Origin of the sequence: Bacteroides faecis (genome assembly GCF_020091505.1) — a bacterium.
Taxonomy (GTDB): domain Bacteria; phylum Bacteroidota; class Bacteroidia; order Bacteroidales; family Bacteroidaceae; genus Bacteroides; species Bacteroides faecis.
Genome location: NZ_CP081916.1, coordinates 692059 through 807401, shown reverse-complemented (window position 1 = coordinate 807401; position 115343 = coordinate 692059). Strand labels below are relative to the sequence as shown.

General features: G+C 41.4%; 78 protein-coding genes, 1 tRNA gene and 4 pseudogenes (2 of these 83 only partly in view). 47 read left to right on the top strand and 36 right to left on the bottom strand.

Annotated elements, in window-relative coordinates:
• From K6V30_RS03750 to K6V30_RS03725, 6 genes are all read right to left on the bottom strand, one after another.
• Window positions 1-1099: the 5' portion of a family 43 glycosylhydrolase gene (locus K6V30_RS03750; protein WP_022301239.1), read on the bottom strand. Its footprint begins 719 nt before the window's first position; the window shows 1099 of its 1818 coding nt (coding positions 1-1099); it begins with the start codon at window positions 1097-1099; its stop codon lies beyond the left edge, outside the window.
• A 296-nt stretch (window positions 1100-1395) separates the two neighbouring features.
• A tRNA-Ile gene (locus K6V30_RS03745) sits at window positions 1396-1469 on the bottom strand.
• 93 nt (window positions 1470-1562) lie between these two features.
• Window positions 1563-1874, bottom strand: a complete 312-nt coding sequence (locus K6V30_RS03740) for a DUF4491 family protein (protein WP_008767264.1) — start codon at window positions 1872-1874, stop codon at window positions 1563-1565.
• Between the two features lie 4 nt (window positions 1875-1878).
• Window positions 1879-2343 carry an Lrp/AsnC family transcriptional regulator gene (locus tag K6V30_RS03735; protein WP_005928359.1) on the bottom strand — a complete coding sequence of 155 codons (465 nt, stop codon included), beginning with the start codon at window positions 2341-2343 and terminating at the stop codon, window positions 1879-1881.
• 160 nt (window positions 2344-2503) lie between these two features.
• A complete protein-coding gene (locus K6V30_RS03730; protein WP_010535769.1) occupies window positions 2504-3379 on the bottom strand; it encodes a BamJ family beta-barrel-assembly machinery protein in 876 nt (291 codons plus the stop codon).
• 20 nt (window positions 3380-3399) lie between these two features.
• On the bottom strand, window positions 3400-3984 hold the full coding sequence (locus K6V30_RS03725; RefSeq protein ID WP_010535768.1) for a BamJ family beta-barrel-assembly machinery protein: 585 nt from the start codon (window positions 3982-3984) through the stop codon (window positions 3400-3402).
• 398 nt (window positions 3985-4382) lie between these two features.
• Between K6V30_RS03725 and K6V30_RS03720 the strand changes: the two genes are divergently transcribed.
• Window positions 4383-5081, top strand: a complete 699-nt coding sequence (locus tag K6V30_RS03720) for an SIR2 family NAD-dependent protein deacylase (RefSeq protein WP_010535767.1) — start codon at window positions 4383-4385, stop codon at window positions 5079-5081.
• On the opposite strand, the gene K6V30_RS03715 is transcribed toward K6V30_RS03720, so the two are convergent.
• The 3 genes from K6V30_RS03715 to K6V30_RS03705 all read right to left on the bottom strand — a co-directional run bounded on the left by K6V30_RS03715 (window position 5073) and on the right by K6V30_RS03705 (window position 6503).
• On the bottom strand, window positions 5073-5291 hold the full coding sequence (locus K6V30_RS03715; RefSeq protein ID WP_010535766.1) for a hypothetical protein: 219 nt from the start codon (window positions 5289-5291) through the stop codon (window positions 5073-5075). The two genes, K6V30_RS03720 and K6V30_RS03715, sit on opposite strands and share 9 nt — an antisense overlap.
• 13 nt (window positions 5292-5304) lie before the next feature.
• Window positions 5305-5655, bottom strand: a complete 351-nt coding sequence (locus K6V30_RS03710; RefSeq protein ID WP_022301238.1) for a helix-turn-helix domain-containing protein — start codon at window positions 5653-5655, stop codon at window positions 5305-5307.
• Between the two features lie 74 nt (window positions 5656-5729).
• The gene (locus tag K6V30_RS03705) at window positions 5730-6503 is read right to left on the bottom strand and encodes a class I SAM-dependent methyltransferase (protein ID WP_010535764.1); all 774 of its coding nucleotides are present in this window, start codon (window positions 6501-6503) and stop codon (window positions 5730-5732) included.
• 562 nt (window positions 6504-7065) lie between these two features.
• Here K6V30_RS03705 and K6V30_RS03700 point away from each other — a divergent pair.
• From K6V30_RS03700 to K6V30_RS03690, 3 genes and pseudogenes are all read left to right on the top strand, one after another.
• A pseudogene (locus tag K6V30_RS03700) lies at window positions 7066-8442 on the top strand (family 43 glycosylhydrolase); the annotation flags it as partial.
• 12 nt (window positions 8443-8454) lie between these two features.
• Entirely contained in the window at window positions 8455-9240 is a 786-nt protein-coding gene (locus tag K6V30_RS03695; RefSeq protein WP_224207308.1) for an SGNH/GDSL hydrolase family protein, read from the top strand.
• Between the two features lie 15 nt (window positions 9241-9255).
• Complete coding sequence (locus tag K6V30_RS03690) at window positions 9256-11616, top strand: glycosyl hydrolase 115 family protein (RefSeq protein ID WP_055271466.1); 2361 nt, start codon at window positions 9256-9258, stop codon at window positions 11614-11616.
• A gap of 27 nt (window positions 11617-11643) precedes the next feature.
• Here K6V30_RS03690 and K6V30_RS03685 read toward each other — a convergent pair whose 3' ends face one another.
• From K6V30_RS03685 to K6V30_RS03665, 4 genes and pseudogenes are all read right to left on the bottom strand, one after another.
• Window positions 11644-12129 carry a hypothetical protein gene (locus K6V30_RS03685; protein ID WP_055271464.1) on the bottom strand — a complete coding sequence of 162 codons (486 nt, stop codon included), beginning with the start codon at window positions 12127-12129 and terminating at the stop codon, window positions 11644-11646.
• Between the two features lie 124 nt (window positions 12130-12253).
• Window positions 12254-14090 (bottom strand): annotated as a pseudogene (locus K6V30_RS03680) (helix-turn-helix domain-containing protein).
• 50 nt (window positions 14091-14140) lie between these two features.
• On the bottom strand, window positions 14141-14896 hold the full coding sequence (locus K6V30_RS03670) for a glycosyltransferase family 2 protein (protein ID WP_055271462.1): 756 nt from the start codon (window positions 14894-14896) through the stop codon (window positions 14141-14143).
• On the bottom strand, window positions 14889-16154 hold the full coding sequence (locus tag K6V30_RS03665; RefSeq protein ID WP_055271460.1) for a glycosyltransferase family 4 protein: 1266 nt from the start codon (window positions 16152-16154) through the stop codon (window positions 14889-14891). Before K6V30_RS03665 ends, K6V30_RS03670 begins: the two co-directional genes overlap by 8 nt.
• Before the next feature lie 105 nt (window positions 16155-16259).
• Between K6V30_RS03665 and wecC the strand changes: the two genes are divergently transcribed.
• Both wecC and wecB read left to right on the top strand, forming a co-directional pair.
• Window positions 16260-17462, top strand: a complete 1203-nt coding sequence (gene wecC, locus K6V30_RS03660; protein ID WP_010535757.1) for a UDP-N-acetyl-D-mannosamine dehydrogenase — start codon at window positions 16260-16262, stop codon at window positions 17460-17462.
• Window positions 17463-17515: 53 nt separating this feature from the next.
• Window positions 17516-18646: a non-hydrolyzing UDP-N-acetylglucosamine 2-epimerase gene (gene wecB, locus K6V30_RS03655; RefSeq protein ID WP_022301230.1), complete on the top strand. Its 1131-nt coding sequence runs from the start codon at window positions 17516-17518 to the stop codon at window positions 18644-18646.
• A gap of 103 nt (window positions 18647-18749) precedes the next feature.
• Here the strand turns inward: wecB and K6V30_RS03650 are convergent, their stop codons facing one another.
• The 7 genes from K6V30_RS03650 to K6V30_RS03620 form a co-directional block, all read right to left on the bottom strand.
• Complete coding sequence (locus K6V30_RS03650; protein ID WP_055271458.1) at window positions 18750-18974, bottom strand: hypothetical protein; 225 nt, start codon at window positions 18972-18974, stop codon at window positions 18750-18752.
• A 110-nt stretch (window positions 18975-19084) separates the two neighbouring features.
• Window positions 19085-19669: a transposase gene (locus tag K6V30_RS03645; RefSeq protein ID WP_224207255.1), complete on the bottom strand. Its 585-nt coding sequence runs from the start codon at window positions 19667-19669 to the stop codon at window positions 19085-19087.
• Window positions 19670-20328: 659 nt separating this feature from the next.
• On the bottom strand, window positions 20329-22665 hold the full coding sequence (locus tag K6V30_RS03640; RefSeq protein WP_224207254.1) for a right-handed parallel beta-helix repeat-containing protein: 2337 nt from the start codon (window positions 22663-22665) through the stop codon (window positions 20329-20331).
• Window positions 22666-22921: 256 nt separating this feature from the next.
• Window positions 22922-24589 carry a RagB/SusD family nutrient uptake outer membrane protein gene (locus K6V30_RS03635; RefSeq protein WP_010535753.1) on the bottom strand — a complete coding sequence of 556 codons (1668 nt, stop codon included), beginning with the start codon at window positions 24587-24589 and terminating at the stop codon, window positions 22922-22924.
• Between the two features lie 18 nt (window positions 24590-24607).
• Window positions 24608-27940, bottom strand: a complete 3333-nt coding sequence (locus tag K6V30_RS03630; protein ID WP_224207253.1) for a TonB-dependent receptor — start codon at window positions 27938-27940, stop codon at window positions 24608-24610.
• A 313-nt stretch (window positions 27941-28253) separates the two neighbouring features.
• Window positions 28254-29273, bottom strand: coding sequence for a FecR family protein (locus K6V30_RS03625; RefSeq protein ID WP_022301651.1), 1020 nt, complete (start codon window positions 29271-29273; stop codon window positions 28254-28256).
• Between the two features lie 63 nt (window positions 29274-29336).
• Window positions 29337-29924: an RNA polymerase sigma-70 factor gene (locus K6V30_RS03620; RefSeq protein ID WP_022301652.1), complete on the bottom strand. Its 588-nt coding sequence runs from the start codon at window positions 29922-29924 to the stop codon at window positions 29337-29339.
• Window positions 29925-30604: 680 nt separating this feature from the next.
• On the opposite strand from K6V30_RS03620, the gene K6V30_RS03615 reads away from it, so the two are divergent.
• The gene (locus K6V30_RS03615; RefSeq protein WP_224207252.1) at window positions 30605-31174 is read left to right on the top strand and encodes a transposase; all 570 of its coding nucleotides are present in this window, start codon (window positions 30605-30607) and stop codon (window positions 31172-31174) included.
• Between the two features lie 27 nt (window positions 31175-31201).
• Here K6V30_RS03615 and K6V30_RS03610 read toward each other — a convergent pair whose 3' ends face one another.
• The 3 genes and pseudogenes from K6V30_RS03610 to K6V30_RS03600 all read right to left on the bottom strand — a co-directional run.
• The gene (locus tag K6V30_RS03610; protein ID WP_141758156.1) at window positions 31202-31414 is read right to left on the bottom strand and encodes a hypothetical protein; all 213 of its coding nucleotides are present in this window, start codon (window positions 31412-31414) and stop codon (window positions 31202-31204) included.
• A 1060-nt stretch (window positions 31415-32474) separates the two neighbouring features.
• A pseudogene (locus tag K6V30_RS03605) lies at window positions 32475-33224 on the bottom strand (TolC family protein); the annotation flags it as partial.
• Window positions 33210-34154 (bottom strand): annotated as a pseudogene (locus K6V30_RS03600) (efflux RND transporter periplasmic adaptor subunit); the annotation flags it as partial. The pseudogenes K6V30_RS03600 and K6V30_RS03605, both read right to left, overlap by 15 nt.
• 223 nt (window positions 34155-34377) lie before the next feature.
• Between K6V30_RS03600 and K6V30_RS03595 the strand changes: the two are divergent.
• Window positions 34378-35292 (top strand): helix-turn-helix domain-containing protein, encoded by a 915-nt coding sequence (locus K6V30_RS03595; protein WP_055270957.1) that lies wholly within the window; start codon window positions 34378-34380, stop codon window positions 35290-35292.
• 65 nt (window positions 35293-35357) lie between these two features.
• On the opposite strand, the gene K6V30_RS03590 is transcribed toward K6V30_RS03595, so the two are convergent.
• The 7 genes from K6V30_RS03590 to K6V30_RS03560 form a co-directional block, all read right to left on the bottom strand.
• Window positions 35358-36560 (bottom strand): glycosyltransferase family 4 protein, encoded by a 1203-nt coding sequence (locus tag K6V30_RS03590; RefSeq protein WP_022300816.1) that lies wholly within the window; start codon window positions 36558-36560, stop codon window positions 35358-35360.
• Window positions 36557-37690: a glycosyltransferase gene (locus K6V30_RS03585; protein WP_055270936.1), complete on the bottom strand. Its 1134-nt coding sequence runs from the start codon at window positions 37688-37690 to the stop codon at window positions 36557-36559. The genes K6V30_RS03590 and K6V30_RS03585 overlap by 4 nt, the downstream gene beginning before the upstream one ends.
• On the bottom strand, window positions 37687-38859 hold the full coding sequence (locus tag K6V30_RS03580; protein WP_055270934.1) for a glycosyltransferase family 4 protein: 1173 nt from the start codon (window positions 38857-38859) through the stop codon (window positions 37687-37689). Before K6V30_RS03580 ends, K6V30_RS03585 begins: the two co-directional genes overlap by 4 nt.
• Entirely contained in the window at window positions 38847-39875 is a 1029-nt protein-coding gene (locus tag K6V30_RS03575) for a hypothetical protein (protein ID WP_055270932.1), read from the bottom strand. The genes K6V30_RS03580 and K6V30_RS03575 overlap by 13 nt, the downstream gene beginning before the upstream one ends.
• On the bottom strand, window positions 39872-41320 hold the full coding sequence (locus tag K6V30_RS03570) for a lipopolysaccharide biosynthesis protein (protein WP_055270930.1): 1449 nt from the start codon (window positions 41318-41320) through the stop codon (window positions 39872-39874). Before K6V30_RS03570 ends, K6V30_RS03575 begins: the two co-directional genes overlap by 4 nt.
• A 188-nt stretch (window positions 41321-41508) precedes the next feature.
• A complete protein-coding gene (gene metG / locus K6V30_RS03565; RefSeq protein ID WP_055270928.1) occupies window positions 41509-43548 on the bottom strand; it encodes a methionine--tRNA ligase in 2040 nt (679 codons plus the stop codon).
• Window positions 43549-43690: 142 nt separating this feature from the next.
• Window positions 43691-44416 (bottom strand): LexA family transcriptional regulator, encoded by a 726-nt coding sequence (locus K6V30_RS03560; RefSeq protein ID WP_055270926.1) that lies wholly within the window; start codon window positions 44414-44416, stop codon window positions 43691-43693.
• Between the two features lie 444 nt (window positions 44417-44860).
• On the opposite strand from K6V30_RS03560, the gene K6V30_RS03555 reads away from it, so the two are divergent.
• From K6V30_RS03555 to K6V30_RS03455, 21 genes are all read left to right on the top strand, one after another.
• Window positions 44861-45184 (top strand): hypothetical protein, encoded by a 324-nt coding sequence (locus K6V30_RS03555; protein WP_055270924.1) that lies wholly within the window; start codon window positions 44861-44863, stop codon window positions 45182-45184.
• 47 nt (window positions 45185-45231) lie between these two features.
• Entirely contained in the window at window positions 45232-46137 is a 906-nt protein-coding gene (locus tag K6V30_RS03550) for a DUF4373 domain-containing protein (RefSeq protein ID WP_055270922.1), read from the top strand.
• A gap of 181 nt (window positions 46138-46318) precedes the next feature.
• A complete protein-coding gene (locus K6V30_RS03545) occupies window positions 46319-46837 on the top strand; it encodes an HU family DNA-binding protein (protein ID WP_055270920.1) in 519 nt (172 codons plus the stop codon).
• A gap of 140 nt (window positions 46838-46977) precedes the next feature.
• Window positions 46978-47493, top strand: coding sequence for an N-acetylmuramoyl-L-alanine amidase (locus tag K6V30_RS03540; RefSeq protein ID WP_055270918.1), 516 nt, complete (start codon window positions 46978-46980; stop codon window positions 47491-47493).
• Window positions 47494-47498: 5 nt separating this feature from the next.
• Window positions 47499-47594, top strand: coding sequence for a smalltalk protein (locus K6V30_RS03535; protein ID WP_149931992.1), 96 nt, complete (start codon window positions 47499-47501; stop codon window positions 47592-47594).
• Between the two features lie 97 nt (window positions 47595-47691).
• Window positions 47692-48375, top strand: a complete 684-nt coding sequence (locus tag K6V30_RS03530) for a hypothetical protein (protein WP_141758176.1) — start codon at window positions 47692-47694, stop codon at window positions 48373-48375.
• 5 nt (window positions 48376-48380) lie between these two features.
• A complete protein-coding gene (locus K6V30_RS03525) occupies window positions 48381-54422 on the top strand; it encodes an FG-GAP-like repeat-containing protein (RefSeq protein WP_081030929.1) in 6042 nt (2013 codons plus the stop codon).
• 147 nt (window positions 54423-54569) lie between these two features.
• Complete coding sequence (locus tag K6V30_RS03520; RefSeq protein WP_138336240.1) at window positions 54570-54980, top strand: hypothetical protein; 411 nt, start codon at window positions 54570-54572, stop codon at window positions 54978-54980.
• Window positions 54981-54986: 6 nt separating this feature from the next.
• Window positions 54987-55400, top strand: coding sequence for a hypothetical protein (locus tag K6V30_RS03515; RefSeq protein WP_055270910.1), 414 nt, complete (start codon window positions 54987-54989; stop codon window positions 55398-55400).
• 292 nt (window positions 55401-55692) lie between these two features.
• Window positions 55693-56112 (top strand): barstar family protein, encoded by a 420-nt coding sequence (locus K6V30_RS03510; protein WP_055270908.1) that lies wholly within the window; start codon window positions 55693-55695, stop codon window positions 56110-56112.
• Window positions 56113-56788: 676 nt separating this feature from the next.
• A complete protein-coding gene (locus tag K6V30_RS03505; protein ID WP_010535737.1) occupies window positions 56789-58849 on the top strand; it encodes an acetate--CoA ligase family protein in 2061 nt (686 codons plus the stop codon).
• A gap of 98 nt (window positions 58850-58947) precedes the next feature.
• Window positions 58948-62970, top strand: coding sequence for a hybrid sensor histidine kinase/response regulator transcription factor (locus tag K6V30_RS03500; RefSeq protein WP_010535736.1), 4023 nt, complete (start codon window positions 58948-58950; stop codon window positions 62968-62970).
• 59 nt (window positions 62971-63029) lie between these two features.
• Window positions 63030-64322: a Gfo/Idh/MocA family protein gene (locus K6V30_RS03495; protein ID WP_022300821.1), complete on the top strand. Its 1293-nt coding sequence runs from the start codon at window positions 63030-63032 to the stop codon at window positions 64320-64322.
• Window positions 64319-64567 carry a hypothetical protein gene (locus K6V30_RS03490; RefSeq protein WP_022300822.1) on the top strand — a complete coding sequence of 83 codons (249 nt, stop codon included), beginning with the start codon at window positions 64319-64321 and terminating at the stop codon, window positions 64565-64567. The genes K6V30_RS03495 and K6V30_RS03490 overlap by 4 nt, the downstream gene beginning before the upstream one ends.
• Window positions 64568-64613: 46 nt before the next feature.
• Window positions 64614-66032: a Gfo/Idh/MocA family oxidoreductase gene (locus K6V30_RS03485; RefSeq protein WP_022300823.1), complete on the top strand. Its 1419-nt coding sequence runs from the start codon at window positions 64614-64616 to the stop codon at window positions 66030-66032.
• Window positions 66033-66088: 56 nt separating this feature from the next.
• On the top strand, window positions 66089-67438 hold the full coding sequence (locus K6V30_RS03480) for a 3-keto-disaccharide hydrolase (RefSeq protein WP_022300824.1): 1350 nt from the start codon (window positions 66089-66091) through the stop codon (window positions 67436-67438).
• 92 nt (window positions 67439-67530) lie between these two features.
• A complete protein-coding gene (locus K6V30_RS03475) occupies window positions 67531-68391 on the top strand; it encodes an FAD:protein FMN transferase (protein WP_022300825.1) in 861 nt (286 codons plus the stop codon).
• Between the two features lie 146 nt (window positions 68392-68537).
• Complete coding sequence (locus K6V30_RS03470; RefSeq protein ID WP_055270904.1) at window positions 68538-71486, top strand: glycosyl hydrolase 115 family protein; 2949 nt, start codon at window positions 68538-68540, stop codon at window positions 71484-71486.
• A 146-nt stretch (window positions 71487-71632) separates the two neighbouring features.
• Window positions 71633-73762: an alpha-N-acetylglucosaminidase gene (locus K6V30_RS03465; protein ID WP_055270955.1), complete on the top strand. Its 2130-nt coding sequence runs from the start codon at window positions 71633-71635 to the stop codon at window positions 73760-73762.
• 21 nt (window positions 73763-73783) lie between these two features.
• A complete protein-coding gene (locus K6V30_RS03460) occupies window positions 73784-75592 on the top strand; it encodes a hypothetical protein (RefSeq protein WP_070612877.1) in 1809 nt (602 codons plus the stop codon).
• Window positions 75593-75637: 45 nt separating this feature from the next.
• Complete coding sequence (locus tag K6V30_RS03455; protein WP_055270953.1) at window positions 75638-76756, top strand: glycoside hydrolase family 88/105 protein; 1119 nt, start codon at window positions 75638-75640, stop codon at window positions 76754-76756.
• An 86-nt stretch (window positions 76757-76842) separates the two neighbouring features.
• On the opposite strand, the gene K6V30_RS03450 is transcribed toward K6V30_RS03455, so the two are convergent.
• Window positions 76843-77316 (bottom strand): HU family DNA-binding protein, encoded by a 474-nt coding sequence (locus K6V30_RS03450; protein WP_055270902.1) that lies wholly within the window; start codon window positions 77314-77316, stop codon window positions 76843-76845.
• A gap of 198 nt (window positions 77317-77514) precedes the next feature.
• Window positions 77515-78114 carry an HU family DNA-binding protein gene (locus K6V30_RS03445; RefSeq protein WP_055270951.1) on the bottom strand — a complete coding sequence of 200 codons (600 nt, stop codon included), beginning with the start codon at window positions 78112-78114 and terminating at the stop codon, window positions 77515-77517.
• A 647-nt stretch (window positions 78115-78761) separates the two neighbouring features.
• Here K6V30_RS03445 and K6V30_RS03440 point away from each other — a divergent pair.
• Entirely contained in the window at window positions 78762-79259 is a 498-nt protein-coding gene (locus K6V30_RS03440) for a hypothetical protein (RefSeq protein WP_055270900.1), read from the top strand.
• Between the two features lie 23 nt (window positions 79260-79282).
• Complete coding sequence (locus K6V30_RS03435; protein WP_055270898.1) at window positions 79283-79789, top strand: hypothetical protein; 507 nt, start codon at window positions 79283-79285, stop codon at window positions 79787-79789.
• A gap of 156 nt (window positions 79790-79945) precedes the next feature.
• On the opposite strand, the gene K6V30_RS03430 is transcribed toward K6V30_RS03435, so the two are convergent.
• On the bottom strand, window positions 79946-82669 hold the full coding sequence (locus K6V30_RS03430; RefSeq protein ID WP_055270896.1) for an MGH1-like glycoside hydrolase domain-containing protein: 2724 nt from the start codon (window positions 82667-82669) through the stop codon (window positions 79946-79948).
• A gap of 439 nt (window positions 82670-83108) precedes the next feature.
• Here K6V30_RS03430 and K6V30_RS03425 point away from each other — a divergent pair, with 439 nt between their 5' ends.
• From K6V30_RS03425 to K6V30_RS03350, 16 genes are all read left to right on the top strand, one after another.
• A complete protein-coding gene (locus tag K6V30_RS03425; RefSeq protein WP_055270894.1) occupies window positions 83109-84998 on the top strand; it encodes a family 43 glycosylhydrolase in 1890 nt (629 codons plus the stop codon).
• Between the two features lie 94 nt (window positions 84999-85092).
• A complete protein-coding gene (locus K6V30_RS03420) occupies window positions 85093-86490 on the top strand; it encodes an IPT/TIG domain-containing protein (RefSeq protein WP_070101337.1) in 1398 nt (465 codons plus the stop codon).
• A 23-nt stretch (window positions 86491-86513) separates the two neighbouring features.
• Window positions 86514-89579: a SusC/RagA family TonB-linked outer membrane protein gene (locus tag K6V30_RS03415; protein WP_055270892.1), complete on the top strand. Its 3066-nt coding sequence runs from the start codon at window positions 86514-86516 to the stop codon at window positions 89577-89579.
• Window positions 89580-89591: 12 nt separating this feature from the next.
• Entirely contained in the window at window positions 89592-91691 is a 2100-nt protein-coding gene (locus tag K6V30_RS03410) for a RagB/SusD family nutrient uptake outer membrane protein (protein ID WP_055270890.1), read from the top strand.
• Between the two features lie 19 nt (window positions 91692-91710).
• Window positions 91711-92736: a DUF4973 domain-containing protein gene (locus K6V30_RS03405; protein WP_055270888.1), complete on the top strand. Its 1026-nt coding sequence runs from the start codon at window positions 91711-91713 to the stop codon at window positions 92734-92736.
• A gap of 566 nt (window positions 92737-93302) precedes the next feature.
• Entirely contained in the window at window positions 93303-94226 is a 924-nt protein-coding gene (locus K6V30_RS03400) for a glycoside hydrolase family 43 protein (protein WP_048692907.1), read from the top strand.
• A gap of 20 nt (window positions 94227-94246) precedes the next feature.
• A complete protein-coding gene (locus tag K6V30_RS03395) occupies window positions 94247-95794 on the top strand; it encodes a glycoside hydrolase family 76 protein (RefSeq protein WP_022301663.1) in 1548 nt (515 codons plus the stop codon).
• A 602-nt stretch (window positions 95795-96396) separates the two neighbouring features.
• Window positions 96397-97458, top strand: coding sequence for a glycoside hydrolase family 88/105 protein (locus tag K6V30_RS03390; RefSeq protein WP_055270944.1), 1062 nt, complete (start codon window positions 96397-96399; stop codon window positions 97456-97458).
• A 33-nt stretch (window positions 97459-97491) separates the two neighbouring features.
• Window positions 97492-98589 (top strand): glycoside hydrolase family 88/105 protein, encoded by a 1098-nt coding sequence (locus tag K6V30_RS03385; protein ID WP_022301661.1) that lies wholly within the window; start codon window positions 97492-97494, stop codon window positions 98587-98589.
• A gap of 142 nt (window positions 98590-98731) precedes the next feature.
• Window positions 98732-101443 carry a glycoside hydrolase family 2 protein gene (locus K6V30_RS03380; protein ID WP_022301660.1) on the top strand — a complete coding sequence of 904 codons (2712 nt, stop codon included), beginning with the start codon at window positions 98732-98734 and terminating at the stop codon, window positions 101441-101443.
• 104 nt (window positions 101444-101547) lie between these two features.
• Window positions 101548-102939: an FAD-dependent oxidoreductase gene (locus tag K6V30_RS03375; protein ID WP_010535712.1), complete on the top strand. Its 1392-nt coding sequence runs from the start codon at window positions 101548-101550 to the stop codon at window positions 102937-102939.
• A 38-nt stretch (window positions 102940-102977) separates the two neighbouring features.
• Window positions 102978-104126 (top strand): glycoside hydrolase family 130 protein, encoded by a 1149-nt coding sequence (locus tag K6V30_RS03370; protein ID WP_070612873.1) that lies wholly within the window; start codon window positions 102978-102980, stop codon window positions 104124-104126.
• A gap of 48 nt (window positions 104127-104174) precedes the next feature.
• The gene (locus tag K6V30_RS03365) at window positions 104175-105278 is read left to right on the top strand and encodes a glycoside hydrolase family 88/105 protein (RefSeq protein ID WP_022301658.1); all 1104 of its coding nucleotides are present in this window, start codon (window positions 104175-104177) and stop codon (window positions 105276-105278) included.
• Window positions 105279-105655: 377 nt separating this feature from the next.
• Complete coding sequence (locus K6V30_RS03360; protein WP_022301657.1) at window positions 105656-107689, top strand: hypothetical protein; 2034 nt, start codon at window positions 105656-105658, stop codon at window positions 107687-107689.
• A gap of 42 nt (window positions 107690-107731) precedes the next feature.
• Window positions 107732-109543 carry a glycoside hydrolase family 2 protein gene (locus K6V30_RS03355; RefSeq protein WP_081030927.1) on the top strand — a complete coding sequence of 604 codons (1812 nt, stop codon included), beginning with the start codon at window positions 107732-107734 and terminating at the stop codon, window positions 109541-109543.
• Window positions 109544-109934: 391 nt separating this feature from the next.
• Window positions 109935-110849, top strand: a complete 915-nt coding sequence (locus K6V30_RS03350; RefSeq protein WP_371441486.1) for a glycoside hydrolase family 43 protein — start codon at window positions 109935-109937, stop codon at window positions 110847-110849.
• A gap of 476 nt (window positions 110850-111325) precedes the next feature.
• On the opposite strand, the gene K6V30_RS03345 is transcribed toward K6V30_RS03350, so the two are convergent.
• The 3 genes from K6V30_RS03345 to K6V30_RS03335 form a co-directional block, all read right to left on the bottom strand.
• A complete protein-coding gene (locus K6V30_RS03345) occupies window positions 111326-112879 on the bottom strand; it encodes a sensor histidine kinase (RefSeq protein ID WP_055270880.1) in 1554 nt (517 codons plus the stop codon).
• Between the two features lie 124 nt (window positions 112880-113003).
• Window positions 113004-114017: an aldose epimerase family protein gene (locus tag K6V30_RS03340; protein WP_055270878.1), complete on the bottom strand. Its 1014-nt coding sequence runs from the start codon at window positions 114015-114017 to the stop codon at window positions 113004-113006.
• A gap of 38 nt (window positions 114018-114055) precedes the next feature.
• Window positions 114056-115343, bottom strand: partial view of a YifB family Mg chelatase-like AAA ATPase gene (locus tag K6V30_RS03335; RefSeq protein WP_010535704.1) — the 3' portion only. 251 nt of this gene lie beyond the right edge of the window; the window shows 1288 of its 1539 coding nt (coding positions 252-1539); its start codon lies off the right edge, out of view — the gene reads right to left on this strand; the stop codon is at window positions 114056-114058.

Genomic DNA, 115343 nt, shown 5'->3' with positions numbered 1-115343 from the left:
AATCAGTGGTGGATGCGTACATTGTCTGACTCGGATACCATCCGGAAGCTTTTGAACTAAAGAAGTAGTATTCTCCGTCTTTCTTTATGATAGCAGGAGTTTCTCGATGCTCCCCTTTACAAATCGTGTTGACCAATGAGACTGGTTTTGTCCATGATTCATCCAGTTTGTAGATGTTTATATCACTGTTCGTATTAGTAGCGGAAAGCAGATATGCCGTATTGTCATCGTCTACGAAAAGCGATTGGTCTCTTGAATCATGCCCCAATGGTCTTTCCATCGTACCGACTTCAACCGTTCCCTTTGGAGTTATTTGTGCCAGATATATTTTAGCAGCTGTGTATCCCGGACCGTCTTCATAATGTGCTGATAACACTACTTTGTTTGTTTTTTTATTGTAGCGGAAAGCGATACCTTCGAATTTAACATTGGGGTAGAAAGCTAGTTCCCGTGGAGTACTCCAGCTATCCTTAAGCCCTGTCTGAGAGTAACTCTCAAAAATGGCCCATCCCTTTAGTGTTTTCTCATCTACTACCTTGTCGATATTCTCCATTTTGTAGGAGAAATAGAGATTACCTATTTTCATGCCACCGGGCTTGTCTGCAGATCCTTTGGCAATATATTTCCCGTTTATATTATCGTAAACCTCAACTTCACCGGTAGGAGCAAAGGTGGTGGCTGTTTGAGACGCAGTGGTTGCGACTTTATTATTTCCATCTTTGTATGCTTCAATATGATAAGTATATGTTTTCCCCACCGGTAGGTCATAATCATCGTAAGTGTCGCCTTTAGCTTCACCTATCAACTTTCCATCTCTGTATATTTTATACAGATTTGCATCTTCCCGCTGCATCCAGTTTATTTTTACGTTCCTGACATCCTTTTCACCTGTAAGTTTAAACTCGGTTGTTGTGATAGCCCAAATGTTGATGCCGGAGTTATCTTCGGCTACAGTTGCAGTATGTGTTATTGCATTTGTGCTTGGGTTATTGTGTTCGGCGGCGATAAGACTGAAAGGGGAAAAACATGGCAAGCTGAAAAACAAAGCGGAGACAAGTAAAAGAGAACTTTTGATTTGCTGATTTTTAAGATTCATCATTGTAATGTAGATTAAGTTTTGAGAATTTTTGTTTTTGGTATTAATTATCGCTCTACAAAAGTCCTTATTTTTAACAAGAAACAGGTCTTCTTTTAGATCAAAAGAGTCTGTATTTTTTTCGTTTCCGTATTATAGGCACAATAAACATTCAAGAGGGTATACAAATCATTCGTTTATTATAAAATCTCTCAGATGTTTACGGAGATCGGTGATCCATAAAATTTTACCGAAAGATGAGAATGAAGGAAACTGAAAGAGACTCTTAATTGATTCAATCAATTAAGAGTCTCTTTCAGTGGGCCATCTTGGGCTTGAACCAAGGACCTCCAGATTATGAGTCTGTTGCTCTAACCAACTGAGCTAAAAGCCCGATGTATCCATTTACTGGATGCGGTGACAAAAGTAGTATATTTTGCTGAATTATGCAAATTCTTTGTGCAAAAAACTACGATTCTTTCTCTGTTCAGAATTTATATTTGCGCTTCGGGTTCTTGGGGAACCATCCCTTTTTCACCCGGTCCTCCTGTTCAAAGACCTCTTTGATGGTCCAGAAGGAAGAAAAGGCAAATACGCCTAACAAAGAAGATAATATCACATTGTCGATGCTTAACGATGCTGCTACACCGGCAATGCCGAGTATCAGGAATATCCACCAGCATTTGGTGCCCCAATAATATTCGGCCTTTACCACAACAGGGTGAAAAAGGCCGATGATCAAAAAGGTACAAATTCCGATAAATAACCCTGCAAGGTGATATTCGTTCAGGAATTCCATTCTGTTATTTTTCTACGCGGATGGGAATTTCTTTTTTGATACTCTGTTCCAAAGAAATCAGCGTTTCTGTGGCAACTACACCCGGTATTTCTTGCATTTTGTTATTCAGCAGATCCATTAGGTGCTCGTTGTCGCATGCATAAAGTTTGGTCAGCATGGTGTAAGGACCGGTAGTGAAATGGCATTCCACGATTTCCGGAATCTTCTGCAATTCAGCTACGACTGATTTGTACATAGAACCTTTTTCCAGTTTGATTCCAACGTATGTACAAGTTCTGTAACCCAGAGATTTCGGGTTTACGTGATAGCCTGAGCCTACGATGACGCCCAAGTCAATCAGTCTTTGTACACGTTGATGGATAGCTGCACGTGACACTCCGCATTCGGCTGCTACGTCTTTGAAAGGGATGCGGGCATTCTGTGAGATAATCTCTAGAATCTGCCTGTCGAGGTTGTCTATTTTTTCCATAATAATAAATTATAATTTCCTGTTGTTATCAAATAGTAAGCAAATATAGAGATTTATTTTAATTATTCTTCTTTTACGGGAAAAAAAATAGGAAAAAGCAAAAAAAAGGAGTGCAAAGACTTTGCACTCCTTTCCTTTTTCTATTTAGAAAGATACTTTCTTATTTCTTATCTTTTTCGATACCTACCAGCTCAACTTCGAAAATCAAAGTAGAGAACGGTTTGATCTGTCCTGATTCTCTTGAACCGTAAGCGAGTTCTTGCGGGATATAAAGTTCCCACTTAGAACCTACAGGCATCATAGTCAGCGCTTCTGTCCAGCCTTTGATCACTTGGTTAGCACGGAAAGTAGCAGGTTCGTTACGTTTGTAAGAGCTGTCGAATTCTGTTCCGTCGATCAAAGTACCTTTATAGTTTACTTTCACTTTGCAAGTGTCAGCAGGAATTTCACCTTTACCTTCAGTGATCACTTTGTACTGCAATCCGCTTTCAGTAGTTTTTACACCCTCTTTCGCTTTGTTTTCAGCAAGGAATTTTTCACCGGCAGCTTTGTTGTCAGCGTATTTTTCTTCCATAGCTTTCGCTTTGATGGTTTCCATAGCTGTGCGAGTATATTCTTGTGCAGCTTCCATAGTCATCACGCCACCTTTTTCCAGCGTTCCTGCGATGAAACCAGCTAAGAAGTTGTCTTTGCTGATAGTCTTGGTAGAGTCACCGGCAAACAATTCCTGATTGATGCCTTTCATCATCTGGTTGCTGATTTGCTGACCGATTTGCAGACCTGCCATGTAAGCGATGTCTTTCTTGCTAGTTTTGTTAGCACCTTCATTCAAACCTTTGATGAATTCTGCCATGTAAGCAGTATCAACATCCAGACGACCAGTCAGATAGCCTTTCAGACCTTGAGTCTGAGCCATACCGATAGAATAAGACAGTGAGTCGATGTCTGTTTTCAGATTTGCTTTAGGAGCTTGAGCTGTACAAGAAGCAAGACTTGCAGCAGCGGCGATTGCCATAAAAATACTAACTTTTTTCATTTTGCTTTGAAATTTTTTATTTATAATACTTCGAGTAATTCTACTTCAAATACCAATGTGCTGTGGGGAGGGATCATTTCTCCGGCGCCTCTGGCGCCATAAGCGAGGTCAGAAGGAATGTAAAGTTTCCATTTGGAACCTTCCGGCATCAGTTGCAATGCTTCTACCCATCCCGGGATCACCTGGTTGACACCAAATACAGCCGGTTCGCCACGTTTGATAGAGCTGTCGAACAGTGTTCCGTCAATCAGCGTACCTTCGTAGTGGCATTTTACCTGGTCAGTAGCTTTTGCCTTTTTGCCTGTACCTTTATTGATCACTTCATATTGGAGTCCGCTTGGAAGCGTAACCACACCTGCTCTTTTTTTGTTTTCTTCGAGGAAGGCTTTGCCTTGTTCGATGGCGACTTCGCCCATCTTGGCTTCCAGTTCTTCGAAATACTTGTTTACTATTTCGCGGGCTTCCTGATGGCTGATAGCCGTCTGATTGCCTTCTAATACGTCTTTGATTGCTTGTGCAAAGTCATCTACTGCGATGCCTTTTGCACCCATACTTAATAAGTTTTGACCGATTCCAAGGCCAATAGCATAACTGAATTTGTCCATATAATGTTTTTGTTGGAGATTGAAACATATCACCTTCATGGTTTTAGCTTTCAATCAATTGCAAATTTATGAATCGCAAAAGTACACGTTTTATTTGAATGATTTAGCATTTAGTATTTAAAAATTCTTATATCCGTGAAAGTTAGTCTTTTTTTCTTGGAGGAATTAATTCCTTCCTTCTTAAGATTTAATTTTAGTACGCTTACTGTGTAAGTTCGTTTATGCAAGAATTTATTCGTCTGACAGCTGTTGAATTTTCGTATATCCGCTACTAAGTCTTCGCATGACTGATAGTAAACTCCTGTATCCGGAGGGTCAGATTATACGTTCGGAAGGTTTCTTTTATTCAATGATTCTGCTTACATTTGTATGTCATTAAAATTAAAGGAGGAGTGATTATGAAGAATATGGTAATATTGACGGGTGCGGGCATGAGTGCCGAGAGTGGAATCAGTACCTTTCGCGATGCGGGTGGTTTGTGGGATAAATATCCTGTGGAGCAGGTGGCTACACCCGAGGGATACCAGCGAGACCCGGCATTGGTGATCAACTTCTATAATGAACGAAGGAAGCAATTGTTGGAAGTGAAACCGAATCGCGGACATGAGTTGCTGGCTGAACTGGAGAAGAGTTTCAATGTGACTGTTATCACGCAGAATGTAGATAACCTTCACGAACGTGCCGGAAGCAGTCACATCATTCATTTGCACGGTGAGTTGACAAAGGTTTGTTCTAGCAGAGACCCGTACAATCCCCATTATATAAAGGAATTGAAACCGGAAGAGTATGAAGTGAAAATAGGAGATAGAGCTGGTGACGGAACTCAGTTACGTCCTTTCATTGTCTGGTTTGGAGAGGCGGTACCGCAGATTGAGACAGCTATTCAATACGTAGAGAAAGCGGATATCTTTGTCATCATCGGTACTTCTCTCAATGTATATCCTGCGGCAGGTTTGCTACATTATGTACCGAAAGGAGCAGAGGTGTATCTGATTGATCCGAAACCGGTGGATACACATACTTCCCGTTCGATACATGTGATTCAGAAGGGCGCTTCCGAAGGGGTGGCAGAGTTGAAAAAGAAGTTATTACTCTAACTCTGATGCGAAAATATGATTATTCCGGAGAGTTTCCGAAATTTCGAGTGCGGTGATATTGCTGCACTCGATTCTTAAGATTTTCTCCCAGTCTTCAAAATCTACATTCCATTTGCTGATCTGTGGGAATCGCGCCAGGAGGCTGCCGATTAATTTGATGTCCCGTCTTTTGGTGACTGAAGTACGAAAAATTAGAATCTGATTTTCCATGTCTTTTAGGTGTTTAGTCCAGTGAACGAAATTCACGGATAGTGATATTGAAATGTTGCTTAAAGTTGCGGCTGAGAAGCGACAGGCTGCTGAAACCGCAGAGCCGGGCTATCTCCGTCGCAGAAAGTTGCTTTTCGCCTTGCAGTAGCAGGGCTGCTTTTTCGATTCGGGCTCGTTTAATATATTCTGTAGGTGTCTCTCCAATCAGAACAGTGAAAACACGATGAAAATGAAAAAGGGAAAAGCATGCGATTCCGGCCATTTTTTGTAATGATAGCGGCTGATCTATATTCTGATGGATATAGTCTGTGACTTTTTTGATTCGTAACAGATATTCTTGCTTATTTATATCTTTCGTTTCCATATCTTTTGCAAAGTAAAGGATAATAAGCGCCGGAGAGTTATCCTGTCTTGCTAACTTCTCCGGCAGTTGGTTAATTATCTTTTTTGTCCTATATAGAATACGTAGCCATAATATTCTTTATACTTATGATACAGACTCTGTTCATACCGTTGATTGGCAATGAAGTCTTTGACTGCGTTATTCTCTGGGTGTTCCTTCAAAAATGCCTCTTGAAGCGAAACTTGTGGGGCATAGAAGTGTTCCGTCCAGCACTTCTCCGGTAGAATGAAATGGGCGGTCGGGATGTATCCGGCTTTTTCCATCTGAGCTGTTTTTGCGGGAATCGTATTGATTTCGGGATAAGCATCCATCCAGAAATCTTCTATTTCGGCAGGACGTTCCGGAGTGAACCAGGATACTTCCGTGACTGCGATGAAACCGTTCTTTTTCAGAAATCTGTTCCATTCGTTCATGCCACGTTCGAATCCGATGTTGTAGATAGCTCCTTCCGACCAGATAAGATCGAGTTCTTCGTTCTGGAACGGGAGATGATCCATCGACCCGGTGATTCCTTTCACTCTGTCCGAGCAAAGGGCTTTTGCCGCATTTTTATTGAATATTTCAATAAAGTCCGGGAAAAGGTCTATGCCTGTGATTTGTCCTTTGGTGTACTCTGCCAGTGTGATGGTTTGTCCGCCGGTACCACAGCCGATGTCGGCTATCTGTGATTTTTCCGATAGCTCGTTGATAAAACTCAGGGCTTTTTGAGTGGCTTCGGGACTTCCGGGACCTTGACGTTCGAGTGATTTGAAGTAATTACATATAAGTGTAAAATCGAAATCGTGGATAGATGTATGGTTGTTACTCATTGTTTTTAATGTTTTAAGTGTACGTCGAATGGGGGTGTATGATGGTACCTGTAGCCATTAGACCTTACAGTTGTTACTATTTTTAGAGAATAAAAAGTAACTCTGACATGAAGTATGTCGGAGAAAATAAAGGGATAATCTGTAATGAGAGGAAGACTTACAGATTATTTACAGAACGGAATCCTTGCGGAATGTAAATGTGGTAAACATTCAATTATTCTTTATTAGTTCGGGAACAAAGATATGATTTTAGCTGTAATGATTAATAGAATCTTTCAAAAAAAATGCTGTTGGACAGTATTTTAGCAAGAATCGTCAAATATGTTTGTTGTTGTGGTGGTATTAAATCTCTTTTATATCTTGATGTAGAATGTGGATTTTGTCAGTCATGACTGTAAATTTGGTGATGTAATTCGGGTCTGTGGACGAAATTCCATCTTTATTGCATGTTTGTCTATGTGTAGATTGGATGATATCACTTACTTTTGCGGGAAGATATGTAAACATCGTATTTGTGTTTGTACGAAGCATGAGTATGAATAAAAAGTGATAACAAAATATTATGAAAAACTGGATGTTATTAGTTGTCCTTTCATTGCTGTTGTGCGGAATGAGTTGGGCTCAGGGAACTGAAAAATTGATATACAATGGTGTGCCTTGGTTTGATGATCGTGGAGAGATTGTAAATGCGCACGGTGCCTGTATTGTAGAGGAGAATGGCAGATACTATCTTTTCGGTGAATGGAAATCGGATGAAAGTAATGCTTTCCCCGGTTTTAGCTGTTATTCTTCCGATGATTTGGTGAACTGGAAATTTGAACGTGTAGTGTTGCCAATGCAGCCAGACGGCATACTTGGTCCTAATAGAGTAGGCGAGCGGGTAAAAGTTATGAAATGCCCTTCGACCGGTGAATATGTGATGTTTATGCATGCAGATAACATGAATTATAAGGATCCTCACATTGGGTATGCTACTTGCAGCACTATTGCCGGAGAGTATAAACTTCATGGTCCGCTTTTATATGAGGGTAAACCTATCCGTCGTTGGGATATGGGAACTTATCAGGATGTAGATGGTACCGGGTACTTACTGTTGCATGGAGGAATTGTTTATCGTTTGAGTAAAGATTACCGTTCGGCAGAGGAGAAAGTGCTGTCGGGAGTTCCCGGTTCTCACGGAGAATCTCCGGCAATGTTCAAAAAAGACGGGACTTATTTCTTTTTGTTTTCTAATCTTACCAGTTGGGAGAAGAATGATAACTTCTACTATACGGCTCCTTCTGTAAAAGGGCCTTGGACGAGCCAAGGACTATTTGCTCCCGAAGGTAGCCTGACATTCAATTCTCAGACGACTTTTGTTTTTCCTTTAAAGCGTGGGAATGATACCATTCCTATGTTTATGGGAGACAGATGGTCTTATCCACATCAGGCTTCAGCGGCTACATACGTCTGGATGCCGATACAGGTGGATGGAACAAAGCTTACCATACCGGAATATTGGCCTGCATGGGATATGGATCAGATCAAACCGGTAGATCCTTTACGTAATGGTAAACTCGTTTCACGTGAGGAGATAAGCCTCAGTAATCCGGCTGAGTGGAAGATGGAAAACGGTCATCTGGCTTCGAATGTGGCAGGAGCCAGTCTAAATGTACCTTTTGATGGTTCCCGGATGGTTGTTGTGGGCGAAACAAATGCTCATAGCGGGTATGCGCAAGTGAATATCTTGAATAAGAGAGGAGAAAAGATCTATTCTTCATTAGTTGACTTTTATAGTAAGGTAAAAGATGAGGCCATACGTTTTATGACTCCTCCGTTAGTAAAGGATGAATATACATTGGTGGTGGAAGTTACGGGAAATAAGCCTACCTGGACTGATAAAACGAAAACCATCTATGGCAGCAATAACTCTTATGTAACAATTAAAGATATATATTACGTTCCGACGCAGGTGGTAGAAACGGGTTTTATAGATGGAAACCCGAAAGGCTTTATCCGGCATCCGTGGCAAGGAAAGCGAGTAGGGTACTTGGGAGACTCCATTACAGACCCTAATTGTTATGGTGATAAGATAAAGAAATACTGGTCATTTTTGGAAGAATGGCTGGGTATTACTCCGTTTGTCTATGGGGTAAGCGGGCGGCAATGGAATGATGTACCGCGCCAGGCTGAACAACTGAAGAAAGAGCATGGAGAAGAGGTGGATGCTATTCTTGTATTGTTAGGAACGAATGATTTTAATGAAGGTATACCTGTCGGAGAATGGTATACTGAGAAAAAAGAACAAGTTATGGCTGCTCGTGGAAAGACTAAAAAGCTGGAAACTCGTATAAAACGTACGCTTGTAATGGATAACCGGACTTACAAAGGGCGTATTAACATAGGGATAAGCCGTTTGAAAAGTTTGTTCCCCGATAAACAGATTATATTACTGACTCCATTACACCGTTCGTTTGCCGATTTCGGCGAAAAGAATGTGCAGCCGGATGAGAGTTATCAGAACCGTTGTGGCGAATATGTGGATGCTTATGTTCTTGCTGTGAAAGAGGCTGCCAATGTATGGGGAGTTCCGGTCATAGACTTTAATGCAGTAACTGGAATGAATCCGATGGTAGAGGGGCAACTGGAATATTTCTATGATCCGACTTTCGACCGCTTGCATCCGAGTACGAAAGGGCAGGAACGCATGGCCCGTACATTGATGTATCAGTTGCTTGCATTCCCTTGTAATTATTGATAAACTAAGACTTTTATGAGATATAAGACATTATTTTTTTTATTGACTTTCGTTTGGACTGCTTTGTCGGTCACCGGCAAACAGCGGGATTTTGTGCTACAATCCGGCATACCTGTACCGATAGCCTGCAACAGTTCTGAAGAACAGGTAGTGCACACTGCTTTAGAATTACTCCGTCGGGATCTTCAAACGGTGCTATCGGCAACAGCCAAAGTTGAAACGAACACAGGAACTATTCTAATAGGTACAGCCGGCAGGAGTGAACTGATCGATCAGTCGGGAGTGGACACCTCCGTCTTAAAAGGTAAGAAGCAGGCTTTCTTGCTGACTGTTTCGCCCGAAGGAAAACTTATAGTGGCCGGTAGTGACGGGCACGGCACTGCTTACGGCATACTCGAAATATCCCGTTTGCTCGGAGTATCTCCTTGGGAATGGTGGGCGGACGTAACTCCGGAAAAAAAGAAACTTTTTAAACTTTCCTCCAAGTTCCGCAGCGTACAGTCACCTTCCGTAGAATATCGCGGTATCTTTATCAATGACGAAGATTGGGGACTGATGCCATGGAGCAATAAAACCTATGAACCTTCGGACGTGAATGGAGAAATAGGTCCGCGCACGAATGAACGTATCTTCGAACTGCTGCTTCGCTTAAGAGCTAACACCTACTGGCCGGCCATGCACGAATGTACGCTCCCCTTTTTCCTGACTAAAGGCAATCGGGAAGTGGCAAAGAAGTACGGGATCTTTATGGGGGCTTCCCATTGTGAACCGATGGCTTGCAGTGCTGCCGGAGAGTGGAGACGAAGAGGGAATGGAGCGTATGACTATGTAAATAACAGTGCTGCTGTCTATAAATTCTGGGAAGACAGGGTGAAAGAAGTGGCAGATCAGGAAGTACTCTATACGCTTGGTATGCGTGGCGTACATGATGGCAAGATGCAGGGTGCCAAGACGGTAGAAGAGCAGAAAGCTGTGTTGGACCGTGTACTCGCTGACCAGCGTGGCTTGATAGAGAAATATGTGAATAAAGATGTGACTCAGGTTCCTCAGGTTTTTATACCTTATAAAGAAGTACTTGATATTTATAACGCCGGCTTGCAAGTTCCTGATGATGTGACCCTGATGTGGTGTGATGATAACTACGGCTATATCCGTCACTTCCCGACTGCTGAAGAGCGTGCCCGCAAGGGAGGAAACGGTATTTATTACCATGTCTCCTATTGGGGACGCCCGCACGATCATCTGTGGCTGAGTACGATGAGTCCTTCATTGATTTATCAGCAGATGAAGCAGGCGTACGATCAGGGAATGCAGAAAATATGGATTCTGAATGTGGGAGATATCAAACCTGCCGAATATCAGATTGAACTTTTCATGGATATGGCGTGGAATTTGGAAGCGGTTGCCCAAGAAGGAGTCACGGCACACCTGAAGCATTGGCTGGAACGGGAACTGGGTACTTCCCCTGCCAAGGAATTACTGCCTGTTATGCAAGAATATTATCGTCTTGCCCATATCCGCAAGCCGGAATTTATGGGGAATACGAGGGAAGAAGAGAAAGACCCTGCCTACCGCATAGTGAAAGACCTGCCTTGGAGCGAGGAATTTATAAATGAGCGTTTATCGTCTTATGACAGACTGTCGGAAACTGTAGAGAAGGTTACCTTTCGGATTCCTGCCGATAGGCAAAGCGCTTATTTTGAATTGGTGAAATATCCGGTGCAGGCTGCGGCACAAATGAACCGGAAGCTGCTGTTTGCCCAGTTGGCACGCCATGGAAAGGCAGATTGGGAAAAGAGTGACGCTGCTTACGATAGCATTGCCGCACTTACCCAACACTATAATTCATTGGAGAATGGCAAATGGAACCGAATGATGGATTTCAAACCCCGCAAACTTCCTGTATTTAACCGTGTAGAAAGGAAGGAAGCTACTACTCCGATGATACAAGAGCGTTCTGCTATCTATCAATGGAACGGTATGGATGCCTCAAAAGGAAATTTCATTGGTCACGAAGGCTTGGGATACGCAGGTAGGGCAGCAGGGATACTTATGGGCAAAGCGCTGACTTTCTCCTTTAGCGACTGGAAGGCGGATGTAGTAGAGGTGGAAGTCCGATTATTACCTAACCATCCTGTACATGGAACACAACTACGTTTTTCTGTCTCTATTGACGGAGCTGAACCGAAAGTGATATCCTATGAGACAAAAGGACGTAGCGAAGAATGGAAGGAGAATGTTCTTCGTAATCAGGCTATTCGAAAGATTGTACTTCCTGTGTCCGGAAAGAAATCTCATCAACTGGAGATTAAGGCATTGGATGAAGGGGTAGTATTGGATCAGGTGATGCTTTACGTTCCTTCTGTTTCAGAGTGATATATCAGCAGGATAGAAAGCAGGCCATCAGAGCGTAAGCTTTTTCATTATATTATTAATGATCTGGATAAACTCTTCGGGAGAAACGTCCAGTGAATTGGAATAATTGAACCGTTCGGAAACCGGTATTCTTTTTTTGAGTTCCGTGTTTTCGTTTATGTTACGTAATAATCGCTTACGGCAGTCCCGCAGTTTACGCTTATAATGCAAGAGGGAAAAAGAAAGCATTATTATAATTGATAGCGATATGATTAAAAGTATCACTAGTATAAGGTAGGCATCGGTGGTGGTACTATTTAAGTTCGCAGCTACTGTTGTTTCAGCACAGACAGATGTCGGAGAACCGCATACAAAAAATAATAAAATAGAGAACAAGCCAAAAGATTTAAAACATCTAAAGGCTTGTTTTTTTAATATGCCCTTATTACAAACGCATTCGCGTTGTGTATTTATAGACATATCCCCAGATATCAAATGATGATAGTCAGGTTTGTTTGTTTCTTTGAGTTCCATTTTAGTCGTACTGTTTGTTTTTTACTAAGTCTGGCTCAAAGGTAACAAGCTTGGGTTTTATATCAAAAAATCCGATTCGGTTGTTGTCTCACTTATTCACTCTCGTTATCTCAATTTTTCACTTTTAGTCGTTATTGCATTCATTTTCAGATATTTTTAATCCTGATCGGAATTCAGTGGGGGTTACCCCGAATTTTTCAGAAAAAAGACGGTAGAAGGTTTGGACGGTACTCATACCACACTCTTTAGCGATGGCGTCTATCGTATAATATGGATGCTCTTTCAGCATTCCGACGGCATATTCTAACCGGAGATTGTTGACATACTTTGAGAAACTGGTTCTGGCATATAATTTAAAGAGTTGTGCAAACTTATTTTTTGGGATATAGATTATTTTTATCAGTTCTTCTCTTGAAAAATCGGGTTGTAAGAAAAGCTGGCGATTAATAATCTCGCGTTCTACTCTGTCGAACATACTTTTGTCATATAACATATTTTTGTTATCTTCATCCTTATCTGAAGGCATATTCGCGGAAGCATTTTCTATTGTTATGTCCGTTTCTGTAGTGGACACATCTTCGTTTTCTTTGGGGGTGGTTTGTGGTTTATCTTCTGCTTGTAGTTGTGCTTTTAGAATAAAGTTTTCTTCTTTTCTTTGGTAAAGTTCCTCTCTATATGCCAGTAAATCCTCAATGGTACCGACCATTGCTTCATTTTTACGGCGTATAGCCCGGTTGTAGCGTATTGTACGCCACAAGAATACCGCTGACAAAAAGACAATACAGCCTACAAATATCAACAAGGCATTTCGCATGCGTATGTCGGCGGTTTGTTGCTGAATAAACAGGTCTTTCTCGTGGGTTTCATAAATAGTGGCCAGTTCCAGTGCCGAACTTTTTTGTTCTCTGTTCTTAATGCTGTCTTTTAACATTGCAAGCTGCTGAAAATATTCTGCGGCAGTTAGGTAATCACCTTTTCGTTTATATGCTTCTCCGAGAGAACTTTTGATGCTGGTCATGTGGTAGGTAATGGTATCCCCTTGTGCTCTAAGTGATTTTTCACGGGCAGAATTCATAAGGATCACGTCGTCGTACATTTTCCGGTCTAATAAGTAGGGCATAATCAGGTAATTGTCCCGATCGAATACATTACTTAGAGATAGAAACTGTTTGTAATAACCGTCAGCCTCTTTCAATCTTCCCAGCCGGGACAGTACAACTGCATAGTGGGCATACATTGCTTTCTTTTCTTTCTCGCCCAGTTCCTCCATTGGAGTTTCTTCGCCGGTTTCTGCTACGACTACTTTTTGCAATGCTTCAAGGGTTTGAAGGGCTTCATTGTTCCGTCCGTCCCGTTCTTGAAATATGAGCAATGTGTTATAGTCATAGCCGCAGGTTGTCATATTTGTATTTGTAGTCTGTTTTTTCCATTAGTTCGACAGCTTGTAGCATAAACTCATAGCCTTTCTCTTTATTTCCTTGATAATAAAGCATCTTTCCCATGTTGAACAGAGCTACGGACTGCATCGCTTCGTTACCGCATTGTTTCGACTTTTTCAATAACATTTCTACATACTGTGCTTTCTTCGTTTCGTTATGAAGGCAATCGTAGCAGGAGATCATGCGGTGTATTTGTTCCATGTTTTGTTGGTCGTCCGCTTGTATCGAATCACTTTGCAGTGCGCGTCCATAGAATTTTAGCGCCTGATAGTATTTGCCGGTGTTGAAGTACAAGTCACCTTCGGTTATATCTAGTTTAAATCCGGGGAGGGAGTTTCGTTTTCTTAGTTTTCCCATGATTTGCAATGCTTTGTCGAAGTCAGAGAATGTATATTCGTATACATAATCTGCCGTTATCAGGCTGTCAGGTAACGAGTTGTCTTTGGCTTGAATTTTAGTTCCGATAAGATTGATTACGACAATCACCCATGTGAAAATAGTTGTAAGAAGAAGATTCTTCATAATTTTTATAAATTAAGTTTGCCAAAGGCTCTTTCGGTAATTTCCGTAGGTTACTGTCCCGGCTTCGTAATCAACCGCAGTACAAACCACGCGTGATGTGCTGCGGTGCTTATCCATCCATAATGTTTTGCCATAATGCGGAATCGTTCTTTAAGGGACGCTTTCCGGTTTTGTGTAGTCATTCCTTCATCCAGATAGTCAATGATTGTCAGGTGCGTATTGTGTAAAGTACGCGCCTTTTTCATGATACGGATGCACCAGTCGAAATCTGCGGAATACCGGTAATTTAAATCATAAGGCTCCACTAGTGTATGTCTGGGAAAGAATGCCTGATGACAGACTAACATTCCCTGTTTGAAACTTTTCCAGTTAAGCTTTTCGGGTGTGGAAAGCCGGCGCATGTGCAGAAAGTGCCTTTCTTTATCGACAATCGCGGTTTCCCCGTAAATAACGTCGGGAAGTGCGTTGCCATTGATGCTGTGCACTATCTGTTGCAAAGTATCGTCTTCGTGAAAGCAGTCGCCCGCATTCAGAAAACAGAGATAGTCGCCGCCGGCGAGGGAGATTGCCTTGTTCATGGCATCGTACAGTCCTTTGTCCGGTTCGCTGATGACGGTGTGTATCCGTGACCGGTATCTGTCGATGATAGAGAGAGTACCGTCTTTGGAGGCTCCGTCCACAATGATATATTCTACATGGTGATAGGTCTGCGAGATAACACTTTGGATGGTATCTTCCAGCACTTTTTCGGCATTGTAGGTCACCGTGATAATCGAGAACTTGGGAGTAGGATGGACACTATGCATATTTCCCTGTTATTTTGTTATAAACGTCCGTGTACTTCTTGGCTATGATACTTTCCGAATAGTTGCCTATGGCTTTGCGGCAGGCTTGTGCGGAGAGTTCCGCATATTCGGGCTCCGTCAATATCCAGTGGATGCCGTTGGCCAGGTCTTCTGCCGACTTGCGCTGAGCTACATATCCGTTGTGCAGATGATCGATCATTTCCGGTATGCCTCCGGTATTGAAACCTACACAAGGCACACCGCAGGACATGGCTTCCATGACCATATTCGGCAGGTTCTCTTCGAGAGAAGGTATCGCAAAAAGGTCTACGGCATTGTATATATCGACCAGTTCGTGTTCATTCTTAATATAAGGAAGCGGATAAACACGGAAAGGAATCAAGTCTTGCAGTTGCTGAGACTGATTGCCGAAAACGACTACGCCCAGTGAGTCTTTCCATTCCGGATGCTTCTCTACCAACAGCTTGCAGGCTTCTATCAGATAGTCGATCCCCTTTCGTTTATCTGTGATCTTGACAGAACCGAAAAGAATCAGTTTGCCTTCCTGCGGCAGCCTGCATTTCCTGCGGGCTTCCTGCTTGTTATGGGGTTTATACAGGTTGGTGTTGATGGCATTCGGGATATTGATAACGGTTTGTCCGGTGAGCAACCCGCTGACTTTGGCCTTCTCTGCCAGCCAACGGCTACAGCCTACAAACGTGATAGGTGCCTGACTATAAATCTCTTTCTTTTTCCGGAAGATTCGGGTGGATAAGTCTTTCTTGCCACCTCCCCCGTAGATGTAGGGACAGTGATGGCATTCCTGCTCGTAATTTCTGCATTCGCGTGCATAATGGCAGATACCGGTACACGGCCACATGTCGTGCATAGTCCATACTACAGGTTTGCCGGATGTCAGAATCTTGCGGATGGTGTTGAGTGACAGCATTCCCTGGTTGATCCAGTGCAGGTGGATGACATCTGCCTGCTGGAATTCGGGAAGCGAAGTGATGTCCGTGCCGGTATTGGCAATATCTACGGCGAAGAGATCATTCTTCTTGAAACGGTTGGCTTTCCAGATGACAATGCGTTCCCACATGAATTTCCATACGTGCAGCCAGCTGCGCTTTAGTCCGACAACGCTGATTTGGTCTGTTTGCTTGTCGCGTACCAACATTTTTGCCTTGATGCCGTTGTTCTTTAGCGATTCCATCAGGCGTCCGGCAGCGACAGCCGCACCACCTATTCGTTCGGAAGTATTGATGATTAGTACCCTCATGCTTTCAAAATGTTTGCACAAAAGTAGTGGTTTTCAGTGAAAATCCGTACAAAGTCACATATTATTTGTACTTTTGCCACACTTATTAATAAGGAGATATTGAACATGAAAAAGGTTGTGTTTTTAGGATTGGGCTATATCGGCCTTCCTACGGCAGCCGTTGCTGCCGCCCATGGTTTCGAAGTCATAGGTGTGGATGTGAATCCTTCTGTGGTAGAAACAATCAACCAGGGAAAGATACATATTGTTGAACCTGAACTGGGTCAGGTAGTCAGGGACGTAGTGCAGAAAGGAAAGTTACGGGCAGTGTGCAAGCCGGAAGCGGCAGATGCCTTCTTTATCGTAGTGCCTACCCCATTCAAGCAAAACCATCGGGCGGACATCACTTATGTGGAAGCGGCAACCCGCTCCGTGATCCCTTATCTGCAAGAGGGCAACTTGTTCGTCATTGAATCCACTTCCCCGGTATATACTACCGAACGTATGGCGGAAGTGATCTATAAAGAACGTCCCGAACTGAAAGGGAAGATACACATCGCTTATTGCCCCGAACGCGTATTGCCGGGAAATACATTATATGAACTGGTACACAACGACCGTGTGATCGGCGGTATCGATCCGGCATCTACCGAAAAAGCCATCGAATTCTATTCCGCTTTCGTACAAGGCAAACTGCACGGCACCAATGCCCGCACGGCAGAAATGTGTAAACTGACGGAGAACTCTTCCCGTGACTCACAGATAGCCTTTGCCAACGAACTTTCCATGATCTGCGACAAAGCCGGAATCAATGTATGGGAATTGATTGAACTGGCAAACAAGCATCCGCGTGTGAATATCCTCCAGCCGGGTTGTGGCGTAGGTGGCCACTGCATTGCAGTAGACCCCTGGTTCATCGTATCCGACTATCCGGAACAGGCGCAGCTGATCAAGCGTGCCCGTGAAACGAACGATTACAAGGCAGACTGGTGTGCGAACAAGGTGTTGGAAACCTGCCAGAAGTTTGTAGAACAGAATGAGCGCGAACCCATCGTAGCATGTATGGGGCTGGCTTTCAAACCGAACATCGATGATTTGCGGGAGTCTCCCGCTAAATATATAGCTTCCCGTATCATCTCCGAATCGAGAGCGGATGTGTTGATTATCGAACCTAATATCAGCACTCATAAAAGTTTCCATCTGACAGATTACCGGGAAGCATATGAGAAGGCGGATATTATCGTCTGGCTGGTTCGTCACGATGTGTTTGTAGCGCTGCCGAAAGAAGACGGAAAGATCGAACTGGACTTCTGCGGAGTGAGACGATAAAGAGATTGGTAGTTTAATTGCGAAGAGGTTATATAACTCTATAAATAAAGCAGATGAAAAAGATATTGCTCGTTTTCGGTACTCGTCCTGAAGCGATTAAGATGGCTCCGCTTGTAAAAGCATTCCAGAAAGATACGGAACATTTTGAAACGCGGGTTTGCGTCACGGCACAGCACCGGCAAATGTTGGATCAGGTATTGGAAGTGTTTGGCATCACTCCCGAATATGATTTGAATATCATGGCTCCCAATCAGGACTTGTATGATATTACCGCTAAAGTGTTGATGGGATTGCGGGAAGTGTTGAAAGACTTCCGTCCCGATACTGTATTGGTGCACGGGGATACGACGACTTCGATGGCTGCTTCGCTTGCGGCGTTCTATATGCAGATTCCTGTGGGACACGTAGAGGCCGGATTGCGTACTTATAATATGCTGTCTCCCTGGCCGGAAGAAATGAACCGTCAGGTGACAGACCGTATCTGTACCTACTACTTTGCACCGACTGAACAGTCCAAAAAGAATCTGCTGCAAGAAAATATAGATGAAAAGAAAATATTCATTACCGGAAATACGGTGATTGATGCTCTGCTGATGGCGGTTGATATTATTTCTTCCACTCCCGGAATGGAAGAGAAGATAGCGAAAGAATTTCAGGAGAAAGGCTACACTGTAGGCAACCGTGAGTATATCCTCGTCACCGGCCATCGCCGTGAGAACTTCGGAGAAGGTTTCCTGCATATCTGCAAAGCGATTAAGGAATTGGCGGCTCTGCATCCGGATATGGATATTGTCTACCCCGTTCACTTGAATCCTAACGTACAGAAGCCTGTGTATGAATTGTTGTCGGGAGTGGATAATGTCTATCTGATTTCTCCTTTGGATTATCTGCCTTTTATCTATGCCATGCAACATTCTACTTTGCTACTGACGGATAGCGGTGGTGTGCAGGAGGAAGCTCCTTCACTGGGAAAGCCGGTATTGGTGATGCGTGATACAACGGAACGTCCGGAAGCTGTCGAAGCGGGTACAGTCAAACTGGTCGGTACGGACGCTGAGGCTATTGTAAGTAATGTCACTGCCCTGTTGCAAGATAAAGAAATGTATAAGCGAATGTCTGAAACGCATAACCCTTATGGTGACGGACAGGCTTGTGAAAGAATAATGGTTGCACTCAGATGTTAACATCTGAGTGTCAGGTATTAACGTTTGATATGACAGGTCTTAATATCTGAGGAGTCAGATATTAAGACTTGAGAAGCTGGTTAGCAATGCTTGTTATAACATGTTATAATGCTTGAAACGAGGCATAAGAAACACTGTTATGAGATACAGAGCCATCACTACAATCCCTATTATTGTTGTTTTTCTTGTTCCCCTCTTTCACCTTTCTTTGAAGTACCGATGGATACAATAGTATAGAGTGAACCTTTTCTGCTTTTTCCCATTTTTCAGCATTCATCGTTTTCTCCTTATGGAAATATTTTATTTCACTAGAAACTACTTTATTCATCAGTATTTTGAAAGAAAGGTGAAGGAGATGGAAATAAAAGAGCTATTACGTCATGAGCCATTCATGGATGATAATTGGAATAAAATAGAAGAATTTATTAATAATCCGAATCAGTATTTGATTCCTTTGTTAAAAATTAGAGTAATTAATGCAATGGCAATTTTTCCCATCGTATGTAGCAGCAGTCCCGATGTAGATCTGACTTTCATCGCTCTTTGAATATTTGTTTTTTCATTCAACCAGTTGAATAATGATTCAATGGGTTGTCTGACTTTTGAGACTGCCGTTGAAAACAAGTCTCTTGCCGCTTTCTCCCTTTTTGTTATTTCAGGTGATTCTCCTTTGATAGCTTTTACAGGAGTAAATAGCTCGAGTTTTTGAGATTCTTTCGTCTCTTTATAGAATGGTATATCCGAATATATTTTATCGGCATATATTTCTCTATTGTTCAGATTTCCCACACATTCTCTTTTGAATACAGTGGAGTCATTTTCATCAGCAGCGGAAAGTATGAGCATTTCAGGAAAAGGTATAGTTCCTTTTCTACGGAAAGCCACTGCATGGAGTTTTAGTCCGAAATAATACATGTTCTTTGTCGAACAATATCCTTTGGAAGTAATCTCAGTGGCGACCTTTCCTACTGTGTTCTTTCCCGCGCAAGTAATGATAGGCATCGAGTCAACTAATGATTTCATACTGTCACAATCTTGAGGTTTGAATGAATGGATTAACTGCCTGACGAGTTCGCTGATTGCTTCCGGCATCAAATTCAATCTATAATTGAATACTTGGTAAGAAGGCAAGTCAGGGAACCATGAAAGCAGGTATTCCTTGGTAAAGGTATGTATATCTTTGATTTTAAAGTATTGCTGATAAGCTCCGCAGAACAGACATACAGTAAGCAGTTCCTCATCGGTAAAGATTGGATGGTGGTTATTACTGAACCTCTGGCAGTAGAACTTGAGTGAAGACTCGTAAACATCCGCAGATATACATATATATTTTTATAAGTTTGAATTCTTTCTCCTTGGGAATCATAATTAGAACAATGAGTGGTTTTATTCTTATAATATGCTGATTTTCAATGAGATTAAAAAACTAATTAATGAGATAGGTAACTGAATAATAACATTTTAACAAGCGAAAAAGTAGATGATTATCAACTGCTGATTCGCATCATTAATGATTGTTTACTATAAATACGCACAAATATACTTAAAATGTTGAGTTATAGGAAGGGGAAAACTAAAAAATATGCACACACCCATTTCTCCATAGATATCTTTATGTAATTCCTGATACCGCTTTTCGTCAGGGATTACATAAAGATTACTTGCCGGATAGAAAAAAACGGTTAATCCAAAACTAAAGAGATCTTCAGCTTCTGTTGGTTTCTAAAACATTCCAATAGCAATGTCTTTTTCCATTTATATTTATTAGTCAATCGCATCAATGTTTCTACAGAATCAATATCTTCTCCGTAAATTGAATAGATCACGTCATTTTCTTTCAATCCCGCATCCTGCATATTGACGGCATTATCCATTTTTAATACAATACATCCTTTTTCATCAGGCAGGCCATAAGCTGAACGGTCTCCTAAACCACTGACCAATCGGACTTCCGCTTTTTCCCACAAATAGGTCTGATTGGTATTGGAGGAATCCGAAACAAGCAGTTCGGAAAGTTCGGGCTTTTCAGCCTTCCGTTTCAAACGGGGGGAATACACTCCGAAACCATTCTGGGGAATATTCTCAAAACCAATCTCAAAAGCTTGGGAAGTATCCGGTAGAGTCAAATTATAATGTTGATAATCGACAAAATGGAGTATTCCGCTTGTGCTATGTGCGTCGGTATCATCCTTTTGCACTTGTTTCAAAGCATTCTTCGAAGAGAAAAAGTTATAATCCACCATCTTCCCCCAACTTTTCAGCTCAATGGGAAGATAGGCTTGCGTGAACACGTTGCGCCGGATGATATCACCACAATTCTGAAACCATAAATGGGGATGCAGGGTATTGTTTATCAGGATATTATTCTCCACGATGCGGTTGAAACCTTCGCGTAGTTTGATTCCTCCACGCAAACAGACATTCCCGTATATATGATAGTTCGAACTGCCATCATCCAAATCTATATCCCAGCCGTGGTCGCAACGGAACCTGTTGTAACGGATATAAGTAGTGAAAAGGGCATCCAGTAAAACCAGTTCGGGATGCTCTGCAACCATAAGACTCATTTTTTCATAGGAGGGATGCCAGAAACGGTCTCTTCCCCACGAATTGAACGCCCCGTGGTCACTCGTTTCCAATATAGTGGCAAACGCATCGTTATATTCGATGACATGTCCTCCGAACGAGCCGTCTCCGATATTGATAGCAGCCCTCGGAACCCGGTATATGGTATTGTGGCGTACGTTGATTTCTCTTGCCACTTGAATCTGAATGCCCGCCACCTGCTTCTCCACTAGTCCGATATCATGGATAAGATTGTCTTCCACAATACACCGGCGGGGATAAAGTTCATTTTTCGGGCCGGGTATTTTGTCCATCAACTCATAAGGAACGGACTGCTCATATTTAAACACTCCCGAACGTACGGCGGAAGTATCTCCCACGATACATATTGCGCTCGCACCAATCTGATGGATATAGTTTCCCTTGACAACACAACCGTCGATGTGGCGGCTAAGAAAAATGGCGTTACCGCCCAAACCGGTAAATTCGCAATCCTCGATGCGGCAACGCTCCGCATTTTCTATAAAAACGGCTGCTCCCCGATAAATAGCCCAGTCACTGCGCAACAACGGCTCATAGTCCGCCATGAAAGTACGGGAGGTTTGGCTAAAGCAAATTCCTCTTACCGTCACGTCACTGGCCCGGTCATTTTCAATCCCTTTAATCTCAATCAGACTTGGGATCTCAGCTATTTCAAATATCTCATTATCTATATTTTCATCTGGATATGGATAGTAGTACAAATATCCGGCTTTTCCATCCAGAAACCACTCGCCTGGTGCATCAAGCTCCTCATATATATTTTCCACAAACCGGTATTTGTCATGCATATTGGACGGACGGTTATTCTGATATCCGCCCTCAAAAAGAACACTTTTGTCGTCTTTTCCTGTAATTACATAATGCATATCCCCCCAGTCCCTGGCATGCAGCGCATGGATAAAACCGCCTCCGGGAGATTTCCATCTCTTTACACGGGCTGGTGCAAGCGCATCGGCAGCCGTTCCATTGAAGATAGTGCCTTCTTCAAAGTTGGGGTAACGGGCAAGAATCCTTTTTTCTCCGCCCACAAACAACTGGTCACCCTTATCGGCTTCTGTCTTGCTTTTCCATATTCCGTTTTTCTGCTTCACCCATTTGAGGGAAAGTTTCCTGGCTCCGCTTAAAACAACCGGTTCGTTATTATAAGCTGACAGCGTAAGTCTCTTATTCTTCCACTCGCCGGCATCAACAACCAGGGGAGTGTCCAGATAATACTTTCCTTCCCGAATATAGATATGGATTTCACGCTCAGCGGAAGCCTTTCCTCTTTCGAGAGCTTCATGGATATGTAACAAAGGGCTGTTCAATGAACCGTCGGCCGAGTCATTTCCGCCGTGAGAGACAAAATAAGTTTGTTGCCCCATCGCGAAAGTCGCCATAAAAGGTAGGAATGCCAGTAATTTAGTCTTCATAAGTCGAAATAATTGGTTGAGGATATAGAACAAAAGTATCACTTTTAAATGATACCCTTGTCTTTTTTTATCAGAAAAAATCAAGTTTCGCAAGTATTCCGCATAGTTTCTCCTCCTTCTGGAAGGAGGAGAAACTGTAGGGGAGGTGGTAGGTGAAAAAAAAGAGTTTACCTTATTCCCACAGGCATATCCCTTGAATATACCTACCACGAATCCCTGATATGGAATAGGGGGGGTGCGAAACTTGAATTAAAAACTAATTCCAACCCGGATTTTGCTCGTAATGACACCGGTCTTTCTCGTCGGTCGGAAGCGGGTACAAATACGATTTATCATTCCATTTCCTGGTAGTGGCGATGCTTGGATAAACAATGATATAATAGTCATCGTCCACAGCGATGTTATTCAAGGAAGAAGGGTCAGCATATTGGGAACGCAACTCATCAGTCAGTTTCATACCGCGTATTGTCTTCACGCCTTCAATCAGTTTGCCCGCTTTCCAACGGATAATGTCATTGAAGCGGAATCCTTCACCGACTAGCTCAATCCGACGCTCGCGGCGAATCTCATACAGCAGCGGAGCCACAGTGTAGCCGTAATTCACAGCATTGGGGTCTGCATCTGGATTCGTTGTGAGATGTGGCATCCCGACACGGTCCCGGATCAGGTTGATGGATTTATCCAATTCTGCTATTGTCAGGCTTCCTGTCAGTTCATATTTCGCTTCGGCGTAGTTCAACAACACTTCGGCATAGCGGAAGATGAAGAGATCCAAATCACTCTTATCGGCGTTGAATTGAGCAAGATCACTGGAACGTCCCTTGATGTTCCAGTATCCTGTGGAGGTTCTGGAGGTACCAATGGCAGGCAGATTTACTGCTAAATCCGGAAGCGTCATGATAAATCCCGGAGTCGCTATAGTTTGCGTATAACGCGGGTCTCTGCCTTCGCACTCTTTTGCGGGAGTCGAGTCGTCATAAGGATGGCTGGTAAGTCCGATAGGTTTCCCGTCGTCCAAAAACAGATAGCTGTCCACGAAGTCTTTGCTCATGCCGGTATTGTTTTCGCTGGCTTGACGGGTATAATTATGGGTATTCTTATCCGTAATGTATGCCCTGTAGAAAATAGCTTCGGGGTTCGACCTCAGGTCTTTCTGGATGAACAGGTTCCTGTAATCCTCGTCTGTATTTCCGGTGGAGTAAATGTCGTATCCTGCGTCCATTAATTCCTCAGATGCTTTCACGCAGGCATCAAGATATGTATCGGCGCCTTCTATGTTGCGGTATTTCCTGTAAGTTCCTTCCCATAAGCAAATGCGTGACATCAACGCGCGGGCTGCATCCTTATGCAAACGTCCGGCTGCCGCCTGGTTTTTCTCGGGAAGGTTGGCGACGGCGAATTTCAGGTCTTCCAATACCACCTCATCCATTACTTTCTCCCGTTTTTCCCGCGGACCGTACAACTCTTCCGAGTTGTCATCCAACGCTTTGAGAAGTAACGGCACATCACCGAAATTAACGACTTTATACCAATAGAACAAAGCCCGGAAGAAGCGAACTTCTCCGGCATACCGTTCTTTGAACGAGGTCTCCGCTCTTGAATAGTGTTCTAAAAAGTAATTACAACTACGGATGTTAGCCCAGTCGCCTGAAGCCCAACCCCCTCCGCTCCCGGGAACAGTATACGTTCCGGCAAGGAATGTGTTGATATTCTGAGGGACCATATTATCGGAATTGTTGTCATTATCCATTCGCTGTACGGGTAAACTGCCATAGAACTGATTGGCATAATAGATCAGGTCGTTCTCCGTTTTAAAGAAGGTCGGCTCGCTGAACGAATCCTTAGGGAAACGATCCAGATAATCGTTGCAACTAACCGTCAACAACGTTACCGCCACCAAAATCGATTGTATAAGGTATTTCATTTTTCTCATTTTTTTAGGTTATAAACTAACTTGTACGCCGAAGGAGAACGCCCTGTCTAACGGATAGTCTCCCTTCCTGTCTGGTTGTTCGGGATCGTATGACTTGATCATCTTCGTGAACTCGAACAGGTTTTGTCCTGTGAAGTAGAACCGCAGGCTGTTGATTCTCACTTTGCTCAGCAATGCTTTCGGGATGCTGTAACCTAAGGTTAATTGCTTCATACGCATATAAGCGCCGTTCTGCAAATACTTGGTCTGGCTTTGGAAGTTTCCTCCTCCTCCGAAACGTTGTCTCGGATAATAGGCATTCGGGTTGTCGGGTGTCCAGTAATCCAACTGTTCTGTGGTCGGTGTTCTCCATTCATCGGTAAATCCCCAGAAATAAGCTCCGCCTAACATGAGATCTCTTTTACCTACCCCCTGCATCAAACAAGAGAAGTCGAAGTTCTTGTATTCGGCACTCAAGCTGATACCATAGTTATAGCGTGCGGTATTGTTACCGATGATTTTTCGGTCGCCCGGGTCCTGTAACTTGCTATGCCCTTTGCTGATGATATCCTTTCCATCTGCTGTCTTGTCACCGTTCAGATTCTTATATCGGACATCACCGGCCAGCCATTTGCCACCCCAGATATCACTGTTGTCCACGCCTGCGGCTTCCTCGTCTGTAGAGTAGAATCCGTCGGTTACAAATCCCCAGATTTCACCAATCTTTTCGCCTACATAATGGTCGCCGATATTACCGTCTGGATTCAGGTCATACTTCGTGATTTTCGCCTGACTGTCTGACAAGTTGAATCCTACACGGTAGGTGAAGTCTTTTCCGATACGGTCGTTCCAACTCACTTCAAACTCGAATCCTTTCGTCCGCAGATCCGCAGCGTTTCTATTGGGCGAACCTGTTCCTAAGATTGCCGGTAGCTTGAATCCGCCTACAATCATATCTTTGGTATCTCGGATGTAATAATCGAAACTACCGGACAGGCGGTTGCGCAATAAGGTAAAGTCGAACCCGATATTCTTTGTTTGCACTTTCTCCCATGTAAAGTTCGGGCTGACCAACCCCGGGGCGTTCACAAAGAGTTGAGACTCGTTTCCAAAAAGATAGCCGGTTTTTCCGTACCCCATCGTCGCTAAGTAGGGATAGTTACCATAATTGCTATTTAACTGCTGATTCGGAAGCTGACCGTAGGAGAGACGGATTTTGAGATTATCGATCACTGAACGCAAAGGTTGGAAGAACTTCTCCTCCGAAATACGGTATCCTACCGAAACGGATGGGCTGAATACATATCGGTTGTCCCGGGCGAAACGTGAGGACCCATCGTAACGTCCGTTGAATTCAATCAGGTATTTCTGGTCGTATACATAATTTAACCGGAAAAAGACTCCAATCAATGCCCAATCCCCTATGCTGCTCGAAACGCTTGGCTTATCGTCGTTGTTCAGCCGGATGTAGGGATAGTCTTGGTTTACCAGATTTTTAACACCTGCGCTGAACGACTCGTTCCGTTTGCTTTCCTGGTTAAAACCAACCATCCCCTTCACATAATGTTTTTGGGCCAAAGTGTTTTCGTATTGCGCATAGATGTTTGTGGCTTGGTAGACATCGTGGCTACTACTTTCGGATACTGACGCCGGTGAGGTGTACGGATACTTGCCTGTGGCATTCGCCTGCTCCGGATCGGTAATGTCTGCTCCCGCGGCAGGTGCTCCGTACTGATCGAATTCTTTCTGATTGAATTTGCTATTGTAGCGGTAGGAGTTCCAGGTGTAATCGCCGACAATACTGAGACCTTTGAATGGACGGAGGGTGAATCCTCCTGTCATCCAGATGTCATCTGAATTGTAGGTGCTTCGTCCGCCAAGGGTAGCAATCGCCAAAGGGTTGCTATTTCCGCCCTGTCCGGAGAAATGTCCGTCTGGGAAATAAACCGGTTGCATCGGTTTCAAGTCGTCAGAGAAGGTGTCGATTGTATTGGTGCCCCACAGTTTAATAGGCTGATCGTCTTCCTTCCGGTTCAGTGACATTTTCATGTTGATTTCCAGCCAACTGGTGACTTCTGTATCCAAGTTCAAGGTGGCGTTGTAACGTTTGAACTCTTGCTTGATATAGTCGGGCATCAATCCGTTTTGCTTGAAAGCTGAGAACGAGGCCATATAAGTCGTCTTCTCGGTGCCTCCGTTTATGGATAGATTGTGTTGTTGTTGTGGGGCGGTGCCGGGATACATCTCCTTTGTCCAGTTCGTGTTCCCGCAATATCTATATTGGTTCGGATTGTTCGGGTCGACATAAACTGCATTCTCCAGAGTCGGGTTCGCCATGTAATTTTTGATCTTCTCGATGTCCAGATCCGTATAGGTTTCGCTTCCGGCAGGTCCTCCCGATAGTCTTCCGCTTTCGGCGGCCGCGCGATACATATCCACGAATTGCAGAGAGTTGACAAGATCGGGAAGGCGGGTCGGTCTCGTGATGGAGTAGTCGTAGGAGTAATTGAATCGCATCGGGGCATTCTTTTTCCCCTTTTTCGTAGTGATTAAAACGACGCCATAGGCTGCACGTCCCCCATAAATAGCAGCCGAGGAGGCATCCTTCAAGACTGTTACCGACTCCACGTCACTTGGATTAATCTGGTTAGGGTCCATTTGAACCCCGTCAACCAAGACCAACGGACCACCGCCGCTCAAGGAGGTATAACCGCGGACGTTGTAGGAGGAGGTGCTACCCGGCCGGCCACCACCATTATTCGTTATCTGAAGGTTCGGGATCAAACCTTGCAATCCTTGCCCCAAATTGGTAAGGGGGCGACTTTCCAGAACTTTCGAATCGATGCTTGAAATGGCGCCTGTAAGATTGACCTTCTTCTGCGTACCATATCCTACGATGACAATCTCTTCCAATGTCTTGCTGTCTTCCTGCATGGTGACATTGATTATTTTGTTATTGCCTATTTTTACAGTCTGAGGCATATAACCCACATAAGAAAATAGAAGGGATTTCCCTACCGGAACGTCCAAGCTGAAATTTCCGTCTATATCTGAAATCATACCTATTGTAGTTCCTTGGACTGTCACGTTTACTCCTATCAGCGCTTCTCCATTATTGTCCGTGATTGTACCTTTTATCGTTTGAAGCTTTCCATTCTCTTGAACTTTCTGCTTATTCTCCTGAGCGGGCATAAGAATTATTTTCTTATTTTCTACCACCCACTTGCTACCCGGCAAAATTTTCTTGAGAATGGCACTGATAGGCTCGTTTTCTACGTTAATCGAGATTTTTTTGTTTACGTCACAATCCGCGTCTTTATAAAAAAAAGTATATTCGCTCTTTTGTTCAATAGTTTTCAACACTTCTTTCAGAGTTTTCTGATTAGCTTTTAAACTAATCCGGGTCGTTTGGGCTAAAAGGCTCCCACTGACAAGCAAAAGTATTACAGGAAATACTAGTTTTAGCAAATGAATATTTCTTCCTGTTAAGAAAGAGGATGAAATATTCCTCCATTCAAATTTATTCATACCTTTGTAATAGATTTAATGTTAATTATTTCGCTTCCGGCTAGAAGCGTGATTAATGAAATCGGAAATAGGTAGATGGGCAAACATTTACCTATTTTTTTCTTTTGTTTCTACATAGTTTTTCTGATTTAAAGGGTTAATACTTACTTTATTTTACTGAGACAATGTTTAAAACATTATCTTTCCAATAATATCGTACAGGGATAATTAATGTCATCGCTTTCAATATTTCATCCAAATCTTCGCCCTTATGAAGAGTGAATGACATGGATAAGTTTTGTCCGATAGAGGAATCACATTCTATATCAATCGAATACCATTTTTTTAGATTCATAACGATATCTGCCAATTTTGCATTATCGAAAGTCAATTCATTCTGTATCCAACTGATATAATTCTCTGCATCTACTTTTTTTACAACAGTCTGCTTGTTGCTTTTGTCATATCTAATCAATTCTCCGGGCTCCAACACTAATGGAACGGGTATTTCTGAACCTGTAACCTTGATTCGACCTTCTGCCAACACAGCTTCCACGCCTTTCTTGTCGGGATAATTCTCTACAGAAAAATGAGTACCCAATACTTCAATATCCATATCTCCGGCATGTACGTGGAAGGGCTTGTTCACATCATGACTTACTTCAAAATATGCTTCTCCTTCTAAACTGATTTCACGTGAAGATTCAGAAAAAGTAGTCGGATATTCGAGTTTTGAATTTGAATTCAGCCAGACAATAGTGCTATCCGGTAAAACAAAACGTCTCTTACTCCCTGAATCGGTTATCAAGTGATTCAAAATGAGAATATCTTTTTTTGTCACATTCCTACCGATATGGTAGAACGTTATTCCTATTATAAATAGTAACGTAAAGAACGCCGCTACTCTTGCTGTCTTATAAAAATTATAGGGAGAGACTATATTTATTTTTTTTTCTGATTCTTTTCCTTTTATCCGTTTCTCCAAGCGCTTGAGTGCCTTTTCCATATCAGAATGAACGGATGAATTTGATTGGCTTGCGAACCATACATCACGAAACTCAGAGTAACTATGCAGATTTTTATCTGACTCCTTTAGCCATGTAAGCAACTGTTCTTTATCGGAATCCGTAGCAGTTCCGTCTAAGTAACGTATAATTATTTCATCAATATTTAATTTGTTGTTTATCATATGTACAATTGCTCTATATTAGTTACACGAATAAAACCGGAAATACCCTCCTCAAAAACGGATTTATTTTGAGAAAAAATCCATGAAGAAAGAAAAAATAAGTAAAAAAGACAATAACTCTTTATATATTAAACATTCCTTCAAACCTTTGAGTACCCTGGAAAGGTACTTTTCCACCGTTTTTTGAGAAAGTTCTAATTGCCTGGCTATCTCTTTAATCTTTAGCCCATGATAACGGCTCAATACAAAAACTTTTCTCACATTTTCAGGCTGCCCTTTTAAATAATTGACTATTTCCTGTTGAATTTCTTTTGCGAAAAGAGTTTCTTCATGATTTTCATTTGAATGATGCGAAAGCTCAAGCCGGGCTATTATAGTGTCTAAGGATTCTTCTTCTGTACATTTTTTACTTTTCAGATAATCTAAGGATTTATTATATATGGCTCTGAAAAGATAGGGTTTTAGTTCACTGTCAAAGTCTATATTATTACGGTTATTCCACAATGACATGAACACATCCTGTACAATATCTTCTGCTAAACAGAAATCGTTAACCAATCGAAATGCATAAGAGCGTAGCATGCTATAATATGATCGAAATAAGTTTTCAATCATTCTCCAATCTGAATCATATCTTTCGCTCTTGTCCATTATGGTATAGTTTATATTGCAAAATTTAACACTGCAAATTAATGAAATATAAATAGAAATTTTATGAAATTATAATAAATGACTAATAATATAACATAATTTTATGTTTGAATATTTAAATGCGCTTAAATCTCTTACCTTTATATAGACAAACTTTTGTTCATGCAAATAGTAACTTGTTCATATTATTAATAAATGATGCGAATCAGCAGTTGATAATCATCTACTTTTTCGCTTGTTAAAATGTTATTATTCAGTTACCTATCTCATTAATTAGTTTTTTAATCTCATTGAAAATCAGCATATTATAAGAATAAAACCACTCATTGTTCTAATTATGATTCCCAAGGAGAAAGAATTCAAACTTATAAAAATATATATGTATATCTGCGGATGTTTACGAGTCTTCACTCAAGTTCTACTGCCAGAGGTTCAGTAATAACCACCATCCAATCTTTACCGATGAGGAACTGCTTACTGTATGTCTGTTCTGCGGAGCTTATCAGCAATACTTTAAAATCAAAGATATACATACCTTTACCAAGGAATACCTGCTTTCATGGTTCCCTGACTTGCCTTCTTACCAAGTATTCAATTATAGATTGAATTTGATGCCGGAAGCAATCAGCGAACTCGTCAGGCAGTTAATCCATTCATTCAAACCTCAAGATTGTGACAGTATGAAATCATTAGTTGACTCGATGCCTATCATTACTTGCGCGGGAAAGAACACAGTAGGAAAGGTCGCCACTGAGATTACTTCCAAAGGATATTGTTCGACAAAGAACATGTATTATTTCGGACTAAAACTCCATGCAGTGGCTTTCCGTAGAAAAGGAACTATACCTTTTCCTGAAATGCTCATACTTTCCGCTGCTGATGAAAATGACTCCACTGTATTCAAAAGAGAATGTGTGGGAAATCTGAACAATAGAGAAATATATGCCGATAAAATATATTCGGATATACCATTCTATAAAGAGACGAAAGAATCTCAAAAACTCGAGCTATTTACTCCTGTAAAAGCTATCAAAGGAGAATCACCTGAAATAACAAAAAGGGAGAAAGCGGCAAGAGACTTGTTTTCAACGGCAGTCTCAAAAGTCAGACAACCCATTGAATCATTATTCAACTGGTTGAATGAAAAAACAAATATTCAAAGAGCGATGAAAGTCAGATCTACATCGGGACTGCTGCTACATACGATGGGAAAAATTGCCATTGCATTAATTACTCTAATTTTTAACTAAGGAATCAAATACTGATTCGGATAAATATTAAATTATGTGTTTTAAGAATCCGTTTAAAGATAAAGATGATATCTGTTTTTTTGCTGCTATAATTTGCACTGCTATAGCGAATGGGGTAGCAGTTGGATTACCTAAAAGTAATATTCTAGGTTTGACTGCAATATTAGCATTTGCTTTAAATATGTTTATAACGAAAAGAGGCATAAAAGGTATACCTCTGATTATATTAGCTATTATCATTATCTATTTTTATTTAATTAAATAAAAAGCGAACAGATTTGAGGCAAATTCGGTACGGAAAAGAATATATTTAGGCACGGATTACACGGATTAACACGGTTGTTTTACGTAATCATAGCACTAAAACCGTGAAATCCGTGTAATCCGTGCCTAATTCTCAATTTATAATTTTGTTCATTTCCGTGCGGAAAGAAACAAACTGAAAACAACCGGAGCTTCGGATTGATCTCCTATTTCATATAGAAATCAGCGGGACTGAGTAACTTCTACATAAAAGTTTTAGGGCATTCTATTGTCATCTGTCAGACTTTAGTGGTTAAAATATTGTAATACAGTTATTTGTGTCATGACAATAAGCCTGATAATAAGGCTGACAATAGAAAACAGGTGTTTTATTGTCAGCCCATTACCCAAAGATAAATCCTGCGATTTAAATATCCTCTCTTTCTCTTTGCATTTTTTGAGCGCTCACTTTGCTTATGACAACTAATCAAAGTCGTTGTGCCATACCGGTAAAACAGTTGTGCCAACGTAGTGACACAACCGTGCCAATACGGTGGCACAGCTGTGCCAAGCCTTTGGCACAACCGTTTCCAATAGAAGAAACAACAGTTCCAAGCAAGGAAACGACAATTCCATAAACACGAAACAACAGCTTTCTACAGATGAGCAAGTAAAAACATCCACCCTGTCATTTATCCTCTTCAAGATTCGCAAGAATAAGGGAACTCATTGATGCATCCTATCAGAATTGAAAAAAGAGGCTGACAATAAAACGCCTGTTTTTCTATTGTCAGCCTTATTATCAGGCTTATTGTCATGACACAAATAACTGTATTGCAGCATTTTAATCACTAAAACCTGACAGATGACAATAGAATCTGCTTAATTTTCAAATGCATATATCCCCATAATAGATGTTTTAACTTCTAATTTGTAACTTTTTCTATGATGACTAATCTTAAGAATCTCCAATATCAAAATTGGGCTGCCAAAGAATCCCTTCTTCGGCAGCCCTTCTTCATTGAGAATCAAAAAAACAGAGAGAGTAAGATATACTTTATTCCTGACCTCCCCCTAGAGCACGGTATAGGTTAATTAGACTTTGTATTTCGGTAAAATGATTGGCTGTCTGTGACAGTTGTGCACTGAGCAATGACTGTCGGGCAGTAAGTACTTCCAGATAAGTCGTATTGCTATGTTCCATCAACAGGGAAGTGCTTCGCACCGCTGTTTTCAGAGAAGCGACCTGTTTGTCCAGCAAGATTCTTTTCCCTTGGCTGGTCTGATAGGCTGTCAGCGCATCATTCACTTCACTGCCGGCATTGAGCAGCGTTTGCTGGAAGCCGAGGGCAGCTTCTTCCTGCTGTGCACGGGCAATGCGGTACTGGGCCACCACTTGTCCTCTGTTGAAGAGCGGCTGTGTGAGCGAACCCACTGCTGATGCTACAAACTTGCCCGGATTGAGAATCATAGACCCTACAGAATTCGTCCATCCGGCACTCCCGCTCAGGGCGATGGAAGGATAGAAAGCCGAACGTGCCGCATTGGTACCATAGAACGCTGCTTCCAGTGTCCGTTCAGCTGTGCGGACATCGGGGCGGGAAGAAAGCATCCGGACCGGAATCCCTATGGCAAAATCTGTGGGAAACTGTTGCTCCGCCAGCGTTCCGCGTTCGTAGTTGCGGGGTGTCTCTGCCAGCAATAAAGCGAGACTGTTTTCTACCTGATTGATCTGCTGCTGTAAGTCGAGGACGGAACTCTGAACCTGATAATAGGTCGCTTCCATCTGCGATACAGCCGATTCATGTATCCGCACGGTGGCTGTCTGCGGAATGGCGATACAGTCTTTATAGATGTTGGGCACTACTACCGTACCCGATGCTCCGCTGTGGAGTAACCGCGATTCGTTGGGAAATACCACGCGGGCTACTACGGTGCCCGTCTGTCGGTCGATGACTCCACTGATGGACTCGATGATTCCTTTCTTATTATAAACCGAATTGTCGTTCAGAAGCAGTTCCACTTCCGGCATGTTCTTTAGCGCTTCGTCCATGTCGCCGTACTAACGGGTCAGGGCAAGCAGCTGGTTCTCGGTCATGGAGAAATAGACGTACATGTCCGAATTGTCGCTGACCGTAGTGAGCGGATAAGGCAGGTTGGCACTGACCAATGCACCTGCACGGTAAGGCAATGCACCTACGACTCCGTCACTGGGACTTTTCACTTCGGTATAAGAGAGGTTGTTGCGTGCACTTATTTCCTGAGCTTCCGCTTGTGCCAGTTGCGCCTTGGCGGTGAGATAAGAATTTTCGGCTGTCTTCAGGCTGAATTCCGAAACCACTTTTTGCGCATACAGTTCTTTGTTGCTTTGGTACGTCAGTTCGGCTGTGCTCATTGCAGCGCGTGCCGCTTCCACATTGGCGGTAGCGGTTTTGAGTGCAGCCCTGTAAGGCACCTGGTCGATGATGAAAAGCGGCTGTCCCCGGCGTACTTTCTGCCCTTCGGTCACACAGAGTTTCTCGATTGTTCCCGATACCTGCGGGTAGATGTCAATATCCTGCCGTCCGCGTATGCTCGCCGAATAGGAGGAAGAAAGTTCTTTGTCCGCTGTCTCTATCCGCATTACTGCATAAGAAGATTTCACTCCTGCATCCGGTGCCTGCTTGCAAGATGCCATCCACACTGTACAACCGACAATCCCTATCAGCCGTATCCATTTTTTGTTCACTGTAATCATACTTACTCTTTTTGTCTTTTATTAAAATCGGAACAAAAGTAGGAGAAAAGAACAAGGCAATGATGCTCGATTTTCCTCTATAAATGTCCCGTTTTCGTGGTTTATGCTTATTTTAGCTAACTATTTGCAGATAAAAGACATATCAAACAATTATAAAGGGATTTGGGACATTCTGTTTTCCCTATTATTTACCAACTTTGCAGAAAGTAAAAAAGGAGAGTATATGGAAAAAGAGAACATTGTGACCGTGGATATTGAAGACTTTAAGAACAGCCAGCATGTCCTTGATTATATAGATGATGACTTTGCGATCATCAACAGTCTGGATGGAATCCCTCATAGTAATGAGACAATCAGGCTGAACTGTTTTCTCATTGCTATCTGTGTGGAAGGGTGCCTTCAGCTGGACATCAACTACCGGACTTATAAGTTGCAGGCGGGTGACTTGCTGCTCGGTCTTCCGAATACGGTTATCAGTCATACGATGCTGAGTCCTAAATATAAGGTGAGGCTTGCAGGTTTCTCTACCCGCTTTCTGCAACGTATTATTAAGATGGAAAAGAAAACGTGGAATACTGCCGCTCATATCCACAACAATCCGGTAAAGTCTGTAGGTAAAGGGGAGGAGGACGATTCCGTTTTCGGATGCTACCGCGATTTAATTGTGGCGAAGATAAACGATGAACATCACCACTATCACAGGGAGGTGATGCAATATCTCTTTTCCGCTCTCTTTTGCGAGATGATGGGGCAGCTTCATAAGGAATTCGAGTGTTCCGAGAAGGCGGAGCATTCGAAAGAAGGGATCAAGCAGGTAAATTGTATCATGCGGAAATTCATGGAACTGTTATCGGAAGACAAGGGCATGCACCGCTCAGTGAGCTATTATGCCGACGTGCTGTGCTATACTCCGAAGCATTTTTCGAAAGTCATCAAGCAGGCGTGTGGCAGAACTCCGCTGGACTTGATTAATGAAACGACCATTGAGCATATCAAGTACCGGCTAAAGCGTTCGGAGAAGTCCATCAAGGAAATAGCGGAAGAATTCAATTTCCCCAACCAGTCCTTTTTCGGTAAGTACGTAAAGACGCATCTGGGAACCTCTCCGGCTCATTACCGGAATGCGAAAGAGGAATGAGGCAGCTCAATTGTACGGATGAAGCCCGATTGTACGGATACAGCCAAGACCGGGAAATGAGTCTGTTATTGGGAAATGATCTCCTGAAAAGCTTTCAGGTAGCGTTTGCTGACCGTTTCCATATTAATCTTTTCCCGGATGATCCGTTCCGATTCTTTTCCCATTTCTCTGCAACGTTCGGGAGATTCGAACATCTCTCTGATTCTTTCTGCCAGGCTGTCGGCATCTCCGTCCTTAAAGAAGTATCCGTTTCTGCCTTCCATGACCAGGTCGCGTTCCGTGCTGTCGCATACGGCACAAAGAACAGGCATCCCGTACGTCATGGCGTCATTGATCGAAAGTCCTCCCATACCCGCCAGCACATAGATACTCGATTCGTTCATATAAGCTCCCAGCATCTTCGGATCGTAGACGGCTCCGATAAAGCGGATACGGTCTGCCAATTGCAAGTCGCTTGCCTGTTGCTTGAGGCGGTCCAGTTCCGGTCCGTCGCCTACGATCACCAATTCCGCTTCCGGATAGTCGGCTGCTACTTTCCGGAAAGCCTCTATCAATAAATCCACCCGTTTCCATTTTACCAGCCGTCCGATGTGCAGCAGGCGGCGGTCGCACGGCGGAAGGATGGAGGGAGAAGCCAGTACGGATTCTTTTTCTTTGAGAAGCGCATCCGTATCGGTCGAATTGTAGGTGACGTGTATCTGTTCTTTCTTTACTCCGTAAGAAGGAAGGATATCGTAGGCGGCTGTCGAGTAGTTCAGCGTTCCGGCAGCCTTGGCGTAGCAGTACTTACGTATCTGGGTCGTTACCCATTGTCTCAGATAAAATCCGGTACCCTTGCTGAGCAGACGCATACCTTCGTCGTGCATCGGGTTGGCCTTGAAATATTCCCTGATCTTTCCGTAAGGCGGAGTCTGGAAGGGGATTTCGCGAATCACCAGTCTGGCGTTGCAAGACTTGATCGCTTTTCTCAGTGCAGGCTGGAAGAAAACTTGCAGGAAGTAGGGCCATCCTACCACTACTATATCCGGTTTTTCTTCCGCAATGATTTCGGGGAGTGCGGGAAAAGCGCTTTTTCCGTAGAACAACTTCTTTTCCGGCGTTGTCAGATGCTTGTAGGCGCCTCCTTCTACCATTTTCACCCCTTTGCCAATCGTTGTGTTTCCTTTTTGGGGGCTGACGACGGTTATTTCGATTCCTTTTGCCTGTAGTCTGTTGAGCATGGCATTCAGGTAGTGGGGGATTCCTCCGAATGTAAAAAGTACTTTCATTGTATATGCTTGCTGATTTGATTAAAACATGTGATTAGTTTCTCCACAGTGTGTTCGTGGGCGTATCGGTCGAAAGCGTGGAGGGGTGTCTTTGCTTCGCTACACAGCGAACGGATAGCTGCGCTGCATTCTCCGGCATTGTCTTCTCCGGTGGTCTGGCCTGTGCCGTACTGTTCCACTCTTTGTCCCATGCAGAAGCCACGGCTGACGATGACCGGTTTGCGGAAGGCGGCTGCTTTGGTCAGCAGGTTACTGCTGCCGGTGAACTGCTTGTATGCGGCAAAGATAAGATCGCTCTCCGCTATCAGGGCATTGAAGCAGCTTTCATCGGGAATCTTCTCTAAAGAAAACAGACAATTACTTCTTGACTTTTCAAAAGTCTGCAGATCGTTTTCCTGTTGTGCGGTGAGAGAGGATTTTCCGGCAATCAGGAAGAAGTAGTCTTCTTCGGGCAGTAAAGGGATGCTTTCCAGCAACAGCTTTATTCCCTTGCGGAAATTGATTGAACCGAGCAATGATACGACTTTCCTTCCTTGAGCCTTCTCTTTCAGTTCTTGTAGCAACGGGTAAGTGGTGGCGGGAGCCGAAAGATCGGCAAAGTCAGGAAACAGCAGAATGTTGTCCTGAAATGCTTTCAGGTCTTTTGCCGAGTATTCGTTCAGTATACCTGTCCCCACGCAATTCTTGCTGCGCAGGAAAGGCCGTGTATCGGGCATCCCCGGCTGGTAGGGCGGCAGGGCTGACTGAACAAGCAGCCCGCTCCACTGGTAAGGCAACAGAAGATTGAATAGCCATAATGGAGCCAGGGTAGGCAACATATCGTCGAGGCAGGCGAAGAATACCAGATCGGGATGCTGCCGTTTAAGGCTCCGGCGCAGCCTGTATAAGTTTTGCAAACGAATCATTGCATTACGCAATACAACCAGCTTCTTCTGCAACGGTTTCCCGGCAGGAAGCGGCAGCAGCGGATGCGCCGAAATGGGCTGAAAGGTGACCGTAGCCTGTATATGTTTCCCGTCGGGAGCGATGAGCGACGTTTCGTTACCCATGCCGGCCCAAGTGTGGGCAAACTGTTTATAGTACGTCTCCCGATGGCCTGATACTGAACAATCAATGACGCTAACTTTCATGATTTCAATGCTTCTGAATAAACTTGCAGTAACTTCTGTCCCGCCAACTGAAAATCGAAACGGTTGACAATGGACTGACGGATTTTCTTTTTGTCGAACTGCTCATAGGTATCGTACAATGCTTTCATTTTCCCGGCGAGAGCCTCCACATCTCCCGGCTGAATGAGGAAACCGCTTTCGGGAGTGATAATATCTTCCGGTCCTCCGCATTCGGTGCCGATAGCTGGCAGACCTGTTGCCATCGCTTCGATAAAGACAATGCCGAACGTCTCTGCATAGGAGGCCAGTACAAAAGCGTCGCAAGTGCCCAGCAGTTCGGACAGCTCTTCCCGTGACAGGCGACCGGTCAGCTTTACCTGCCCTTGCAACTGAAGGGACTGAATCTGCTCCGTGAGTGACTGCATTTCTTCTCCGTCTCCGGCAATAAGCAAAGAGACATGCGGCATTTCTTTGAATGTCCGGTGAAAGGCAACCAGCAAATCCCGGAATCCTTTCCGTTTATTCAGGTTTCCGGTACTGATGAAGGTGAAATGCTTCTCTTTCTCCGTCTGATGGAGGCTGAACTTGAAGGTGCTCGTATCTACAAAGTTGGGTATAACCGTCACTTTATCCAGGTCGTTGATATAAGGGTAGAGGCTTCGTTTCAGTTTTGTGCCGACGCAGATAATCTTTCGTGCTTCGCTGTATGACTTCTTTAAGATCACTGCCTGCGACGGAGTTGTCTGATTACCATTAATGGAAGATGCGTGCTCCGTGATGACGTAGGGAATCTTGTACCATTTGTAAATCAGCCGGGCGGTATACCCCGCCCACGTGGCAAAATGTGCGTGAATCAGGTCGGGACGCCCCTGTGTGCGGATGTATTTCCGTACTAGCAGGACGGTCAGTAATGACCAGATGATTCCTCCTGTACGGGTACTTAGCTTCGGGTTCCAGGCATGCATGCGCATGGTGACGAAACTGCCGTTATCTTCCGCCGAAATCTGAAAATGGCTTTCTTTGCGGAACCGTTTCCATGTGAAGTTTTTCAGGGGTCTTTGCTCTGTAAAGGCAAGCCCTGTCTTGCAGCCCGATTTAACCAGTTGCATAGCCTGCTCGAAGAACATATATCCCCGGTGTGGAGAGGAATCCTTCTCAGGATAGTACATAGGAAGTATCAGTATATGCATTTGTCTTTTATTTTTAGAAGAAGAATGGTGTAGAAGTCACGGATACGTTTCCCCAGAGTAACGGTGGGCACGCCGGTGTAAGCGGAAGCTTTCTTGCGGAATGCCTCTTCATCGTCGAAAGTAGGGTGGTTCACAAAGTGTTTGTACAGCAGATATAATCCCCTTTTTTTCTCATAGGGAAGGTGCCACACTGCCAGTTGCTCGTCTCCTTTTTCTACCGTATTGTATTTGGGATAGGTCCAGAGACGTTTGACGTATTGATTGGCGATATTATTGTGGATGTGGAGCTTTGTCGCCACTACGCTCAGGAAGTGGGCTTCCTCGTTCAGCTTGGGTCGGTTGGCGGCAAAGCGTTCGAGGTTGTAATTCCACAGGGCGGAATATGCTTCATTGATTTGTGCCACTACATCTCCCCGCAGCGAGATAAATTCTCCTCCGTAGTAATGGACAAGTTCCTCTTTTATTTCTGGATTCTTCGCTTCTCCGTAACAGTGGTTATAGATGTCCGTCATTTCCTTTAGCGTGATTCCGTTTACGCTGAGGTCCGGTCGGTCGGATGCGTCGTACAGGGCGGAGCCATGTTTCCGGGTATCGCTGAAAAGCTGCTCCAGCGGACGCATGCAGAGACAGTCCGCGTCGCAGACGAGCAATGTATCGTCTGCCTGCATTCTTTTCTCCATATAGCGCAGGATGTCATACAGGTAGAACTGATTTCTCCATGCTCCGTACCATCCCTCGGGCGGGATGCAGAGGTAGGGCAAACAGACGGTTTCAATCTGTAACTCCTTGAATAGCCGCTCCAGATAATCGGGAAACTGATCCAGATTGCTGAAGAAAAGCAGCTTGTCATTCGGATGATAATGCCTGAAGGTGGTGAAAAACGGTACTTGTATCTGCATATATATGGAATGGACGAGGGCGGAATCTCCCCGTTTGCCTGCCTGCGGATAGAAACTGGCATCTTCTTTGGATTCTTTGTAGAACCAGGTCGCTATGTAATTGGTAGGTGTCGTCATGATATCTTTTTCTTTTTAATGAACTGAATACATTCATTGAAAATGACTGATTGCATTTTCCACAAAACAAGTGCGTATAGAGAAGCCACGAAAACAACTTTGATGGCAAGTGACAGATACAGGCTGGTGATGCCCAGCGTAATGTAATGGGCGGCGATGGTCAGCGAAGCTGCCAGCAGAAAGTACGGAGCGATATCTTTCAGTATGCTCCACAGGGTCAGCGGAATTTCCCTTCGGGCAAAGAGGTACCAGACGAACATCCACAGGATATTGATAGCGACAAACAGATAAATCATGGTAGTGATGCCATAAGGATAGCTGATGCAGGCAGTGATCAGTTGCAGCACGCTTAGTGCGATACTGTTGAACATGAAGACGGAAGAACGTCCGCGGCTGACCAGTAATAAAGAGAACAGATTGTTGACCGGGATAAAAGCTCCCCATATACAGAGCAGCTGCATGATCCGGGCGGAAGCGAGCCATTTGTCCGTGATGGTAATCAGAATAAATTCTTTGGCAATAAGGCTGAGCCCGAACATGGCGGGGAAAGAGATAAAGGCTGTGAATCGCAGCATCTTATGGAATACAGCCGCCTGACGCTGCGGATCATTGGCTACACTTGCCAGTACAGGCTGGGTGACTCCGTTGATCATTCCGGTGATGAGGGCGTGCCCCTTATTGTTCCAGTTGTTGGCCTGGCTAAAGTCTCCGACCTCTTGCTTGGTATAGAACTTACCTAGCAGGACTGAGAACAGGTTTTGATTAATGATGATAAAGATTTGGGTAATCAGCATTTTGCTGCTGAATCCGAACATCTCTTTGATAGGCGAGAAGTCGATGCGGAAACTGGGTTTCCAGTGGGCAAAGTACCAGTTGAGCATAGTGCCTATGAGGACAAAAACCATCGTTTGTATCGCTATGCCCCAATAGGCAAATCCGTTCGCGGCAAGAATGATGGCGACCATTCCGGAGACGAACAGGCTTGAAAGGGAAATGATGGTATTTTCTTTCACTTTCAGGTTGCGGAAGAGGATAGCTCGCGGAGCAATTCCGAAACTGGCTATAAAAAAGCTGAGGAAAGAAAAACGGGCCAGTGACGTTAGCTCCGGGGTGTCGTAAAAGTCAGCAATCAGAGGAGCTGAAAAATAGAGCAGGACGTACAGGGTGGCGCCACAGGAGGTACTGAACCAGAATACAGCATTGTAGTCTTTATCGCTGACCTTCTCGCGGTTGGCCAGCGCTGCCACAAGACCGCTTTCCTGTAGAGCGGAAGCGATGGCAGGAAAGATGGCCAGCATGCCGATCATACCATAATCGGAACGGTCCAGTAATCTTCCCAGTACTATTCCGAAAAGAAGTCCTAATAGTTGCTGTATGCTGCTGCTAAGTCCTCCCCAAAATAGCCCTTTGGCTGTCTTTTGTTTCAGTGACTGTTCTTCACTCATATTATTATAATCGGTGAAGGAGGGTGTGCCAAAAGTTAGTAGCGACATTCCCAGTCGGGAATGACTAAAAAGTTGGTAGTATCTGAAACTCCCCTCCTTCCCGAAGGGAGGAGAGTTTAGTGACTACTGGTTTTTGACACATCCCATCCTTCCATTCCTCATTTGTTGATGGTGTATTAGCTTATCGCTTATTTTACTTCGCTACCCGGCTTCACCTCTTTCTGAGGCATGATCACTGCCAGGCTACCGTCGTTGTTTTCGGCACTCAGAATCATGCCTTCGCTGACGATACCTTTCAGCTTGCGCGGTGCGAGGTTGGCGATAAAGCAAACCTGTTTGCCTACCAGTTCTTCCGGCTGGTAATGCTTTGCGATACCCGATACGATGGTACGTGTTTCCAGTCCGTCGTCAATCTTGAATTGCAGCAGCTTGTCGGCTTTCGGCACTTTCTGGCATTCGAGGATGGTACCTACGCGGATATCCAGTTTCGTGAAGTCGTCAAATTCGATGTTCGGACGAATCGGATTTGCCTTGTAGTTGGCTTCTTCGTTGGCTTTCTTGGTATCGAGCAGTTTCTGTACCTGTGCTTCGATCACGCTGTCTTCTATTTTTTCAAACAGGAGTTCTGCCTTGTTCAGTTGATGGCCTATCGGTAGCAGGTCGTTTCTGCCCAGTTCTGCCCATTCGAAAGTTTCCATGTTCAGCATCTTGCGGAGTTTCTCCGAGCTGAAAGGCAGGAACGGTTCGAAAGCGATGGCGAGGTTGGCAACCAGTTGCAGCGAGATGTTCAGAATGGTACCTACACGTTCCATGTCGGTCTTAGCCAGTTTCCAAGGTTCGGTGTCGGCAAGGTACTTGTTGCCGATGCGTGCCAGATTCATCGCTTCTTTCTGCGCATCGCGGAATTTGAATACGTCGAGCAGTTTTTCTACTTCTGCTTTCACGTCGGCAAATTCTTTCAGCGTTTCTTTGTCGTACTCTGTCAAATTGCCTTGTGCGGGTACTTTGCTGTCGAAGTATTTCTGGGTCAGTACCATGGCACGGTTTACGAAGTTGCCGTATACGGCTACCAGTTCATTGTTGTTGCGTGCCTGGAAGTCTTTCCAGGTAAAGTCGTTGTCTTTCGTTTCCGGGGCATTGGCAGTCAGCACATAACGGAGCACGTCTTGCTTGCCGGGGAAGTCTTCCAGATATTCGTGCAACCATACTGCCCAGTTGCGGGAAGTCGAAATCTTGTCTCCTTCCAGATTCAGGAATTCGTTGCTCGGAACGTTGTCCGGCAGGATATAGCTGCCTTCTGCTTTCAGCATGGCAGGGAATACGATGCAGTGGAACACGATGTTGTCTTTTCCGATGAAATGGAGCAGGCGGGTTTCGGGATCTTTCCACCATGTTTCCCAACTGTCGGGAAGCAGTTCCTTTGTATTGGAGATATATCCGATAGGAGCATCGAACCATACATACAGCACTTTTCCTTCAGCGCCTTCAACGGGCACAGGAATACCCCAGTCGAGGTCGCGGCTTACGGCACGTGGCTGCAATCCCATATCGAGCCAGCTTTTGCACTGTCCGTATACGTTGGGACGCCATTCTTTGTGATCTTCCAGAATCCATTGGCGCAACCAGCCTTCGTGTTTGTCGAGAGGAAGATACCAGTGTTTGGTCTCCTTCATGACAGGCTTGCTGCCGCTGATGGCGCTTTTGGGGTTGATCAGGTCGGTGGGCGACAGGGAAGTTCCGCATTTCTCGCATTGGTCGCCATAAGCGCCTTCCGAATGGCAGTGAGGGCACTCTCCGGTGATATAGCGGTCGGCAAGGAACGTTTTCGCTTCTTCGTCGTAATATTGTTCGGAAGTTTTTTCGATAAACTCTCCTTTGTTGTATAATGTCTTAAAGAAATCCGAAGCCAGCTGATGGTGCGTCTTCGAGGTGGTGCGGCTGTATACGTCGAATGAAACGCCGAATTCTTCGAACGACTTCTTTATCAGATAGTGGTAACGGTCTACTACATCCTGCGGGGTGACTCCTTCTTTCTTTGCACGAATCGTGATGGGTACTCCGTGTTCGTCCGAACCTCCGATAAATAATACATCTTCTTTTTTCAGTCGCAGATAACGCACGTAGATATCTGCCGGTACATATACACCGGCCAGGTGACCGATATGTACAGGTCCGTTCGCATACGGCAGTGCCGATGTGACGGTGGTTCTCTTGAATTTCTTTTCCATTGATATAGAGTGATTTTATGATTTTACTGCTTGCAATGTGCAATGATACGGTTTGCAACGTGCAAAGATAATGCTTTCCGCAGATTTCAGGAAGAAATGTGACAGGAAATCTGTGGAAAAGGCTTGTTTATCCTGTTCCGTTTTACATCATCATATTTTTCCTTATCGAGAACTTGACTATGGCCATATCCTGAATGGTGTCTACCGGCAAGTCCATGGGCTCATGATGCGGATTGTAGCTTACGAGTTTGACATATCCTTCTTTCTCTGACCGGTTGACGTATTTCACCGTCAGATACTGGTCGCCGTCGAGGTGAAACGCTACAATATACATTTCTCCGTAAATCACATTGCTGAAGTTGTTGATCCCCTTGAATCCGATGATGTCTCCTGACTTAAGAATGGGATACATACTGTCTCCGTTGACAAAGATAGCGCCATCGCACGCGGGTATGCTCGGAATCAGTATCTTACCCAGTGCATATTGCCGTTTGTCAGAAAGCAGCGTCCTCAAATTGGCTGCTGCTGTGATATCATAGAGTGTCACGCTCCGATCGTCTATGGCTTCTGCTGTTTTTGAATTGTGAATCGTTTCCACTTCTCCCCGTATTTGTCCGTTGTCAAAATCCTTCGGGTCGTGCGCCGGATGTCCTTTTCCGGTCAACAGCCAATTGTAATCTATATGATGCAGTTTGCCTAGCAATAACGGAAAGTCTATCCTGTTTCGTGCACACCAATTAGAAAGTGTAGTTCTGGCTACTCCTAAGTATGATGCAAGTTCGCTGTCCCGTTTCAGGTTCAATGCTATTTTGGCCCGCTTTACGATTTCCGGCACATTTAGCAGTGTATCCGTTTGTTTCTCATTCATGTTTTTGTTTATTATTTTATTTGTTAATATTTATTCTTATGTTACTGCCTCATATACAGTCTTTTGCAAAATAATTCAGCGTTAATATCTAAAATTAATTGTTTTATATATGCGACTTTCTTTATCTTTGTGGTATTCAAAATGAGTATTTTGTTTCAAAAGTAGGAATAAAAATTAGATAAACCATGAGAAAACGAGAAAAAGATGCGAAAGACTCTCCAAAATCGCATTCTCCTCCATGTAAAAAGGAGTCTGTCAGCTGTTAATAGCTGACTTGTCAGGAGTTAATAGTTGTCATATTGGATATTAATAACTGACATGATAATTGTTAACATCTGGCAGCCGGATTGCCGGTAGTCATTGTGCAGGATGTGAACTTCTTGCATGCAGGCTCCCTTGCCTTTCATCTGAAAACATATCAATTACATCAAAAGAATAACCAAAATGGAAACATTACAAAAACAAACACTTTACGCTTGCGGCTGTTGCAAACAGACGCTTCCTTCAGACGCATTTTACGTAGATAAGAGAACCGGTCTCCCTGGCAATTATTGCAAGGAGTGCCGCAAGTCCGCCAGTCGGAAGCACCGGAAGGCTGAAAAACGCACGCTGGTGCGTGAAGATCGTGAACCCTATCCTGTTATCACCTCTACGAAAGATCCCGAGCTCCGTCGGAAACTTATTTTGTCTGCTTTGCAGACCGTAAGGGCAAGTATCAAACAAAAAAAGCAGAAGCTTTGTGAAGTGGAAACTGAACTGGATGATTAACAAAATGAAAAAAGAACTGATAAACTATTCATAAAAATAATACAACTATGGGAAGAATAAAACAAGGACTGGACTATTTTCCGTTGAGTACCGATTTCATGCACGACCGTATTGTTCGTCGTGTCATGAAGCGTGAGGGGGATTCCGCTTTTACCGTTTTGATTTATATAATGTCTTATATTTATTCGGGTGAGGGTTATTATGTCCGCGCCGATAATGATTTTTGTGACGAACTTTCCGACCAGCTTTTCAATACGGACAATGATACTGTTCATCGTGTTATCCACTTATTTCTCGAATACGGGCTTTTTGACTCGGCACTTTATGAGCGTTATAGCATTCTGACTTCCGCGGATGTTCAGCGACAGTATCTTTTCATCACCAAACGCCGTAGTCAGCACAATGTCTGTCCGGATTATTGTTTGTTGGCGGAAGAGAAAGCAACAGATGGGGTGTCGGATACGGTAGCCGAAACAGGAGAGAATGTTACAGTATCTCCGGATATTGTAACGGTATCCCGGAATGCTGCAACAAAAACAGCTCTCATAAAAAGAAAAGAAAAAGAAAAGAAAGAAAACATCCTCCCTAACCCTCCTTTCGTAAAAGGAGGGGATGAAGAAGAGGGGAGTGAAGGAGAGGAAGGAGCTGAAGAAACCGGGGGCGGGATGAGAGAGGAATACGATCAAAGACCTGCCAGAAAAAAGCAAAGTTTGACACAGGAAGATATTGACCGGATGAAGGCTCCTTCGGACGGATGTGCCCGTAACTTTTCAGGTTTGTTGGAGAACCTCCGGCTTTTTCATGTTCCTCCTGCGGAACAATATGCTATTGTGAGGAAAAGTAATTACGGTGAAATTGGTAGTGATATTTGGAAAGGTTTTAGCGTCATTCGTGGAAGCGGAGGAAAGATTAAACTGCCGGGACATTATTTGTTGAGTGTGCTGAATAAATAGGTTGATGATGTAATGTGTTGTATATCAATGTGTTATTCTTTGTTTTGTATATTAACGAATTTATGAACGCACATTTTTGAAATCGCTTGTATAGCCGGGAATAAGCTTTTATATTTGCAGTGTCAATAAGCTTAACGACAAAAACTAATAAAAAGATTAATAACTAAAAACTATTACAATTATGCCAGTATTATATAAACCTTTCCAGTCTAATCTGGAAGATAAGAAAAGTGGGAAGAAGTTGTATTATCCCCATGTGGTTCGTACAGGAAATATTAATTCCGCACAGCTTTCCAAAGAGATTGCTGCTTATTCTTCCCTTTCTCCGGGTGATGTGAAAAATACGCTTGACAATTTGGTGACGGTGATGGCCCAACATCTTCAGTCTTCCGAAAGTGTCAGTGTGGATGGTTTGGGAACATTCCGTATGGTGATGACTGCCCGTGGCCGGGGTGTTGAAACTGCTGATGAAGTGAGTGCTGCACAAGCTACGCTTACCGTCCGCTTCCAGCCTACTACGACAAAGAATTTGGATCGCACCACAGCTACCCGTTCCATGGTAACAGGTGCCAGGTGTGCCCGCTATGACAAGTTGGTCGCCACACCTGGTGACGGAGGATCGGTTGATAATCCGAATGACAAGCCTGGTGGTGGAGGCGATGATGGAGATGATGGAGAAGCACCGGACCCGACAGTATAATTATTCCATTACTTTATCGAACGAACTAAAAGACTAGCAACTAAACCAAACAGAAAACGATGAAACGATAAGCTAGAACTAATTGACTAAAAAATAGACTTTTAACTAGATAAATAACTAAACGGAAACTATCAATTAACATGAGAACTATCAATTTGATCGTGGTGCATTGTTCCGCCACGCAGGGGAATCGTATGCTCTCTCCGGAGGCTCTTGACCTGATGCACCGCCGCCGCGGTTTCAACGGAACAGGCTATCACTATTACATCCGCAAAGACGGAACAGTGCATCTCACCCGTCCTGTCGAACGTATCGGTGCACACGTGAAAGGCTTCAATGCAAACAGTATCGGAATCTGCTATGAAGGTGGTCTGGACTGCCGGGGACGCCCGGCAGATACCCGGACTCCGGAGCAGTGTGCTGCGCTTCGGTTACTTGTACATCAGCTGCTTGGGAAGTTTCCGGACTGCCGGGTATGTGGGCATCGGGATCTCTCGCCGGATAGGAACGGTAACGGGGAGATAGAGCCGGAAGAGTGGATAAAAGTGTGCCCGTGCTTTGATGCTGAATTGGAATTCAAAGAGTTTGCGGCAGAAGGTACGGTAGAAACACAGAGTAAGCTAAACTATTTAAAGAACGAGAAAGGAGGTAAATGATGGCAATGAAGAAATCTGTATGGGATATGATCCTGAAGGTGGTTATCGCGATAGCGTCGGCTGTGGCAGGCGTATTGGGGGCTAATGCGATGAACTTGTAAGAGAAAGAACCGATACGATTCATTCTATTCACAAAGGTAAAGAAGCGAATGCCAGCTTCTTTGCCTTTCATATAAAACAATTAAAAAAGTAGACAACATGAAACAAAAAATTCTATTCATATTATTTATGTGTATAGGTTATATTTGCGTGTATGCTCAAGGGAAAGATGGCAGTTCCTATTATAATGCAATTCCAATAATAATTCAAAATAATCGGTTCTCATTCTCCGATACAAAAAATACAGCTGCTACGACAGGCGCTTATACGCCTTATTATCAAGAATTTCCTGATGGATCATATCGATGGACAGAAGGAAAAGTAGTTTATTATCGTTTTGAAACCACTCGCGAAGGCGATTTTATCATTCATAACTGGGGATCAGGTTTAAGATGTACCAATTTGTTTTTGGTAACTCCTATTAACCCATCAATACCACCGGAACCTATGGCTTTTTCCTATCCGGTATTCACGTTAGCATCTTTTGAGAAGGGAGATTTCTATCTCCCCGATGATCAAGAGTTGTCAGAGAATTTTAGTGGAATGCAGGGCTATATTTATGCTCCAAGGCTTCCTGCTGGAATTTATTATATTATAGCAGGTGGATGGAAAGGTGGAAACATGGGTGTGGCAGATGGTAATATCCGAACAACACTTATAGCCAATTTCTCGAACGCAGTACCACCAGAAGCGCCTTTATTACCGGAATCTGTTAATCTTTCTCCGGTACAATATAAATATGATTTATCAGGTAATCGAATTAAAACCATTAAGAAACAGTAATAGTTATGAGAAATATAACACAAAGACTAATTATTTTAGGAATCACTTTATTAGTGGTCCTTTCTACAAGGGCACAAGGGGCAGTAGCATTGAAAGATGTTGATGTTAGTTGTGATGTAGGTGAAATTCCAGTACAGTACACTTTAAGTCCAACGGGGGCTGTTACCTATCAGGTACCTATGAATATTCATTCCGCCTCAAACGGCTTTCAGCCGCAACTATCGTTTAGTTATAATAGTCAACAAACAGAAAGCGTTTTAGGGTATGGATGGAGTATGGCTGGAATGTCTTCTGTTGTCCATGTAGGTGGGAGTATTTATTATGATGGAAAAACTACACCTCTTTCTTTATCAGAGGATAAGTTAATGTTAGATGGTATACGGTTAATAAAACAAGGAACGGATACTTGGCAGACAGAACAAGGATTTGTTAAAGTAAAGAAGCTGTCTGATGGTGTATTAGAGGCTCGCTATCCTAATGGCAATATTGCGACTTTTGAAACTTCCTCTTCTGCTCCTTTTAGTTATGTGATGACAAACTGTAGAGATACAAAAGGAAGTAATATTCACTATGAGTATAATCAGATTAATAATTTAGCATATATTCAAAAAATACTATATGGTGAGAATGAAAATAATTATACTGATTCTATTGTATTCAGGTACCGAGATGCTACGGGTGGCTTAGTGCGCTATATAGATGGAAAATCTATGGAGAATAGCAAACTTCTTGATAGAGTAGAGTCTTATCATCGTGGAGTACTTTGGAGGCGGTATCGACTAACATATGAGAAAAAAGAGGTAGACTTGCTGGTTCGTTTGGATTGCGAGACAGAAACACGTTCGTTGAATCCTTTACGTTTTGAATATGGAGAAGATGGGATTATTGAATATTTTCAATCGCGAAATATTCACTTGGAAAACTACTTCATGAATAATGTTATAGGCAATTATGATGCTTTGGCGCTGTCAAGAGGTCGGTTTAAACCAAAATCAATTAGTGACGGATTAATTTCTTATCCACAGAAGAGTACTTACTCTGTGATAATGACAAGAAATTTGGGTGGTGTTCTTAGCTATCAGTTTGGTTCAACTTATGCTTCAAATCAGAAACTGGCTATCTATCAAGATTTGTCTGGTTTCAATATTGATACACCTCCTGCAACTCTAACTGCTGGATATGGGTTTCAACAACTGGCTGCTGTAGATGTAAGTGGAACGGGAGTAGATGCATTAGTAAAAGTCAATTATGATATAGATAATTCTAGTGAAAGTTTGAAATTAGCAATATATAATAACATTGATAATCTTAATTCTTATAAAGAGTATAAATATGAAATTTTTACTAGGGTTCACGATGGTGCTTTCGTTAGTCCTCGTCAACGAGAATTTTTGTTTGGAGATTTTAATGGGGACGGAAAGATGGAGTTATTGGCAATCGCCACTTGCAGAAATCATAATGAACGTGATAAAAACAATTCCTCTCATGCATGGCTTATAAATTTGCAGACAGGAGAAAAAATGCTTGATAAAAATGTGTTTGACTATGCTTTTTTTCAACAGAATCCGGATGATATTGTTCCTGATCGTTTGTTGACGATTGATTATAATGGCGATGGAAAGACGGATGTTTGCCTGATTAATCATACTGGTACTTATATCTATGAATTCACTGGAGATGGATTTAAAAAAATAGGCTATACGGCAACTCTCAATTTAAAAAAGTTTGCTAACTCAGATCGTGAATTGATGATTGCTGATATCAATGGTGATGGAAATATGGATTTGGTATTAGCCCCTCCTTATTCGGAAGGTACTGATCAGGCTATTATAACAGATGGAGGTCGTAGTTGGGATATTTTGCTTTCTACTGGTAATTCGGAGAATAGTAATACTGCTGGATTTGTTACTTATTCAACAAATATTGTTCGTAGCTTTTCCGATGCGAAAGGCAAGAATTTTATACTGACCGATGTTGATAGTGATGGTCTGCCTGATTTGCTTAGAAAAGCACAAGGGAAAATAGAACTTTATCTTAACAAAAAGGGGGAAATAAATACCTATCCTGAAGAGAGGGCTACACTAACTTTAGGCAATCCGAATGCACAATTGACTATTGCTAATGTGTCTCAATCTTACTATTGGCCTGGAGAGTTAATCTGTGTAGATGACCAGAATATTTATTCTTATAATTATACTCGTAAAGAGATTAAGGAGCGGATGTTACATGCTTTGATAGATAGCTATGGAATGAGGACCGAACATTATTATTTTGATATTCAGGCAACAAATAGCACACGTTATGAAGTTAATTATAATTTGGCTGCTTTCGATTATCCATATGTGGTAATGACTCCTCATTGTTATGTGGCTGCTTGGGCGAAGAAGATGATGGGTGATAAAATGGGTGACTGGACTTCGTGGATTCATTACAAGTATACTAATGCCGTATTTCATCGTACAGGACTAGGTTTTAGAGGATTTCAACAAATAGAAACGACAGACTTTGATAATAATAAACTCAAAACTCGATCAACTTTTGATCCAACATTTATGGGGGCTGAAGTTAAGACAGAGACTCCTACGGATACCATTGTACGTAGCTATGTATTAGATGTTAACACTGATAAAACATTTGTGTTAAAGCTACAAAAAGAAAACGATTTGAATGTATTGAACCAAACGGAAACCAAAGTTGAATATACATACGATGCTTATGGCCAAGTACTCAATTCTATAACATCTAAAGGTTCTTCCTTTACCGAGTACCATAACTTGGAATATCAGAATATTGATAGTAGCAATAAATACTTGTTGGGATTACTAACAACTGATGCGACAATGACGATTTGTAATGATTCGATTTGTAGTAGGGAGATGACGATAGAATATGATGAGAATAATATGCCTATTAATAAAACTACATTTTTTAATGGTATGCCTGTTTCTGAAGAGCGTTTTGCTTATGATGTTAAGAAGCGTCTCATTAAGCATGAACGACGTCCGTATGAATCTACTGATTGGTTATCAAATACATATACTTATAATAGTATGGGGCAGTTGTTGCGAGACGCTAGTGACATTGGATTATATGTTGATTATCAGTATGATGAAGTAACTGGACTATTAAAGAGTTCTACTGACCATAAAGGACGCGTTACTCAAAATGAATATGATGAATGGGGAAACTTGTTGGTTACTTATCGTCCTGATGGTAGTAAGAAGCAAATTGTAACAAGGTGGAGTGACGAAGAAGAGCCGGGGTTATTTTGTGTAACTGTTAGTGTGACCGGGCAACCAATCGTTAAAACCTATTATGACTTGATGGGGAGAGTAGTACGCAATTCGCAAATTCGTTTTGACGGGAAGGAGTTAAAGACGGACAAAGTGTATAATGTGAAAACTGGATTGCTGGAACGTGAATCGCAACCAACGACAGATGATGTACCCAATCATTGGAATACCTATTCTTATGATAACTTTTTTCGTCAGACTTCTATTAGTTATGCTTCTGGAAAGGTGGATTCTTGTGCATATGGTGTACTAACAGATACCATTATCGAAAATGGAATTATTCACGTTCGCCAATTCGACGAGCTTGGAAGAATGATAAAGGCAACTGATGCGGGTGGAAGTATGGAATATTATTATCGTCCGGATGGTCAGCCGATAGTAGCTGTAGCTCTTGGAGGAGTGCAGACTCGTTTTTATTACGACCGCTATGGACGGAGAACGGCAATTAAAGATCCGAGTGCAGGGATTAGACGAACAGAATACGACATTTCCGGAAATATTAGTAAGGAAATAGATGCTGACGGTCGTGAGATACTGAATGAATATGATCGTTATGGACGTGTGACCCGACAGGTAACTCCAGATATGGTTACTGTCTACACGTATGATGATACGGAAAATCTATTGCTTTCGGCTGTATCGGATAATGGAACAGCTACTCGCTATATGTATGACGAATATGCACGACTGAAAACATATCGTGAAGAGGCCCCAGAGGGTAAATGGTTACAGAAAACATATACTTATACTGTTGACGGGCTTCTTTTATCCATTACTTACACCTCTGGGGAGGGGATATTGAGCACAGAGTTGATGACTTATCGTAATGGTTATCTGTCTGAAGTTCGTTTATCTGATGGAACGCTGATTTACTGTCATAATGAAGAGAATGCAATGGGACAACTAACAAGGCTTAGTGTAGGGAATATGCAACGTAACTATGAATTTAATAATTATGGACTACCGGTAAGCCGAAAAATTACTCGTGCGGATAACAGCGAGGTGTTCAATCATAGTTATTTATTCAATGTGAGTAATAATAATCTGGAGAAGCATACGGATAAAGTTCACAATTTAACAGAAGTTTTCACTTACGATGCTTTGAATCGTTTGTCTACTTATGGAAATGCCTCGGCAACTTACGATAATAATGGTAATATCCTTTCTAAGAGCGATGCTGGGACATTAGCTTATACAAATCCTAATCGACCTTATTCAGTGACAGGTTTGAACCCGGTCATTGTGCGACAAGATTTGGAGGGACTGAATATTACTTATACTGCCGCTGAACGCCCTTCTGTTATAACAAAAGGGACTATACATGCTATGTTATCTTACAACGCTAATCATGATCGTGTAAGAATGCAAGTTAGCGATGGCGCCAATGTAACTTTGACGCGTTATTATTTGAATGGTAATTATGAATTGGATGTAGTGGATAGTACTGAGCCGACGGAACGTCTTTATTTGGGTGGTAATTACTATGATGCACCTGCGGTATTAGTGAAGCAAAATGGCCAAAGTAGTGTCTATTATATACATCGTGATTATTTAGGCAGTGTACTCCAAATTGTAGATACAAAAGGTAAAATCGTAGAAGAAAATAGCTTTGATGCTTGGGGATGTAGGCGGAATCCTGTTACGCAAGTTGTTTACGCTACTGACACAGCCCCTAAACTAATGCTTGGCAGAGGCTTTACAGGGCATGAGCATTTGGCGATGTTTGGTCTAATTAACATGAATGCCCGGTTGTATGATCCGGTACTGGGCCGCTTTTTGAGCCCTGACCCGTATGTACAGGTTCTTGGCTTTACACAAGCATTCAATAGATTTAGTTATTGTATGAATAGCCCGTTGTGCTATGTGGATGAGAATGGTGAGTTTTGGTGGATTGCAGCGGCTGCATTTATTGGCGGTGCTATCAATGTAGCGACTAATTGGAAGAATATCGATAACTTTTGGCAAGGTGTAGGTTATTTTGGAGTTGGTGCGACGGCGGGTGCTATTGGAGCACTAACAGGTGGAGCGGCACTTGCTGTGACTGGTGGTTTAGGTGGAGCTGCCGGTGGAGCAATAGCAGGGTTTGTAGGAGGAGCAACTTCTGGGTTTATACTTGGTGGAGGTAATACTCTTATGGCCGGAGGAAGTTTGTATGATGCTTGGAGTAATGGTCTAACCGGAGCGTACACGGGAGCTGCTACAGGAGCTGTTTTAGGCGGAATAGGTGGAGGATTTACTTCTTACTTGAAAGGAGAAAATGTATGGAGTGGAAGAGATATTGTAACTGGAAGAAATGCATTTTCGCTGAAGAATACACCGATAAATGAGACAGTACATCATCGTCCTGTAGGTAGTAATCCAAATCCAATTTCTCCAAAGCCAAAGTTGCCACAAAGTGAAATTAGGGATTATTCTGTTACAACATATGAAAATAGCCATGTTAATCCTATGATGGAGGGAAAAGGGTTAATGAATAGACCATTACAAATAGAAGGCTATGACGTGAGATTAGCGTCACAAAATGATTTGTACCACGCTTTTCCACGTTCTTTTGATGAACAAATAGTGAAAGGGGGATGGTTGTATGGTAATTCTGGCAATAGCACGATGATGGTTGCTCCAGGAACGGTTAATGGGGTTAATGGAATATATACTTTAGGTATAAATACTGAAACAGGCATAATATATCATAGGGCATTTTATGAATGGGGAGGTTTTATGAAAAATTTCAAATTTCCTACGATGCCTTATTAGTATAAAACGAGTCCACTGGTAAGATATTGTTAAAATAGAACATATTAGCGCATTTAAATATGTATTTTACTAGTGGACTTATTTAAATAAAAGGCTGAATGAATTATATTTGTAATATATTAGATGCCTTAAATAGATAATGTAATTATGATAGAAATACTTTTTTACAATTCAAAAAGAATTCCAATTATGTGTTGGTCTGGTTTTCTTTTAAATGATAATAAAGAGAATACTTTATATTTTAAAGTGAAAGCTGAAAAGTCTATTTTCATAGTTTCCACTGTTTGTAAAACTTGTTGCAAGGATTTACTTGCTTTTGAAAAGCATATTCAATTATTATATGAAGAAAGGGTTAATAAAGTAACTTTTGCTTCTTCTGATGGATTGTTAAGAATAGAACTCAAACGGGAGGAATATGGGCGTATTAAACAATACTTTTTTATAATGGAAGAATCGACAAAAAGTTTTATAGAGATAATCGATTATTTCGATCAGACTTTTCTACCGGAATTAAAAGATAATATAGAAGGTATTATAGTGGGAATGAATAATAAATAGAAAGCTATGAATAATATTTTAGTGAAGAGTATCGATGGCTCATTTTCCATTCATTTATATGATTTTGGATATATAGTTGATTCTGAATATATTCATTTTGTCCTAGAGCTTATAACTCCTATTTTTAATGTATCAACTGTAGCGAATATGAATATTAGAGAATTTATTCAATTTAGGGATAACTTAGATTTAATGTTGAATAAACAATCTAAGAAATTTTATTTAGGACCATTAGGAGAATTTTGGTCTATTGAATTTCTAATGAATAATAATCGTGAAGTTGTTGTAAAGGGTAGTATTAGTGATACTTATATACCACAAAGTTGTTTGACTTTTTTTAATACCATTAATATGGAAAGCTTAATAAAGGTATTGCTTGATATTGAGGATATTCTGAAAGATTTAGATAAAGAGAAATAAATTAGAGGACAATCTGTTGCTTTTATGCGTTCAATGATTGAGATTGCTTGTAAGACGTAGCATTATCCGTGGTGACGGTTCTTGGGGCAAATATCGTTCATTCTATTCCGGGGTTGTTAGGACGTCTTGGAGTTATGCGAATAGTTGTCGGGGATAATTCATCGTGGTGGTTTACCTATGATCATTATTTAATTTTTATTAGAATAAAGTTTTAAACCAACTAAAAGATAGGAAAAAGGTTGACTTTCCTAACTTTGTACGTTTGGGAAAGTCAATCATAAAAAGATAAAATATGAAAAATATGCTTTTTGTTCAAAACCCTAGTGAATATAGATTATTAGATTCTTACATAGGGTATATTCCAGAAGTTTCTAATAGAGAAGATTTGTATGCAAATCTTTCAGCAAGTCTTTGTTTCCCTGATTATTTTGGGAAGAACTGGGATGCACTTTGTGAATTATATCTAGATTTTTATTGGATTGATACTCTTAATATTGTTATTATCCATGAAAATCTTTCAAAGTTATCTTTTGATGATTTTAGAATGTATATGAGTATAGTATTATATTGTATTGACTCTTGGAAAAAAGATATAGGACATAACATCTTATTTGTTTTCAATCAAAAAGAAAGAAAGCAAATAATGGATATAATACATGATTGTTTGCAGGCAGATGATTTTAAATATAATTTAAAAGAAACAGCTTTGTAATCAATCTAATTGCTATGTAGATTTTAAGAAATGTATATGGAAGAATTTGTTCTACTTTTAAGATTACTGTTAAAAGGATTTGATATGTACTTGCTCTGATAGAAGAAATACGGCATAAAATGTGGCAAGAATATGCGGAAATGCTTTCTCTTTTAGGTATGGATAGATGAACTATGTATGATGGCTACCAATGCTATAAGTCGTTTCATTTAGAGCAATGGGTGAAATAGCATATTGGGCGCTTAACCCACTTTGGACACTGCCTGTTTTAGTAAGAGGAAAGTATTAGCTTGCAATTCAGATCATGGAATCAGAAATATATTTTATGATTTGAGTTGCATTCTGTATTTTGTTACTTGAAGTCGAATCTGAATTTGTATAATTAGGAAATTGAATAACCGCAAATTCTTCTGTTTTTTCGATTTATCCCGTACTCATTTGTATACTTGATTTGATGTGATGATTTTTATCCATTTTTCATATACTAAGAAATTCCTGTTCTGATTGTGAGGCTCACGGCATTGAATCCGAACAAAAAGTAAGTTTAAGTAGGAATCAACCTTCTACTTTTCTATATTCCCAAAAACTTCCACCTATAATTCTCTTCTTTTTCTTTCTTTTTTCTCACAGGAAAGAATATATTTGTATCCTGGTTAAACGTAAACGAGTGTATGATATGATAACAACCCAGTTGCTTCGTCCCGAAAGTATAGTTGTAGTAGGGGCTTCGAATAATGTACATAAGCCGGGTGGCGCTATATTGAAAAATCTGATAAACGGAGGTTATCAGGGAGAACTTCGGGCTGTGAACCCAAAGGAGACAGAAGTGCAGGGAGTTCCTGCTTTTGCAGATGTAAAAGAACTGCCGGATACCGATTTGGCGGTGTTGGCTGTTCCTGCTGTAATGTGTCCGGACATTGTAGAGACACTGGCAAGTGAAAAGCAGACGCGGGCGTTTATCATACTCTCTGCCGGATTTGGTGAAGAGACTCACGAAGGGGCACTGCTGGAAGAACGTATATTGGAAACTGTCAATAAATACGGTGCTTCTCTGATTGGTCCGAACTGCATCGGACTGATGAATACATGGCACCACAGTGTTTTCAGCCAGCCTATTCCGAATTTAAACCCGAAAGGAGTCGACCTGATCTCCAGTTCCGGTGCTACGGCGGTCTTTATTCTTGAAAGTGCGGTGACAAAAGGCTTGCAGTTTAACTCAGTCTGGTCGGTGGGAAATGCCAAGCAGATTGGAGTGGAAGATGTACTGCAATTTATGGATGAGAATTTTGATCCGGAGAAAGACTCCCGTATCAAACTGCTTTATATTGAAAGTATACACAATCCGGACAGATTGCTTTTCCATGCTTCTTCATTGATCAGAAAAGGCTGTAAGATTGCAGCGATAAAAGCAGGTAGCTCAGAAAGCGGAAGCCGTGCTGCTTCTTCTCATACCGGGGCGATTGCCAGTTCCGATTCGGCTGTAGAAGCACTGTTTCGTAAGGCTGGGATTGTGCGTTGTTTCTCTCGTGAAGAATTGACTACCGTGGGCTGTGTATTCACCCTTCCCGAATTGAAAGGAAAGAACTTTGCCATTATCACACATGCCGGAGGTCCGGGAGTGATGCTGACGGATGCTCTGAGTAAGGGAGGCCTGAATGTACCTAAACTGGAAGGCGAACTGGCGGAAGAACTGAAAGCACAACTCTTTCCCGGAGCTTCCGTAGGAAACCCTATTGATATTTTAGCCACCGGCACACCGGATCATTTACGTATTTGCATTGACTATTGCGAAGAGAAATTAGAGAATGTAGATGCTATTATGGCCATTTTTGGTACTCCCGGACTGGTGACTATGTTTGAAATGTATGATGTCCTTCATGAAAAGATGCAGACCTGCTGCAAGCCTATATTCCCGGTTCTCCCTTCCATCAATACAGCCGGAGCGGAAGTGGCGGCATTTCTTGCCAAAGGACACGTGAACTTTTCCGATGAAGTGACTTTAGGAACAGCTCTTTCCCGTATTGTCAACGCTCCGAGACCGGCGGTTCCTGAGATTGAACTGTTTGGAGTCGATGTGCCGAGAATCCGTCGTATCATTGATTCTATCCCGGAAAATGGTTATATTGAACCTCATTATGTACAGGCTTTGCTGCATGCAGCCGGTATTCCATTGGTTGATGAATTTGTTTCCAATAAGAAAGAAGAGGTCGTGGATTTTGCCCGGCGATGCGGATTTCCGGTAGTAGCTAAGGTGGTGGGGCCGGTGCATAAATCAGATGTAGGTGGAGTGGTGCTGAATATTAAAGGTGAGCAGCATCTGGCTCTCGAATTTGACCGCATGATGCAGATTCCCGATGCGAAAGCGATTATGGTTCAGCCTATGCTTAAAGGAACAGAACTGTTTATTGGTGCAAAATATGAAGAGAAGTTCGGACACGTGGTGCTTTGCGGTTTGGGCGGTATCTTTGTGGAGGTATTGAAAGATGTATCTTCCGGTCTGGCACCTCTTTCTTATGAAGAGGCTTATTCAATGATCCATTCATTGCGTGCCTATAAAATTATTCAGGGAACACGCGGACAAAAGGGAGTGAATGAGGATAAATTTGCTGAAATTATTGTTCGTTTATCTACTTTACTCCGGTTTGCAACAGAAATAAAAGAAATGGATATAAACCCGCTTCTGGCCACTGAGAAGGCTGTTATAGCGGTCGATGCACGTATCCGAATAGAAAAATAAGACTATTCTTTTATTCATTGGGACATATTTTCTATCTTTAGGCAGTATTTTTGCCTACATTTGATAACTCAAAACAAAAGGTAGAAAACAAACATCGTATGAAGAAAGCTTTAGTACTCTTTATAGGTTTTATATGCTATCAAATCATCTGTCATGCACAAGTGATGGATGAGCATTACTATTTCAAAAACCTAAGTGTACAGAATGGATTATCCCAGAATACGGTCAATGCTATTTTGCAGGATAAACAAGGGTTTATGTGGTTTGGAACAAAAGATGGACTGAATCGGTATGACGGTTTATCATTCCGGAAATTTAAACACGATGGCCGTAGTCAGCAAAGCATTGGTAATAGTTTCATAACAGCGCTTTATGAGGATGCGGAAGGAAATATCTGGGTTGGTACGGATGTGGGGCTTTATATCTATTATCCGGAACATGATTCATTCCGGCATTTTGAAGAATTGAGTGTGGAAGACACAAAGATAGAGCATACTGTAACAGCGATTGTGGGAGATGATCAAGGATGTGTTTGGATTGCGGTAGAGTCTCAGGGACTCTTTTGTTATGATTTGGAGAAAGAGCAACTTCAAAATTATACCTTGAAGAACTTCCCTTTTATTTCTACTAATGTTCAGTCTTTTGTTTTTGATAATAGTGGAACTCTTTGGATAGGTTGCTATGGTGACGGGCTCTTTTATTCAAAAGACCGTTTGAAAACACTTCAACCTTATATCTCTCCTGTTGATAATAAGGAAACTTTCGAGAATGATGTTGTAACTACTCTTGTAAAAGGTGCCTATAACTGTCTGTACATCGGTTCTTTGAGAGGTGGTGCAAAAGAACTGAATTTAACTTCTAATAAATTACATGATCTGCTTTCCGTTGATGAAAATGAAGAGCCTGTTCTTTGCCGTAATTTGCTGGTTGCTTCTGATAATGAATTGTGGATTGGGGCAGAATCGGGGATTTATATCTATAATCTCCGGATGGGTAAATATGTCCATCTTCGTAGTTCAATCAATGATCCTTATTCTCTTTCAGATAATGCCATCTATTCATTGTGTAAAGATCGCGAAGGAGGAATTTGGATTGGTTCTTATTTCGGAGGAGTGAACTACTATCCTCGTTTCCATACTTATTTTGAAAAATATTATCCGAAAGGTACAAATAATGGATTGCATGGAAAAAGAGTACGTGAATTCTGTCAGGACAATCAGGGGATTTTATGGATCGGTACGGAAGATGGTGGGTTAAATCGCTTTGATCCGAAAACCAAAACCTTCTCTTTTTTCACTCCAAGCACTGCTTTTACCAATGTTCATGGATTGTGTCTGGTTGGTGATCATCTTTGGGTAGGGACTTTTGCAAAAGGAGTGAAGGTGATTGATACACGCACGGGAGCGATTGTGAAAACGTATCAGAAGACGGATTCACCCCGTTCATTGATGGATAACAGCGTCTTTTCTATTTGCCGGACAACAACAGGAGATATTTATCTGGGAACTTTATTCGGTTTATTACGCTACAATAAGCAGACCGATGATTTTGACCGGATACCGGAACTGAACGGTAAATTTGTGTATGACATCAAGGAAGACTCTGGCAGCAATCTATGGCTTGCAACTTATGCAAATGGAGCCTATTGCTATAATGTGAATGAAAAGAAGTGGACCAATTATCTTCATGATGAGAAAGATCCGAAAAGTCTTCCGTATGATAAGGTATTGAGCATTTTTGAGGATTCTCATCGGCAAATATGGTTAACTACACAAGGTGGAGGCTTCTGTCTGTTCCATCCTGAAACGGAAACCTTTACCAGCTATGATTCTCGTAACGGCTTGCCGAATGATGTTGTATATCAGATTGTGGAAGATAAAGACGGGCTTATGTGGCTGACAACTAATAATGGGCTGGTATCTTTTCAGCCTGCTACAGGAGCCATGAAAGTATATACTACGGCTAATGGATTGCTAGGTGACCAGTTTAACTATCGTTCCAGTTTTCAGACAGAGGACGGGACAATCTATTTGGGAAGTATTGATGGCTTTGTCGCTTTCAATCCGAAAAATTTCTCCGAGAACAAGTCCCTTCCATCTATTGTGATAACCGACTTTTTATTATTTGGAAAAGAAGTATATGCTGGTGACCCCTCGTCTCCGTTGAAAAAAAGCATAAACTTTCTGGATGAGCTGGTTCTTCAGCCCAATCAGAATTCTTTCTCGTTTCGTGTTGCTGCTTTAGATTTCCAGGCACCACGAATGAATCGGATCATGTGTAAATTGGATGGCTTTGATGAGGAGTGGTTGCCGGTCGGCGAGAGTCCTGTGGTAACTTATTCCAATTTGTGGTATGGTGATTATACTTTCCGGGTGAAAGCAGCTAATAGCGATGGAGTATGGAACGAGAAAGAAGTAGCTTTGATAGTTCGTATACTTCCTCCTTTTTATCTCACTATTTGGGCCTATTGCGTTTATGTTTTGCTGATTATAGGTTGTTCTCTGTATGCAATATGGTATTTCAAGCAACGTAGCAGTTATAGGCATCGCAGGCAGATGGAGAAGTTTGAGCAGGAAAAAGAACGAGAAATATATCATGCGAAGATTGATTTCTTCACGAATGTTGCTCATGAAATACGTACTCCGCTGACTTTAATTAAAGGTCCGTTGGAAAATATTATCCTTAAGAAAAAAGTAGATGCGGAGACGCGTGAAGACTTGAATGTCATGAAGCAAAATACGGAACGTCTGCTAAATCTGACGAATCAGTTACTGGACTTCCGTAAGACAGAAAGCCAGGGATTCCGTTTGAACTTTGCTAAGTGTAATATTACGGAGGTATTGAAAGAAACCCATCTACGGTTTACTTCTCTTGCTAAGCAGAAAGGATTGGAATTTACCTTGCAGTTGCCCGAAGCGGATTTTTATGCCCATGTCAATCAGGAAGCATTTACAAAGATCATCAGTAACTTGCTCAATAATGCCGTGAAATACTCAGAACACTATATACATGTATTTCTGGAGGTGACAGAAGGAGGGGAAAATAAGGTATTCTGTATCCGCACGGTGAATGACGGAGTGATAATACCTCGTGAAATGAGAGAGGAAATATTCCAGCCTTTTGTCCGTTTCAATGAAGGAGATGACGGAAAGGTGACTACCGGAACAGGTATTGGATTGGCTCTTTCTCGGTCACTGGCTGAACTACATCAAGGAACATTGGCTATGGGAAAAGAAGAAGATAGTAATACCTTCTGCCTGACGTTACCTATTGTCCAGGATATGACAATCACGTTGACTCCGGAAACAGAAATGGAACCGGAAACTGTAAATGAACCTACGGTGGAAGTGGAGCAAGGAGAAATAAAAGATAATCGCCCCACTGTACTGGTAGTGGAGGATAATCCGGATATGCTTGCCTTTGTGGTCCGTCAGTTGTCGAAAGAGTATGCGGTACTGTCGGCTGCCAATGGTGCGGAAGCGTTGAAAATGCTGGATGGCAATTATGTGAATCTGGTGGTGAGCGATGTTGTCATGCCTGTTATGGATGGTTTTGAGTTGTGTAAGACGATTAAATCAGACCTGAATTATAGTCATATTCCTGTTATTCTGCTAACTGCGAAAACGAATATTCAGTCAAAGATAGAAGGCATGGAACTAGGTGCGGATGCTTATATTGAAAAACCTTTCTCTGTGGAATATCTGCAGGCTTGTGCCTCCAATCTTATTCAGAACAGAGAAAAATTGCGTCGGACTTTTGCTCAATCTCCTTTTGTGGCAGCCAACACCATGGCATTGACTAAGGCCGATGAGGACTTTATAAAGAGACTGAATGAAGTAATTCTGACGAACCTTAATAATCCGGAGTTTAGCATGGATGATATTGCGGATAGTTTGAATATGAGCCGCTCTAACTTTTATCGGAAGATAAAAGGAGTATTAGATCTGAGTCCGAATGAATATCTCCGTCTGGAACGTTTGAAAAAGGCTGCCCAGTTGTTAAAACAAGGAGAAGGACGGGTAACTGAAATCTGTTATATGGTCGGTTTTAACTCTCCATCCTATTTTGCCAAATGTTTTCAGAAACAGTTTGGAGTGTTACCAAAAGATTTTGTGGATTGAGTAGGTAGTAACCGGATACGGGAACTAAAATAAAATACGAGAAATTAATTAACTAAATAATGAAAGATACACCTATTAGTAGACGGGATTTTCTGAGAAATATGGGAATAGCTGGGGCTGGAGCGCTCCTAGCGGCAAGTCCTTGGCTTTCTGCTTTTTCAGAAATCACGAATACATCAAATGAAAAATGCCGGCTGGCGGTTATCGGTCCCGGTTCGCGAGGACGTTTTTTGATGAGTTTCTTGGTAAAGAATCCGAAGGTTGAAATCGTAGCGCTATGCGATATTTATCAGCCCTCCATTGACGAAGCATTGAAACTTGCTCCTAAGGCAAAAGTATACGGTAACTATCAGGAGGTGCTGGAAGATAAAAATGTGGATGCTATCTTGGTGGCTACTCCCCTCAGTGCACACTACAAAATAGTGATGGACGCTTTTGACGCAGGGAAACATATATTCTGCGAAAAGTCAATCGGCTATACGATGGAAGAATGTTACCACATGTACCAGAAGCATCGCAGCACCGGAAGAATCTTCTTTACTGGACAACAACGCCTGTTTGACCCACGCTACATCAAGGCTATGGAAATGATTCATGCCGGTACATTCGGCGAAATAAACGGAATCCATACATTCTGGAACCGAAATGGAGATTGGAGACGTTCTGTTCCTTCGCCAAACCTGGAGCGTCTGATAAACTGGCGACTCTATAAAGAGTTCTCGAAAGGGTTAATGACAGAACTAGCCTGTCATCAGCTCCAGATAGGAAGTTGGGCATTGCGGAAACTTCCAGAGAAAGTAATGGGGCATGGAGCCATCACTTATTGGAAGGACGGACGTGAGGTATATGATAATGTGAGTTGCATATACGTATTTGATGATGGTGTGAAGATGACATTCGATTCCATCATTTCCAATAAATTTTATGGTCTTGAAGAACAGATTATGGGTAATCTCGGGACTGTGGAACCTGAAAAGGGAAGATACTACTTTGAAAGTGTTGCTCCTGCTCCGGCATTTTTGCAACTGGTTAATGACTGGGAAAACAAGATGTTTGACTCACTGCCTTTTGCGGGTACAAGTTGGGCACCGGAGACAGCCAATGAAAACAAGGGTGAATTTATTATAGGTGAACGTCCGAAAAGTGACGGTACATCCTTACTGCTGGAAGCATTCGTAGAAGCTGTAATAACACAAAAACAGCCGGAAAGAATTGCTGAAGAAGGTTACTATGCAAGTATGCTCTGTCTGTTAGGACATCAGGCCATGGAGGAAGAAAAAACACTTTATTTCCCCGATGAATACAAAATTGACTATCTGAACCATCAATCTAAAACACCCGAAACAACATGAAAGATACAGTTTTGACCGCACGGCGGAAGAAAATAGAGATAATCACCTTACTCGTATGTTTTGTACTTGCCAATCTGGTGAATCTTTATGCAATTATCGCATATAACAGATCTATGATGGAAATGATAACCTCTATTTTCTATATAATCATATTTGCTTTTGTTCTCTATGCTTGCTGGACGCTTCTGCGCCTCCTTTTTTATGGAGTGAAGGCGTTATTGGCAAAGAAGAAAAACAGACTGTGAGACAGAGCTAAATAAAATGTACCTAATCAATATCAATGATAAATTTATGACAACACGAAGAGATTTTCTAAAGACAATGTCACTGGCTTCTGCAGGATTGGCACTGGGATCTGGTGAGTTACTGAATGCTCAAACTATTTCATCTAAAAAGGGAAGAAATGAAAAGGTAAAGATAGCCTATATTGGCATTGGAAACCGTGGAGAGCAAATTATACAGGATTTTGCACGTACCGGTATGGTAGAAGTTGTAGCCCTGTGTGATGTAGACATGGGAGCTAAACATACACGAAAAGTAATGGGTATGTATCCTAAGGCGAAGCAGTTCAGAGATTTTCGCCAAATGTTTGATAAAGCCGGTAATGAGTTCGATGCTGTAGCAATTGCTACTCCTGATCACTCTCACTTCCCTATCAGTATGCTGGCTCTGGCTTCCGGCAAACACGTGTATGTGGAAAAACCGCTAGCCCGTACTTTCTATGAGGCGGAACTGTTGATGCAGGCTGCCCTTAAACGTCCGAACCTGGCTACTCAGGTGGGAAATCAGGGACACTCGGAAGCAAATTACTTCCAATTTAAAGCTTGGATGGATGCAGGGATCATCAAGGATGTGACAGCTGTTACTGCTCACATGAATAATCCGCGTCGCTGGCATAAGTGGGATACGAACATTTATAAACTACCTTCAGGCCAGCAACTCCCGAAGGATTTGGATTGGAATACCTGGCTGGGAGCTGTTCCTTATCATGAATATTGCAATAAGTATGATCAGGGTGAATGGCGTTGCTGGTATGACTTCGGTATGGGAGCCTTGGGTGACTGGGGGGCACATATATTGGATACAGTTCACGAGTTCCTTGAATTGGGCTTACCTTATGAAGTGACTTTGACACATCAGGAAGGACACAATGATTACTTCTTCCCTTATTCTTCTACTATTCTTTTCCGCTTCCCGCAGCGTAAAGGAATGCCACCGGTAGATATTACCTGGTATGACGGTCTGGATAATCTTCCTCCTATCCCGGCAGGTTATGGCGTTTCCGGACTAGACCCGAACATTCCTAAAACCAATCAGGGAGATGTTCCTCCTGCTAAACTGAATCCGGGAAAGATTATCTATTCAAAAGAACTGACTTTCAAAGGGGGTAGCCACGGAAGTACCTTGTCTATTATTCCGGAAGAAAAGGCAAAGGAAATGGCAGATAAGTTGCCGAAAGTTCCTAAAAGTCCATCCAATCACTTCGAGAACTTCTTGTTGGCATGCAATGGTATTGAAAAGACACGTTCACCGTTCGAGATTAATGGCGTTTTGAGCCAGGTATTCTCATTGGGAGTAATGGCACAGCGTCTTAACACTCAGTTGTTCTTCGATCCTCGCACGAAGCAGATTACAAATAATGAATTTGCGAATTCAATGTTGGCCGGACTCCCACCGCGTAAAGGCTGGGATGAATTCTATAAATTATAAAAGCTGGTAGGGAATATAAAAACAGAATAAAGTTTGATTATAATAACAACATGAGTATGAAGAAAAATGTCGTATTGACTTTACTTTTATTCTGTGCTGCTTCTTTATCGGCACAGAACTGGGAACCTCTTTTCAATGGTAAAAACCTGAAAGGCTGGAAAAAACTGAATGGCAAAGCTGAGTATAAAATCGTAGACGATGCTATTGTAGGAGTATCAAAAATGGGAACTCCCAATACTTTTTTGGCAACCACCAAAAATTATGGAGACTTTATCCTTGAATTTGACTTTAAGATTGATGATGGTTTAAACTCGGGAGTGCAGATTCGTAGTGAGAGTAAAAAAGAATATAATAAAGGTCGCGTACATGGCTATCAGTTCGAAATTGATCCTTCCAAACGTGCTTGGTCCGGTGGTATCTATGATGAGGCTCGCAGAAACTGGATTTATTCTTTGAACTGGAATCCTTCGGCACGTACAGCTTTCAAGAACAATGCTTGGAACAAGGCTCGGATTGAAGCGATAGGTAACTCTATCCGTACTTGGATTAACGGAGTGCCTTGCGCTAATATCTGGGACGACATGACTCCTGTCGGATTTATAGCTTTACAGGTACACGCTATTGGTAATGCTGCTGACGAAGGAAAAACTGTGAGCTGGAAGAATATCCGTATTTGTACAGCAGACGTAGAGCGTTATCAGACACCGGAGTCTCAGGCTGCACCGGAAAGAAATCTGATTCCTAACACACTGTCTCCGCGTGAGAAGAAAGATGGCTGGGCTTTGTTGTGGGATGGCAAGACTAATGAAGGCTGGAGAGGAGCGAAACTGTCTACTTTCCCTGCAAAAGGCTGGAAGATGGAAGACGGCATTCTTAAGGTGATGAAGAGTGGTGGCGCTGAATCTGCCAATGGCGGTGATATTGTAACTACCCGCACATATAAGGACTTTATTCTGACCGTAGATTTCAAGATAACTGAAGGTGCAAATAGTGGAATCAAGTACTTCGTTAATCCGGAAATGAATAAGGGTGCTGGTTCTGCTATCGGTTGCGAGTTCCAGATTCTGGATGATGATAAACATCCTGATGCTAAACTTGGTGTAAAAGGTAACAGACAGTTAGGCTCATTGTATGATCTGATTCCGGCTCCTAAGAATAAACCTTTCCATAAGAAAGAGTTCAATACAGCTACTGTTATTGTTAAGGGCAATCATGTAGAACACTGGCTGAATGGAGAAAAGCTGATTGAGTACGACCGTAATAATGCGATGTGGAATGCATTAGTTGCTTATAGTAAGTATAAGAACTGGCCTAACTTCGGAAATATTATTGAAGGCAATATCCTTTTACAAGACCACGGAGATGAAGTTTGGTTCAAGAATGTGAAGATTAAGGAATTGAAATAAGAATATCCTGTATAAAAAAGAAGGAGTTGTGTCGAAAATCTTATTCTGCGAATGAATTTAGTTTCAGGCATAACTCCTTTTACTTTTGATAGATGAAAATAGCTATTCAACATTTGTACAGACCATCCCATGAGGGGGACGGATTACTTTACGCTTGGTTCTCTTCTATGCATACGCGTGTAGATATTCTTTTGTACAGTCAGAAGCCAGAAGAAGAATTGATGTCTGTGGTTGAACGCATACATGCAGCATTGAGTTATCTGGAAAAAATAGCTAATTATTATGACCCTGCCAGCGAGCTGGCTGTTATTAACCGGACCGCTTCTATATGTCCAGTGATTCTGAGCAGGCAACTTTATACAATGATTGATTTGTGCATGGAATATCATGGGAAAACGTCAGGATGCTTCGATGTCACAGTTCATTCAGAGAATTATAATCCGGACACCATTCATTCGGTGTATTTGTCAGCGGAAGAACGCAGTATCTTTTTCCAGCAACCGGGAATTACCATCAACCTTTCGGGATTCTTGAAAGGATATGCCCTGGAAACTGTCAGAGCTATATTGAACACCTGCTGTATAGAGAATGCCTTGATTAATATGGGCAACAGCTCTGTACTTGCCTTAGGTGATCATCCAGCCGGGACAGGGTGGAAAGTTAATTTTGGAAACCGCCTGGAAACAGATAAGATAGGTATGAAGCAGAGTGTTCTTCTTTGTAATGAATGCCTTACTACTTCCGGAAATGAATCGGATGGACGCAAACATATCATTTCTCCCCACGATGCCTCTTTTGTAGAGGGCATTAAACAGATAGCTGTTGTAACAAAGAACGGAGCTGTCGGAGAAATACTGTCTACCGCTCTGTTTGCCGCCAGTCCGGAACAACGCGAGGCTTTGCTTGTAAATCTTCGTCCTTTACTTATCGACTACTTCCTTATTGGTTATTAGACGACTGGATTTTTCCTTTTTGGGATGATAAAACGGACTTAGAGTAGCCTTTTGACCATATTATTCCATTTATCGGTCTATTTCTTTTATTACTTCTGTTGATTTTTGGTTTTCTTTGTACCATCGATTATCAATCTAACTTTTATATGAAAAATAAGATTTTATTAGCAGGGCTTTTTTGCTGTAGCCTTATTTCAACAGAAGCACAAGTATTACTGGATAAGAACGCTGGTAAAAACAGTTTCCCTATTGTTTCTCCGTCTGCCAATGTAGTGGTTTGTTTTGATGGAAAGGATGAGACTGTGGTTCGTAAAAGTGTGTCTTTATTTACAGATGATGTCCGTCGCGTGACAGGGCAGGATCTGAAAGCACAAGCAAGTAATCCGGGTGAGGTCTCGGCTCGTTATGCTATTATTGTAGGGACAGCCGGAAAAAGTGCTTGGATCGATGCGTTGACAGCTAAAAAGAAAATAGATATAACTCCTATCGCCGGTGGATGGGAACGGTATATGATAGAAACGGTTGATAATCCTGCACCGGGAATTAAAAAAGCCATTGTTGTAGTTGGTAGTGACAGACGTGGTACTGCTTACGGACTTCTTTCCATATCGAAAGCAATAGGAGTCTCTCCTTGGTATTGGTGGGCCGACGCTCCGATAAAACAGCAGAAAAAGCTGGCTGTCAATGTTCATAAATTCGTTTCAAAAGAACCTACTGTTAAATTCAGAGGTATTTTTATCAATGACGAAGATTGGGGACTTTACCGCTGGTCAAAGAACAATTATGAGAAGGAACGTGGAAACTTTGGACCGAAAACGTATGCACAAGTTTGTGAGTTATTGCTTCGCCTTCAGGCTAATTATCTCTGCCCGGCTATGCACGATGCGTCTATGGCATTCCACCGTATCCCTGAAAATAGATTGGTTGCAGATAGTTTTGCTATCGTTATGGGTTCCTCTCATTGTGAACCGCTGTTGTTCAATACGGCAAGCGAATGGAAACGTGATAAGATGGGGGAATGGGATTACATCAATAATAGGGCAGGGGTGGACAGTGTTCTGAGAGCTCGTGCAAACGAATGTGCTCCTTTTGAAAATGTATACACTCTGGCACTGCGTGGGTTGCACGATAGAGCGATGAACGCAAGCAATAACATGTCGGATAGAAAACAGATGCTTCAGGATGCGTTGATGGCACAACGAAAAATGTTGATCGATGCAACAGGTAAACGTGGAGAAGATATTCCGCAAGCTTTTACTCCATATAAGGAGGTATTGGATGTATATGATGAAGGTTTGGAACTGCCGGATGATGTAACGATTATATGGCCGGATGATAATTATGGATATATGAAGCGTTTGAGTAGCCCGAAAGAACAGAAACGTTCCGGACGTTCGGGGGTTTATTATCACTCTTCTTATCTGGGTAAGCCTCACGACCATCTTTGGATGAATACTACTTCGCCCACATTGATGTATGAAGAGCTCCGCAAGGCCTACGATATGACAGCAGATCGGATCTGGTTACTCAATGCCGGTGATATCAAGGCGTGTGAGTTCGCTGTCGATTTTTTCCTGTCAATGGCATATGATATCGATTCTTTCAATTTTGACAGAGCGGCTGCTTATCGGACAGAATGGTTATGTGGTATGCTGGGCGACGAATACCGTAATGAATATCAAGATGTGCTCAATTCATTCTATAAACTGGCCTTCGCCCGCAGACCGGAATTTATGGGATGGGGCTATCAGTGGGCTACCGACAAGCATGGAAGAGAGCGGAATACAGATACTGATTTCTCCTTGACGAATTATAGAGAAGTAGATTCTCGCCTGAGTGAATATCGTCGAATCGGAAGTATTACAGAGGAAATTTTAAATAAATTACCGGAAGAGAAAAAGGCATGTTTTTATCAGTCAATGTATTATCCGGTGAAAGGATGTGAACTGTTGAACAGAATGATACTGGACGGACAGAGAAATCGTTGGTATTCCATTCAGCAAAGAGCAGCTACCGGAGAATTGGAAAAAACGGTGAAAGCCTGCTATGACAGTTTGCAAGTGATAACAAAAGGGTATAATTCGCTGCTTGGTGGTAAATGGAATCATGTAATGACTATGAAACAAGGATTCGCTGCTGCTTATTTTGAACTTCCGGCATTGAGAAAAGCTTCATTGGCACCTACTGCTGTGTTGGGAGTAATGGCAGAGGGAGAAGATGTGCTGAAGGGACTGAAGAGTTTCCATTCATTGCCTTGCTTCAATACTTATCTGCGTCAGTCTTATTATGTAGATGTTTTCAATAAAGGAGCAAGTCCGTTGAAATGGAAAGCATCTGTAACGGATAGCTGGATACTGTTGAGTAAGAAAGCGGGTGAGACTTCCACAGAGGAACGGATTGAAGTATCGATTGCCTGGGAAAAGGTTCCGACCGGCGAAAAAGTATTTGGGGTACTGGAGATTACTTCCGCCCAAGGTGAGAAGGAAAATGTTTATGTTTCTGTATTTAATCCTTCCTCTCCTTCATTGGCCGAAATGGATACTTTATTTGTAGAACATAACGGATATGTTTCTATCGATGCGGCAAGCTTCCATCGGAAAGTGGAAAATAAAGCAATCAAAATGCGATCAATACCTAATCTGGGTATCGAAAATACGGCTATTCAGTTAGGTGATCCGACAGCTGCGCCGCAACGAACTGCAGGGCGTAGCACACCACGTCTGGAATACGATTTCTATACTTTTGAGCAAGGTTCAGTTGATGTTTATACCTATGTGCTGCCTACCTTTGTGACAAGTAAGGATAGAGGATATGCCGGACACGAAGCTACGAACATTGAAACTAAATATGGAGTGTGTATTGATGAGGGCCCTGTACTGAATCCGTCTACTTCTTCTTTTGAGTATGCGCAAATTTGGTATGAGAGTGTATTGAAAAACTGTAGAATCAATAAGACAACTTTGCATATTGACAAACCGGGTAAGCATACAGTGAAAATTATTTGTGGAGATGCCGGAACAGTACTGCAAAAGATTGTATTAGACTTTGGAGGAATGAAACGTTCCTATTTTGGGCCACAACCGACAAGGAAATAGAGTTGTTTGATTAATAGGTAGTTAAGGATTGCCATAGTTGTTATGATTATGGGTGATAGGGTTTGTATTCAATCTTTATTTACCAAGTTATGCGAATCAGTATTCAGTTGCTGATTCGCATATATCCTTTGCCAAATAATACCAAGATGAAAAAACACTTTTTACTTATACTCTTTTTGCTTTTGGCCACAGTTGTTGAGGCTAATCCGGTAAAGCAAATGTTGGAACGTTTCCAGAAAGGTCTTTCCAACCGATTTAAAATTGAAATCCGTTCTTCTTCTGATCAGGGCGATTACTTTGAGCTGTATGGTGGTGGGCGAAAAGTCACAGTCCGTGCTAATAATTATGTGAGTGCTGCTTTTGGCATTAATTGGTATCTGAAGTATTATTGCCATGCTCATGTGTCTTTTTGTGAGGACAGATTACCGGATTTACCTGTGGATCTGCCTCAGGTGAAAGAACGCCATGAAACGGTATTATCCGACAATTTCTATATGAATTATTGTACTTTTAGCTATACTACAGCTTTTTGGGACTGGAAACGTTGGGAACGCGAGATAGACCTGATGGCTCTAAGCGGCATTAACATGCCGATGGCCATGGTTGGGGCAGAAGTTGTGTGGCGGAATACATTGTTGAAGTTTGGATATACACTTCCTGAGGTGAAAGAGTTTTTGTGTGGTCCGGCTTATTTCGGTTGGTTGTTGATGGGGAATTTGGAGAATATCGGCGGTCCTCTGCCTGATGAATGGTTTAAGGAACAGACCGTTTTGCAGAAGAAAATACTTGCCCGTATGCGTGAGTATGGGATGAAACCCGTTTTTCAGGGATTCTTTGGAATGGTTCCGTCCTCATTGAAAGAAAAATATCCGGAAGCACATTTGGTAGAGCAAGGACTGTGGAATTCACTTCAACGCCCACCGGTACTCGATCCTGCTGATCCATTGTTTGAGCAGATGGCAAAGGTATGGTATACTGAATATGAGAAGCTTTATGGTAAAGCTGATTTGTTTGGCGGTGACCTTTTTCATGAAGGTGGGAAAACCGGGGGGATTGATGTTACGGATGCAGCCCGTCGGGTACAAACAGCTATGAAGCAATATAACCCGGATGCGACTTGGGTGATTCAGGCATGGTTGGGAAATCCGAAAAAAGAATTGTTGGCAGGGCTTGATAGAAAGCATACACTGATAGTTGATCTTGCTGCTGAGTTTTGGGATAACTGGCGGAAACGCAAGGGATTTGACGGGTTCCCTTGGTTATGGTCGCATATTTCCAATTATGGAGCTAATATTGGGCTACATGGACGTTTGGATGCTATAGCTACTGGTCCAATAGATGGTCGGAAAGACCCGGAGGCATCACCAAGTATGAAAGGAACCAGTTCTACACCAGAAGGAATAGAAGTGAATCCGGTGGTTTTTGATTTGTTGAATGAAATGCGCTGGCGTTCGGAATATTTGGATATTGATACTTGGCTGAAAGAGTATTCCGTACGTCGTTATGGGGCGGAAGATGAGAATTTGAAAAAGGCGTGGATCATTTTTCACCGTACAGCTTATGGAACTTATTCCGGTCATCGCCGTCCATCAGAGTCTGTATTTTGTGCACCTCCTAGTTTAAAAAGGGATAAAATTACGGCTTCTGCCTGGAGCCAATGCCGAATCTTTTATGATCCGGATCTTTTCGCCCAGGGAGTAGGACTATTCTTGCAGAGTGCAGATCATCTGAAGCAGACGTCAACTTATCAGTATGATGCAGTCGATTTCGTCCGTCAGTATCTTGCGGATTTAGGACGGGAAGCATATTACAATCTGGTGGATGCTTATCGGGCGAAAGATACGAAACAGTTTGATTACTGGTCGGAGAGGTTTCTGCAGCTGATTAAGGATCAAAATGAGTTACTGTCCACTCACGAATGCTTCTTCGTGGGACGCTGGCTGGATATGGCCCGTTCGAAGTCAAAGCAGCCTGAATTGCAGGATTTGTATGAGTACAATGCCCGTATGCTGATCGGGACATGGACGGAGACGCTTAGTCCGGTGCGCGACTATGCCCACAAGGAATGGGGCGGACTGTTGAAGGATTATTATCTGCCTCGCTGGACTAATTACATCGCTTATCTTAAAGGTACATTGGAAGGACGTTCACTTACTGTTCCGAACTCGTTTCAAGTGGAGAAGGCGTGGATAAATGCACATAATAAGTATGTGCTTGAGACTGGTGTTGATCCAGTGGAGACAGCCAAGAGAATGTATCGTAAATATCATATTTAATCATTACTCAAAAATAGTATTATGAAAGGATTGTTGAAAACAGCTGTATTATTGGCTACATTCTGCGCTACAGCCATGGCTTGTGGAGGTGGTGGAGAGGATGCATTGGATCAAAAGAGAGGTGATGGTGGCGGAACTGGCAATAAGGGTGATAAAGAAGAATCGGAACAACCATTTGTTGCTCATATTACTCCTATAGACAAACTCAATCAAGGTGTTCCGGTGATTAATTCGCACGCTGATGTCACTTCGCATTCGTCCTTGAAGATGAACTTTCGGACGTATTCACAATTGGGAGAGAGTGTACTAAAATCTGCCAAACCTAATTATGTACGGGTTAAGAAATTGGCTAATGATGGTTATATCATGTTCTATCACAACAATCAGATTGGTGCCAGTTGTTCTTATGCGACCAGTACGGACTTTAAAACATGGAGTTATAAAGGCAAGTTGTTTGCTAATTACAGTATTATCGACAGTAAAGGTGAAAAGAATGACCGGCGTTATTCAAATTGTGATGGGCTAGTACTTTCCAACGGAGATATTTTGGCCGTAGCCTCCTATAGGGCTAATAATGGGTATAGAGACTTGCCTAAAGATGCAGGTATTGAAATGAGGCGTAGTACCGATAATGGCGTTACATGGAGTGAACCGGTCTCAGTGTATCAGGGTGTCAACTGGGAGCCGTATTTGCTGGAATTGTCTTCGGGAGAAATCCATTGCTATTTCACGGACAGTAGCCGTACGGGTATTGAAGGCAAAGACACCGGAACTGCAATGGTCATATCCAGAGATGGCGGTCAAACGTGGACGCCTTCATTTGGTAGTATCCCTTACTATGTGATACGGATGAAGTGGGAGCAAGACGGAAAAACATACTTCAATCATCAGATGCCGTCTGTTATTCAACTTAAAGGTAGCAATGAACTGGCGGCTGCTGTAGAAACTAATAACCGTGGAACATATTATATATCACTGGCTTATTCCGGTGAAGATGGTGAATGGGATCATCTTGATGCGGATCAGGAAGGACCGGCTGATAGCGACAATCTGTCTTTTTTAGGTAGCGCTCCATATTTATCTCAGTTTCCATCGGGTGAGACTGTGCTTTCGTATAACAAATCTTCTACTTTCTATATGAAAATGGGGGATGCCAAAGCGCGTAATTTTGGAAGTGCTTATTCACCATTTTCGGGTAAGGGATATTGGGGAACGCTGAATCTGGAAAATTCGCATCAATTGGTGGGAGCGATGCCTGATACTTCTAATGGAACAATCATGTTATCACAATTTATTCTTAATCATCGTATTGATGCAATATGCCGCAGTGTAAAGGTAGATGGCAACAATCAGGAATGGGCGAATACTGACCATGCGCTTTTTGTCGGAGAAAAATCGCAAGTGCAGGGAACTCTCCGCTGTTCGTGTGATGACAAGAATGTATATTTCCTGGTGGAAGTACTTGACCGGAGCTTACTGAGAGGTGATTATGCTACTGTTTATCTCTCTCCGGATGATAGTAAAAGTTTGGCGAACGGTGCTAAACGGATACAAGTATCAATGGATGGATTGAAAAGTACCGAAACTTATGCCGGTAAATGGAATAGCGCGGAAATGGGGGTAGAAGTAAAAACCTATGTGTGCAATGATACCAATGAAGATCGTATTGACAACTATGGTTACATTGCCGAAATATCTATTCCGCGTTCCAGTTTGACAATTTCTTCGGGACAGGTGCTGGTCAATTTCTCTATTACTGATAATAAAGAAGAGGAAGCGGTTAGTGATGTATCTTCCATAAGTCGCTGGATACCAGTGGCAGGACTATAATCTAATTATAACGTGAGTATTAACTATATGTAAACAATTAAAATGATGAAAAAGAATTATTACTTAATTTGTGTATTGTTGCTGGCTGCATTCTGTACGACCAATGTAGCTACTGCTCAAAATTATTTTGGAGATTTTCCTGTAAAGGCAGATCCTAAGACTGTTGGCAATAAATTAAGCAGACGCTTGATGGAAACCAAACATCAGCTATATTTTGATAGGGGAATACATTATGCTGAGGTATGTACATGGTATGGAGCTCTTCGTTTTGCAGAATTGACGAATAACAAAGAGCTGATCAAACTGTTGAGAAATCGTTTCGAGCTATTGTTCCACTTGGAAAAAGAACTCTTGCCTCCACCCATACACGTAGACCAGAATATGTTTGGTTGCTTGCCTCTTAGATTTTATAATATAACGAAGGACCAGCGTTATCTGGATCTGGGGTTGCCGTATGCTGATACTCAGTGGCAGCTGCCTGCCAATGCAAACGAAGAAGAACGCAAATGGGATAAAAAAGGGTATTCTTGGCAAACTCGTCTTTGGATCGATGACATGTATATGATTACTATTGTACAGTCTGAGGCTTATAAAGCCACAGGAGATCCTAAGTACATCAATAGAGCTGCCAAAGAAATGGTTCTATATCTGGATGAATTACAACATCCTAACGGGCTTTTCTATCATGCACCGGATGTTCCTTATTATTGGGGACGTGGAGATGGCTGGATGGCTGTAGGAATGACAGAGCTTCTGTTCAATCTGCCAAAAAATGATCCGAACAGAGACCGGATTATGAAAGGCTATCTTTTGATGATGAACAATCTGAAGAAATACGTGAATAAAGATGGACTGTGGAACCAATTGATTGACCAGCCTGATTTTTGGACTGAAACATCCGGATCGGCAATGTTTACTTATGCCATGATTTTAGGTGTTCAGAACGGCTGGTTGGATAAAGAAGAATTTGCTCCTATTGCACGCAGAGCTTGGTTGGGCCTATGCAATTACATAGACGATAAGAATGATCTTACCGAAGTTTGTATTGGAACGGGAAAGAAAAACAGTAAGCAATATTATATGGACCGTCCTCGTATTGCAGGGGATTACCATGGACAAGCACCGATGATATGGTGTGCCTACGCTTTGCTTAACAATAAATAAAATAGCGGAAAACTTTCGATAAATAAGAAAGAAAGGATGTCTCTTCGGGACATCCTTTCTTTTAATATAACATAATGAATAATTCTTTATACAGTTGGATCCGGTGCTTCATTACCTCCTTCATTTCCTCCACCTTCTTCTCCACCACCTGAAGGAGCAGAGCTGCTGGTTCTGTCAGCATCTAGTTTCTGAATACTGACAGATTTTATCATATTTTTTAGTAGATTTCCTGGAGTAAAGATAATTTTACGGTTTTTCAGTGTTTCTGCAGTGACTTCCTCTGCGTTTTCCTGGCTTTTGCATCCGAAGGAAGGACGAAAAGTTCCAAATTCTCCCAAATTGACGGATGCTCCGATTTCCATATACGTTATCAGAGAATCAATGAGTCCGTCGAGGACGGCTTTTACTGTACCGCGTGGAACAAATCCCACTTTGGTTACCTGATCGCACAGCATCTTAAAATCAACGTTGACTACATTGAACGGACGCGCTACATATTTTTCTGCTTTGGTATCGTCGAAACCAAAGGTCGTTTTTTTGACTACATATTTCAGTGCCATAATTTTAGTTTTTTAAATAGTTTATAAATCGAGTTTCTGTTTTGTGATCACGATGCAAAGATATGGCAACTGAAATTACTGTGCAAGTTATTTTTCGAAAGTGCGTTAAACAAATAATTAATAATTCGTATATTGCTGATAATGAACGTCGTTTTTCACTATGAGCTTGCTTGTAGTGTGATACTACTATTAGAAAAACTACTCCTTTAGATATACGACAGTTTTTCCTCCTCCATACTTCCGGATTATCTCTTCTTTCAAAAACTTATTGAGTAGTTCAATTGCTTTGTTGCGGCTGATTTCTGCCAATCTCATGAAATCGGTACGGGTGATACAGCCATGTTTGTCCAGATGTTGTATCAGGAGGGTACGGCATCTTTCTTCGTTGGAATCGTTATTAGTACGATAGGGTGACTCTATGCGTTCCAGTTGCAATGGTTCCAGACTCTCACGAAACTTTTTGTTAATGCGCAGGTTCACCTTATTTAAATGGATAGACGGAGAACGAATTTCTTTCTTCTCCATCACCGGACGGTCACATGTCAGTGATAGGGAGAAATGTCCGATTTCCCCGACTTCTACGGTCCAGCCTTGCGCGAGCCAGTGTTGTAGCTCATCACTGACGGCTTGCAGGCAACCTTCTATCGTGGCTGGACTGAAGCCGTTGGATTTGGATACTAGTTCAACGAACTTATCGGCATTAATGGTGCCTGACGGAATAACACGTGCATAAAGTGCCTGTTGCTCCTCCTTTTTCTGTGGATTACCACTCGTGTATAAATCGTAATAAACGCTCATAGTTACTTTATATTTTTCTTGTTCTACAGATAATTTCTTTCTCTTCATAAATTAATTCGTCCGGCTATAGCCGGACGCAAGTTTGCCTATAGGCGACGTTGCGTTTGCCTATAGCCGGACGAAAGAATGCCTATAGCCGGACGAATTAATTTATGCACTCAAAGGTATTACTTTTTTCGGAGAAGGGGCTTAGTTTTTTCAGTTGAAGACTTAAAGTTTGATAGATTACTTGGATACTTTAGGTTAGTCGTTTAGAAAGTGAAATATGCAGATGCTTATGTATCATTATTGTTATTGATAGGCAATGGTAGTATAATTATTTTTAATAGAAATAAAGAAGAATTCCGCGTCCACCTGTTGAAAGTATTAAATCTGTTTTAAATCATATAGAGAGTGGCGTTTTTTATTTCCCAATGACATCTTATTTTGATGCAATTGGTTTATCCCGTTTCCAAAGTAATATGAAATTTTTACGAGAGTTTTATCCTTATAACTTCTTGGAAATGCTGTTGTAACGTACTTTCGTATTCTTATTTTTTTATTTAACTGATTTGGAGCTTTTTATGTTTATGAAAATTCTTCAAAACTTGTATAAATAGATATTTGTCCTTATATTTATAAATTGTTTAACTTTAAAACTAATTGTTATGAGACAGAATCTATTTCTAGGATGGGGCCTTCTTTGGGTGATGTTGTTTACGTTTTATTCATGTAGTAATGAAATGGATAGCGATTCTGAAAGTGATGAAGAGGCTGTGAATTTGAAATTGAGTGCGGACAGTGTATTAACAAGAGGTAATCTATGGGGTGAGGAGACTCCCATTGAGTGGGCGGAGACGGTAGAGGGAACAGGCCGTTTTGTACCAGGAGAAATCTTTTATTTTTATTTCGATAAAAAGCCTGAGTCTAAAAATGATGAGGATGCTGGTTACTATGCTTTTTTTGATTGGGGAGCAGGATTTGGTGCGGATGGTATTGGAGATGAGGTGGCACAAGAATATTATATGCAAATTCAATGGAGTCATACAGAATATTCACCTGAGTGGCATTATATCAATATGGCGGATAATAAGTATGGACTTGTTAAATACTTCGTAGCGAACTACTTGATGATCTTCCTGCATATGCTTTTCCGTATAAGGTAAATGGAGAAACTATTTACTTGAGAATGCGTACAATTCATAAAGACTTTATAACATCCAGTCCAGTCCCAGAGGTTGAAAGTCAGTATCGGTATGATCGTAGCTTATATTCAAGTTGGAGTTATCCAAGTTATGCTGGTGAATATTGTAATTATTGGGGATATGGTAGACCACAGCCAGATCCGGATCTAGAGGAAGGTGATGATAATGAAGAGGAAATTCAAAATGGTACTATTGTTGTGAGAGTTTATTTACCTTATGAAATAGGTTATCCTAAGAAATATGCATATACATATGAGATAATGAATATGACTGGAGGCTATGTGCAGTATCTTACTGGTACACCTAATGCAGTAGGAGTCAGTAAATCTATAGCCGATGTGGTAGGGGAGAAAGGAGGAAGTATGGAAGTTTTTGCTACAAGGAGAGATAATTCGACAAATGAGAATGCTTATTCTAGTCAAATGATTAATTATGGTACAGGTGAAAGAGAAATTGAAGTTTCTTTTACGGAGTCTGATTTTGAACGTTGATGGATTCTTGTGCATTCAACTGAATAGAATAGCAGGTAGCCATTCAGCTACCTGCTATAATTACTTATATTTTTTTTATTCTATTAAGATTGATGATGTAGTATATGAGAATTTCTAGTACTTATTGTTATGTCTTTTGAGGTATGAAATAATTCATCAGATTGGTTTTATTATTAACTTGTTTGATTTGTTTGTACTAGGTAATGTGATTTCTAATAATCCTTGATGGTATGCCCTGCTTTCTACCACTTTCCCATTGAAAGTTACCTGGTAATCTTTTTCCGGATTCATGCAAACAAGAATTGTTCGCTGATGAGGAACTGTTGAATCATCAAAAGCTATTTCTGCTTGATACTGTGTATAATCATCATTGAAATGACTGTTGGAAATCCACACTTCGAAGCCGGTTGAAACTTTCCCTATCCGATAGTATGCAGCAAACCAGTTGAGTATGGGAGATGATAGACCGGAAAATTGATGCCATCCGGCTCCACGTTGTGAGGAGATTATAAAGTGTTCGAAGGTGTAATAACTCTCCTTACATTCTTTCTCCCATGTATTTAATGCTGTAGTTGCTACTTGATAGGCTTTTTCTCCTTCCCCAAGGTCCAGCAAGGCTTTCCACATCATCCATTGATGAGGAAACCAAACAGCTCCATTCCAATAACCGTCTGTACGATAATATGGAGCAGACTGGTCCACTGTAGAAATTCCTACTTCTGTCCACATCTCATCAGGAGAAAATACATGGTTTATCATCCTGCTTGTTTGCTCTTTGGAGGAGATGTTTGCAATAAGTGGGCTTACTCCGTCTAGTCCCTTATTAAAGTTAGAACCATCTTTATATCGATAGATGCCTTTAGGTTTGCCATCTTTGTCATGCATTACATATCCGAAATAACCGGTTTCCTCATCCCATGAATAGGTTTGTAATGCATTTGACAGTTGTTTGATGGTTTGCTCATACTCTTTTACATCTTTTTTAAGCCCTAGTTCTTTTGCTGCTAAACGTAAAATTTTAGCAGCTCTGATATAATAAGCCGAAGATACCACTGGAGTAACAGAAGCCTTGTCACGTAAAGCATGTTGAGGCGGATAATCATCCCATCCTCCTGAATTATAGAAATAATCCCATGTTCGTAGCAGACCGGAACCTTTCATTCGGGTTGTGGAGTAGGGATTCTTACCTGTCATGAAATCAAAGAACTGCTTCAGTCGTGGGTATAGAAATTGCAATGCTTCTTTTGACTGTGTATTATTCCATAAATCGTAATAGGCATACATCTGTATGGGCAATGGAGTGCCATGATGAATAAATGCAGATTCACTGCCTACAGGAGTTGTATAAGCTCTGATACACTCAAAAGCCTTAGTAATATCCACATCTATTAATCCCAGAGCTATGAAACCGGAATCCCATGTATAAAGGCTATTCCAATTTTTGCCGGGCGTAAAATGCCGGATATATTGCCCTTGGGTATGGACGGGATAAACAATGTTGGATAATAATGCTGATTGCAGCAAGCGACGTCCGAATTCATACTTCTTGCCATCTGCTAATATTCTGTCTTCAGAGTTATTCGAATCCTTTTGTATTAATGAAGTCAGAGTTTCCGGTGTGGAATGAAACTTCTGAATCTGTTCATTGACTTGTTGGGGTGTTCCGGTGCAGACTAAGGCGTATATTGTCTGTTCGGAGTGAGGTGCCAAGACAATCGGACGTAGAAAAGCATTAGAATAATGCCACTCTCTGTTTCCTATTAGTCTCGATGATACATGGTCGTGAGTCTTTTTGCGGAAGAAAGATTCCAGATTGTCATCCAGAACTTCCCGAATCTGAGATTCTTGGTAATTCCATGCTATTCCATAATAGTTATCACATTCCGGATATTTTAAGATAAAATCTTGTTTCGTTTTTCCCGATTTAATTTCGGGAATAAAAGAAAGCTTCCTAGGCAGTATCTTGATTTGCTTTATATCTTCTTCGCTACCGATAAAGAAACCATCTAAATCAGTACTGTAAGTACCCTCTGATATTAATTCTAGCGTGTATTTTCCTGGCTCTTTGCAGGTATATGGGATTGAGACTATGCTATATTCTCCAGTGCCTTGTAATTCTAGGCGGCTTTCAGTTATTCCTTTTACTTGAAAAGTACTTGTTTTTCCTTTAGGAGTATTGTATCTGAATCCTATCATTCCTTTTTCTTTTTCAGGAAGAATATTTATTTCATAGCTCACTTTATCCCCTTTATTTTTCCCAAATCCTTTTCCTAGAACAAAACCACTGAGTGATTGAGAAGTTCGCATTTCGTTCCTTTTCCATCCGTCGTATACTAAATTGTACTGTGGAGATTTGTGCACAGGTTCATTTGATATATAATCGGTTGCGTTATGCCACTGTATATTTGAATCTTCAGGGATTTTAAACTGAGGTTGTTCTCCTTCATAATCGATATATGCCATCAAATTGAGAACGAGATTCTGGTTAACAGCGGTATTATTGATGCAATTCATACCTACCAGTGTTCGGTGTTCATCTAATATATAATAGGTGACATCGGTTAATACACGATCTTTCCACTCCATTTCATAGCGGTATGTGATACGATTCATTGAGGGGTTGATGTCCCATGGATAATAAGATGATTCAAAAAGAACATGAGGAACTAGTTGACGATTGCGGTAATAGCCAGGCATTACGGAAAAGTCAAAGCGTATTCCAGCTTGCATATCGGGGATGTGAGAGATGCCGGCATAGCGTTTTGAATAAGGTCCCCAAGCTTGTAGCGAAGTGATGTCGTGACTATTGCTGAAACACGATGGAGAAATTATTGGCTGTCCTAATGTAGATGTTGTTCCCAAAACAACTATCAGGAACATTAATAAAGATTGCTTAGCTTTCATATTAGAATGTAAAATGGTTCATTATAACAAAGATATGACTTTTGATTTTCGTAAAAAGAAAAAAAGTGTTCAATAAAAAACATAAATTATTCATAATGCAAATAATTGGTCATTATAGTTTGCGAAACCCTTTCTTGTTAGTTGTTAAAAATGGTTTGGGACTAATTTTCCATTAATTGACCTGTTTTTATTACTATAAATACAATAGGTTTTCTACTTTTGTGTCGATAATAAGAACTACTATATTCGTTTTTATGTGAGCACATAATAAAAGAAAATAAATAAGGTAAAGAAAATGATGATTGGTTTTTTATATGGTTGAGAAGACTGCTTGAAGGATAACACATTTTATTTAAAATTTTTAAACTGTATGTAACACAAGGACTTGTATTGAGTCCAACTTAAATCTTATGTAATGAATAACAAACTGATTGAAAAAAGAAGTATCACTATGAGTGCACACCGCTTTATATATATGTTGGCGGGAATACTCTTACTCCTATCGTGCGGATCGGATAATAATGCTCCGATTGATGATCCTGGCAATACAACGAATCATTATCTACAATTACAACCAAATGGATTGAATGCAATCAAGGTTTCTTGTACAGAAGAAAACTTTGTATTTCCTTTCCAAATCAAGGCTGTAGGGAATGGAAGTAATCAAGGAGGAGAGGCCCAAATAAATTCATGGAGTGAGGATGAATTGAAAGCATATAATAATAAGGAGAAAACATCATATGTTCTTTTGCCATCATCATTGTACTCTCTTACTTCTACAGAAGTATCTTTTAAAGAAGGAATTTCCACTATGGATGTAGAGGTTAAGTTTAATCCATCTAAAGTGTTTGCAGAGTTTAGGGAAAAAACTGTTGAGTATGTCATTGCTTTGAAACTGAGTAGCGATAAAATCCAAGTCAGAGATAGTCAGAGTAGAATACTACTTAGTATTTCTTTTGATTATCCAACAGTTGGTCTTGCTGCTTCTGCTGCAGAAGTTAGTGTGAATAAAGATTTGATTCCTGTATCTATTGGTGCAACACTTGATTATACGGTAGATGGAGTGTCTACGACCAATCCATGGGATTTCGTCTGTAGTTTCGCTGTACCATCTAATGCAGAAGAACTGGTTGCAGAATATAATAAAGTTTATAAGACTTCTTATCAACTTCTACCTGTTAGCAATTATGATTTAGGTGAAGGTGTGACTTTTAAGGCTGGTGAAAATCAAGCTAATGGAGAAATTACGATTAAACGTGAAGGGATGGCTGTTGTAAATTATTTGCTTCCTTTACAGTTAGGCCACTGCTCGAATGAAAGCATAATTTGTCGTGATGAGGTTTGTTATCTTCGGGTTGGAAGGACATACACAAATCCAATTATTTCGGATAAGAGTGTGCCTGATCCAAGTGTGATTCGTGCTAATGATGGATATTTTTATTTGTATGCTACACAAACTAAGACTTATTGGATGCCTGTTTATCGTTCAAAAGATTTAGTAAATTGGGAATATCAAGGTACAGCTTTTAATAAAGCGACCGAACCAGATTTGCCGGGAGGAGGGGCATTTTGGGCCCCGGAAATTCGTTTCCTTAATGGCAAATATGTACTTTATTACTCATGGGCTAAAATGAATGGTACTGATATTAGTTACACGGCTGTAGCTGTAGGTGATACACCTATGGGACCTTTCCCTGACAGTAAAGAATTGATAGGGAATAAAGAATTTGGTTCTAATTGTATAGATCAGTTTTATTATGAAGAGGATGGAAAGAAATATATGTTCTTTGGAAGTTTTAAAGGTATTTATGTTACTGAATTGGAAGATGATGGGTTGACTGTTAAATTAGGAAATGATGGTAAACCTACTTTGAAGAAACAAGTTTGTGGGAATGCCTTTGAGGGCACTAATATATATAAAAAAGGCAAATATTATTATTTGTTTGCTTCCATTGGTAGTTGTTGCAATGGCGTGAATGCTTCTTATCAAGTGGTAGTTGGGCGTTCGGAAAACCTTCTTGGTCCGTATGTTGATAAAGACGGGAAAGATATGCTCAAAAACAACTGGGAACTTGTGTTGGAAGGAGATGGGCAAAAATGGATAGGACCTGGACATAATTCTATTATTGTTCAAGATGATGAAGGCACTGATTGGATGATTTATCATAGCTATATGAAAAAAGATGGTGGAGTTGGAGGGCGTTTGGGAATGCTCGATCGCGTATTGTGGACTGATGATGGTTGGCCATATATAAAAAATAAGATTCCATCTAATTCGGATTTAATTCCTGTATTCTATGACTAGAGTTTAATTTAAAATATTCTCTAATGAGAATGATATATTTATTAAATATATTACACAATTAAATAATGCTCATAACATTAAAAATCAATGTATTATGAAAATGAAAACAAAAACAAGAAATCATGGCTGGTATCTTCTATGGGGAGTACTGGCGTTGGTTAGTTTCTGCTTTTTGAGTTGCAAAGATGATGATAAAAGTGAAGAACAACAACCTTTTGATCCGACTAAGCCAGTGCTTATTTCCGATTTTACTCCCAAAGAGGGTGGTATGGGGGCACGGCTCGTGGTCTATGGAGACAATTTCGGGAACGATGTGTCTAGAGTAAAAGTTACTATTGGTGGGAAAGCTGCAAATCTTATTGGAGTAAAGAATCAAAGTTTACATTGTTTTGTACCGTCTCAAGCATTTAATGGCGATATTGAAGTTACGATACTAGATGAAAATGGAGAGGAGATCGCTTATGCGGAAGCAGAAGAGAAGTTTGTATATCAGAAAAAGATGTTAGTGACTACCTTAGCTGGAGAAACGTATGAAAATAACACAAAATGGGATGTAAAAGATGGACCTTTTGATGACTGTGGTGGATTCGATAATGCTAATTGGATGGTTTTGGATCCAATGGATTCTGATAAGTTGTATGTTTGTGGAGCTAACAAGTCACATCGTGTGCTTGACCTTGCCAATGAAACTGTGGGTACTATTTCATTTCCTTCCCCAGTGGGAACTTCGAGTATAAACGCTATAAGTTTCTCTAAAAAAGGAGAATTAATTGTAGTAAAAGACTATGCTAAAACCGATCAGCCTGCGACTTTCTTTTTTTCTCGTGAGAGTGGGTTTCAAACGATTGTTGAAAGTTATGTTGCCCGTGGTTCTCGTTCAGCTAGTGTTCATCCTGTAAATGGCGAAATTTATACTTCCCGGTATGATTTGGGAGTGGTTGGACGATATGATCAGGATACAAAAGTTCATGAATTTGATAAAATACCACTTCCATATTCAAAAGTTGGCGTTTTTACAGCTATTCATCCTACAGGGAATTATATGTATCTTATTTTGTCTGATGATACACATATTATCATGCGTAGTGATTATAATTGGATAGAAAAAACATTTATGACACCTTATTTGGTATGTGGTAAATATAAAGAGAGTGGTTGGACTGATGGAATGGGCAATAGAGTTAGACTGAATGTTCCAAGGGAAGGTTGCTTTGTAAAGAATCCTGAGTATGTAGGGCAGGAAGATGAATATGATTTTTATTTCTGTGATCAGAGAAACCACTGCATTCGTAAAATGACTCCTGAAGGGCGTGTAAGTACTTTTGCAGGACGCCCAAATGGAGAAGGAAAAGAAGGGTATAATGATGGAGATTTGCGTCATGAGGCTCGTTTTTCACGCCCGACAAGCATAGTGTATGATGAAAAAAGAGAATGCTTTTATGTTGGCGATGTTGATAATCATCGTATCCGAAAGATTGCTATGGAAGAATAATAAATGATAAACATACTTTTCTTATGATGAAAAATTTTTTGTTAACATGTATGTTGTTACTCGGACTTTCTGTTTCAATGTGGGGACAGGAAAATATTGTAGTAACGGGAATTGTGACCGATACAAATAAAGAACCTATGATCGGTGTAAATGTAGTTATCGCAGATATGCCGGGTTTAGGTGCTATTACTGATATTAATGGTAAATTTTTGATTAAAATGCCGCCTTATCATAAATTGGTATTTACATACATAGGTTATGACCAAGTAGAGGTGCTGGTGAAAGAACAACGGACGGTAAATGTGGTGATGAAAGAATCAGAAGCACATTTGATAGACGAGGTAGTGATTACAGGTACGGGAGCACAGAAAAAGATAGCAGTAACAGGTGCTGTGACTAATGTGGATGTAGAGGATTTGAAATATACTCCTTCTACCTCTATGGCTGACGCGTTGGCTGGGGTTGTACCAGGCATTCAAGCTATGCAATCGAATGGTCGTCCTGGTACAGTATCTGAGTTTTGGGTGCGTAGTATTTCTACATTTGGTGCTAGTAGTGCTGCTTTGGTTTTAGTTGATGGCTTTGAACGTGATCTAAATGAGGTAAGCGTAGAGGATGTTGAGTCATTTACTGTATTAAAAGATGCTTCAGCTACGGCGATTTATGGTAGTAAAGGAGCTAATGGTGTAATTTTGATTAATACTCGTCGTGGTAAAGAGGGGAAAATTAATATTAATGCTAAGGTAGAAGGTTTCTATAATACATTTACCAAAACTCCTGAATTCGTAGATGGATATACCTATGCTTCCATGGCTAACGAAGCTAAGATTGCACGTAATCAAGAACCGCTTTATCAACCGGAAGAATTGGAGATATTTCGATTAGGGCTTGATCCAGACTTGTATCCGGATGTAGACTGGATGGATATTATGCTTCGGGATGGTGCATGGAGTTCACGTGCATCTTTGAATATGACTGGCGGTGGAAAAACTGCTCGTTATTATGTAGGTGGTAGCTATCAGGAGCAACAAGGTATGTATAAAACAGATAAGTCCTTAAAAGATTACAATACTAATGCAAACTTTCGGAAATGGACTTATCGTATGAATGTGGATATAGATATTACTAAGACTACTATATTGAAAGTCGGTCTTTCCGGTTCATTGCAAAAACAAAATGATCCGGGTGTAGGAACTACTGCTATTTGGACTACTTTGATGGGATATAATTCTATTATGATGCCATTGACTTATTCTGATGGTAAAATTCCTGCATGGTCTGGGAAAGAAGACAATATCAACCCATGGACGCAGGCAACACAGACTGGATACAATGAGAGTTGGAAAAATAGTATTCAAACTAATGCGGTATTAGAACAAGATTTAAAATTTATTACCAAAGGATTGAAATTTATTGGCCGTTTTGGATATGATACTTATAATGAGAACAATATAAGACGTGTTAAATGGCCAGAATTATATAAAGCTGAGAATTACCGTGATACCAATGGTAACCTCATTTTTACCCGTGTTTCAGAAGAGAAGAAGATGACTCAAAGTTCAGGATCTAATGGTAATCGAAAAGAATTTTTTGAATGGGAATTACATTATAATCGTGGGTTTAATGATCATCATACAGGAGCTGTTATAAAATATACACAATCCTCTAAAGTTTTCACACAAGGTATTGGTTCGGATTTGAAGAATGGTATTGCTCGTCGTAATCAAGGTATTGCAGGACGTGTAAACTATAATTGGAAGTATCGTTATTTTATAGATTTTAATTTTGGTTATACAGGTTCAGAAAACTTTCATAAAGATCATCGTTTTGGCTTTTTCCCAGCTGTTTCTGGAGCATGGAATTTAGCTGAAGAGTCTTTTATAAAAAAACATGTGAAATGGATGAATATGTTTAAAATTCGTTACTCTTGGGGTAAAACAGGTAATGATAATTTAGGCAATAACATTCGCTTCCCGTATTTATATACGATTGCGACAGATGGCGGTGGATATAAATTTGCAGATTATGGATATGACCGTAGTTATAGTGGTATGTATTATTCTCAGGTTGCTTCTGAAAATGTTTCGTGGGAAATTGCTACCAAGCAGGATTTAGGTATTGATTTCAGTTTTTTTAATGATAAATTGTCAGGTTCTATTGATTATTATCATGAAAAACGTACTGGTATTTATATGGGGCGTGCTTATTTGCCAGGGATTGTTGGTTTAACAGGCTCTAATCCTTCAGGAAATGTGGGTGAAGTAAAATCGGAAGGTTTTGATGGTAATTTTACTTTTAAGCAAAAGTTGGGTAAAGTAAATTTAACTGTACGTGGTAATATGACTTACGGCAAGAATGAGATTTTGGAACGTGACGAAGAAAATACTCCTTATTGGTATAAAACAATGGCAGGACATCGTGTAGATCAGGCTATGGGATTAATTGCTATGGGGCTGTTTAAAGATTATGAAGAGATTCGTAACTGGCCGTCTCAGTTCGGTGATGTTATGCCAGGTGATATCAAATATAAAGATATCAATGGTGATGGTGTGATTAATGACAATGATAAAGTAGCTATTGGTGCGACAAAAAGACCAAACTTTACTTATGGTTTTGGAGCAAGTGCTAAATGGAAAGGATTAGATGTAAATGTACACTTTCAAGGAGTTGGGAAATCTACTTATTTTATTAATGGTTCTACAGTGTACATGTTTTCAGGAGGAGATGGCTGGGGAAATGTCTTGAAAGAAATGGCAGAAGGAAATCGTTGGATTTTAGGTGTTAATGAAGATCCTAATGCAGATTATCCACGTTTGACCTATGGAAATAATAGCAACAATAACCGTGCTTCTACTTTCTGGTTGAGAAATGGTGCTTATCTGAGATTGAAAACTTTGGATATAGGTTATTCACTTCCTAAATCATTAGTTAATAAGGTACATATGAACCAAGTGCGTATATTCTTTATTGGAACTAATTTGCTTACATTTTCTAAATTCAAGCTTTGGGACCCTGAAATGGGAAGTGCAGATGGAAAGAAATATCCGCTTAGTAAAACATTCTCTTTGGGAGTATCTGTTAATTTATAATAAAGATTTTATATGAAAAAAGTAATTATAATTTTATCTTTTGTGGCAGGATTGAGTGTCTTTATGACCGGATGTTCTGATTATCTGGATTCGGATTATTTATTCGAGGAGCGTATGTCCATAGAGGATGTATTTAGCAACAAAGATTATACAAATCGTTGGTTGGCGGAAGGTTATGCTTATTTAGGCAATAACTATATGCAAGATGTTTGTAGTAAAAAAATTCTGCCTTTTAATTTTGCTGATGATATGTATTTTGGTGATGAGGGTGATGGTTATAAAGCATGGAAAAGTGGGCAATATTCGGAGAAAGGAGTCTTAGGAAATAATAATCAAAGTTTAGGTGTTTGGGAGACTGCTTATAAAGGAATTCGTCAGGTTTCTATTTTCTTGAATAACATTGATAAGAATAAGGAATTTACAGAAGAAGAAATCTCGGATTTTAAAGGTCAGGCTCATTTCTTGCGTGCTTATTTCTATTGGTTTATGCTCCGTTTATATGGTCCGATTCCTATTCTTCCAGAGGAAGGACTTGATTACATGGAAAGTTATGATGATTTGGCTTATCCAAGAAATACATATGACGAATGTGTAACATACATTAATGATGAATTGTTGAAAGCTGCAAGTGTATTACCTCTTCAGCGATCAGTACAAGAAATAGCTCGTCCAACTCGTGGAGCTGCACTTGCATTGCGTGCTAAAGTATTTTTGTTTGCGGCAAGCCCGTTGTTTAATGGAAAAGCACCAGTGTCTGTTGCTTCAGCTTTAATAAATAGAGATGGAACACATTTGCTTCCTGATGTATATGATGAATCGAAATGGGCAAAAGCTGCAGCAGCAGCTAAAGATGTGATGGATTTAAATTTTTATGAATTGTATACAGCACCAGCTAAAACAATAGGAGATATGGCTTATCCTGCTACTATAACTCCTCCTCATAATGCGGAATTTTCTGAACAAGATTGGCCCAATGGATGGAAAAATATTGATCCGTTTGAGTCATATCGTTCCTTGTTCAATGGTTCTGTTGCTGCTAATGCAAATCCAGAATTGATATTTACACGTGCAGGGAATCAAGGTGGCGAGAATATAAGAGTAATGGTGATACATCAGATTCCTAGAAATACAGGTGGAGGATATAACTCGCATGGTATGACGCAAAAACAGTGCGATGCTTATTATATGAATAATGGCGAAGATTGCCCGGGTATGAATGATATGTATAGTGATCGTCCGGGATATGTCGGTCGTTACAATACGGAAGAGCGTCCAAAAGATTTTGTGACTGCTGAGGAATTAGTAAATTATCCGGAATTGGGGCAGCTAGGTACAGGGGTTTCTAAACAATACGTACAGCGTGAGCCGCGTTTTTACGCATCTGTAGCATATAGTGGAAGTACATGGCATTATTTGAAAGCACTGAATGATGATAATCATGATGAAAAGAGTAATGTACCAGTCTTCTATTATAGAGGAGGAAGTAATGATGGATATAAATCATCTTCTTATTGGTTACGTACTGGTATTGGAATTAAGAAGTATGTACACCCAGATGACATTAGTTATACTCATAACTCGCCATATGATATATCTCGTGTTGTGTTTAAGCCAGATCCCGCCATTCGTTATGCAGAGGTATTGTTGATTTATGCGGAGGCTTTGAATGAATTGACAGGGTCATATGAACTTCCTTCCTGGGATGGAAGTAAGACTCACTCTATTAGTCGAAACGAGACAGAAATGAAGAAGGGTATTCGTCCAATCCGTATTCGTGCAGGATTGCCTGATTATACACCAGATGAATATAATAATGTAGACAAGTTCCGTATGAAACTGAAACGTGAACGGCAAATAGAACTCTTTGCAGAGGGACATCGTTACTTTGACTTACGTCGTTGGATGGATGCTCCGGAAGAGGAATCAGCTCCAGTATATGGTTGTAATGTGCTTGCAACGCAGGAGATGAGAGAAGACTTTCAGACACCAGTAATGTGTACTTCATTACCTACTATTTTTGCAGAGAAGATGTGGCTTTGGCCTATTAGTCATACTGAATTGAAACATAATGCCAATCTGATCCAAAATCCGGGTTGGACTGATCCTGAATAATATTTGAACGATTGAGAATATGAAAAATATATATTATTTATTTTTAGGCATGGTAGTGGCAATATGCTGCGTATCGTGCAATAATGAATGGGAAGACGAGCAATATTTGCATATGGCTTCTTTCAAGGCTAATGTGAATGCACAAGGAGTGACGACAACATATGTTCGTTATAAACCAGGAGGAGTAGTGCAATATAAACTGCCAATAATTATTAGCGGTTCAACTGTGTCTGACCGACCTTTGAATATTCAGATTGCCCTAGATCCGGATACTTTGGCTGTATTGAATCAAAATGTATATGGTCATCGCCAAGAACTATATTTCCAGCAGTTACCAAGCCAATATTATAATATGTCAGAAACCGTGGAAATTCCTGCCGGTGAAACTACAGGGGTATTACCAATCGATTTTAAATTAACAGAAGATTTGGACCAGGCTGATAAATGGGTATTGCCTTTGCAAATTGTGGATGATCCTTCATTAGGTTATAAGGCTAATCCTCGCAAGTATTTTCGAAGAGCAATGTTACGTCTTTTACCGTTTAACGATTATTCAGGTACTTATGATGCAGCTCAATACTTGATTCACTTTAAGACAGATGTGGATAATAAGGAGCCTTTTACTGTAAGTGAACAGCGGGCGTTTGTTGTGGATGACCGAACAGTTTTTATTTATGCTGGAACTAGAGATATTGATTACTTAGACCGTAAGTTATATAAGATCTTTATTCGTTTCCCAGAAGAGGGTAATGACACTAAACAATTAGAGGTTTGGGCAGAAAATGATGAACTTAATTTTGGTCCACTTACAGACGCAGATGGCAAACCATTGGCATTCCAGTCTAACTTCTCTATGTATAGTGAGATGGATGAACTGAAACCTTATCTGAAGAAGATTTTTATAACAATGAATTTATATTATGAGTTTGATGATTATACTACTGTGCCTGGAAAGAGAATTCGATATAAAGTACAGGGTTCATTGTCAATGCAACGTAATTTGAATACTTTGATTCCGGATGAAGACCAGCAAGTTCAATGGTAAAAGTGTGAAGAAAGGCAGATATGATTAAACGATGATTAATCTATGTAGCTAAACTGAAACGCAAGTTATCGCAAATTTTGATTTAGTTCAGAATGAATTTGTGGTAGCTTGCGTTTCAAACATTAATAATGAATATTTTGCAACATTTTTTTACTAAAAATATGAAGAATACACACAGCAATTTATTTTTAAACGTATATTTGATATTAGGAACTATTTTCTTTTTGTCTTGTGGCGGCGGTGACGATTCACCACTTAATAAGAATGATCAGAAGGGAGATGATGGGCAGAAAAATGAAGCAATCATAGAGACGGTTACTGATTTTACAGCGAAAGAGACTGATAAGGCGAATGAATTACTATTGGAATGGAAAAATCCATCAGGAATTGTCGCTGTGGAGATATCTTATTTCTTGGAAGAAAATGGGGAATCTCCTGCAATTATAAATGTGCGTGTATATGGTGAGAAAAATAGCAAATATACACTCCAATTACCAGAATTTGGAACCTACCAAATTGCTGCTGTAGCCGTTGATAATTATGGTAAGCGTTCCGAGAAAGTGACGATTTCAGCTACTCCAGCCGAAAAAGACGCGATTGACCCGGATATAATAGCAGAGTATAAATTGCCGATTGCCGATCCTTTTGTGTTATACCATGAAGGTAAATACTATGCATATGGAACTCGTGTTAACGGATTCGAAGTGTATATCTCTGAAGATTTGAAGCAATGGAAGCGAAATGATATAAAGGCTTTGTCACCGGAAAATTCCTGGGGAACTAAATGGTATTGGGCTCCGGAAGTATATTATGTGAAATCAAAGAATTTGTTTTATATGTTCTATTCGGTGGAAGAACATATTTGTGTAGCTACCTCTACTAGCCCGGAAGGCCCCTTTATACAGAGGGAAAAGAAGCCTATTGTAGCAGATGAAAAAGGAATTGATACTTCGTTTTTTATAGATGATGATGGTACTCCTTATCTCTATTATGTACGATTTACCGGGGGAAACGTGATTTGGGTAGCAGAAATGAATGACGACTTGACCAGTATAAAAAAAGAAACATTGACTAAGTGTATAAGTGCTACTGAACCTTGGGAGAAGAAACAAGGGACGATTGCCGAAGGTCCTTCGTTGTTGAAGAAAGGGAATACTTATTACCTGATATATTCAGCAAACCACTATGAAAGTAAAGACTATGCTGTAGGATATGCAACGGCTAGTTCTCCTAAAGGACCTTGGACCAAGTATAGCGGAAATCCGATTCTCCGGAGAGACAAAGAGGCTGCTAAGTCTGTAGGGCTAGTCGGTACAGGACATGGAGCACCGTTTGTCTGTGCCAATGGAAGTTATAAATATATCTTTCATGCTCATGCAAGTGAGACAAGTGTAGGTCCCCGTACTTCCTACATCAGTAACTTTAATATCTCCGATAAAGGAGTAATTAGTATCACAGGAGAAACGATTGAACCAGTGAGAATAAAGTAACCCTATAAACTAGGAATATCATGAAAAATATCCGATTTAATATGCTGTTAGGAATCTGTTTCTTTCTCTTATTTGCATTATTAGGTGCATGCGGTGGGGGCGACTCGCCTATCACGGATGAAATAGATGATGGAAAGCAGGATGGACAGGGCCCAAAAACAGTACCTCCGGTTACCAATCTTGTGGCGGAGAAAACGGAGAGAGCGAATGAATTGCAAGTAAGCTGGACTAATCCTGTCGGAGCTATTTCTGTAGAGATCTCTTATTTGTTAGAGGGAGATAAACCTGAGAACACAGCAAAGAAAAACATACGTATTGCTACAGAAAAGGTTGGTTCACTGTTAATAGTTGTCTCTGAACCGGGAACATATATTGTGACTGCCGTCGCTGTTGATAATTATGGGAAACGCTCGGAGGAATTGACGGTCACTGCTACGCCGCTTCGTGAAGAAGAGGTAGTGAGAACCCGTTTCCTGGAAAGAGCTGACATCCTGATGACTTCGTTAATGAATCTTTGTTTCGGAAAGTCTGCACGTGACTGTTGGAATACAAGATATCCGCTTGCTACTGGACCTTATTGGGATGGAGATGCCGTAGTCTGGGATCAAGGAGCAGGGCTTTCTGGCTATGTAGCTTTGCGTGGAGCTTCAATCGGGGTATCTGCTTATGAAAAAAAGTATGCAGATTTGACTGACCGTATGTTTAACAGTATCAATCGTTTTATCACAACTGATAACAAGCGCAGCGCTTACGCAGTTTATCCGCAAAACGGAAATGAAAGGTATTATGACGATAATGTCTGGATAGGACTGGATATGGCGGAACTGTATGAACAGACAAAGGAAAATCGTTTCTTGGAGAAGGCGAAAATGGTTTGGGATTATTTGATGGTGGGAAACACCAGTTCATGTGGTGGCGGTATTCTTTGGAGGGAAATACCGGCATACAGTAATAAACATACATGTTCTACCGCACCGGCTGCAGTATTGGGATGTAAATTATATCAGATAACCAAAGAGCAGAAGTATCTGGATAAAGCTAAAGAATTTTATGCATGGTTGATACAATACATGCAAGATCCGAGTGATCACCTTTTCTATGATAATATTACTCCTTCGATGACTATAGGTAAAAGTAAGTACAGTTACAATTCCGGTCAGCCAATGCAGGCTGCTTGTTTATTGTACAATATAACAGGAGAACAACAATATCTGAATGAAGCGCAGCAGATTGCCCGTTCAGCCTACAGTAAGTGGTTTACCTTGTATGACTCAAAAGAACTGGGAGAAAAGTTCTATCGTATAAATGGAGATCATGCCTGGTTTTATTCTGTATTGTTTCGTGGTTTCCTTGAACTGTATAAGATTGATGGAAGAAGGGATTATGTCACTGCGTTCGAGAAGAGCATGTTGCAGGCTTGGATGTCAGAATGCCGGAATCAAACAACTAATCTGCTGAGTAATAATTATTTTATCGGTAAAACGAATTCTTCTTGGCAAGTCCTGCACGAAGGAGCTTTTGTCGAGATGCTGGCTCGTTTAGCTGTACTGGAACTAGAAGGAAAATAATGAAGAATAAGATGTATAAAATGAAAAATGATGGTTGGATACATGATATAGCGAAGGCACTGTGTTGCATATTCCTGATAATGACATCGGGTGGTATGCTTTATAGCTGTTCCAGTGAAAATGAAGACCCTGTGCCACCGGTTCAGGAAGGTACGGAAAATGACGAAAAGGAAAAATACACCTATGTGTATCAGTTGAAGGCAGATAATTATAATATGCCGACAGAGGGTACTATCTCTCCTGAGTATGATGACTCTCCTGAGGGAAAAGATATTAGTAGTTTGGTTGATGGAGACTGGACAACTTCTTTCTATACTCCTAATAATTCTGTCTCTATCATCTGGAAGGGAAAAGAACCGGTTGTAGCGCGTTATTATTCGGTTATGGCAACCGGAGATAAAGAAGGAAATGCACCTGGTGCGTGGTCTCTTTACGGATCGAATGACAATGTGAAGTGGGTCGAACTAGATAATAGAATTCGGCAGGAGTTTGAAAAAAGGGAGAAAAAGTTTTTGGAGTTGAGACATAAGGAGGCGTATCAGTACTATAAACTGACCATTCATCGGAATCAAGGCGGAAAAGGAATCGAAATTCAGGAATGGATGTTACAGACCAAGCGGACAATTGATACTCCCTTACTGACTGATTTTCCGGAAGGGAGTACTCCTAAGGAGATAGGGAAACGGTTGGGAAAACTTTTTGCAAAGGGGAAACATAATGGGAAAACTCTCAGTTATCCGGAAACTTTTACTTGGAACGGAGCATTGAAATATGCGGAAGTAGCGAAAGACAATGAACTGATCCGGTCCTTGAAAGATGGGTTTGAGTCTTTTTTTACTACTGATAGGCACTTTTTGCCTGGGATGGACCATGTTGACCGGAATATGTTCGGTAGTCTTCCTCTCACATTGTATCTGATCACTAAAGATGAACGATATCGGGAAATGGGTATACCTTACGCAGATACCCAATGGGAAGTACCGGAAAATGCAAGTGCAAGTGCGAAGTCATGGGCAGCGAAGGGATATAGCTGGCAAACTCGCTTGTGGATTGATGACATGTATATGATTCCTGTCATTCAAACGCATGCTTATAAAGTGACCGGTGAGTTGAAATACGTTGAGCGCGCTGCTAAAGAAATGGCGATGTATCTGGATGAGTTGCAACGTACGAATGGACTTTTCTATCATGCACCGGATGTACCCTATTTTTGGGGAAGAGGAAACGGATGGGTGGCGGCAGGGATGGCAGAAGTGCTTCGCTATCTGCCGGAATCGAGCCCATATCATTTGCCTATTGTAAGAGGTTTCCAAACTATGATGGCAAGTCTGAAAAATTATCAAACAGAAGAGGGTATGTGGAGACAGTTGATTGATAAACCGGACTGCTGGGTAGAAACATCGGGCTCGGCTATGTTTACTTACGCATTTATTATGGGAGTGAAATATGGATGGTTACCGGTAAAAGAGTATGGTGAAGCTGCTCGAAGAGCATGGTTGGCTATGCTTACTTATATAAACTCGAATGATAAAGTAAGAGAAGTGTGTGTCGGTACTAACAAAAAGAATGATATGCAGTATTATTATGATCGTCCCCGTAATACGGGGGATTATCATGGGCATGCACCTTATCTTTGGTGTACGGTTGCTCTTCTAGAAGAATAAACTTTTTATTATCTAATGACTAAAAATATCGTTATGTATAAAAGAATACTTTTTTTATTATGCATTTTGCCTTTTCAGCTATTAATGGCACAGAGCAAGTTGACGGATTTTCCTCAAGGGTATACTCCGGAAGAAGTCGGTAATCGCCTGGCATATCGTTTTATGGAGAAATATAGAATAAGCGATAGAAAAGGAATTGGTTATGCTGATACATTTAATTGGAGTGGTGCCCTTAAGTATGCAGCAATCGCCAAAGACGAAAGGCTGGTTAAGCTGTTGCAAAATAAGTTTGATTCGTTGTTTACGACAAAAAAGAATATTTTGCCTAAAAAGACGCATGTAGATTGGAATATGTTCGGCAGTCTATGTTTGGAACTGTACAAAATAACTAAAGATAAACGTTATTTGGACTTAGGAATCTCTTATGCTGATACGCAATGGGAACTTCCCGGGAATGCAAAAGCCAAAGAAAAGGAATGGGATGCGAAAGGATATTCTTGGCAAACTCGTCTATGGATTGACGATATGTATATGATTACCATTGTACAAACTCAGGCTTACAAAGTGACCGGAGACCGGAAATATATTGATCGTGCAGCCAAAGAAATGGTGCTTTATTTAGATGAGTTGCAACGCCCGAATGGGCTTTTCTACCATGCACCGGACGTTCCTTTTTATTGGGGACGTGGTAATGGATGGATGGCGGCAGGGATGGCAGAATTACTTCAATGTTTGCCTGAGGATAGTAAATATCGTCCGCGTATTTTGAAAGGTTATCGCAAAATGATGAAGAGTCTGAAAAAATATCAGACGTCCGATGGCTTGTGGAATCAGTTAATAGACCAGCCTGATTGTTGGGCTGAGACTTCGGGATCTGCTATGTTTACTTTTGCATTTATTACCGGAGTCAAGCAAGGATGGCTCAAGGCAAAAGAATATGGTCCGGCAGCCCGCAAAGCATGGATGGCTTTAGTACCGTATATTAATGAGAAGAATGATGTAAGAGAAGTGTGTGTGGGAACGAATAAAAAGAATAGTAAGCAGTATTATTATGATCGCCCTCGTCATACCGGTGATTATCACGGTCAGGCTCCTTATCTTTGGTGTACGGTTGCTCTTCTGGAAAAATAACGGTGAATACGGGCAATTATGTCCTTTATTAAAATAATTTGGGACTAAAATCTCATTTATTGACCTGTTTTTGGCAGGTTGAATAAAAGGAAACCTCTACTTTTGTTCCATGCCAAAAACCATTTAAAACTATAACATAAATATGCATAACTTTGTTAAGACCCTTTTTTCTGTTTTGCTACTATTTTTCTGTTCAGTATTGACTGCACAAAATAGGATGAATGACGCCAGAGATCCAAATCGTATTTGGCTTGATTCGGAAGTCACTCATCATGGAGATTATCAGTGGAAAATGATGAAAGCAGGCGATACCACAGATCCGGGTGAGAAGATATCTTCATCAGATTATCCGACTGAAAAATGGTTGCCAGCCATTGTTCCCGGTACAGTCTTAAATTCTTTAGTGTATAACCAAAAATACCCTGAACCTTATTATGGAGTTAATAATAAGATTGAATCGAAGCTGATTCCTGATATTTCTCAGGTCGGACGAGATTTTTATACTTATTGGTTCCGTACCGAGTTTGCAGTTCCTCAATCTTTTAAGGGGAAGAATGTTTGGTTACAACTGGATGGAATCAATTATCGGGCAGAAGTATGGGTGAATGGGAATTTGCTTAGTACCATCAATGGTATGTTTATACAGGACTATATTAATGTGACCGATTTTGTAAAGATAGGGAAGAATAATGCACTGGCTGTAAAAGTGTATCCGGTTGATGTTCCCGGAAGTACTAAGCCGAAGTCTTGGGGGGCTGCGGGAGAATTCCATAATGGTGGTAACGGCAATATCGGATTGAATACTACAATGTTGATGACTGTAGGCTGGGACTTTACCTTTATGGATGGCATCCGTGACCGCAATACAGGTATCTGGAAAAACATTTCTATCTATGCTACCGGAAAGGTAGCTCTACGTCATCCGTTTATTAAGTCTGAATTGCGTAAACCGGATTATGGCCAGGCACGTGAGACCGTATCTGTAGAAGTGATTAATTCGTCAACTAGCAATAGTGGAATTAATTGCAAAGTAAAGGGTGAGATTGTAGGTGAGAATATATCTTTTGAGAAATCATTCCGGGTGATTCGGGGAGAACAAAAACTGGTTACTTTTTCTCCGGAAGAGTTTCCGCAACTTGTGATGAATTCTCCTCGCTTGTGGTGGCCGGTCAACAAAGGACCGCAAAACTTATATGATCTGAAGTTGACCGTATCGGTTGACGGAGTGATCTGCGATTCTGTAAAGACAAGGTTTGGTATTCGTGAAATCACTTCCGATACTAAAACGCCTGACAAATCACGTGTCTTTTATGTGAATGGTAAACGGTTGTTTATCCGTGGTACGAACTGGATACCGGAAGCTATGTTGAGACACTCTGACGAACGTACTTATGCTGAATTGCGCTATACCCGCCAGTCGGGCGTCAACCTTCTGCGTATGTGGGGAGGTGGCATTGCCGAATCTGACTATTTCTTTCAGCTCTGTGATGAACTGGGTTTGCTGGTATGGCAGGAATTCTGGATGACAGGAGATACTCGTCATCCGCATGACAAGGCTCTCTATATGAGTAACGTGGAATCTACAGTGAAGCGTATTCGTAATCATCCGTCTCTGGCTTATTATGTTGCTTCCAATGAAAGCACAGAAATGACCGGTACTCCCGAACTGCTGAATCAGTTGGATGGTACACGCGGATATCAGATGCAGTCGGAGTGTGCTGGAGTACATGATGGCAGCCCTTATAAACAGGTGAATCCGATGCAGCATTATGAAAATACAGCTTCTCCCAGAGGGAGCCGTGTAGATGGCTTTAATCCTGAATATGGTGCACCGACTCTTCCTACAGTAGAAATACTCCGGGAAATGATGGATGAGAAAGACTTGTGGCCCATCAACAAAGAAGTGTGGGATTACCTGGATGGAAATGGTTTTCATCTGATGACTACGATGTATACGGACTTGGTGAATCATTATGGAAAGTCATCTTCGATTGATGAATTTGCTCAGAAGGGACAATTGCTGGGTGCAATAAACTCCAAAAGCATTTGGGAAGTATGGAACTATAATAAGCTGGATTACGGTGACCGTTTTTGTTCAGGTCTTTTGTTCTGGTATCATAACTGCTCGATGAGGCAGGTAGCTTCCCGTATGTGGGACTGGTCTCTTGAACCGACAGCTTCGCTTTATCATACGGCCAATTCTTTGGAACCTTTGCATGCTCAGTTCGATTATCTTAAGAATACGGTTTCTGTGGTGAATGATTTCTATCGTTCTTTCGATAACTATAAGGTTACGGCACAGGTGTATGATATAAATAGCCGGAAAGTGTTTGAAGAATCGGCTGCTGTTAATTTACCGGCAGATGGAGTAGCGAATGATGCATTGACCATTCGTTTTCCCGATGGCATCTCTCAGGTTCACTTTATCAAATTAATACTGAAAGATGAGAAGGGAAAAGAAATTTCTTCTAATTTCTACTGGCGTTCCAACGATAAGTACGAAGGAAAGACGACCTTGACCGGTCCGGCAGCCTCTGGATTTGAGGATTTGAGTAAACTTCGGGCTTCTAAAGTGAAACTGGCTTATAAAGTGAGGGAAGAAGGTGATAACTATTTTGTTGATATCACAATGAGAAATACATCCAATCAGATAGCTTTCTTCAATCAACTGCAATTTCTTAATGCAAAGATGAGTCCGATACGCCCATCATTCTATACGGATAATTTCTTCTCCCTGACTCCGGGTGAAAAGAAAACAGTAACGATTGAGACGGCAAAGGAAAAACTGAGCGAAGGAGCAATGTTGGTATTGAAAGGATGGAATATCGATAGCCAGAAATATAAACTTAAGTAAGATGAAACTTAAATTTATAGCTTCATTGATAGGCGGATTGTTTAATTGAGTTTTAGCGAATCGGACAAAGGAACTGATGTTCACCAAATGATAAAGAGAATACTATGACTTCTAGAAGAGAATTCTTAAAAAAGGCAGGGCTGTTGACCGCAGCTTTCACTGTACCTAGCCTCAATACGCAGGGAGGAACAACGCAATCCAGACTGAGTCTGAAGAATACAAAGATTGCCGTAGATGATCGGTGGGATGTTATTGTAGTTGGCGGAGGACCTGGTGGTTGTGCTGCCGCTATCTCGGCAGCACGCGAAGGGGCCAAGACTCTATTGATTGAAGCAATGGGCCAACTTGGCGGGATGGGGACAGCCGGTATGGTTCCGGCATGGTGTCCGTTTTCTGATGGTGAGAAAATCATTTATAGAGGTTTGGCAGAGAAAATCTTTGAAGCTTCGAGAAAAGGAGTACCGCATGAGAGAAAACAGAAAATGAATTGGGTGAGTATAAATCCCGAATATTTGATGACAGTTTATGATCAGATGGTTGCTGAATCGGGAGCCCGAGTACTCTTCTTTTCAAGAGTTGCCGCTGTAGAAAAAGTAGCCGATGAAACGGTAGATGCTATTATTGTTGCAAATAAATCCGGGCTTGTTGCTTTCAAGGCAAAAGTTTTTATTGATGCGACAGGTGATGGGGATTTGGCGGCATGGGCAGGCGCATCATTCAAAAGAGGAGATGATAGTGGGGTGGTACAGAGCTCATCTTTATGTTTCTCGTTTGCCAATGTCGATAGCTATAACTACAATCTGACGGGGCCTTCATTGCATACTAGCAATAAGAACAGCCCTGTTTATAAAGCGATTGAGTCTGGGAAATATCCATTGATAGATAAGCATTTTAATAGTAATTTTATTGGTCCGGATGTGGTACAGTTCAATGCCGGACATCTTGATAATGTCGATTCAACGGATCCTTGGGCTACTACGCAGGCAATGATGGTAGGTCGGCAAATTGCCGGACAATATTTGGAAGCAATGAAGGACGTTCAACCCAAAACTTTTGGTAGTGCTTTTTTGGTGAAGACTGCTTCTTTGCTTGGAGTCAGAGATAGCCGTCGGATTGAAGGTGATTATACTTTTACGGTAGAGGACTGGAAAGAACGTAGAACTTTTGAGGATGAAATCGGACGTAACTGTTATTATATAGATGTTCATAAGCCCGGCCATAAAGAGACACGTTATAAAAAAGGAGAATCTCATGGAATCCCTTATCGCTGCCTGACACCTAAAGGACTGAAAAATGTATTGACTGCAGGACGCTGTATATCTACTGATGAAGAAGCATTCGGGAGTTTACGGGTAATGCCTCCTTGTCTGGTGACTGGCGAAGCTGCCGGAATGGCTGCAGTACATGCTATAAAACAGGCAAGGAATGATGTCCACAAAATCGATACTGATTATCTGCGTAAAAGATTGAAGGAGGAGGGACAATATCTGTTGTAAAGGTATATGATTTATTATGAATAAAGCAGGAAAATAAGATGAAACTAAAACTCGTAATTAGTCTGACCGGTATATTGATGTTATGTGGATTTACCATGAAACCTTCTACGGATACGACTACAGGTAAAGAGGATAACAGAAATTGGGTACTCGGTCCCTTCGTACGTCCTGAAGGTGCTAATCCCGTAATTTCACCTCAACCTACTTCTTTTTATTGTCCGATGCAGAAGCAACAGGTGAAGTGGGAAGAGAGTGATACATTCAATCCGGCGGCTACCGTGAAAGACGGGAAAATAGTCGTACTTTACCGGGCGGAAGATAATTCAGCACAGGGCATCGGTAAAAGGACTTCACGTATCGGATATGCTGAGAGCACGGATGGAGTCACAATGACAAAGCTGGATACTCCAGTATTATTTCCAGCGGAAGATAACTTTAAAGGTATAGAATGGCCCGGTGGCTGTGAGGACCCGCGTGTAGCAATGACGGAAGACGGACTGTATGTGATGCTTTATACGGCATGGAACCGGAAGACACCGCGTATCGCTGTAGCCACTTCCCGGGATCTGAAAAACTGGACAAAACATGGACCCGCTTTTGAAAAGGCCTATGACGGACGTTTCACTAAAATAGCCAGTAAATCCGCTTCCATACTGACTAAAGTAAAGAAAGAAAAGCTTGTTATTGATAAAGTAGATGGCAAGTATTTCATGTACTGGGGAGAGTATGCTGTTCATGCAGCTACTTCTGACAATCTTGTGGACTGGTATCCAGTGCTGGACGAGAAGAATGAACTAAAGAAGTTGGCGAGACCGCGTAAAGGTCATTTTGACTGTCAGATGACAGAATGCGGACCTCCGGCAATACGGACTAAAAAGGGGATCGTACTTCTATATAATGGAAAAAATGCAGGAAAAGAGAGGGACACCGATTATCCGGCAGGAGCCTATTGTGCAGGACAACTCTTGTTTGATAATAATGATCCTTATAAAGTTTTGGATCGGTTAGATAAACCTTTCTTTGTACCTGAGGCCTCTTTTGAGAAAAGTGGGCAATACAAAGATGGAACGGTGTTTATTGAGGGATTGGCGTATTATAAGAAGAAATTATATCTCTATTATGGTTGCGCAGACTCGAGAATAGCAGTGGCTGTATGCGATAATGTAAGGAATCTGAAAGTTAGATGATTAGTTGTATATATTCTATAATTGTATAATAAATAAAAATAAGTCGTTATGTGTAAAAAACTACTTTTATTATTGCTTTTGCTACCTTTTCAACTATTATGTGCTCAGACTAAGTTGTTGACGGACTTTCCGGAGGGTTATACCCCTGAAGAGGTCGGCAAGCGTTTGGCATATCGCTTTATAGGTGAGAAGCACGCGCTTCATGCCGGTAAATGGATTGGGTATCCAGAGACGTTTTATTGGAATGGTGCACTAAAATATGCTGCGGTAACAAAAGATAAAGAGCTGATTAAACTTTTGCAGAATAAGTTTGAACCTCTGTTTACATCAGAGAAAGCATTGCAACCGATTATGAATCATGTTGATTTGAATATGTTTGGCAGCTTGCCACTGGAAATGTACCACGTGACAAAAGATAAGAAATACTGGTATCTGGGATTGCCTTATGCTGATTCTCAATGGGAAGTTCCTGCAAATGCCAAACCAAAAGAAAAAGAATGGGCTGAAAAAGGATATTCTTGGCAAACACGTTTGTGGATTGATGACATGTATATGATTACGATTGTGCAGACCCACGCATACAAAGTGACAAAAGACCGTAAATATATTGACCGGGCAGCGAAAGAAATGGTTATGTACTTGGACGAGCTGCAACGTCCGAATGGACTTTTCTATCATGCTCCGGATGTTCCTTACTATTGGGGACGTGGAAATGGATGGATGGCAGCGGGTATGTCGGAGTTGCTCCGGTGTTTGCCCAAAAAACATAAAGACCGTGCCCGTATCTTAGAAGGTTATCAGAAGATGATGAAAAGTTTGAAAGAATATCAGAATGCAGAAGGGTTGTGGAACCAACTGATTGATAAACCTGATTGCTGGACGGAATCATCAGGATCGGCTATGTTTACTTTCGCATTCATAATGGGGGTTAAGAATGGTTGGCTGGATGCTGACGAATATGCACCTGCTGCTCGAAAAGCGTGGCTGGCTTTAGTTCCATACGTTAACGAAAAGAATCAAGTAAAAGCTGTTTGTGTAGGAACAAATAAAAAGAATGACTTGCAGTATTATTATGATCGTCCTCGTCGTACGGGTGATTATCATGGACAGGGGCCCGTCCTTTGGTGTACTGTCGCTCTTTTAGAGAAATAACTGATTATTCCTTGTCCTTGTTTTATTGCTGAGTAAATCACAGTAAATCATATTCCGTAGTTTCCCTTTTTAGAGGGGAAACTGCGGTTCTTTTTATAATAATGGATATGGTTCTATGAAACAGAATATCTCTGATACCGGCAATGGATGGATGGAAAAAAGGACATTATATGTTCTGTTTTGGTATTATTTTATTCATTCTACGTACATTTAGAACGGATTCTTCTACTAATTGCTCAATTTGTTTTACTGAGATAGAGTGATCTTCGCTAATTTTGTACTCGTTGATAAGAGCCGGAATGGCTTGAAAATATATCTAAATAAAGTATTAACAGAATCAGAATTAGTTGCTGATTCATATAATTATGATGAGCTGTATGAACTTAAAATTCTTGCTTTGTGGAATAGCTACTGTACTATTGACCGGAACTGTTAAGGCTGTTGACTATACGCCGGAACAGGTGAATGCACATGTTTCTTTGAAAGTGCCTGGAAATAAGGCCAAGCAGTACCCTTTAATTTTGAAGAGAGTGCAGAATGATAATTCTACCTATCAGTTAGTTGCATCTGAAAGCATTCCGCTGACGATTTCTCAGAAGATCAAAGAAACTAATGGACGTCTACATATTGACATGTGTATTACAGCTCTGGAGGATGTGTACTTTAATTATGGACAGAAGGTAGTTACTGGTTTCCGCCATGACGATTGTTTGTTTTATATGCCCGGATTCTGGTATCGTCGCAATCTGCGTTCACCTAAAGAAGCTCCTTCGTTTCATACATCTGATAGTTGGGTAGTCCGTGAGGACAGGTTGAGTGCTCCACTGACCGGAATTTATAATGAAAAGGACAAGCGATATATGACGGTAAACCGGCTGGATAAGTTTACGACTGACGCTTTGACTACGCATAAAGAAGGTGAAGTAATTCTTTCCGGAAAAACATCTCTGGGCTTTACAGGTTTTGAGAACCAGAATGGAGTGGCTGCCCTTTCTTTCGGTTTTCCTTATCAGGAAGCTCCCAGAAGCTATATCCGTAAATTGACATTGGCTCCTAAGGTAGAAGCTTTTCAGTTATTGAAGAAAGGGGAAAACGTAATGTTAACTTGGGAAATCTCAGAAAGTAGTGCTGATGATTTCTCCGATTTTATACGTCAGACTTGGGAATATTCTTATGATACTTATGCTCCGAAACCTGTTGATACTCCTTATTCTATTCCGGAAATGAAGCAGACACTTAGTCATTACTTTGTGAATAGCTTGGTAAGTAGGCCGGAATTGACCTATAATTCGGGTGTAGGTTTGCGTACGGATGATTGTAAAAGTAATGGTGAGGCAGAAATAGGTTTTGTCGGGCGTGTTCTTTTGAATGCATTCAATGCATGGGAGTATGGCTGGGAGAATAATCGCGAAGAATTGAAAGACAATAGTCTAAAGATTTTTGATAGTTATTTGAAGAACGGTTTTACTCCGGCAGGTTTCTTTAAGGAGTTTGTTAACTTAAACCGTGGATTTGAGGAACCGGTGCATAGTATTCGACGTCAGTCTGAGGGAATTTATGCGATGCTTCATTTCCTGGCGTACGAAAAGGAGCAAGGGCGCAAACATCCGGAATGGGAACAGCGGGTAAAGCAAATGTTTGAGATGTTTCTGAAACTCCAAAATGCTGATGGAAGTTTCCCAAGAAAATTCCGTGATGATTTTACGATTGTTGATAAGAGCGGTGGTAGTACTCCTTCAGCTACATTGCCATTGGTGATGGGATATAAGTATTTCAAAGACAAGCGATATCTTGCCAGTGCCAGAAAAACAGCCGAGTATCTTGAAAAGGAGCTGATCTCCAAAGCTGATTATTTTTCTTCTACACTGGATGCAAACTGTGAAGATAAAGAAGCGTCGTTATATACAGCTACTGCTACGTATTATCTCTCACTGATAACGAAAGGTGAAGAACATAAACATTATGCTGATTTGACAAAGAAAGCCGCATATTTTGCTTTGTCCTGGTATTATTTATGGGATGTTCCGTTTGCTCCCGGACAAATGTTGGGAGATATCGGTATGAAGACTCGTGGTTGGGGAAATGTGTCAGTAGAAAATAATCATATCGACGTATTTATCTTCGAATTTGCTGACGTACTTCGTTGGTTATCTAAAGAGTATAAAGAGAACCGCTTGTCAGATTTTGCAGAGGTGATTTCGACCTCTATGCGTCAGTTGTTACCCCATGAAGGGCATATGTGTGGAATTGCCAAAGTGGGTTATTATCCGGAAGTAGTTCAGCACACTAACTGGGACTATGGAAAGAATGGTAAAGGATATTATAATGATATTTTTGCCCCAGGATGGACGGTTGCTTCTTTATGGGAACTTTATACTCCCGGACGCGCTGAAACTTTCCTGAAAAAATAAAGTGATGCAGGTTGTATCTGGAGAAATCTTTTAAATTATATCATGATGAAACAATTGATTATCTTATTAGTTGTATTTTTAAATTGTTCGTACTTGTCTGCCCAGTGGAAGCCTGCAGGAGAACGAATTAAAACAGAATGGGCTACCAAAATAGATGTTGAGAATGTGTTGCCCGAGTATCCCCGTCCAATTATGGAACGTCCGGATTGGATGAATCTGAATGGGTTATGGAATTATGCCATTGCTCCGGTAGGGCAGGCTGCTCCTCAAAAATATGATGGACAGATTTTGGTTCCTTTTGCGATAGAGTCTAGTTTGTCCGGTGTTGGAAAAAGGCTTGGAAAGGATAATGACTTGTGGTATCAACGCAAATTCTCTGTACCATCAAAATGGAAAGGTGAACGTGTATTGTTACATTTTGGAGCTGTTGACTGGAAGGCTGATATTTGGGTAAATCAAATCAAAATAGGACAACATACAGGAGGTTTTACTCCTTTCTCATTTGATATCACTCCTGCTTTAAAAAATGGAGAGAATGAACTGGTGGTAAAAGTTTGGGACCCTACTGATAATGGTACTCAGCCTAGAGGAAAACAAGTGAATAAACCGTCGGGTATCTGGTATACGCCGGTAAGTGGAATATGGCAGACGGTGTGGCTGGAATCTGTGCCTGCACAGTTTATTACGAACATCAAGACAACCCCTGATATCGACTTGAATAAGTTGGTGGTAGAGGTTGCTACTGATAAGAAGAAGCTTTCGAGCAAAATAGAAGTAAAGGTGTTCGATGGTAAGGAGTTGGTGGCTAAAGGGATTTCTATTAATGGTGTTCCAGTTGAAGTCGCTATGCCAGCTGATGTAAAGTTATGGTCACCGGATTCTCCTTCTCTATATGATTTGGAAATCAGTTTGTTTGAAGGGAATAAGCTGATGGATAAGGTTAAGAGTTATGCTGCTATGCGTAAGTTCTCTACCAAGAGAGATAAAAACGGTATTGTGCGTTTGCAGTTAAATAATAAAGATTTATTCCAGTTTGGTCCTTTAGACCAGGGATGGTGGCCTGACGGTTTGTATACAGCTCCTTCGGATGAAGCTTTGGTATATGATATTCAAAAGACGAAAGATTTTGGCTATAATATGATTCGCAAACATATCAAAGTGGAACCGGCTCGTTGGTATACGCATTGTGACCGTTTGGGAATTATTGTATGGCAGGATATGCCGAGCGGAGATAAAAATCCGGAATGGCAGATGCGTGAGTATTTTACAGGAACGGAAAGAAAGCGTTCTACAGAATCGGAGGCAACCTATCGTAAAGAATGGAAAGAAATTATCGACTGTCTTTATTCTTATCCTTGTATCGGTACATGGGTGCCGTTTAATGAAGCTTGGGGACAGTTCAAGACTCCGGAAATTGCTGAATGGACAAAGCGATATGATCCTTCACGACTCGTGAATCCTGCTAGTGGTGGTAATCATTATACGTGCGGTGATATGCTTGATTTACATCATTATCCGGGTCCGGAAATGTTTTTGTATGATGCTCAACGTGCTACTGTGCTCGGAGAATATGGTGGTATCGGTTTGGTATTGAAAGAGCATCTTTGGGAACCGGATCGTAACTGGGGATATGTCCAATTTAATACTTCTAAAGAGGCCACTGATAAATACTTGGAGTATGCCAATGTGTTGAAAGATCTGATTCCTCGTGGATTCTCTGCCGCTGTTTATACACAAACTACAGATGTTGAGGTAGAAATAAACGGATTGCTAACTTATGACCGTAAGGTTATTAAACTGGACGAAAAGGCATTGAGGAAGATTAATAGGGAAATTTGTGATGCTCTGAAATAATTGGCTTCAATTATCACATAATATTTATCTGATTGTTGGTATGGGGCGGACTAAAACACTTTTTTAGCCCGCCCTTATAGGATTATCACTAGTTTTCTATCAAACATAATTAAGAATAGATACAATGACTTCAAAAAGAAATTTCTTAGAGAAGGCTGGTTTACTTACTGTTTCTGCTATTAATAATGCATAAAAGGATAGTAGTAGAATCTCTGGTTCCATATGTGATGTATACTTTGCTTACAAGGTGTAGTGATTTTGTACGAAAATATAGTAACTTTGCCTGCATCGTATAATTATAAACTTAAAAAGTCTGTCTATGATAAGGAAAGAGATGAGCGCTCTTTTACTTCTTTGTATCCTGTTGGTTTACAGTGGAAAAAGTAGCGCAATGAATAAAGGAGAGAAGAATATTCCGAACAAAGAAGTGAGTGTTGAGTCAGATCGTCTGCCTATTGCTGATCCATATGTGATGCTCTACAATAATAAGTATTATGCCTATGGTACCGGTGGTACAACAGCAGGTGAAGGCTTCGCCTGCTTCTCCTCCGATGATTTGAAAAATTGGAAACGGGAAGGGCAAGCACTGTCGGCTGCAGATTCATATGGAGAGTGGGGCTTTTGGGCTCCGGAGGTTTACTATATTAAATCAAAAAAGAAGTTTTATATGTTCTATTCTGCGGAAGAGCATATCTGTGTAGCTACTTCTGATTCCCCGGCAGGTCCCTTCCGGCAAGAAGTAAAACATCCTATTTGGGAGGAAAAGAGCATTGATACCTCTCTCTTTATAGATGATGACGGTACTCCGTATCTTTATTTTGTACGCTTTACAGATGGAAATGTGATTTGGGTAGCTCAGATGACCGATGATTTGATGAAGATTAAGACGGAAACTTTGTCGGAGTGCATAAAAGCGGAGGAGCCGTGGGAACTTTTGCAGGCTAAGGTTGCAGAGGGACCTTCAGTCTTGAAGAAGAATGGAACCTATTACTTGATTTATTCAGCCAACCACTATCAGAATAAAGGTTATGGAGTAGGTTATGCTACGTCTGAATCGCCAATGGGACCATGGATTAAATATAGTAAGAATCCGCTTTTACAAGGCGTTGAGGCGATAGGATTGGTAGGTACCGGTCATGGTGCACCTTTCCAATGTAAAGATGGTAGCTGGAAATATATTTTCCATGCCCATTGGAGCAAAGAGAAAATACATCCACGTACTTCCTTTTTTAAGAATTTTGCTATTTCAAACCAAGGAGCCGTTTCTATTAGTGGGAAGGTAATTGAGCCAAGAATCGTGAAATAACAACTCTGATAACTGAAAACGAATCGGGTACTTGACAAATGTTTTTAAATGTTGTATATTTGTAGTTCTAAACCTGAACAGAATCATTTAAGAACGGCAAATAAAATGAGAAAATTAGTATGGAATCATCTTCTATGGTGGTATAATATAGTAACAAATAGTGCTTGTCCCTTTGGTGTATATTAGGGGATAGGATGCTTTAATATAGGAAAAGGCTGCAAACTTTATGAGGTTTGCAGCCTTTTTTGTCTTATAAATTCGAAGATTATTCTGTCGATTTCTATTTTAGAGTAACAGGGACGTTTATAATAAACGATCACAGTATTTATTATAAACCCGCCTGTCGTTTATGTGCTAAACTGTTGCTATTTTTTGTATGAGTAGAGTGCCCGTTCTCTGATGGTGGCTAGAAGTAGTAATTATAGCCACCATTGGAAGTCGGTAATCTAACGATATAAAGTCCTTAAATACTTTATTTATGCATGGAGTTCCAGAATAAACCGGCATCCCTTTGTATAACCTGTATCCAACGTCAGGCTGCCATTCATTTTCGTAGCGATGAGTGAACAGATGGGTAATCCCAGGCCATCACCTGTTGTCAGATCTTTTACCTGTGTGAATGGTTTGAAGAGATTTTCTTGTTGCTCTGCCGAAATGCCTGTACCTGTATCGGTTATGATAAACTGATGGGTGTGTGCGCCGCGTTTCTTGAAGTCAAGGCTGATACGTCCCTGTTCTGTGTAGAAAGCGGCATTTTTCAGCAGGTAGAGAAGAATGCGTTCCAGTTGCTCTTTATTTGTTTTTACTTGGAGCTTGGGTGCGTTTACAGAAGGAGTGACGTTTGGTTTCATAAATTCTTTCGCCTTCTCCATCACGTTCTCGCAGAAAGTGCCTGCATTGACTTCTCCCATTTCATAAGGTTCAGTCAGTGAGTTCTCCAAAAGGGAAAGTTCCTGAATATCGTCGCTGAATTGCTTTAAGGCAGCTACTTGTGCCTGCATTTGCTCTGCTTGTTGAGGAGCTTTGGCAGAGAGAGCCTTGGCGGAGGCTCCTAAAGTGTTCAGAGTCGGTTCCATCTGCGAGGATATATTCTGAATGAATTTAGTTTTCAAATCATTGTGCTCATTGGCTATGATCACACTCTTTTTAAGTTTGCGGTTACCGGCGATAAATCTCAATAATAAGATGGCGAGTACTATCAATGCGGCTATGAGGATGGCCACAAGTGTACAGAGTCCTATGATGATATATTGCTTGGCAGATAAGGTACTGTCTTTGTCTTGTATAGTCAGCAGGCTTTCATCATATTTCCTTTTCAGGACATTCAGTTCATCCTGAGCAGTCAGGGCTTTTACTGAGTCGGTCCAGACGATATAGCTTTCGTAGGTACGTTCCATTAGTGAAGCATTGTTAGCTTTACGTGCGATGCCGATTAAGGTCTTGTAGCAGTCGCTCACTTTGTCGTAATCCTTCTTTTCCTTGTATTGGTTGATGAGTTTGCGGAAACAGGCATCCCCTTGTGTATTTTGATTGAAAGTATAGTAATAGTTGGCTTTCGTGTAAAGCAGCACTTCCATTAAGGAGTCATTCTTGGCGAGCTTGGCCATCTCTTCCAGCTTGTCCAGTTGGTTTTTGGCTTGTGCAGGATTTTTCAGTGCAATGTACATCTGCAACCGTTCCTTGCTGATAGGGAACCGTAAATCATAAAAGACTTTTTTCTGTTTCTGTTCGCCTGTCCAAATGAATTGTTCCATGTCGCGGCATAGTTCGAAGCCTTCCTTGTAGAAGTTCTCTCTCACATATAAGGCGTTGGCCTGAATACCACACTCTATAGCCTGTGGATAGTTTTCGCGTGCAGCAAATGCCTCGTACGCTTTCTTGAACAGATAACGGGCTTTGATGTAATCTTTCTGCTTCAAGCTACTCAAAGCTTGTTCCTTTAGCTCTGCAGCTTTGTCTTGAGACGCTTGTGCATAAGCTGACAGGTAAAAACAAAATGTGATCAGGAAGGTTACAATGGACGTTTTCATATTGTTGCTTTTTTGTTTATCACAAATGTAAAACAAATATATGAATAAAAAGAGATTGGTGGCAAAAAAGTTTTTGCTGTCCATACGGAGACAGAGGATGTCAGCGTGTGGACAGCAGGAGAGGTTATCTTTCGAATGTGTAAATACTTCTGTGGAGATACTCTTCCCCCGGCATGAGCAGGCAGGAAGGAAAATGCGGATGCGAAGGGGTATCCGGGAAGTACTGCGTCTCCAAGCATACACCGATATCCGGTGTGGGAGCGAGATAGCCGGAGGTATATAATAAAACACCGGGTAAGTCAGTCCTGACAGTCAGCTTTCTACCGGAAAAAGGATCGGATAATACGGCGGCTGTCAATAACGTGTCGGACGATTCTTCTTTCAGGATATAGCAATGATTGTATCCCTTGTTCCAATGTAACTGTTCGTCATCATCGTAAAGATGCATTCCGATACTATGACTGATGGTAAAATCAAACGGACTGTCTTTTACGTCCTGCATGTGTCCGGTAGGAATAAACTGTGAGATGGTTTCTAATATCCGGGTAACAGGTATCATGAGTTGGTGTTCCGTTATTTTTCGTTTATCGCCGGACAGATTGAAATAGGCGTGATTAGTCAGATTCAGATAAGTGGGGCGATCTGTGATTCCATAATAACTGATTGTCAGTTCATTGGTTTCTGTGAATTGATATTCTATTTTTACGTGTACATTGCCCGGATATCCTCCTTCCATATCCGGAGAGTGGAGAATGAAGCGGATACCGGAATCAATTTGCTCCCATTGCCATATCTTCTTGTGAAAACCGGATGCTCCGCCATGATTGGTGTTTTCTCCATCGTTTTTCTCCAACTGATAAGTAGTGTCTTTGATGGAAAAAGATGCCTGATAAATGCGGTTAGCGAACCGGCCTACAGTGGCTCCCATATAATAGGTGTCTTTTATATATCCTTCAGCGTTATCGTATCCCAACAGAATGCTTTCAAAAATGCCATGTTTATCGGGCATATGGGCTGAAACCCAGCTGGCTCCCAGATTGGTAAGTTCAATGGACGCTCCGGAAGCATTGGTCAACCGGAACAGATAAATGGATTCTCCCGATGGAGTATATCCCCAATGTGTAATAGCGGTATTCATGATTTACTTATTTGATGTGAATCTTTTGTTTAATATCCTTAACCTGCCCAGTTCTCTCTGTCCAAATTACGATAACTGATGGCTTCGGCCAAATGTGAAGGTTGAATCCACTCCATATTTTCTAGATCGGCAATAGTACGTGCCACTTTTAATATACGGTCGTACGCGCGTGCAGAGAGATTGAGACGTTCCATCGCGTTTCGTAGCAGAGAAAGTCCTTTGTCATCCGGATGTGCATAGATGGATAGTAGTTTGCTGCTCATCTGCGCATTACAGTAGATACCGGGGTAATCGGCATAACGCTGTTCCTGTATCCGGCGTGCCCGAATCACTCTTTCCCGAATGATGCTGCTTGCTTCTCCTTGCCGCTGGTCGGATATCTTATCAAAAGGTACAGGAACGATTTCTATCTGAATATCAATGCGGTCCAGTAATGGGCCGGATATTTTGTTCAGATACTTCTGCACCTGTCCGGGACTGCAAACACATGCTTTGGTCGGATGATTATAGTATCCGCACGGACATGGATTCATGGATGCGATGAGCATCAGATTGGCTGGATAACTGATGGTGCTCTTTATACGAGAGATGGTTATCTGCCGGTCTTCAAGTGGTTGGCGCAATACTTCCAGCACTCCTCTGTTAAATTCCGGTAGTTCATCCAAAAATAAAACTCCATTATGTGCCAGACTGATTTCTCCCGGCTGTGGAAAACTTCCGCCGCCGACCATGGCTACTTGCGATATCGTGTGATGAGGATCACGGAACGGGCGTTGGGAGATCAGTGAAGAACCCCGGTTTAGTTTTCCGGCAACAGAGTGTATCTTGGTCGTTTCCAGGCTCTCACCCAGGGAGAGAGGAGGAAGAATGGAGGGTAACCGTTTAGCCATCATAGATTTGCCACTGCCGGGAGCACCGATCATTAGTAGATTATGTCCTCCGGCAGCTGCTACCTCTAATGCTCTTTTTACATTTTCTTGTCCTTTTACATCTGCAAAGTCCAGGTCAAAGGCTGTCTGCTGTTGATAAAACTCTTCCCGTGTGTTGACTATTGTCTGCTCCAGTTCTTTTTCGTTATTGAAAAATTCTATGACTTCTTTGATATTGCTGACACCATATACCTTCAATTGATTAACGACCGCTGCTTCCCGTGCATTTTGCTGAGGAATAATGAGTCCCTCAAAACCTTCTTCGCGAGCTTTGATGGCAATAGGAAGTGCTCCTTTGATAGGCTGGATGCTCCCGTCAAGGCTAAGTTCTCCCATCATCAGATAACGGGAGAACTTCTCAGACGATATGGTTTCGCTGGCACCCAGCAAGCCGATA

What these genes read in the sequence shown, in the direction of transcription:
- K6V30_RS03725 (WP_010535768.1), bottom strand. Translation starts at nt 3,984, where the DNA reads ATGGACAAATTCAGTTATGCTATTGGCCTTGGAATCGGTCAAAACTTA.
- K6V30_RS03740 (WP_008767264.1), bottom strand. Translation starts at nt 1,874, where the DNA reads ATGGAATTCCTGAACGAATATCACCTTGCAGGGTTATTTATCGGAATT.
- K6V30_RS03345 (WP_055270880.1), bottom strand. Translation starts at nt 112,879, where the DNA reads ATGAAAACGTCCATTGTAACCTTCCTGATCACATTTTGTTTTTACCTG.
- K6V30_RS03495 (WP_022300821.1), top strand. Translation starts at nt 63,030, where the DNA reads ATGAAAGATACACCTATTAGTAGACGGGATTTTCTGAGAAATATGGGA.
- K6V30_RS03485 (WP_022300823.1), top strand. Translation starts at nt 64,614, where the DNA reads ATGACAACACGAAGAGATTTTCTAAAGACAATGTCACTGGCTTCTGCA.
- K6V30_RS03480 (WP_022300824.1), top strand. Translation starts at nt 66,089, where the DNA reads ATGAAGAAAAATGTCGTATTGACTTTACTTTTATTCTGTGCTGCTTCT.
- K6V30_RS03405 (WP_055270888.1), top strand. Translation starts at nt 91,711, where the DNA reads ATGAAAAATATATATTATTTATTTTTAGGCATGGTAGTGGCAATATGC.
- K6V30_RS03380 (WP_022301660.1), top strand. Translation starts at nt 98,732, where the DNA reads ATGCATAACTTTGTTAAGACCCTTTTTTCTGTTTTGCTACTATTTTTC.
- K6V30_RS03595 (WP_055270957.1), top strand. Translation starts at nt 34,378, where the DNA reads ATGGAAAAAGAGAACATTGTGACCGTGGATATTGAAGACTTTAAGAAC.
- K6V30_RS03650 (WP_055271458.1), bottom strand. Translation starts at nt 18,974, where the DNA reads ATGAATAAAGTAGTTTCTAGTGAAATAAAATATTTCCATAAGGAGAAA.
- metG (WP_055270928.1), bottom strand. Translation starts at nt 43,548, where the DNA reads ATGGAAAAGAAATTCAAGAGAACCACCGTCACATCGGCACTGCCGTAT.
- K6V30_RS03420 (WP_070101337.1), top strand. Translation starts at nt 85,093, where the DNA reads ATGAAAATGAAAACAAAAACAAGAAATCATGGCTGGTATCTTCTATGG.
- K6V30_RS03685 (WP_055271464.1), bottom strand. Translation starts at nt 12,129, where the DNA reads ATGGAACTCAAAGAAACAAACAAACCTGACTATCATCATTTGATATCT.
- K6V30_RS03460 (WP_070612877.1), top strand. Translation starts at nt 73,784, where the DNA reads ATGAAAGGATTGTTGAAAACAGCTGTATTATTGGCTACATTCTGCGCT.
- K6V30_RS03475 (WP_022300825.1), top strand. Translation starts at nt 67,531, where the DNA reads ATGAAAATAGCTATTCAACATTTGTACAGACCATCCCATGAGGGGGAC.
- wecC (WP_010535757.1), top strand. Translation starts at nt 16,260, where the DNA reads ATGAAAAAGGTTGTGTTTTTAGGATTGGGCTATATCGGCCTTCCTACG.
- K6V30_RS03720 (WP_010535767.1), top strand. Translation starts at nt 4,383, where the DNA reads ATGAAGAATATGGTAATATTGACGGGTGCGGGCATGAGTGCCGAGAGT.
- K6V30_RS03735 (WP_005928359.1), bottom strand. Translation starts at nt 2,343, where the DNA reads ATGGAAAAAATAGACAACCTCGACAGGCAGATTCTAGAGATTATCTCA.
- K6V30_RS03635 (WP_010535753.1), bottom strand. Translation starts at nt 24,589, where the DNA reads ATGAAATACCTTATACAATCGATTTTGGTGGCGGTAACGTTGTTGACG.
- K6V30_RS03640 (WP_224207254.1), bottom strand. Translation starts at nt 22,665, where the DNA reads ATGAAGACTAAATTACTGGCATTCCTACCTTTTATGGCGACTTTCGCG.
- K6V30_RS03340 (WP_055270878.1), bottom strand. Translation starts at nt 114,017, where the DNA reads ATGAATACCGCTATTACACATTGGGGATATACTCCATCGGGAGAATCC.
- K6V30_RS03620 (WP_022301652.1), bottom strand. Translation starts at nt 29,924, where the DNA reads ATGGACAAGAGCGAAAGATATGATTCAGATTGGAGAATGATTGAAAAC.
- K6V30_RS03445 (WP_055270951.1), bottom strand. Translation starts at nt 78,114, where the DNA reads ATGAGCGTTTATTACGATTTATACACGAGTGGTAATCCACAGAAAAAG.
- K6V30_RS03530 (WP_141758176.1), top strand. Translation starts at nt 47,692, where the DNA reads ATGAAACAAAAAATTCTATTCATATTATTTATGTGTATAGGTTATATT.
- K6V30_RS03525 (WP_081030929.1), top strand. Translation starts at nt 48,381, where the DNA reads ATGAGAAATATAACACAAAGACTAATTATTTTAGGAATCACTTTATTA.
- K6V30_RS03730 (WP_010535769.1), bottom strand. Translation starts at nt 3,379, where the DNA reads ATGAAAAAAGTTAGTATTTTTATGGCAATCGCCGCTGCTGCAAGTCTT.
- K6V30_RS03465 (WP_055270955.1), top strand. Translation starts at nt 71,633, where the DNA reads ATGAAAAAACACTTTTTACTTATACTCTTTTTGCTTTTGGCCACAGTT.
- K6V30_RS03545 (WP_055270920.1), top strand. Translation starts at nt 46,319, where the DNA reads ATGCCAGTATTATATAAACCTTTCCAGTCTAATCTGGAAGATAAGAAA.
- K6V30_RS03440 (WP_055270900.1), top strand. Translation starts at nt 78,762, where the DNA reads ATGAGACAGAATCTATTTCTAGGATGGGGCCTTCTTTGGGTGATGTTG.
- K6V30_RS03385 (WP_022301661.1), top strand. Translation starts at nt 97,492, where the DNA reads ATGTATAAAAGAATACTTTTTTTATTATGCATTTTGCCTTTTCAGCTA.
- K6V30_RS03535 (WP_149931992.1), top strand. Translation starts at nt 47,499, where the DNA reads ATGAAGAAATCTGTATGGGATATGATCCTGAAGGTGGTTATCGCGATA.
- K6V30_RS03350 (WP_371441486.1), top strand. Translation starts at nt 109,935, where the DNA reads ATGAATAAAGGAGAGAAGAATATTCCGAACAAAGAAGTGAGTGTTGAG.
- K6V30_RS03430 (WP_055270896.1), bottom strand. Translation starts at nt 82,669, where the DNA reads ATGTTCCTGATAGTTGTTTTGGGAACAACATCTACATTAGGACAGCCA.
- K6V30_RS03455 (WP_055270953.1), top strand. Translation starts at nt 75,638, where the DNA reads ATGAAAAAGAATTATTACTTAATTTGTGTATTGTTGCTGGCTGCATTC.
- K6V30_RS03585 (WP_055270936.1), bottom strand. Translation starts at nt 37,690, where the DNA reads ATGAAAGTTAGCGTCATTGATTGTTCAGTATCAGGCCATCGGGAGACG.
- K6V30_RS03580 (WP_055270934.1), bottom strand. Translation starts at nt 38,859, where the DNA reads ATGCATATACTGATACTTCCTATGTACTATCCTGAGAAGGATTCCTCT.
- K6V30_RS03500 (WP_010535736.1), top strand. Translation starts at nt 58,948, where the DNA reads ATGAAGAAAGCTTTAGTACTCTTTATAGGTTTTATATGCTATCAAATC.
- K6V30_RS03370 (WP_070612873.1), top strand. Translation starts at nt 102,978, where the DNA reads ATGAAACTAAAACTCGTAATTAGTCTGACCGGTATATTGATGTTATGT.
- K6V30_RS03415 (WP_055270892.1), top strand. Translation starts at nt 86,514, where the DNA reads ATGATGAAAAATTTTTTGTTAACATGTATGTTGTTACTCGGACTTTCT.
- K6V30_RS03390 (WP_055270944.1), top strand. Translation starts at nt 96,397, where the DNA reads ATGTTACAGACCAAGCGGACAATTGATACTCCCTTACTGACTGATTTT.
- K6V30_RS03610 (WP_141758156.1), bottom strand. Translation starts at nt 31,414, where the DNA reads ATGATAATAGCTAATATAATCAGAGGTATACCTTTTATGCCTCTTTTC.
- K6V30_RS03555 (WP_055270924.1), top strand. Translation starts at nt 44,861, where the DNA reads ATGGAAACATTACAAAAACAAACACTTTACGCTTGCGGCTGTTGCAAA.
- K6V30_RS03715 (WP_010535766.1), bottom strand. Translation starts at nt 5,291, where the DNA reads ATGGAAAATCAGATTCTAATTTTTCGTACTTCAGTCACCAAAAGACGG.
- K6V30_RS03515 (WP_055270910.1), top strand. Translation starts at nt 54,987, where the DNA reads ATGAATAATATTTTAGTGAAGAGTATCGATGGCTCATTTTCCATTCAT.
- wecB (WP_022301230.1), top strand. Translation starts at nt 17,516, where the DNA reads ATGAAAAAGATATTGCTCGTTTTCGGTACTCGTCCTGAAGCGATTAAG.
- K6V30_RS03645 (WP_224207255.1), bottom strand. Translation starts at nt 19,669, where the DNA reads ATGAAATCATTAGTTGACTCGATGCCTATCATTACTTGCGCGGGAAAG.
- K6V30_RS03355 (WP_081030927.1), top strand. Translation starts at nt 107,732, where the DNA reads ATGATGAAACAATTGATTATCTTATTAGTTGTATTTTTAAATTGTTCG.
- K6V30_RS03360 (WP_022301657.1), top strand. Translation starts at nt 105,656, where the DNA reads ATGAACTTAAAATTCTTGCTTTGTGGAATAGCTACTGTACTATTGACC.
- K6V30_RS03550 (WP_055270922.1), top strand. Translation starts at nt 45,232, where the DNA reads ATGGGAAGAATAAAACAAGGACTGGACTATTTTCCGTTGAGTACCGAT.
- K6V30_RS03375 (WP_010535712.1), top strand. Translation starts at nt 101,548, where the DNA reads ATGACTTCTAGAAGAGAATTCTTAAAAAAGGCAGGGCTGTTGACCGCA.
- K6V30_RS03470 (WP_055270904.1), top strand. Translation starts at nt 68,538, where the DNA reads ATGAAAAATAAGATTTTATTAGCAGGGCTTTTTTGCTGTAGCCTTATT.
- K6V30_RS03575 (WP_055270932.1), bottom strand. Translation starts at nt 39,875, where the DNA reads ATGACGACACCTACCAATTACATAGCGACCTGGTTCTACAAAGAATCC.
- K6V30_RS03520 (WP_138336240.1), top strand. Translation starts at nt 54,570, where the DNA reads ATGATAGAAATACTTTTTTACAATTCAAAAAGAATTCCAATTATGTGT.
- K6V30_RS03505 (WP_010535737.1), top strand. Translation starts at nt 56,789, where the DNA reads ATGATAACAACCCAGTTGCTTCGTCCCGAAAGTATAGTTGTAGTAGGG.
- K6V30_RS03570 (WP_055270930.1), bottom strand. Translation starts at nt 41,320, where the DNA reads ATGAGTGAAGAACAGTCACTGAAACAAAAGACAGCCAAAGGGCTATTT.
- K6V30_RS03490 (WP_022300822.1), top strand. Translation starts at nt 64,319, where the DNA reads ATGAAAGATACAGTTTTGACCGCACGGCGGAAGAAAATAGAGATAATC.
- K6V30_RS03560 (WP_055270926.1), bottom strand. Translation starts at nt 44,416, where the DNA reads ATGAATGAGAAACAAACGGATACACTGCTAAATGTGCCGGAAATCGTA.
- K6V30_RS03690 (WP_055271466.1), top strand. Translation starts at nt 9,256, where the DNA reads ATGAGATATAAGACATTATTTTTTTTATTGACTTTCGTTTGGACTGCT.
- K6V30_RS03425 (WP_055270894.1), top strand. Translation starts at nt 83,109, where the DNA reads ATGAATAACAAACTGATTGAAAAAAGAAGTATCACTATGAGTGCACAC.
- K6V30_RS03410 (WP_055270890.1), top strand. Translation starts at nt 89,592, where the DNA reads ATGAAAAAAGTAATTATAATTTTATCTTTTGTGGCAGGATTGAGTGTC.
- K6V30_RS03705 (WP_010535764.1), bottom strand. Translation starts at nt 6,503, where the DNA reads ATGAGTAACAACCATACATCTATCCACGATTTCGATTTTACACTTATA.
- K6V30_RS03365 (WP_022301658.1), top strand. Translation starts at nt 104,175, where the DNA reads ATGTGTAAAAAACTACTTTTATTATTGCTTTTGCTACCTTTTCAACTA.
- K6V30_RS03395 (WP_022301663.1), top strand. Translation starts at nt 94,247, where the DNA reads ATGAAAAATATCCGATTTAATATGCTGTTAGGAATCTGTTTCTTTCTC.
- K6V30_RS03450 (WP_055270902.1), bottom strand. Translation starts at nt 77,316, where the DNA reads ATGGCACTGAAATATGTAGTCAAAAAAACGACCTTTGGTTTCGACGAT.
- K6V30_RS03435 (WP_055270898.1), top strand. Translation starts at nt 79,283, where the DNA reads ATGCGTACAATTCATAAAGACTTTATAACATCCAGTCCAGTCCCAGAG.
- K6V30_RS03540 (WP_055270918.1), top strand. Translation starts at nt 46,978, where the DNA reads ATGAGAACTATCAATTTGATCGTGGTGCATTGTTCCGCCACGCAGGGG.
- K6V30_RS03625 (WP_022301651.1), bottom strand. Translation starts at nt 29,273, where the DNA reads ATGATAAACAACAAATTAAATATTGATGAAATAATTATACGTTACTTA.
- K6V30_RS03510 (WP_055270908.1), top strand. Translation starts at nt 55,693, where the DNA reads ATGAAAAATATGCTTTTTGTTCAAAACCCTAGTGAATATAGATTATTA.
- K6V30_RS03665 (WP_055271460.1), bottom strand. Translation starts at nt 16,154, where the DNA reads ATGAGGGTACTAATCATCAATACTTCCGAACGAATAGGTGGTGCGGCT.
- K6V30_RS03710 (WP_022301238.1), bottom strand. Translation starts at nt 5,655, where the DNA reads ATGGAAACGAAAGATATAAATAAGCAAGAATATCTGTTACGAATCAAA.
- K6V30_RS03670 (WP_055271462.1), bottom strand. Translation starts at nt 14,896, where the DNA reads ATGCATAGTGTCCATCCTACTCCCAAGTTCTCGATTATCACGGTGACC.
- K6V30_RS03590 (WP_022300816.1), bottom strand. Translation starts at nt 36,560, where the DNA reads ATGAAAGTACTTTTTACATTCGGAGGAATCCCCCACTACCTGAATGCC.
- K6V30_RS03615 (WP_224207252.1), top strand. Translation starts at nt 30,605, where the DNA reads ATGAAATCATTAGTTGACTCGATGCCTATCATTACTTGCGCGGGAAAG.